Source organism: Tardiphaga sp. 619_E2_N8_4 (assembly GCF_051810905.1).
In the GTDB taxonomy this organism is placed as follows: domain Bacteria; phylum Pseudomonadota; class Alphaproteobacteria; order Rhizobiales; family Xanthobacteraceae; genus Tardiphaga; species Tardiphaga robiniae.
This window is the reverse complement of the sequence record NZ_JBPWQJ010000001.1, coordinates 4,548,856-4,659,535: the sequence shown is the minus strand read 5'-3', so window position 1 is coordinate 4,659,535 and position 110,680 is coordinate 4,548,856. Positions and strand designations below refer to the sequence as shown.

General features: G+C 62.0%; 110 protein-coding genes and 4 tRNA genes (1 of these 114 cut by a window edge). 80 read left to right on the top strand and 34 right to left on the bottom strand.

Annotation, left to right across the window (positions count from 1 at the left end):
* Nucleotides 1-12 precede the first annotated feature (12 nt).
* On the bottom strand, nucleotides 13-1,017 hold the full coding sequence (locus AB8A23_RS22435; protein WP_120290184.1) for a Bug family tripartite tricarboxylate transporter substrate binding protein: 1,005 nt from the start codon (nucleotides 1,015-1,017) through the stop codon (nucleotides 13-15).
* Nucleotides 1,018-1,174: 157 nt separating this feature from the next.
* On the bottom strand, nucleotides 1,175-1,645 hold the full coding sequence (locus tag AB8A23_RS22430; protein ID WP_170849688.1) for an outer membrane protein assembly factor BamE: 471 nt from the start codon (nucleotides 1,643-1,645) through the stop codon (nucleotides 1,175-1,177).
* Between the two features lie 140 nt (nucleotides 1,646-1,785).
* On the opposite strand from AB8A23_RS22430, the gene AB8A23_RS22425 reads away from it, so the two are divergent.
* The 8 genes from AB8A23_RS22425 to AB8A23_RS22390 all read left to right on the top strand — a co-directional run bounded on the left by AB8A23_RS22425 (nucleotide 1,786) and on the right by AB8A23_RS22390 (nucleotide 7,293).
* The gene (locus AB8A23_RS22425) at nucleotides 1,786-2,328 is read left to right on the top strand and encodes a ubiquinol-cytochrome C chaperone family protein (protein ID WP_120290182.1); all 543 of its coding nucleotides are present in this window, start codon (nucleotides 1,786-1,788) and stop codon (nucleotides 2,326-2,328) included.
* Nucleotides 2,325-2,915, top strand: coding sequence for a YceD family protein (locus AB8A23_RS22420; RefSeq protein WP_184516105.1), 591 nt, complete (start codon nucleotides 2,325-2,327; stop codon nucleotides 2,913-2,915). Before AB8A23_RS22425 ends, AB8A23_RS22420 begins: the two co-directional genes overlap by 4 nt.
* A 201-nt stretch (nucleotides 2,916-3,116) precedes the next feature.
* Nucleotides 3,117-4,178, top strand: a complete 1,062-nt coding sequence (gene plsX / locus AB8A23_RS22415; RefSeq protein WP_120290180.1) for a phosphate acyltransferase PlsX — start codon at nucleotides 3,117-3,119, stop codon at nucleotides 4,176-4,178.
* On the top strand, nucleotides 4,175-5,152 hold the full coding sequence (locus AB8A23_RS22410; protein ID WP_068730934.1) for a beta-ketoacyl-ACP synthase III: 978 nt from the start codon (nucleotides 4,175-4,177) through the stop codon (nucleotides 5,150-5,152). The genes plsX and AB8A23_RS22410 overlap by 4 nt, the downstream gene beginning before the upstream one ends.
* A gap of 145 nt (nucleotides 5,153-5,297) precedes the next feature.
* Nucleotides 5,298-5,633 (top strand): integration host factor subunit alpha, encoded by a 336-nt coding sequence (locus AB8A23_RS22405; RefSeq protein ID WP_068730933.1) that lies wholly within the window; start codon nucleotides 5,298-5,300, stop codon nucleotides 5,631-5,633.
* A gap of 96 nt (nucleotides 5,634-5,729) precedes the next feature.
* Nucleotides 5,730-6,545, top strand: coding sequence for a MerR family transcriptional regulator (locus tag AB8A23_RS22400; protein ID WP_439058189.1), 816 nt, complete (start codon nucleotides 5,730-5,732; stop codon nucleotides 6,543-6,545).
* 80 nt (nucleotides 6,546-6,625) lie between these two features.
* A tRNA-Pro gene (locus tag AB8A23_RS22395) sits at nucleotides 6,626-6,703 on the top strand.
* A gap of 452 nt (nucleotides 6,704-7,155) precedes the next feature.
* Nucleotides 7,156-7,293 carry a hypothetical protein gene (locus AB8A23_RS22390; protein ID WP_165826964.1) on the top strand — a complete coding sequence of 46 codons (138 nt, stop codon included), beginning with the start codon at nucleotides 7,156-7,158 and terminating at the stop codon, nucleotides 7,291-7,293.
* Between the two features lie 125 nt (nucleotides 7,294-7,418).
* On the opposite strand, the gene AB8A23_RS22385 is transcribed toward AB8A23_RS22390, so the two are convergent.
* Both AB8A23_RS22385 and AB8A23_RS22380 read right to left on the bottom strand, forming a co-directional pair.
* Nucleotides 7,419-7,700: a hypothetical protein gene (locus tag AB8A23_RS22385; RefSeq protein ID WP_184516113.1), complete on the bottom strand. Its 282-nt coding sequence runs from the start codon at nucleotides 7,698-7,700 to the stop codon at nucleotides 7,419-7,421.
* Between the two features lie 346 nt (nucleotides 7,701-8,046).
* The gene (locus tag AB8A23_RS22380) at nucleotides 8,047-8,217 is read right to left on the bottom strand and encodes a hypothetical protein (protein ID WP_439066027.1); all 171 of its coding nucleotides are present in this window, start codon (nucleotides 8,215-8,217) and stop codon (nucleotides 8,047-8,049) included.
* 185 nt (nucleotides 8,218-8,402) lie between these two features.
* Between AB8A23_RS22380 and AB8A23_RS22375 the strand changes: the two genes are divergently transcribed.
* Nucleotides 8,403-8,648, top strand: coding sequence for a hypothetical protein (locus tag AB8A23_RS22375; protein ID WP_089264595.1), 246 nt, complete (start codon nucleotides 8,403-8,405; stop codon nucleotides 8,646-8,648).
* Nucleotides 8,649-8,712: 64 nt separating this feature from the next.
* Here the strand turns inward: AB8A23_RS22375 and AB8A23_RS22370 are convergent, their stop codons facing one another.
* The 3 genes from AB8A23_RS22370 to AB8A23_RS22360 all read right to left on the bottom strand — a co-directional run bounded on the left by AB8A23_RS22370 (nucleotide 8,713) and on the right by AB8A23_RS22360 (nucleotide 12,830).
* The gene (locus tag AB8A23_RS22370; protein WP_439058191.1) at nucleotides 8,713-9,981 is read right to left on the bottom strand and encodes an O-antigen ligase family protein; all 1,269 of its coding nucleotides are present in this window, start codon (nucleotides 9,979-9,981) and stop codon (nucleotides 8,713-8,715) included.
* 68 nt (nucleotides 9,982-10,049) lie between these two features.
* Nucleotides 10,050-11,588: an undecaprenyl-phosphate glucose phosphotransferase gene (locus tag AB8A23_RS22365; protein ID WP_439058192.1), complete on the bottom strand. Its 1,539-nt coding sequence runs from the start codon at nucleotides 11,586-11,588 to the stop codon at nucleotides 10,050-10,052.
* A gap of 108 nt (nucleotides 11,589-11,696) precedes the next feature.
* Nucleotides 11,697-12,830, bottom strand: a complete 1,134-nt coding sequence (locus AB8A23_RS22360) for a glycosyltransferase family 4 protein (protein ID WP_439058193.1) — start codon at nucleotides 12,828-12,830, stop codon at nucleotides 11,697-11,699.
* A 233-nt stretch (nucleotides 12,831-13,063) separates the two neighbouring features.
* On the opposite strand from AB8A23_RS22360, the gene AB8A23_RS22355 reads away from it, so the two are divergent.
* The gene (locus tag AB8A23_RS22355) at nucleotides 13,064-15,367 is read left to right on the top strand and encodes a GumC family protein (protein ID WP_439058194.1); all 2,304 of its coding nucleotides are present in this window, start codon (nucleotides 13,064-13,066) and stop codon (nucleotides 15,365-15,367) included.
* A 149-nt stretch (nucleotides 15,368-15,516) separates the two neighbouring features.
* Here AB8A23_RS22355 and AB8A23_RS22350 read toward each other — a convergent pair whose 3' ends face one another.
* Nucleotides 15,517-16,698, bottom strand: coding sequence for a GNAT family N-acetyltransferase (locus AB8A23_RS22350; protein ID WP_439058195.1), 1,182 nt, complete (start codon nucleotides 16,696-16,698; stop codon nucleotides 15,517-15,519).
* Nucleotides 16,699-16,824: 126 nt separating this feature from the next.
* Between AB8A23_RS22350 and AB8A23_RS22345 the strand changes: the two genes are divergently transcribed.
* Nucleotides 16,825-17,862, top strand: a complete 1,038-nt coding sequence (locus AB8A23_RS22345) for a polysaccharide deacetylase family protein (RefSeq protein WP_439058196.1) — start codon at nucleotides 16,825-16,827, stop codon at nucleotides 17,860-17,862.
* Between the two features lie 105 nt (nucleotides 17,863-17,967).
* Here the strand turns inward: AB8A23_RS22345 and AB8A23_RS22340 are convergent, their stop codons facing one another.
* Nucleotides 17,968-18,189 carry a DUF2842 domain-containing protein gene (locus tag AB8A23_RS22340; protein WP_093758797.1) on the bottom strand — a complete coding sequence of 74 codons (222 nt, stop codon included), beginning with the start codon at nucleotides 18,187-18,189 and terminating at the stop codon, nucleotides 17,968-17,970.
* Nucleotides 18,190-18,357: 168 nt separating this feature from the next.
* Between AB8A23_RS22340 and AB8A23_RS22335 the strand changes: the two genes are divergently transcribed.
* Both AB8A23_RS22335 and AB8A23_RS22330 read left to right on the top strand, forming a co-directional pair.
* Nucleotides 18,358-19,449: a COX15/CtaA family protein gene (locus AB8A23_RS22335; protein WP_439058197.1), complete on the top strand. Its 1,092-nt coding sequence runs from the start codon at nucleotides 18,358-18,360 to the stop codon at nucleotides 19,447-19,449.
* A gap of 119 nt (nucleotides 19,450-19,568) precedes the next feature.
* On the top strand, nucleotides 19,569-20,378 hold the full coding sequence (locus AB8A23_RS22330; protein ID WP_439058198.1) for an FTR1 family iron permease: 810 nt from the start codon (nucleotides 19,569-19,571) through the stop codon (nucleotides 20,376-20,378).
* 181 nt (nucleotides 20,379-20,559) lie between these two features.
* Here the strand turns inward: AB8A23_RS22330 and AB8A23_RS22325 are convergent, their stop codons facing one another.
* The 3 genes from AB8A23_RS22325 to AB8A23_RS22315 all read right to left on the bottom strand — a co-directional run bounded on the left by AB8A23_RS22325 (nucleotide 20,560) and on the right by AB8A23_RS22315 (nucleotide 23,412).
* Entirely contained in the window at nucleotides 20,560-21,840 is a 1,281-nt protein-coding gene (locus AB8A23_RS22325; protein WP_068730964.1) for an O-acetylhomoserine aminocarboxypropyltransferase, read from the bottom strand.
* A 148-nt stretch (nucleotides 21,841-21,988) separates the two neighbouring features.
* Nucleotides 21,989-22,585, bottom strand: coding sequence for a CoA-binding protein (locus AB8A23_RS22320; RefSeq protein WP_439058199.1), 597 nt, complete (start codon nucleotides 22,583-22,585; stop codon nucleotides 21,989-21,991).
* 5 nt (nucleotides 22,586-22,590) lie between these two features.
* Nucleotides 22,591-23,412 (bottom strand): enoyl-CoA hydratase, encoded by an 822-nt coding sequence (locus AB8A23_RS22315; RefSeq protein WP_439058200.1) that lies wholly within the window; start codon nucleotides 23,410-23,412, stop codon nucleotides 22,591-22,593.
* Nucleotides 23,413-23,488: 76 nt separating this feature from the next.
* Between AB8A23_RS22315 and AB8A23_RS22310 the strand changes: the two genes are divergently transcribed.
* From AB8A23_RS22310 to AB8A23_RS22285, 6 genes are all read left to right on the top strand, one after another.
* Nucleotides 23,489-23,920: a PaaI family thioesterase gene (locus AB8A23_RS22310; protein ID WP_184516127.1), complete on the top strand. Its 432-nt coding sequence runs from the start codon at nucleotides 23,489-23,491 to the stop codon at nucleotides 23,918-23,920.
* A 151-nt stretch (nucleotides 23,921-24,071) separates the two neighbouring features.
* Entirely contained in the window at nucleotides 24,072-24,536 is a 465-nt protein-coding gene (gene rplM / locus AB8A23_RS22305; RefSeq protein ID WP_089264586.1) for a 50S ribosomal protein L13, read from the top strand.
* Nucleotides 24,536-25,012, top strand: a complete 477-nt coding sequence (gene rpsI, locus AB8A23_RS22300) for a 30S ribosomal protein S9 (RefSeq protein ID WP_089264585.1) — start codon at nucleotides 24,536-24,538, stop codon at nucleotides 25,010-25,012. Before rplM ends, rpsI begins: the two co-directional genes overlap by 1 nt.
* A gap of 244 nt (nucleotides 25,013-25,256) precedes the next feature.
* On the top strand, nucleotides 25,257-26,501 hold the full coding sequence (locus AB8A23_RS22295) for a diguanylate cyclase (RefSeq protein ID WP_439058201.1): 1,245 nt from the start codon (nucleotides 25,257-25,259) through the stop codon (nucleotides 26,499-26,501).
* Nucleotides 26,502-26,540: 39 nt separating this feature from the next.
* Nucleotides 26,541-26,774, top strand: a complete 234-nt coding sequence (locus AB8A23_RS22290; RefSeq protein ID WP_439058202.1) for a hypothetical protein — start codon at nucleotides 26,541-26,543, stop codon at nucleotides 26,772-26,774.
* 77 nt (nucleotides 26,775-26,851) lie between these two features.
* The gene (locus tag AB8A23_RS22285) at nucleotides 26,852-27,148 is read left to right on the top strand and encodes an antibiotic biosynthesis monooxygenase family protein (protein ID WP_439058203.1); all 297 of its coding nucleotides are present in this window, start codon (nucleotides 26,852-26,854) and stop codon (nucleotides 27,146-27,148) included.
* 139 nt (nucleotides 27,149-27,287) lie between these two features.
* On the opposite strand, the gene AB8A23_RS22280 is transcribed toward AB8A23_RS22285, so the two are convergent.
* Entirely contained in the window at nucleotides 27,288-28,439 is a 1,152-nt protein-coding gene (locus AB8A23_RS22280) for an AI-2E family transporter (RefSeq protein ID WP_439058204.1), read from the bottom strand.
* A 122-nt stretch (nucleotides 28,440-28,561) separates the two neighbouring features.
* Here AB8A23_RS22280 and AB8A23_RS22275 point away from each other — a divergent pair, with 122 nt between their 5' ends.
* On the top strand, nucleotides 28,562-29,248 hold the full coding sequence (locus AB8A23_RS22275) for a hypothetical protein (RefSeq protein ID WP_439058205.1): 687 nt from the start codon (nucleotides 28,562-28,564) through the stop codon (nucleotides 29,246-29,248).
* Nucleotides 29,249-29,325: 77 nt separating this feature from the next.
* Here the strand turns inward: AB8A23_RS22275 and glnA are convergent, their stop codons facing one another.
* On the bottom strand, nucleotides 29,326-30,735 hold the full coding sequence (glnA, locus tag AB8A23_RS22270; RefSeq protein WP_068730911.1) for a type I glutamate--ammonia ligase: 1,410 nt from the start codon (nucleotides 30,733-30,735) through the stop codon (nucleotides 29,326-29,328).
* A 229-nt stretch (nucleotides 30,736-30,964) separates the two neighbouring features.
* Nucleotides 30,965-31,303, bottom strand: a complete 339-nt coding sequence (locus AB8A23_RS22265; RefSeq protein WP_068730910.1) for a P-II family nitrogen regulator — start codon at nucleotides 31,301-31,303, stop codon at nucleotides 30,965-30,967.
* Nucleotides 31,304-31,745: 442 nt separating this feature from the next.
* On the opposite strand from AB8A23_RS22265, the gene AB8A23_RS22260 reads away from it, so the two are divergent.
* Nucleotides 31,746-33,242, top strand: coding sequence for an NAD(P)H-hydrate dehydratase (locus tag AB8A23_RS22260; RefSeq protein WP_439058206.1), 1,497 nt, complete (start codon nucleotides 31,746-31,748; stop codon nucleotides 33,240-33,242).
* A gap of 7 nt (nucleotides 33,243-33,249) precedes the next feature.
* On the opposite strand, the gene AB8A23_RS22255 is transcribed toward AB8A23_RS22260, so the two are convergent.
* A complete protein-coding gene (locus AB8A23_RS22255; RefSeq protein WP_439058207.1) occupies nucleotides 33,250-34,566 on the bottom strand; it encodes a multicopper oxidase family protein in 1,317 nt (438 codons plus the stop codon).
* 150 nt (nucleotides 34,567-34,716) lie between these two features.
* Here AB8A23_RS22255 and AB8A23_RS22250 point away from each other — a divergent pair.
* The 6 genes from AB8A23_RS22250 (at nucleotide 34,717) to AB8A23_RS22225 (ending at nucleotide 42,228) form a co-directional block, all read left to right on the top strand.
* A tRNA-Leu gene (locus AB8A23_RS22250) sits at nucleotides 34,717-34,801 on the top strand.
* A gap of 161 nt (nucleotides 34,802-34,962) precedes the next feature.
* Nucleotides 34,963-36,315 carry a trigger factor gene (gene tig, locus AB8A23_RS22245; protein ID WP_093758783.1) on the top strand — a complete coding sequence of 451 codons (1,353 nt, stop codon included), beginning with the start codon at nucleotides 34,963-34,965 and terminating at the stop codon, nucleotides 36,313-36,315.
* Between the two features lie 310 nt (nucleotides 36,316-36,625).
* Entirely contained in the window at nucleotides 36,626-37,261 is a 636-nt protein-coding gene (locus AB8A23_RS22240; RefSeq protein WP_089264576.1) for an ATP-dependent Clp protease proteolytic subunit, read from the top strand.
* A 445-nt stretch (nucleotides 37,262-37,706) separates the two neighbouring features.
* Entirely contained in the window at nucleotides 37,707-38,981 is a 1,275-nt protein-coding gene (gene clpX / locus AB8A23_RS22235) for an ATP-dependent Clp protease ATP-binding subunit ClpX (RefSeq protein ID WP_089264575.1), read from the top strand.
* Between the two features lie 307 nt (nucleotides 38,982-39,288).
* A complete protein-coding gene (lon, locus tag AB8A23_RS22230) occupies nucleotides 39,289-41,715 on the top strand; it encodes an endopeptidase La (protein WP_093758782.1) in 2,427 nt (808 codons plus the stop codon).
* Between the two features lie 96 nt (nucleotides 41,716-41,811).
* Nucleotides 41,812-42,228: a GFA family protein gene (locus tag AB8A23_RS22225; protein ID WP_439058208.1), complete on the top strand. Its 417-nt coding sequence runs from the start codon at nucleotides 41,812-41,814 to the stop codon at nucleotides 42,226-42,228.
* A 14-nt stretch (nucleotides 42,229-42,242) separates the two neighbouring features.
* Here AB8A23_RS22225 and AB8A23_RS22220 read toward each other — a convergent pair.
* The 6 genes from AB8A23_RS22220 to AB8A23_RS22195 form a co-directional block, all read right to left on the bottom strand.
* A tRNA-Val gene (locus AB8A23_RS22220) sits at nucleotides 42,243-42,319 on the bottom strand.
* 98 nt (nucleotides 42,320-42,417) lie between these two features.
* Nucleotides 42,418-42,603, bottom strand: a complete 186-nt coding sequence (locus tag AB8A23_RS22215; RefSeq protein ID WP_089264572.1) for a hypothetical protein — start codon at nucleotides 42,601-42,603, stop codon at nucleotides 42,418-42,420.
* The gene (locus tag AB8A23_RS22210) at nucleotides 42,603-43,217 is read right to left on the bottom strand and encodes an acyl-homoserine-lactone synthase (protein ID WP_158596803.1); all 615 of its coding nucleotides are present in this window, start codon (nucleotides 43,215-43,217) and stop codon (nucleotides 42,603-42,605) included. Before AB8A23_RS22210 ends, AB8A23_RS22215 begins: the two co-directional genes overlap by 1 nt.
* Nucleotides 43,218-43,299: 82 nt before the next feature.
* Nucleotides 43,300-44,034: a helix-turn-helix transcriptional regulator gene (locus AB8A23_RS22205; RefSeq protein WP_089264570.1), complete on the bottom strand. Its 735-nt coding sequence runs from the start codon at nucleotides 44,032-44,034 to the stop codon at nucleotides 43,300-43,302.
* 204 nt (nucleotides 44,035-44,238) lie between these two features.
* Nucleotides 44,239-45,498 (bottom strand): peptidase T, encoded by a 1,260-nt coding sequence (gene pepT, locus AB8A23_RS22200; protein WP_439058209.1) that lies wholly within the window; start codon nucleotides 45,496-45,498, stop codon nucleotides 44,239-44,241.
* 98 nt (nucleotides 45,499-45,596) lie between these two features.
* On the bottom strand, nucleotides 45,597-45,917 hold the full coding sequence (locus tag AB8A23_RS22195) for an HU family DNA-binding protein (RefSeq protein ID WP_068730898.1): 321 nt from the start codon (nucleotides 45,915-45,917) through the stop codon (nucleotides 45,597-45,599).
* Between the two features lie 255 nt (nucleotides 45,918-46,172).
* Here AB8A23_RS22195 and AB8A23_RS22190 point away from each other — a divergent pair.
* A tRNA-Asp gene (locus AB8A23_RS22190) sits at nucleotides 46,173-46,249 on the top strand.
* A 109-nt stretch (nucleotides 46,250-46,358) separates the two neighbouring features.
* On the opposite strand, the gene AB8A23_RS22185 is transcribed toward AB8A23_RS22190, so the two are convergent.
* Nucleotides 46,359-46,634 (bottom strand): DUF3072 domain-containing protein, encoded by a 276-nt coding sequence (locus AB8A23_RS22185; protein WP_231080817.1) that lies wholly within the window; start codon nucleotides 46,632-46,634, stop codon nucleotides 46,359-46,361.
* Nucleotides 46,635-46,708: 74 nt separating this feature from the next.
* Here AB8A23_RS22185 and AB8A23_RS22180 point away from each other — a divergent pair, with 74 nt between their 5' ends.
* From AB8A23_RS22180 to AB8A23_RS22055, 26 genes are all read left to right on the top strand, one after another.
* Nucleotides 46,709-46,900: a hypothetical protein gene (locus AB8A23_RS22180; protein WP_439058210.1), complete on the top strand. Its 192-nt coding sequence runs from the start codon at nucleotides 46,709-46,711 to the stop codon at nucleotides 46,898-46,900.
* Entirely contained in the window at nucleotides 46,888-47,097 is a 210-nt protein-coding gene (locus AB8A23_RS22175; RefSeq protein WP_089264565.1) for a hypothetical protein, read from the top strand. The genes AB8A23_RS22180 and AB8A23_RS22175 overlap by 13 nt, the downstream gene beginning before the upstream one ends.
* Before the next feature lie 231 nt (nucleotides 47,098-47,328).
* The gene (locus AB8A23_RS22170) at nucleotides 47,329-47,694 is read left to right on the top strand and encodes an NADH-quinone oxidoreductase subunit A (RefSeq protein WP_068730894.1); all 366 of its coding nucleotides are present in this window, start codon (nucleotides 47,329-47,331) and stop codon (nucleotides 47,692-47,694) included.
* The gene (locus tag AB8A23_RS22165) at nucleotides 47,685-48,272 is read left to right on the top strand and encodes a NuoB/complex I 20 kDa subunit family protein (protein ID WP_089264564.1); all 588 of its coding nucleotides are present in this window, start codon (nucleotides 47,685-47,687) and stop codon (nucleotides 48,270-48,272) included. Before AB8A23_RS22170 ends, AB8A23_RS22165 begins: the two co-directional genes overlap by 10 nt.
* Before the next feature lie 26 nt (nucleotides 48,273-48,298).
* Nucleotides 48,299-48,913: an NADH-quinone oxidoreductase subunit C gene (locus AB8A23_RS22160; RefSeq protein WP_439058211.1), complete on the top strand. Its 615-nt coding sequence runs from the start codon at nucleotides 48,299-48,301 to the stop codon at nucleotides 48,911-48,913.
* Complete coding sequence (locus AB8A23_RS22155; protein ID WP_089264562.1) at nucleotides 48,910-50,103, top strand: NADH-quinone oxidoreductase subunit D; 1,194 nt, start codon at nucleotides 48,910-48,912, stop codon at nucleotides 50,101-50,103. Before AB8A23_RS22160 ends, AB8A23_RS22155 begins: the two co-directional genes overlap by 4 nt.
* A complete protein-coding gene (locus tag AB8A23_RS22150) occupies nucleotides 50,100-51,068 on the top strand; it encodes an FkbM family methyltransferase (protein WP_439058212.1) in 969 nt (322 codons plus the stop codon). Before AB8A23_RS22155 ends, AB8A23_RS22150 begins: the two co-directional genes overlap by 4 nt.
* A gap of 10 nt (nucleotides 51,069-51,078) precedes the next feature.
* On the top strand, nucleotides 51,079-51,885 hold the full coding sequence (gene nuoE / locus AB8A23_RS22145; RefSeq protein WP_439058213.1) for an NADH-quinone oxidoreductase subunit NuoE: 807 nt from the start codon (nucleotides 51,079-51,081) through the stop codon (nucleotides 51,883-51,885).
* On the top strand, nucleotides 51,882-52,097 hold the full coding sequence (locus AB8A23_RS22140; protein ID WP_089264560.1) for a hypothetical protein: 216 nt from the start codon (nucleotides 51,882-51,884) through the stop codon (nucleotides 52,095-52,097). Before nuoE ends, AB8A23_RS22140 begins: the two co-directional genes overlap by 4 nt.
* An 11-nt stretch (nucleotides 52,098-52,108) precedes the next feature.
* A complete protein-coding gene (gene nuoF, locus AB8A23_RS22135) occupies nucleotides 52,109-53,434 on the top strand; it encodes an NADH-quinone oxidoreductase subunit NuoF (protein WP_439058214.1) in 1,326 nt (441 codons plus the stop codon).
* Between the two features lie 11 nt (nucleotides 53,435-53,445).
* Nucleotides 53,446-55,515, top strand: a complete 2,070-nt coding sequence (gene nuoG / locus AB8A23_RS22130) for an NADH-quinone oxidoreductase subunit NuoG (RefSeq protein WP_439060478.1) — start codon at nucleotides 53,446-53,448, stop codon at nucleotides 55,513-55,515.
* 4 nt (nucleotides 55,516-55,519) lie between these two features.
* Nucleotides 55,520-56,545, top strand: coding sequence for an NADH-quinone oxidoreductase subunit NuoH (gene nuoH / locus AB8A23_RS22125; protein WP_089264558.1), 1,026 nt, complete (start codon nucleotides 55,520-55,522; stop codon nucleotides 56,543-56,545).
* Between the two features lie 7 nt (nucleotides 56,546-56,552).
* The gene (gene nuoI, locus AB8A23_RS22120; protein WP_089264557.1) at nucleotides 56,553-57,041 is read left to right on the top strand and encodes an NADH-quinone oxidoreductase subunit NuoI; all 489 of its coding nucleotides are present in this window, start codon (nucleotides 56,553-56,555) and stop codon (nucleotides 57,039-57,041) included.
* Between the two features lie 9 nt (nucleotides 57,042-57,050).
* A complete protein-coding gene (locus AB8A23_RS22115; RefSeq protein WP_068730884.1) occupies nucleotides 57,051-57,689 on the top strand; it encodes an NADH-quinone oxidoreductase subunit J in 639 nt (212 codons plus the stop codon).
* Nucleotides 57,686-57,994, top strand: a complete 309-nt coding sequence (nuoK, locus tag AB8A23_RS22110) for an NADH-quinone oxidoreductase subunit NuoK (protein ID WP_068730883.1) — start codon at nucleotides 57,686-57,688, stop codon at nucleotides 57,992-57,994. Before AB8A23_RS22115 ends, nuoK begins: the two co-directional genes overlap by 4 nt.
* A 7-nt stretch (nucleotides 57,995-58,001) precedes the next feature.
* Nucleotides 58,002-60,086, top strand: coding sequence for an NADH-quinone oxidoreductase subunit L (gene nuoL, locus AB8A23_RS22105; RefSeq protein WP_439058215.1), 2,085 nt, complete (start codon nucleotides 58,002-58,004; stop codon nucleotides 60,084-60,086).
* Between the two features lie 14 nt (nucleotides 60,087-60,100).
* Nucleotides 60,101-61,606, top strand: a complete 1,506-nt coding sequence (locus AB8A23_RS22100) for an NADH-quinone oxidoreductase subunit M (protein ID WP_439058216.1) — start codon at nucleotides 60,101-60,103, stop codon at nucleotides 61,604-61,606.
* Between the two features lie 25 nt (nucleotides 61,607-61,631).
* A complete protein-coding gene (gene nuoN, locus AB8A23_RS22095; RefSeq protein WP_120290021.1) occupies nucleotides 61,632-63,068 on the top strand; it encodes an NADH-quinone oxidoreductase subunit NuoN in 1,437 nt (478 codons plus the stop codon).
* Entirely contained in the window at nucleotides 63,069-63,887 is an 819-nt protein-coding gene (locus AB8A23_RS22090; RefSeq protein ID WP_175367094.1) for a biotin--[acetyl-CoA-carboxylase] ligase, read from the top strand.
* Nucleotides 63,884-65,548 carry a ribonuclease J gene (locus tag AB8A23_RS22085; protein WP_089264553.1) on the top strand — a complete coding sequence of 555 codons (1,665 nt, stop codon included), beginning with the start codon at nucleotides 63,884-63,886 and terminating at the stop codon, nucleotides 65,546-65,548. The genes AB8A23_RS22090 and AB8A23_RS22085 overlap by 4 nt, the downstream gene beginning before the upstream one ends.
* A gap of 31 nt (nucleotides 65,549-65,579) precedes the next feature.
* The gene (gene mce / locus AB8A23_RS22080; protein ID WP_068730877.1) at nucleotides 65,580-66,002 is read left to right on the top strand and encodes a methylmalonyl-CoA epimerase; all 423 of its coding nucleotides are present in this window, start codon (nucleotides 65,580-65,582) and stop codon (nucleotides 66,000-66,002) included.
* A gap of 7 nt (nucleotides 66,003-66,009) precedes the next feature.
* Nucleotides 66,010-66,285: a DUF1467 family protein gene (locus AB8A23_RS22075; protein WP_089264552.1), complete on the top strand. Its 276-nt coding sequence runs from the start codon at nucleotides 66,010-66,012 to the stop codon at nucleotides 66,283-66,285.
* A gap of 57 nt (nucleotides 66,286-66,342) precedes the next feature.
* Nucleotides 66,343-66,723 carry a hypothetical protein gene (locus tag AB8A23_RS22070; RefSeq protein ID WP_439058217.1) on the top strand — a complete coding sequence of 127 codons (381 nt, stop codon included), beginning with the start codon at nucleotides 66,343-66,345 and terminating at the stop codon, nucleotides 66,721-66,723.
* Nucleotides 66,724-67,296: 573 nt separating this feature from the next.
* Nucleotides 67,297-68,616, top strand: a complete 1,320-nt coding sequence (gene proS / locus AB8A23_RS22065; RefSeq protein ID WP_439058218.1) for a proline--tRNA ligase — start codon at nucleotides 67,297-67,299, stop codon at nucleotides 68,614-68,616.
* Between the two features lie 76 nt (nucleotides 68,617-68,692).
* Nucleotides 68,693-69,973 carry a lipoprotein-releasing ABC transporter permease subunit gene (locus AB8A23_RS22060; protein WP_439058219.1) on the top strand — a complete coding sequence of 427 codons (1,281 nt, stop codon included), beginning with the start codon at nucleotides 68,693-68,695 and terminating at the stop codon, nucleotides 69,971-69,973.
* 9 nt (nucleotides 69,974-69,982) lie between these two features.
* Nucleotides 69,983-70,681 (top strand): ABC transporter ATP-binding protein, encoded by a 699-nt coding sequence (locus tag AB8A23_RS22055; protein ID WP_068730961.1) that lies wholly within the window; start codon nucleotides 69,983-69,985, stop codon nucleotides 70,679-70,681.
* Between the two features lie 59 nt (nucleotides 70,682-70,740).
* On the opposite strand, the gene AB8A23_RS22050 is transcribed toward AB8A23_RS22055, so the two are convergent.
* Nucleotides 70,741-71,040, bottom strand: coding sequence for a DUF3551 domain-containing protein (locus AB8A23_RS22050; RefSeq protein ID WP_175367092.1), 300 nt, complete (start codon nucleotides 71,038-71,040; stop codon nucleotides 70,741-70,743).
* Nucleotides 71,041-71,743: 703 nt separating this feature from the next.
* Between AB8A23_RS22050 and dnaE the strand changes: the two genes are divergently transcribed.
* The 15 genes from dnaE to lpxB all read left to right on the top strand — a co-directional run bounded on the left by dnaE (nucleotide 71,744) and on the right by lpxB (nucleotide 90,294).
* Nucleotides 71,744-75,226 (top strand): DNA polymerase III subunit alpha, encoded by a 3,483-nt coding sequence (gene dnaE / locus AB8A23_RS22045; protein WP_439058220.1) that lies wholly within the window; start codon nucleotides 71,744-71,746, stop codon nucleotides 75,224-75,226.
* A 201-nt stretch (nucleotides 75,227-75,427) separates the two neighbouring features.
* Nucleotides 75,428-76,420: a 30S ribosomal protein S2 gene (locus tag AB8A23_RS22040; protein WP_068730869.1), complete on the top strand. Its 993-nt coding sequence runs from the start codon at nucleotides 75,428-75,430 to the stop codon at nucleotides 76,418-76,420.
* A gap of 200 nt (nucleotides 76,421-76,620) precedes the next feature.
* A complete protein-coding gene (gene tsf, locus AB8A23_RS22035) occupies nucleotides 76,621-77,544 on the top strand; it encodes a translation elongation factor Ts (protein ID WP_093758766.1) in 924 nt (307 codons plus the stop codon).
* Between the two features lie 67 nt (nucleotides 77,545-77,611).
* A complete protein-coding gene (gene pyrH / locus AB8A23_RS22030) occupies nucleotides 77,612-78,328 on the top strand; it encodes a UMP kinase (protein ID WP_068730867.1) in 717 nt (238 codons plus the stop codon).
* A gap of 70 nt (nucleotides 78,329-78,398) precedes the next feature.
* A complete protein-coding gene (frr, locus tag AB8A23_RS22025; protein ID WP_374725665.1) occupies nucleotides 78,399-78,956 on the top strand; it encodes a ribosome recycling factor in 558 nt (185 codons plus the stop codon).
* A 90-nt stretch (nucleotides 78,957-79,046) separates the two neighbouring features.
* Nucleotides 79,047-79,802 (top strand): isoprenyl transferase, encoded by a 756-nt coding sequence (locus AB8A23_RS22020; RefSeq protein ID WP_068730865.1) that lies wholly within the window; start codon nucleotides 79,047-79,049, stop codon nucleotides 79,800-79,802.
* A gap of 5 nt (nucleotides 79,803-79,807) precedes the next feature.
* Nucleotides 79,808-80,518: a phosphatidate cytidylyltransferase gene (locus AB8A23_RS22015; RefSeq protein ID WP_439060479.1), complete on the top strand. Its 711-nt coding sequence runs from the start codon at nucleotides 79,808-79,810 to the stop codon at nucleotides 80,516-80,518.
* 4 nt (nucleotides 80,519-80,522) lie between these two features.
* Nucleotides 80,523-81,746 (top strand): 1-deoxy-D-xylulose-5-phosphate reductoisomerase, encoded by a 1,224-nt coding sequence (gene dxr / locus AB8A23_RS22010; protein ID WP_089264728.1) that lies wholly within the window; start codon nucleotides 80,523-80,525, stop codon nucleotides 81,744-81,746.
* Between the two features lie 43 nt (nucleotides 81,747-81,789).
* Entirely contained in the window at nucleotides 81,790-82,941 is a 1,152-nt protein-coding gene (gene rseP, locus AB8A23_RS22005) for an RIP metalloprotease RseP (RefSeq protein WP_089264545.1), read from the top strand.
* Between the two features lie 173 nt (nucleotides 82,942-83,114).
* Nucleotides 83,115-85,649 (top strand): outer membrane protein assembly factor BamA, encoded by a 2,535-nt coding sequence (gene bamA / locus AB8A23_RS22000; RefSeq protein ID WP_439058221.1) that lies wholly within the window; start codon nucleotides 83,115-83,117, stop codon nucleotides 85,647-85,649.
* Between the two features lie 32 nt (nucleotides 85,650-85,681).
* Nucleotides 85,682-86,767, top strand: a complete 1,086-nt coding sequence (lpxD, locus tag AB8A23_RS21995) for a UDP-3-O-(3-hydroxymyristoyl)glucosamine N-acyltransferase (protein WP_089264543.1) — start codon at nucleotides 85,682-85,684, stop codon at nucleotides 86,765-86,767.
* On the top strand, nucleotides 86,764-87,243 hold the full coding sequence (gene fabZ, locus AB8A23_RS21990) for a 3-hydroxyacyl-ACP dehydratase FabZ (RefSeq protein WP_068730861.1): 480 nt from the start codon (nucleotides 86,764-86,766) through the stop codon (nucleotides 87,241-87,243). The genes lpxD and fabZ overlap by 4 nt, the downstream gene beginning before the upstream one ends.
* 191 nt (nucleotides 87,244-87,434) lie before the next feature.
* The gene (gene lpxA, locus AB8A23_RS21985; protein ID WP_439058222.1) at nucleotides 87,435-88,238 is read left to right on the top strand and encodes an acyl-ACP--UDP-N-acetylglucosamine O-acyltransferase; all 804 of its coding nucleotides are present in this window, start codon (nucleotides 87,435-87,437) and stop codon (nucleotides 88,236-88,238) included.
* A gap of 23 nt (nucleotides 88,239-88,261) precedes the next feature.
* Complete coding sequence (locus tag AB8A23_RS21980) at nucleotides 88,262-89,143, top strand: LpxI family protein (protein ID WP_439058223.1); 882 nt, start codon at nucleotides 88,262-88,264, stop codon at nucleotides 89,141-89,143.
* A complete protein-coding gene (gene lpxB / locus AB8A23_RS21975; protein ID WP_439058224.1) occupies nucleotides 89,140-90,294 on the top strand; it encodes a lipid-A-disaccharide synthase in 1,155 nt (384 codons plus the stop codon). Before AB8A23_RS21980 ends, lpxB begins: the two co-directional genes overlap by 4 nt.
* 90 nt (nucleotides 90,295-90,384) lie before the next feature.
* Here the strand turns inward: lpxB and gltA are convergent, their stop codons facing one another.
* Together gltA and gltX are read right to left on the bottom strand one after the other, a co-directional pair.
* Nucleotides 90,385-91,689 carry a citrate synthase gene (gltA, locus tag AB8A23_RS21970; protein WP_089264726.1) on the bottom strand — a complete coding sequence of 435 codons (1,305 nt, stop codon included), beginning with the start codon at nucleotides 91,687-91,689 and terminating at the stop codon, nucleotides 90,385-90,387.
* Nucleotides 91,690-91,843: 154 nt separating this feature from the next.
* On the bottom strand, nucleotides 91,844-93,268 hold the full coding sequence (gltX, locus tag AB8A23_RS21965) for a glutamate--tRNA ligase (RefSeq protein ID WP_439058225.1): 1,425 nt from the start codon (nucleotides 93,266-93,268) through the stop codon (nucleotides 91,844-91,846).
* A 199-nt stretch (nucleotides 93,269-93,467) separates the two neighbouring features.
* Between gltX and AB8A23_RS21960 the strand changes: the two genes are divergently transcribed.
* Nucleotides 93,468-95,138 (top strand): glutamine--tRNA ligase/YqeY domain fusion protein, encoded by a 1,671-nt coding sequence (locus AB8A23_RS21960; RefSeq protein ID WP_439058226.1) that lies wholly within the window; start codon nucleotides 93,468-93,470, stop codon nucleotides 95,136-95,138.
* Between the two features lie 102 nt (nucleotides 95,139-95,240).
* A complete protein-coding gene (locus AB8A23_RS21955; RefSeq protein ID WP_439058227.1) occupies nucleotides 95,241-97,523 on the top strand; it encodes a ComEC/Rec2 family competence protein in 2,283 nt (760 codons plus the stop codon).
* Nucleotides 97,524-97,541: 18 nt separating this feature from the next.
* On the opposite strand, the gene lexA is transcribed toward AB8A23_RS21955, so the two are convergent.
* The 4 genes from lexA to AB8A23_RS21935 form a co-directional block, all read right to left on the bottom strand.
* Nucleotides 97,542-98,264 (bottom strand): transcriptional repressor LexA, encoded by a 723-nt coding sequence (lexA, locus tag AB8A23_RS21950; RefSeq protein ID WP_068730850.1) that lies wholly within the window; start codon nucleotides 98,262-98,264, stop codon nucleotides 97,542-97,544.
* Between the two features lie 300 nt (nucleotides 98,265-98,564).
* Complete coding sequence (locus AB8A23_RS21945) at nucleotides 98,565-99,134, bottom strand: GNAT family N-acetyltransferase (RefSeq protein ID WP_283805451.1); 570 nt, start codon at nucleotides 99,132-99,134, stop codon at nucleotides 98,565-98,567.
* Nucleotides 99,135-99,155: 21 nt separating this feature from the next.
* Nucleotides 99,156-101,513 carry an Orn/Lys/Arg decarboxylase N-terminal domain-containing protein gene (locus tag AB8A23_RS21940; RefSeq protein WP_439058228.1) on the bottom strand — a complete coding sequence of 786 codons (2,358 nt, stop codon included), beginning with the start codon at nucleotides 101,511-101,513 and terminating at the stop codon, nucleotides 99,156-99,158.
* Nucleotides 101,514-101,671: 158 nt separating this feature from the next.
* Nucleotides 101,672-102,880, bottom strand: a complete 1,209-nt coding sequence (locus tag AB8A23_RS21935; protein WP_439058229.1) for a molybdopterin molybdotransferase MoeA — start codon at nucleotides 102,878-102,880, stop codon at nucleotides 101,672-101,674.
* A gap of 108 nt (nucleotides 102,881-102,988) precedes the next feature.
* Between AB8A23_RS21935 and AB8A23_RS21930 the strand changes: the two genes are divergently transcribed.
* From AB8A23_RS21930 to AB8A23_RS21920, 3 genes are all read left to right on the top strand, one after another.
* On the top strand, nucleotides 102,989-103,273 hold the full coding sequence (locus AB8A23_RS21930; protein WP_439058230.1) for a hypothetical protein: 285 nt from the start codon (nucleotides 102,989-102,991) through the stop codon (nucleotides 103,271-103,273).
* Nucleotides 103,274-103,336: 63 nt separating this feature from the next.
* Nucleotides 103,337-103,519: a CbtB domain-containing protein gene (locus AB8A23_RS21925; protein ID WP_089264725.1), complete on the top strand. Its 183-nt coding sequence runs from the start codon at nucleotides 103,337-103,339 to the stop codon at nucleotides 103,517-103,519.
* Between the two features lie 3 nt (nucleotides 103,520-103,522).
* Nucleotides 103,523-104,248: a CbtA family protein gene (locus AB8A23_RS21920; protein WP_089264529.1), complete on the top strand. Its 726-nt coding sequence runs from the start codon at nucleotides 103,523-103,525 to the stop codon at nucleotides 104,246-104,248.
* Here AB8A23_RS21920 and AB8A23_RS21915 read toward each other — a convergent pair.
* Together AB8A23_RS21915 and AB8A23_RS21910 are read right to left on the bottom strand one after the other, a co-directional pair.
* Complete coding sequence (locus tag AB8A23_RS21915) at nucleotides 104,245-104,871, bottom strand: HAD-IA family hydrolase (protein WP_439058231.1); 627 nt, start codon at nucleotides 104,869-104,871, stop codon at nucleotides 104,245-104,247. The two genes, AB8A23_RS21920 and AB8A23_RS21915, sit on opposite strands and share 4 nt — an antisense overlap.
* A gap of 244 nt (nucleotides 104,872-105,115) precedes the next feature.
* Nucleotides 105,116-105,664 carry a MarR family winged helix-turn-helix transcriptional regulator gene (locus AB8A23_RS21910; protein WP_439058232.1) on the bottom strand — a complete coding sequence of 183 codons (549 nt, stop codon included), beginning with the start codon at nucleotides 105,662-105,664 and terminating at the stop codon, nucleotides 105,116-105,118.
* A gap of 233 nt (nucleotides 105,665-105,897) precedes the next feature.
* On the opposite strand from AB8A23_RS21910, the gene AB8A23_RS21905 reads away from it, so the two are divergent.
* The 6 genes from AB8A23_RS21905 (at nucleotide 105,898) to AB8A23_RS21880 (ending at nucleotide 109,994) form a co-directional block, all read left to right on the top strand.
* The gene (locus AB8A23_RS21905) at nucleotides 105,898-107,046 is read left to right on the top strand and encodes a cytochrome P450 (protein WP_439060480.1); all 1,149 of its coding nucleotides are present in this window, start codon (nucleotides 105,898-105,900) and stop codon (nucleotides 107,044-107,046) included.
* Between the two features lie 7 nt (nucleotides 107,047-107,053).
* Nucleotides 107,054-107,377 carry a 2Fe-2S iron-sulfur cluster-binding protein gene (locus AB8A23_RS21900; protein WP_231080802.1) on the top strand — a complete coding sequence of 108 codons (324 nt, stop codon included), beginning with the start codon at nucleotides 107,054-107,056 and terminating at the stop codon, nucleotides 107,375-107,377.
* Between the two features lie 67 nt (nucleotides 107,378-107,444).
* Complete coding sequence (locus AB8A23_RS21895) at nucleotides 107,445-108,659, top strand: ABC transporter substrate-binding protein (RefSeq protein ID WP_068730842.1); 1,215 nt, start codon at nucleotides 107,445-107,447, stop codon at nucleotides 108,657-108,659.
* A 184-nt stretch (nucleotides 108,660-108,843) separates the two neighbouring features.
* Nucleotides 108,844-109,020 (top strand): hypothetical protein, encoded by a 177-nt coding sequence (locus AB8A23_RS21890; protein WP_439058233.1) that lies wholly within the window; start codon nucleotides 108,844-108,846, stop codon nucleotides 109,018-109,020.
* Nucleotides 109,021-109,223: 203 nt separating this feature from the next.
* A complete protein-coding gene (locus AB8A23_RS21885; protein ID WP_439058234.1) occupies nucleotides 109,224-109,451 on the top strand; it encodes a hypothetical protein in 228 nt (75 codons plus the stop codon).
* Between the two features lie 96 nt (nucleotides 109,452-109,547).
* Complete coding sequence (locus AB8A23_RS21880; protein WP_439058235.1) at nucleotides 109,548-109,994, top strand: hypothetical protein; 447 nt, start codon at nucleotides 109,548-109,550, stop codon at nucleotides 109,992-109,994.
* A 21-nt stretch (nucleotides 109,995-110,015) separates the two neighbouring features.
* Here AB8A23_RS21880 and moaC read toward each other — a convergent pair whose 3' ends face one another.
* On the bottom strand, nucleotides 110,016-110,537 hold the full coding sequence (gene moaC / locus AB8A23_RS21875; RefSeq protein ID WP_439058236.1) for a cyclic pyranopterin monophosphate synthase MoaC: 522 nt from the start codon (nucleotides 110,535-110,537) through the stop codon (nucleotides 110,016-110,018).
* Between the two features lie 2 nt (nucleotides 110,538-110,539).
* Nucleotides 110,540-110,680, bottom strand: partial view of an indole-3-glycerol phosphate synthase TrpC gene (trpC, locus tag AB8A23_RS21870; RefSeq protein WP_439058237.1) — the 3' portion only. 666 nt of this gene lie beyond the right edge of the window; 141 of the gene's 807 nt are visible here — the last part of the coding sequence; its start codon lies off the right edge, out of view; its stop codon occupies nucleotides 110,540-110,542.

The following is a 110,680-nucleotide window of genomic DNA, read 5'->3' as shown; positions in this document are numbered from 1 at the left end:
GTGAGGCGCGCCTCACTTCACCTCCATCTGCAGGCCTTCCTTGTCGATGATGGTCTTGAACTTGGCCGTCTCGGCCTCGACGAAGGTCTGGAATTGCTGAGGGGTGCCGTAGTCCGACACGGCGCCCATGGCTGCGATGGTCTTCTTGGTCGCATCCGTGCCGAGCAGAACCTTGATCTGCTCATTGAGCGAGGTCACGGCTTCGGTCGGTGTGCTCTTCGGATAGAACACGCCGAACCACGACGCGACGTCGAACTTCTCCAGCTCGGGCGCGGTCTCGCGCATCGCCGGAACGTTCGGGCACTGGGCATTGCGCTGCTGCGTGGTGACGGCGAGGCCGGTGAGCTTGCCGTCGAGCACCTGGGGCAGTGACGGATAGAGATTGTCGAACAGGATCTGGATGTCGCCGGCGAGCGCGGCCTGCAGCGCAGGGCCCGCACCGCGGAACGGCACGTGCTGCATCTTCAAGCCGGTGAGCTGCAGCCACCACGCGCCGGTGAGATGCGGGCTCTGGCCGACGCCCGACGAACCATAGTTCAGCTTGTCCGGATTGGCCTTGATATAGGCGATCAGCTCCGGGATCGTCTTGATCGGCACGCTCGGATGCGCGCAGACGATGTTCGGAATCTTGATCATGTTGGAGACCGCCTGCAACTGATCGCTCTTGTAGGTCAGGTTCTTGAAGATGCTGTAGGCGATGGCGTTGGGGCCGGGATTGCCAACCAGGATGGTGTGGCCATCGCCCTTGAGGCGCGCGACTTCGGCGGTGCCGATGGTGCCACCGCCGCCCGAGCGGTTTTCGACGACGACCGACTGGCCCCAGACCGGCTGCAGATGCGCGGCCAGCATGCGGCCCATTACGTCGGTGGAGCCGCCGGCTGCGGCGGGCACGATGACGCGGACGGTTTCGGTGGGCTTCCATTCGCCGGCGCCGAGGCTGGCGCGCGGCAGGATCGCGGCGCTGGTGATCGCGGCCGCACCGGTGAGTACACGGCGACGGGTAACCAGATTGGTCATAGCTTCTTCCCTCGATGGTGTCGTTTTGGTTTTTGATCTTGCTGAAATCGTAGTGAGGCAGATGGTGGCGGGCAAGCCGACCTTGGCCACAGCGTAAAGAAAAGCCCCGCAGCGTGTGCTGCGGGGCTTTTGCAATTCGGCGATTTGATAGTTCCGCCTAGCGGAAGCTGATCAGCTTGAACAGTGGCGTGAGGTAGCTCATTTCCTGACCGGAGGTCGGCGTGGTGCGGCTGATGAAGTCGAAGATCTTGCCGTCCTGCAGGCCGTAATTGGCGAGCCGGATCACCTTGCGGTTCTTGTCGAAATAGATCGCGATGACACGCTGGTCGGTTACCTTCTGCGGCATGAACGCGACGGCGCGTTCGGCGCGCTGCGAGATGTAATAGAACACTTCGCCTGATAGCGTGGCGACGGTGGAGGGCGTGCCCATCACGATCAGGACCTGATCCTGGCTGGCGCCGATCGGGATTTGCTCCAGCGCGCCGGGGGGCAGGATGTAGCCCTTCTGGAATTGCTCGGCGCAGGCGCCCAGCGTGACGCAGAGGGCCGCGACCGCGAGTACGGCGCGCATGCCGCGCCAGCCACGTGTCAGCCGCGCCTTCGCGCTGATGGAGGTCGAAATTGTCATAGCGGAGGGGGTCCCATCCTCTTGATTCTCGGGAAGGCCTTGCTTCCGAAAGACTTGCATCCCGGAAGGCGTTGACGTACCGGGCAGAACCTCTGAATGCAACATGCGCGTGCCCGAGGGGCCCGCCTGAGGAACCCAAGATGGTCTGGCCGTTCAGTCACTTCAGAAAGCCCCCGGCGCCGTTGCGCGGCACCATTGAAGCCATCTATGGCATGATCGTGGCGCAGGCGCGAGAACCCTTGTTTTATCGGGACTTGGGAGCACCGGATACGGTAAACGGGCGTTTCGATATGTTGCTGCTGCACCTGTGGCTGGTGCTGCGCCGGATGAGTCCCAAGGATGAGTTGTCGCAGGGACTTTTCGACAGGTTCTGCGGCGATATGGACGATAACCTGCGCGAACTCGGCACCAGCGATATGAAGGTGCCGAAGAAAATGCGGGAGTTCGGCGATGCGTTTTACGGCCGGACAGGCGCCTATGACGCAGCGCTTGGCGCAGGCAGGGAGCCTCTGGCGGCGGCGCTGTCGAAGAATATCTATTATGGCATGGACATCGAGAACGCCCGGCGTCTCGCTGTCTACGTCGAAGCGGCGAATGCCCGCCTGGGCACGCTGGATACAACGACACTGACATCAGGCGCGTGGCATTTCCCGTCGCCTGCGGAGACCTTGGTAACGACATGAACAAACCCGACCGCACCGTGGATCTCACGCCGCCCTGGAGCGTGCCCATCGCCGTGATCCAGATCCCGGAAACGGGGCTGGCGCGCGACATCGAGGCCACGCCCGAGGAGCGCAAGCGGATCGCTGAACTCGGCGGCCTCGTCAGCGTGGGCGCCGTGAAAGGCGAACTCCTGCTGAGCCCCGTGAAGGGCGGTACGGTGCATGTGACCGGTCGCATCTGGGGCAAGGTCGAGCAGACCTGCGTGGTGACGCTGGACCCGCTGGCTGCCGATTTCGAGGAAGAGATCGACGTGATTTTCGCGCCGCCATCGCAGATTCGCGAACTCGCCGAATCGGTGGACGAGGACGTTGAGAGCGACGAGGAGACCCCGGATCCGCCGGAGCCGATCGAAAACGGCTTCATCGACCTCGGCAAACTGGCGACCGACGCGCTGTTTCTGGGGCTGGACCCGTATCCCCGTAAGCCGGATGCCGTGTTCGAGCCGCTGGTGGAGGTTCCGGACCCGGAAGAGCATCCGTTTGCGGCTCTGAAAGCGCTGAAAACCGCCCCTGAAACGCCGAAATCCAAAAAGCCCGGGAAGGGCTGAGACCGGGTCCGATTCCACGCCCCGTGCGGCTGGCGGGACAAAAACGCCCGGTCAAGATGTTGTATCGGGTCACGGAAACGCTATTGTCCCCGGCCGAAATCGGGTTAATGCCATAACTTCGCCGTCTGCTGCCAAATGCGGCAGACTTCGTCCGCGGCCACGAGCGTCACAGGTCGCAAGAGACAGGTTTCCGGAACGTCCATGCCGAAAAAGGTTCGCATCGCGCTAGACGCCATGGGTGGCGACATCGGCGCATCGGTGGTCATTCCCGGCGCCGCGATTTCGTTGACCCGGCATCCCGACAGCGAGTTCCTGCTGTTCGGTGACAGCGCGCTGATCGAGAAAGAACTCGCCAATCATCCGGCACTGAAGGCCGTATCGAAGGTGATCCATACCGACGTTGCCGTCAGCATGCATGACAAGCCGAGCCAGGCGCTGCGCCGTGGCCGCAAGGTCTCGTCGATGTGGCTGGCGATCGAGGCGGTGAAGAAGGACGAGGCCGATGTCGCGATCTCCGCCGGCAATACCGGCGCGCTGATGGCGATGGCGCGCTTTTGCCTGCGCATGCTCGACGGTATCGAGCGTCCCGGCCTGGCCGCGATCTGGCCGACCACGCGCGGCGATTCCGTCGTGCTCGATCTCGGCGCCACCATCGGCGGCGACGCCAACCACCTGAAGACTCTCGCTGTCATGGGCAGCGCCATGGCCAGCGCGCTGTTCGATCTGGCCCGGCCGACGGTCGGCCTGCTCAATATCGGCGTCGAGGAAATCAAGGGCGGCGACGAAATCCGCGATGCCGCCGAACTGCTGCGCACCGCCAATCTGCCGCAGCTCGAATTCATCGGTTTCGTCGAGGGCGACGGCATCGGCCGCGGCGATGCCGACGTGATCGTCACCGAAGGTTTCAGCGGCAATATCGCGCTCAAGGCGGCTGAGGGCACCGCGCGGCAGTTTGCCGAATATCTGCGCAATGCCATGGCCCGCACCTGGCGCTCGCGTATCGGCTATCTGTTCGCCAAGAACGCCTTCAAGGCGGTGCGCGACAAGGTCGATCCGAACAAGTCCAACGGCGCGGTGTTTCTCGGCCTGCGCGGCATCGTGGTGAAGAGCCACGGTGGCACCAATGCCGACGGTTTCGCCTATGCGGTGGATGTCGGTTACGACATGGTCCGCTACGACCTTCTCACCAAGATCAATCAAATGCTCAACCGCGACGGCCAAGCGCTCCCTGCGAGCCCGGCTGCGCAGGAGGCTGTCTCGTGACTGCGATACGTTCGGTCGTGCTCGGCTGCGGCTCTTACCTGCCGGAGCGGATCCTGACCAATGCCGAACTGGCATCCAAGGTCGACACATCGGACGAGTGGATCGTCCAGCGCACCGGTATCAAGCAGCGCCACATCGCTGCGGACGGCGAGTTCACCTCGCATCTGGCGATCAAGGCCGCGCAGGCGGCGCTGGCCAATGCCGGCGTCGATGCGCAGTCCATCGATCTCATTGTGCTGGCGACCTCGACCCCGGACAATACATTCCCGGCGACGGCCGTTGCGGTGCAGAACGCGCTCGGTATTACCCATGGCGCGGCGTTCGACCTGCAGGCGGTGTGTTCCGGCTTTATCTTTGGATTGACCACCGCCGACAGCCTGTTGCGCACCGGCGCCGGCAAGCGCGCGCTGGTGATCGGCGCAGAGACTTTCTCGCGCATTCTCGACTGGACCGATCGCGGAACCTGCGTGCTGTTCGGCGATGGTGCCGGTGCAGTGGTGCTGGAAGCACAGACCCAGCCCGGTGAAGCCAGCGATCGCGGCGTGCTGACCACGCATCTGCGCTCGGACGGCCGGCACAAGGAAAAGCTGTTCGTCGATGGCGGCCCGTCCTCGACGCAGACAGTGGGTTACCTGCGCATGGAAGGCCGCGAGGTCTTCAAACATGCGGTGGGCATGATCACCGACGTGATCGTCGATGCGTTCAAAGCCACCGGCGCCAGCGCCGAGACCATCGACTGGTTTGTGCCGCATCAGGCCAACAAGCGCATTATCGATGCGTCCGCGCACAAACTGCATATTGCACCGCAAAAAGTGGTGCTGACCGTGGACCTTCACGGCAACACGTCGGCGGCGTCGATTCCGCTCGCACTATCGGTGGCGGTCAACGACGGCCGCATCAAGAAGGGCGACCTCGTCTTGCTCGAAGCCATGGGCGGCGGCTTCACCTGGGGCTCTGCACTCATTCGCTGGTGATGCGCCGGTGATGATGCAGATCGACAACATCTCAAATTGTCATGATTTTCCATGCCTTTGCATCGATGGTGACTGTTGACCGGAGCGCGTTAACCTCCTAATTTCTGACGCGAATTTGGTTCGCCGAGAGTAGTTGGGGCAGGCGATGACGGGCACGGGAAAAACAGTCACACGCGTTGATCTGTGCGAAGCGGTCTACCAAAAGGTAGGTCTCTCGCGCACGGAGTCGTCCGCGTTTGTTGAACTGGTTTTGAAAGAAATTACGGATTGTCTGGAGAAGGGCGAGACAGTGAAGCTGTCCTCGTTCGGCTCCTTCATGGTGCGCAAAAAAGGCGAGCGCATCGGCCGCAATCCGAAGACGGGCACAGAAGTACCGATCTCGCCGCGGCGAGTGATGGTATTCAAGCCGTCGGCGATCCTGAAACAGCGGATCAACGGCGACAGTACCGCAGTTGGCAACGGTAAAGATCACGACGACTAGCGTTTGTTTTGACGCGTTTTCTTCACGCGAACCGGTAGCCACTTCGCTTGAAAACGCTTTTGGTGAACCACAGGGCGAACCACAGGGATCCTGCACTTGGACAAAGCGCCGGATGCGTTTCGAACCATAAGCGAGGTCGCTGACGATCTCGATATACCGCAGCATGTTCTGCGGTTCTGGGAAACGCGGTTCACTCAAATCAAACCGATGAAGCGATCCGGCGGCCGGCGATACTATCGTCCGGACGATGTCGATCTGCTGCGCGGCATCCGCCGGTTGCTCTACGGCGAAGGTTATACCATCCGCGGCGTGCAACGAATCCTGAAAGAGAACGGCATCAAGTCGGTGCAGGGGCTGGTCGATGGCCACGCTGCGCCGAGCTTCGCGCCGACGTCTGCCGCCATCGCGCCGCGCGTCCAGGCGAAGCGTCCCGTGATCGAAGAGGATCACGAGGAAGAAGAGGCCGAGGACGAGGCTGAACGCGACGAGGAGATCGAGGAAGAGGCCGAAGACGAGGCTGACGCCGAAGGCGCCGAGGACGAGGAAGAAGAAGAGGGCGACGAAGACGACGGCGAAGATGGCGAGGACGAAGAGGCTGAGGAAGAAGACGAGGAGGAGGCTGCTGCCGCTCCCGTCGCCGCCCGCCGCGAACCTCCGATGACATCGACGTCGCCGCGCGTGGATCCACAGCTGCAGCGGCCGCCGTCGCGGGCAAACCCCGTATTGGCAAATCCTGTTGCGGCGCGGCCCGAACCGGCAATGTCGGCTCCGACGCAGAGCGCAAGACCGGCTGCCGTCGCGAGCCCAAGGCCGAACCCGCAGCGCCGGCTGGAGCGCGAACGGCTGGAAGCTGTGCTCGAGGAGCTGCTGGCGGCGCGCCGGGCGCTCGATACGGCGATGAAGGACGGCTAGAGGCTGCTTCACAACCAATCCGTTTCAATCCGCTCAGCCTTCTTGCGCCTCGGACAGATCGAAGCTACACGATGCCCCATCGGAGCGTAGCGCAGCCCGGTTAGCGCACTAGTCTGGGAGACTAGGGGTCGGAGGTTCGAATCCTCTCGCTCCGACCATTTTTCCAAATCATTTCAAGATATTAGTTGTCTCGCACGCGAGCGGTGCCGCCTGAATAGGGTGGCCTCGATCAAGCGCGCGCGACGCAGGCCTTACGATTTCGGTTCGACAAAATCACCGTGAATCACGTCGTCTTTCCGTCCGGCGAACCAGAGAAGCCCGACATAAGCTGCTGCACAGGCAAGGAAGCCGAGGACAATAATCTCTAACATAATATCTACTCTACGCTGAAAACATTAGACTTCTCCCGGTCCCGGGTTCCGTCAATTGCGCCAGCCGCACTCCTTAATGAATCCTTGCCGTCGTGACCCTTTGGCCACAGATGCCGGTGGCGACGAATCTCTCTGTCGCTTTTGGAAGGGCGGGCCAAGCAGGTGGCGCCGACATGTCTTTTTTGCGCCAATGGAACTCTTGGTCATCGGGCCGATTATCCTGAAAACAGGAGGCTCGCATGGCAAGTCACTGGCATACCGCAGATGGCCCGTCGGAGATCCGGCATGACGATGATATCGGCTACTACGGTGGTTGGACCATCAGCGGGTTAGCGGTGGTGGCGACCATCACGGCTGTTTGGCTGTTTGGTATCTAGGCCACTGCGTAACGAAAGCACTTGCGGAGTGTGACAACGCAGCAGCGATGCGCGCGAGTGCTGCATGGTGACGAAAAAAGGCCCGGAGCAATGCTCCGGGCCTTTTTCGATTCAGCTAGGTGCGGTTAGTAGTAGCCGTAGCTGCGATAATAGCGGGGACCGCCATAGTAGCCGTCACCGTAACCGTAGCGCGGACCATAGGCATAACGCGGGCCGTAATGGCGCGGACCATAACCATATCCGTAACCGGGGCCGTAAGCGCCATAGGCACCGGCCGCTAATGCGCCGGCTGCGATGCCGAGTCCGATCGCGGCACCGCGGCCGCCACGGGCCTCTGCGGGTTTCGATGCGATCGACGCCGCGCCGACGGCAGCGACGGTGGCAAGAATAAGTGCTGTCTTCTTCATGCTGCTTCTCCTTCGTATCGAGAAGTCAACGTGTCGGTGTTTTGAAGGTTCAGTTCCAATTCATGGCATATCGACCACAAATTTTGCCGCGATGGGGGAACGAATAATATCGCTCAATCAGCGAGCGGCGTTCCGCTTTACGCGTTGCAACCGAAAGCGAGATGCGCGTGCAGCGTCGATCATCTCGCAGCTCATGGTGGGTCCAGAAAAGATAATGGCCCGGAGCGAACTCCGAGCCATCAAACGCAGACGTACATCCGGTCTGCGCTTCCTTGACTCCACAGTGAGTCGAGAAGGTTAATAAATGTCTAACGTCGATGCGTGACGACATGATGACCGATCGCGGTCATCCCGTCGGGCCTTCGACTTCCTTGTGATCCTTGTCAGGCAAGACGCCGCTGCCGGGCGTCTTGTTCTCGTCGGTCAGTTCCGGCTTGTCGTGCGGGCCGGCCGGCGGAATTTTCTGATCGGGCTTCGGCTGTTTATCGAAGGCGCGGTTCTTTGCTCGCTGTGTCATGCGAAGAGAACGGCTCAGTTCCTCGCGTGTTCCCTCTGATGATGGATGTCCATCGCAAATCACAAGAGAATCTGGCACGGCTCGAACATGCGCGGGTCCTTTGTCGATGTGCTTCATTTCGTGCGGAACCTTCCGGGCGGTAATGGCTTGTCCCGCGATACTTTTAAAGGAAGGAATAAATTGTCATGATCAAGAAACTGGCTTTGCTGGCGGCTGCGGCCGTTCTCTATGTCGCAGCACCTGCAGGCCCCGCGTCTGCGCAGGGCATCAATGTGCAGATCGGCGGCGGTGGTTATCACCATCAGGATCGTGGCTATCATCGCGGCCATGGCTATCGCCAGAGCCGCGCCTATGTGCGCCGCGACTACGGGCACCGCCATCACGGCTGGGATCGCCGCGGTTCGCGCACCAAGACTGTGATCGTTCGCTAACAGCAATCGGTCGGCTTAACGAGGCAGCCTCGCGCAAGCGGGGCTGTTTTCGTTTGTGAGCTTGTCAGACGCTGCCTGGCTGTCCGGACGCCGCACGCAATTGCGCCGTGGCCATATATTGCTGCGTGGCGACGAACATGCCCCACATGATGCCGAGCATCATCCAGAAGTGGCGCCAGTGGTCGGTGTCGATGATGAAGGCCTCGCCGACCGTGCCGAGATAGGCTGCGAACACCGCGAGATAAGCGCGCTGCCATGGCACGCGCACGAAGATGTAGCGGAAGCCGAGCAAGGCGGTGATGAACACCAGCGCGGGATAGCACACGCCGGAGATCCAGCCGCCGGACATGAAGGCGTTGAGATAGGAGTTGTGGGTGTCTTCCGGAAAGAAGCGCGTGAATTGCAGCGGGCCGATTCCGAAGGGCAGATCGAGCGCCATCTGCGCGCCCAGCACATGCCGGCCGAAACGACCGAAGCGGCCTTCGTCATATTTCTGATCGAACGAGGCGCGCTGCTTGAACATGTCGGCGATGAAGTCGAACTGCAGCAGGATCACGATCACCAGCGCCACGACGGCGACGGCCGCCAGCGCCATGATGACGATGCGCGAGCGCTGTTTGTTGGACTGGCTGGTCAGCACCATCAGCATCAGCATGAAGGCCGCGGTGATCGCCAGCAGGCCCCAGGCGGCGCGGGAGAAGGCGAGCAGGACGGCGAGCGCAATGATGCCGAGTGCAATGGCGCTGCGAAGCGAGCGGCTGAAACCGTCGCTGACGACGCTCTGCAGGCAGAACAGCGCCGGCAGGACCAGAAACGCACCCAGCACGTTGGGATCCTTGAAGGTGCCGGCGGCGCGGCCGTAGAGCGTGAACATCTCCGCGCCGGGGATCAGATGCAGATAGCCCAGGATGCCGGCCAGCGATGCCACCAGTGCGCCGACGATCAGGCCGCGGCGCAACAGATCGATGCGCGTCAGCGTGTCCTCGGACATCACCAGTGCGACGAAGATCGCCATGATGGCCATGTACCAGGAGGTCAGGATCCAGTTCACGATCGGCGCCTTGTCGAGCAGATAGGCCGCGCAGATCGTGTAGCCGAGATTGACCAGGAACAGCATGAGCAGCAGCGGCATGAACACCAGCCGCATGCGCAGGCCCGACGCGAAGAACACCACCATCGCCGTGAGCGTGGCAATCTCGAAGGGGCTCGGCTCGATGAAGACGATGGCGCCGCCAAAGCCCATCGCCCACAGCAGTGCGCGCTGCAGCGTCACCACGGCGGGAGGCGCCGCGCGCGAGGCGATGTAATGATCGGCAGTGGCGTGAGTGCTCATCGTGGCATCACTCTACGCAGGCAGGGTTGACGAGTGGTGTAAGGCACAGGCTGAGGCTGAGGCCTGCCTCAATACGCGTTCTCGTTCTTCGTCAGCATTGAAACCGGCGTTTTCAGCATGATGTAGACGTCGAACAGCACAGACCAGTTCTCGATGTAATAGAGGTCGAACTCGACGCGCTTCTGCAGTTTCTCCTCGCTGTCGACCTCGCCGCGCCAGCCATTGACCTGCGCCCAGCCGGTGATGCCGGGCTTGACGCGGTGGCGAGCGAAATAGCCGTCGACGGCCTCGTCCAGCAGCTGGCTCTGCACCCTCTGCTGAACGGCGTGGGGGCGGGGGCCGACCAGCGACAGGTTGTTCTTGAACACCACATTGAACAGCTGCGGCAATTCGTCGATGGAGGATTTGCGGATGAAGCGGCCGACGCGCGTGACGCGCTTGTCGCCCTTTGTCACGACGGTCTTGGCCAGCGGGTCGGCCTGGTCGTGATAGAGCGAGCGGAACTTGAACACGTCGATGCGCTCGTTGTTGAAGCCGAAGCGCTTCTGCCGGAACAGCACCGGGCCGGGGCTGTCGAGCTTGATGGCGATGGCCACCAGCGCCATGAAGGGCAATGCAGCGAGCAGGATCAGGCCGCCGACGATATGGTCGAACAGCCACTTCATCACCAGATCCCAGTCGGTGATCGGCGCCTCGAACACGTCGAGGGTCGGCACCTTGCCCAAATAGGAGTAGGAGCGCGGGCGGAAGCGCAGCTTGTTGGTATGCGCCGAGAGGCGGATATCCACCGGCAGCACCCACAGCTTCTTCAGCATTTCCAGAATGCGCGTCTCGGCCGAGATCGGCAGCGCGAACAGCACGAGATCGACGCGGGTGCGCCGTGCGAATTCGATGATGTCATCGACCTTGCCGAGCTTCGGCGCGCCGGAGATCGTGTCCATCGAGCGCTTGTCGTTACGGTCGTCGAACACACCGAGGATCTGGATGTCGGAATCTTCCTGGGCATTGAGGTCCCTGATCAGCGTCTCGCCATTGGAATCGGCGCCGACGATGATGGTGCGGCGGTCGAGCCGTCCCTGATGCGCCCAGCGTTTGATCAGCGCACGCACAACCGCGCGTTCGGCGATCAGGGCGACGAGACCGACGAAGAAGAACGAGGACAGCCAGACACGCGACACCGCGCCGCCGACCTTGGCGAAGAACGAGACGCCGATGAACAGCAGGAACACGAAGGCCCATGCCGACATCATGCGCGTGAGCTGCTTGATGTGGCCGCGGAAGACCTGCACCTGATAGATATCGGCAGATTGGAAACACACCACGGCAGCCGCCGCCATCGCGACGATCGCAGCGAAGTATTCCCATCTGAAGCCAGCTTCTGGCGCGACATAGAGCAGGTTGAGCGCAATGCCGATGATGCTGAGCATCAGGAAATCGACGACGCGCACGACGCCGGTGATCACGACCGGAGAATAGGCGGCGCGCACCTTCTGATCGGCGACGGCGAGTGCCGCGGGCGTCAGTCTGCGGCGACGTTCGAACCGGCGTTCGCCGGGCGCGTCCGTCGCGGCCGCGTCGATCATTGAACGTGCGTTGATCGGGTCCAAGGTGAAATGTCCGTTGTTGCGCTGGCATGCGATGTCGCACGTCAAGCCTACCGCTTTTCGTGAGAATTACCGGACAAATCGGAAGATTTGGTTACAGGTTAAGGAGAGTTAACGTTTCGCAAATGCGCTGCGATAGCCTTCGATGACGCCCTCGACCATCGCGTCCTGCGAGAAATGTTCCGCGATACGCTCACGGAGCAATTGTGCACGGGCGCGCGCAGCGACGATGTCATCGAGAGCAGTTTTGATCGCCGCGGCCATGGCGTCGACATTGTTCGACTGGAACAAGGCGGATGTGTGCGATCCGAAGATTTCCGGAATGCCGCCGACATTGGCGGCGATCATCGGAATGCCCGCGGCGGCGGCCTCGATCACGACATAGGGCATCGAGTCGCCGCGCGATGGAACCACCAGCAGGCGTCCCTTCGAAAACCCGTAACGCGGTTTGACATGGCCGATGAAGCGTACGGCGTCGGTGAGACCGAGGCGCGTTATCTGCGCCTTCAATGCGTTGGTCTCTTCGCCGTCGCCGCCAAGCGTCAGGGTGACGGGTTGTCCGTCCGCACGCAGGCGCGCCACGGCATCGACCAGCAGATCCGCGCCCTTGATGCGGCGGAACTCGCCGACATAGCAGACATCGGTGGCGTCATCGGCGGGCTCGACGGGGTCGAATTCGCCCGATGTCACGCCGTTGAACACGCATTTCACGAGGCCTGACGGCGTGCCGATCATGCGTTGATAGGTGTCGCGGGCGAAGGCGCTCTCGAACAGGAACAGCTCGGTGCGGTTCATCAGGGCGCGTTCGAGGCGGCTGTAGAAGGCGCCTTTCGCCGTATTTTGCGGATAATGCAGCGAACCGCCATGCGGCGTGTAGATGCGGATGACGTTGCTCGACTTTGCCTTCAGGCGCACGAAGGCGCCGGCCTTGGCGCCGTGGCCGTGCAGCACGTCGGGCTTCAGCCGGCTGACGAGGCGCATGAACTGCATCCAGACCAGCACGTCGCCCGGATGTGGCTCGCGGTGGATCGGCAGGCGATAGGTGCCCAGTTTCAGGCGCGGTGCGATCTCGGCCAGTGCATCGCGGGCGCGGTCGCCGCCGGTCAGACTGTCGGCGACGATGCCGACTTCATGGCCGCGATCGGCCTGGCCGTTGGCGACATCGATGATGTGGCGAAAGATGCCGCCGACCGGCGCGCGGACAGCGTGCAGGATGCGAAGCGGCGTGTCCGAAGGTGCGCTCATGATCAGAATCGGCATTCGCTGACGAGGAGGGCGTCGCCGGGAGCTGGAACGCACATCGGAAAATCCCTGAAGCAATTGAATCCAATAAGAGCCTTCGTCGTTAAAAAACCGTGTGGATTCAGGCTTCCGCTGCAACGTCCCGGTATCAGCCTGCCAATTAACCGCGCGGCAACCTTAATCGTCTTTAATCGATTCCGTTGAGTAGACGCAGTGGCGTTTGGGTGGGGTAGGCGATGCGTTTGGCATTCTGGCGTGCAGGCAAGGGCGATGCGTCGGTCGAACGGGCCATCAAGGCGCCAACCATGCCAAACCCGGTTTCTCGCAAAAATCCGGAGAAGAAAGCAGAGCGCGTGAACGCTGCGCCGGCGCCTGATCTCGGCGACCTCGATCTGCGCGCGCTGTGGCAGGCGCTCGTCCGCCGCAAGATGTGGATTCTCGTCCCGACGCTGCTGGCACTTGTCGGCTCGCTCGTTGTCGTCAACATGATCACGCCGCGCTTCAAGTCGGAAGCACGCATCCTGATCGACGGGCGTGAAAACGTTTTCTTGCGACCCAGCGGCGAGCGCAACGAAGAGCGTACCTCTCTCGACGCAGAAGCCGTGACCAGCCAGGTGCAGCTGTTGCTGTCGCGCGATCTTGCCCGGGAGATCATCAAGAAGAACAAGCTCGCGGAGCGCCCGGAATTCGATCCGGTGCTGCAGGGCGCGCAGCCATGGCGGTCGTTGCTCGGCCTGATGGGCATTGGCCGCGATCCGTTCTCGATGACGCCCGAAGAGCGCGTGCTCGATGCCTATTACGAGCGGTTGACGGCTTATGCGGTCGACAAGTCGCGCGTCATGGTCGTCGAATTCCAGTCGCGCGATCCCGAGCTCGCCGCGCGCGTCGCCAATTCCATCGCCGACGGTTATCTGGTGATGCAGCAGAATGCGCGGCAGAACCAGGCACGATCGGCCGGGCAGTGGCTGTCCGGTGAGATCGATGACCTGCGCAAGAAGGTCGTCGAGGCGGAAGCGCGCGCGGAGGAATTCCGCTCCAAGTCCAGCCTGTTCATCGGCACCAACAATACGTCGCTCTCCAACCAGCAGCTCGGCGAGATCAACAGCCAGCTCAACAATGCGCGCTCGCTGAAGTCCGATGCCGAGTCCAAGGCGCGACTCATCAAGGACATGCTGCAGACCGGCAAGCCGATCGAATTCTCGGAAGTGCTGAATTCCGACCTGATCCGCCGACTGTCCGAGCAGCGCGTGACGCTGCGTGCGCAGCTCGCCGAACAGTCCTCGACGCTGCTCGACGCGCATCCGCGCATCAAGGAGCTGCGGGCGCAGCTCGGCGATCTCGACAAGCAATTGCGCGACGAAGCCGCAAAACTGTCGCGCATCTTCGAGAACGATGCGCGCATCGCCAGCGGCCGCGTTGACGGCCTCACCAACAATCTCGAACAGCTGAAGCGTCAGGCAACATCCAGTAACGGCCAGGACGTGCAGTTGCGGGCGCTGGAGCGCGAGGCAAGGGCGCAGCGCGATCTGCTCGAATCCTATCTGGCGAAATACCGCGAAGCGTCCACCCGCGAGAATATCGAGGCGGCGCCGACCGATGGTCGCATCATCTCCCGCGCTATCGTGTCCAACACGCCGGCCTATCCGAAGAAACTCCCGATCGTGCTGATCGCGACGCTCGCCACGCTGATGCTGACCGCCGGTGGCATCGTCACCAGCGAGCTGTTGCGCATGACCGCGCCGCGCGGCGCTGCGCCGATGGTGCCGGTCGCGCAGGCCCGCGTCACCGAGCCGGCGTTCAAGCCGTTCGTGGATCAGGTGCCTGTTGCCGTGCGTGAGCCGGAAACTGTCGTTGCGCCGGGCATCGTGCCTGAGCCGGCTCCCGTTGCCGCGCCGCAGCCCGTGGTGCGCGATACCCATCCCGAACTGGCCGCCGGCGTCAGCGAAATCGAACAGCTTGCGCAGGAGTTTCGCGCCGCCGGGAAATCGGCGCGCAAGATCACGATCCTCGGCACCGGCCACAACGACAACATCGCGCTCACCGCGCTGACGCTGTCGCGCATCCTGTCGCGTGACGCGAAAGTGGTACTGGTGGATCTGGCCTCGTCGTCGCCGACGCTGGAAGCCGTATCGAACGATCCGCGCGCGCCCGGACTGGCGGAGCTGATGCTGGGCGAGGCGTCGTTCGGTCAGGTCATCACCAAGGACCGGATGTCGGGCCTGCATATGGTGGCGGCCGGCCGCGCCGGTGCCGATCGCTCGCTGCTGCAGTCGCCGCGCCTGACCATGGCGCTCGATGCGCTGCTGCGCGTCTATGATCACGTGCTGCTGGACGCCGGCACCGCGGCCGATCTCCCGGCGGGACTTCTGACCGATCAGGCCCGTGCCGTGGTGGTGCCGGAAGTGACCATGAGCATGGATGCGCGCCAGCTGATGGCCGAACAGCTCAAGGCCGTGGGCTTCGCCGATGTGAAAATGTTGCGCTCAGCGCCGCCGGCCAACGACCCGGTCGGGCCGGGCGGCCGCGTGTTTGCGGCGTAGGTTAGTCGCCGTCATGGCCGGGCTTGACCCGGCCATCCACGACTTTCTTCATGTGACTAAGACGTGGATGCCCGGGACGTCCAGCGAAGCCGCGCTTCGCGCTTTGCCCGGGCATGACGAACTTCCGCTACGAATTGTATTCCGGATGTTCAGCGCTGAAATGCGTGGCGCAGCATCTGCGCCATCTGCAGCAGGGCTGGTGTCTGCTTCACGATCCGCTTGGCATGGGCGAAGGATGACAGGCCCATGGCACCGAGCCTGCCGCGCGTGGTGAGCGGCACGAAACTGTCGAAGATCGGCTCGTCATCCTTGCAGAACATCCGCTTGTAGTCATCGCCGCCGATCCCGAGATCCAGCGACGTCACGCCGCGCTCGGCATAGGCATCGATGATGGTGCGCATCAGGATCAGGCCGGGGCTGTATTTCGCATTCTCCGACATGGTGTAGGTGTTGAACATCATCGAGAAGCGGTTGTCGTCGGCGACGCCGGCGAACATCGCGATCACTTCCTCGTCGCAGACGAGCGCGTGGATATCGATGGTGTAGCCGTCCGCCCGCGGCGTCGTGCAGGCCTGGCGGATGAAGGCTTCGACACCGGGCTCGGCGAATACGTTGGGCAGGTTCTGTTCTGCCATGCGCAGCGGCTTGATGGCGAAGAAGGCGTCGAGCACACGCTTGACCTCGGCATCCGTCTTCGCGTGCATGTAGCGATAGCCGGCAAGATTTCGGTACTTGCCTTCCTTGGTCTTGAGGCGCTTGCGGAATGAATTGCTGATGCGATCTGTCGCGGCTTCGCCGGGCACCATCTTCAGCACCGGACAATCATTGGTCGAGGCCTGGCTCGGCAGCAGCGCGAGCGGATTGTCGATGCCGATCCAGCTTTTGGGCTGACGGACCAGTGCGAGGACGTCGACGGTTTCGCTGTGCTGCTGGATGCCGTGCAGCAGCGCGTTGATATCGGCCTTTGTCGCCTGCGCCGCGAAGTCGCGCCGGAACAGCGGCATGTTGAAGGTGACGTGCTTGCCGCCGAGATAGCCGGCGACGCGCATGCCGTTTTCGCGGCTCACGGCGAGCGGCAACAACATCAGCGGCTGATGTGCGGCGTCATAGGCGATGATGATGAAGGGCTTCAAGCCTTCCTGGACGCCGATATGGGTCTGCCAGGCCGACTGGAAGTCGAAGCGCTGATAGGGCGTGGAGAGCTGTTCGGGCGTCTCAAGGCTGCGCCAGATGGCTTCGGCGGCGCTGAAATCGCCGATTACATCGACGCGCGCGATGCGGCTCGCAGTTGCCATCGCCACAGGTGTTTCCATCACAGCAGCCATGGTCATCGCGAGCCTGTTTCAGATTTTGTTTAGATTTTTAGGTTTGGGGCGACCTTTGCAAAGAAATGTCAACAAACAGTAATGACAATAGCCGACTGGCGAGAGGCATGACGCCGCTTGGGGGAATCTGCGGTGTCATACAAGACCGGTTGGCTGTTGGCGCTGGGCTTCGAGCTGACTTATCTCAGCGGCATGCACCGTCTGCTGGAACGCAGACACGGCGGTGCCGGTATCATCCTCAAATTCGAACGCGTGCGACCGCCCCGGCAGGATGCATTCCAGCCGCTGAAAGCCCACGAGATCACACCGTGGTTTCTCGATCGAACGATCCGCGCGCTGAAGCGCTGGCCCATCGATATCGTCGGTATGGACGAGGTGTGTCGCCGCGCCAGCGCGCCGCGTGCGGGACGGCGCTTCGTTGCGCTGACCTTCGATGGCGGCACCCGCGACTTCGTCGATTTCGCCTATCCACTGCTGGCGGCGCATGAGGTGCCGTTCACGCTCTATCTGCCGAGTGCCTTCGCCGATGGGCTCGGCGCCATGTGGTGGTTGGCGCTGGAGCAGGCGATCGCAACGCATGATCGCATCAGCCTGATTATTGATCACAGGCAGCGGCATTTCGAAACCGCCTCGGTCGCTGACAAATATCGCGCCTACTATTATCTCGATAGCTGGCTGCGGACGTTGCCGCCGCACGAACTGGCCGTCGCGGCGGACGATCTCTGCAAACGCTATTCGGTCGATAGTGCGACCCTGTCACATCATGCTGCGACGCATTGGGACGATGTGGCCACGTTTGCGGGGAATCCGCGGGCGACCATCGGCAGCAGCACGGTCAACTATCCGGCGCTCGCCAATCTCGGCGACAGCGCGGCGTCGCGCGAGATCGCCATGGGGCGGGCCGTGGCGCAAGCTGCGCTGCCCTATGAGCCACGACATTTCGCCTATCCGTTCGGCGATAAAGCCTCGTTCGACAAGCGGCACGTCGCGATGGTGGCGCAGGCCGGCTTTGCCAGTGCCGTGACATCGCTCCCCGGCGTCATCGAGGTTAATGGTGGATCGGATCTGCATGCGCTGCCGCGGCTCGCCTGGGACGGCCGCCGACAATCGTTGCGCGCCTTGCGCGTAATGCTGTCGGGCGTGATGCTCGGCGCCGGGGCGGGGCGCTAGCAAGCGTAGGATGGGTAGAGCGTCTTCGCGAAACCCATCGCTTCACGCTGGCATGATGGGTTTCGCTCCAGCGCTGCGCGCCGGCGCTCTACCCATCCTACGATTTCAGCCGACGTCCTGTTCCGGATCGGCCTTGCCCATCCAGCTGATGATCGGCATCGCCGGCAGCACCCAGCCGAGACCGGCGATGACATAGAACGCTGCCTGCAGCCAGCCGTTATTGGCCAGCCAGGGGGTCTGCGCGATGGTCATGCCGAGCAGCGACCACACCACCACGAGGATCAGGAGAAAGATGGTTCCGAAGAATTTGCGGGTGCGGATGGTCATGACGGAAATGTGCGGTCCAAAGTCGGCTTGAGATCGGGTTAGGCAAAGTGCCCAACTTTGCAGGCCTTCGCGGGCGGACTATAAGGGGCTCGAAATTTCATTCAAGGCGCTGGGTTTTTGGCGCTGATTTTGGCGCTGATTTTGCGGCTGTTCCCGAGACCCCTGTCGATGACCGCTTCGTCCCAAACCCGCTCCAAGGAATTACGCCCGGTGCGCTGGTGGCTGATTGCCGTCGCCGCGATGATCGTGGCGATGGTGCTGGTCGGCGGCGCGACGCGGCTCACCGAGTCCGGCCTGTCGATTGTCGAATGGAAGCCGGTGACCGGCGCGATCCCGCCGCTGGATGAATCGCACTGGATCGCGGCCTTCGAGGCCTACAAGCAGATCCCGCAATATCGCGAGCTCAATTCCGGCATGACGCTCCATGAGTTCAAGACCATCTTCTGGTGGGAGTGGAGCCATCGTCTGCTCGGCCGCGTCATCGGCATGGTGTTCCTGTTGCCGTTCCTCTGGTTCCTGTGGCGCGGTATCCTGACCTCGGAACTGAAGAAGCGGCTGTGGGTGATCTTCGGCCTCGGCGGCCTGCAGGGCGCGGTGGGCTGGTGGATGGTGGCCTCGGGCCTGACCAAGCGCGTGGAAGTCTCGCAATATCGTCTCGCGGCGCATCTGATGCTGGCACTGATCATCTTCGCCGCCATCGTCTGGACGCTGCGTCGCCTGAGCGACCGTGCGCCGGTGCTGGCGGCAAGTCGCTTGCGCGTGACGAGCTGGGTGTTGTTGGGGCTGACCTTCCTGCAGATCTATTTCGGTGCGCTGGTCGCGGGTCTGCGCGCCGGTCGCGTCTTCAACACCTGGCCGGAGATCGACGGCGCGCTGATCCCGTCGGCGTCGCGGCTGTTCTTCGAGGACCCGTGGTGGCGCAACATGTTCGACAACACGCTGACGGTTCAGTTCCAGCATCGCATGACCGCCTATGTGTTGTTCGCACTCGCGATCTGGCATGTGATCGATGCGATCCGCGCACGGGCAGGGGCACCGGTTGTCAATGGCGCGCTGTGGCTGGCGGCATCGATCGCGGTGCAGGCAGCACTCGGCATTCTCACGCTACTGCATCAGGTGCCGATCGATCTGGCGCTGACGCATCAGGCGGTCGCGATCGTGGTGCTGACGCTGGCGATCCTGCAGGTGGAGCGGATGAAGCCGCGCGGGGCGGCGTTGACGGAACGTCAGCTCGATCTCGCGGTCGGCAAGGCCGCCTAGCTGTTGCGCGTTGCCGACTAGAACGATTGTAGCGGAGTTGACGCAGTCGTGTGGCTGTGCGGCTTTCGCTCATGCGCACCGCGCAATAGATACGGCACGCCACCACACGGGATTGGGTCATGTCGTCCGTATTCATTCAGGCTGCCGTCATTCTGCTGCGCGAGGGTCTTGAGGCCATGCTCGTGATCGCGGCACTGGCCGGCTATCTCAGGAAATCCGGCGGCGGCCATCGCGTGACCGCGCTCTATCTGGGCGCGCTGGCGGCAATCCTCGCCAGCCTGGTCGCAGCCTGGGCCTTTGCGGTGTTCAATTCCGGCGATCACAGCGATGTCTTTGAAGCCATCGTTATCCTGTTTGCGGCAGGCCTGATGCTCTATGTCAGCGGCTGGTTGATGGTGAAGCAGGATCCGCGCGGCTGGCAGGATTATCTGGCGGCGAAGGCAGATCAGGCGCTCGCGCAGGATACCGGTCTGGCCGTCGCGATGCTGGCATTTCTCGCGGTGTTTCGTGAGGGCGCCGAGACGGTGCTGTTCATCAACACGCTCGCGACCACCGAAGGCGGCTGGAGCGTCGGACTGTTCGGGGGTCTGGCGGCGGCGACCGCCGGTCTCGTCGTGCTGTTTTATTTCATCAACATGATCGCCCAGCGCATCCCGCTGCGACCGCTGTTCATCATCACCTCGGCCTTCCTGTTCGTGATGGGCATCAAGTTCATCGGCGAAGCGATCCAGGAATTCCAGGAACAGGCGATGATCGGGGTCACCGACACGCCAGGCAGCGCATTCCTGACGGCGATCGGTTTCAATCCGACGCTGGAAGCGCTGTCGATCCAGCTGCTGGTGGTGCTGTTCGCGCTGGCGACCTATTCGGTATTCCAGCGCAATGCGCGGCTGGTGCGGGAAGACAAGGCGATGCGCAGTCAGGCCTAGCGCTTCTTAACCTCGCCCCGCTTGCGGGGAGAGGTCGGATTAGGAGCGAAGCGAGTAATCCGGGTGAGGGGGAGCCAGCGAGTGAAACACTGGCTCCCTCTCACCCGACGCGGACTGCGTCCGCGCCACCCTCTCCCCGCCTAGCGAAGCTTTGCTTCGCCTAGCGGGGCGAGGGAAGAACTTATGCGTTCAGCGCCTGTTCGAGATCCGCGATCAGATCTTCCTTGTCCTCGATGCCGACAGACAGCCTGACAACGTCGGGCCCGGCGCCGGAGCGCGTCTTGGCTTCGTCGTCGAGCTGGCTGTGGGTGGTCGAGGCCGGATGGATCACCAGCGAGCGGGTGTCGCCGACATTGGCCAGATGCGAGAACAGTTTCAGGTTCGACACCAAGCTGACGCCGGCGTCATAACCGCCCTTCAGGCTGAAGGTGAACACGGCGCCTGCGCCCTTCGGCGCATATTTGCGCGCTAGGGTGTGATAGCGGTTATCCGACAATCCCGAATAATTCACCGCCGCCACTTTCGGATGTGCCGACAGCCATTCGGCGACCGCCTTGGCATTGTCGCTGTGGCGCTGCATGCGCAGCGGCAGCGTTTCGATGCCGGTCTGGATCAGGAATGCGTTGAACGGCGACAGCGCCGGGCCGAGATCGCGCAGGCCGAGTACGCGGCAGGCGATGGCGAAAGCGAAGTTGCCGAACGTCTCCTGCAGCTTGATGCCGTGATATTCCGGGCGCGGCTCAGACAGCACCGGGTATTTGTTGCCTTTCGACCAGTCGAAGGTGCCCGCGTCCACGATGATGCCGCCGAGCGAATTGCCGTGGCCGCCGAGAAACTTGGTCAGCGAATGCACCACGATGTCGGCGCCGTGGTCGATCGGCTTGATCAAATAGGGGGTCGCCAGCGTGTTGTCGACGATCAACGGCACACCGGCCTTGCGGGCTACGGCAGCAACCGCCTCGATGTCGGTGATCGAGCCGGCAGGATTGGCGATGGACTCGATGAAGATCGCCTTGGTCTTGTCGGTCACCGCGCGCTCGAACGAGGGGACGTCATCGGGATCGGCCCACACCACGTTCCAGCCGAAGCTCTTGAAGGCGTGGCTGAACTGGTTGATCGAACCGCCATAGAGTTTGCGCGAGGCGATGAATTCGTCGCCGGGCTGCAGCAGCTGCTGAAACACCACGAGCTGCGCGGCATGGCCGGATGCGACGGCGAGGGCCGCGGTGCCGCCTTCCAGCGCTGCGACGCGTTCCTCGAGGACAGCGGTGGTTGGATTGGTGATGCGCGTATAGATGTTGCCGAAGGATTGCAGGCCGAACAACGAGGCGGCGTGATCCGCATCGTTGAAGACGAACGAAGTGGTCTGATAGATCGGCGTCGCGCGTGCGCCGGTGGTCGGGTCGGGCTGCGCGCCGGCATGGACGGCGAGGGTGCCGAAGCCTGGAATACGATCGTTCATCATCACTCCCTGTCGAATAGCGGTTTGTTGGCGCCAACCTGATCGGGCGCAGCGCCGCCGTCAAGGCGAGGCGGCATTTTGCCCTGACTTCGCAACAGTCGTGCTGCGCTGTGTCATTTCAAAGGAAATAAAATCGCGAAACGCGCCGTCAGGCGGTGTCGTTCTTGTTCTTGTTATTTTGCTGCGCAACGCGATCGGCCGCAGCGGTGCTACCACCGCCAAGGCTGCTGCGATTCAGCGACAGCCGCATGCCCTGGGTCGGGATCGGCGCGCGCTTGGAGCTGAGCGTGCGCGAATTGACACCCATCCACTGGATCTCCGACGACAGCCGGCCATATTCGATCTTGGGGCAGCGGTTCATCACCACCTTGATGCCTGCGGCCTCAAGCTTGGCGGCAGCCTCATCATGGCGCACGCCGAGCTGCATCCAGACGACCTTGGGCAGCGGATTGAGCGTCAGTATGATGTCGACGATCGGCATGACATGTTCGGCGCTGCGGAAGATGTCGACCATGTCGATCGGGCGACCGATCTCCTGCAGCGAGGCGATGAACGGCTTGCCCAGCAGGCTCTTGCCGACCTGGCCGGGATTGATCGGGATCATGTCGTAGCCGCGTTCGGCGAGATACTTGAATACGAAATAGCTCGGCCGCACGTTTTGCGGGGAGGCGCCAACCATCGCGACGGTTTTGACGGTGTTGAGGATCTCGCGGATATAGGCGTCGTTATAGCTGTCGTGGTTCATTTCAATTACCGGTCTTCCCACTTCGGCTCGCGCTTTGCGATGAACGCGCCGATGCCTTCCTCGGCATCGCGGGCCATCATATTCTCGGTCATCACTTCAGCGGCGAAGCGATAGGCATCCGCGAGGCTCATCTCGGCCTGGCGATAGAAAGCTTCCTTGCCGATCTTCACCGTATGCGCCGACTTGCGCGCAACTTGTTCTGCCAGCGCGATCGCCGCATCGCGTTCGGTGCCGGCGGGCACCACGCGGTTGATCAGGCCGATCTCGCGGGCGCGGTCGGCGGAGATGGGCTCGCCGGTGAGCAGCATTTCCATCGCCTGCTTGCGCGGTACGTTGCGCGACAGCGCCACCATGGGCGTCGAACAGAACAGGCCGATATCGACGCCGGGCGTCGCGAATTTTGCGTGCTCGGAGGCGATAGCGAGATCGCAGCTCGCCACTAATTGGCAACCTGCAGCAGTGGCGACGCCTTGCACGGCTGCGATCACCGGCTTCGGCAGCCGCACGATGGTCTGCATCATGGCGCTGCAGATCGTCATCATATGCGCGAAATAGGCGCGGCCGCGATCGGCATCGGCGCGGCGCGCGGTGAGTTCTTTCAGGTCATGTCCGGCGGAGAAGACCGGGCCGTTCGCGGCGATCACCACGGCGCGCACGGTCTTGTCGCCGGCGATGTCATCGAGGGCGGCGTGCAATTCGCCGATCAGTCCTTCGGAGAGGCTGTTGCGGGCGGCCGGACGATTCAGCGTCAACACGCCGATGCTGCCGACCGTTTCACGCAGAAGAATGGATGGCCGCGCTGTTTCCGCGCGTGCTGGTTGAACCATGACTTGAGATTCCATCGCTGGGCAGGACCGTCACCATATTGTAACAGGACGGCACAAGCGAGAGCAGGGTGGAGACATGACGACTGCGAAAATGAGCGTAGCTGAACTCGAGTCGTTTCTGAAACGCGAGTTCCCGCAGGCCTTTGGCGCCGGCGATATTGCGATTGAAAGTGCTGATGGTACCACTTGCCTGCTGCGCCAGACCTATGGCGAACGCATGCTGCGGCCGGGCGGCACGGTATCGGGTCCGACACTGATGGCTCTGGCCGATTTTGCCATGTACGTCGTGCTGCTGTCGGCCATTGGTCCGGTCGGTCTCGCGGTGACCACCAGCCTGAACATCAATTTCCTGCGCAAGGGCCTGCCGGGGCAGGATGTGCTGGCAGCCGCCAAGCTGCTGAAGCTCGGAAAACGCCTCGCGGTGGGTGAAGTGACCCTTTTATCAGGCACTTCGGCAGATCCGATAGCCCACGTGACGTCAACCTATTCCATTCCGAACGTTGGGTAATTACTAAGGTATTATATAACCGTAATTATAACGCCATGATTTAATAGGCGAATTTTGCAATATTTGGCATTGACGGAATCCGGTTGTCTATCTAGAAACGCGCTCAGTTCGGTGGATCACCGCCGATATCCCCTTTTCATGGATATTCACAATGAAGACGTTTTCGGCAAAGCCCGCCGAGATCACGAAGAAGTGGATCGTCATCGACGCCACTGGTCTCGTGGTGGGCCGGCTGGCCACGCTGGTCGCAATGCGGCTGCGCGGCAAGCACCTCCCGACCTACACCCCGCATGTTGATTGCGGCGACCATGTCATCATCGTCAACGCGGACAAGGTGGTTTTCACCGGCCGCAAGCGCGACGACAAGGTCTACTATCACCACACCGGCTTCATCGGCGGCATCAAGGAACGTACTGCGAAGTCGATCCTCGAAGGTCGTTTCCCGGAGCGCGTTGTCGAGAAGGCTGTTGAGCGCATGATCCCGCGCGGTCCGCTCGGTCGCGTCCAGTTCGGCAATCTGCGTGTTTATGCCGGTGCAGAGCACCCGCACGAGGCCCAGCAGCCGGAAGCATTCGATGTCGGCGCTTTGAACCGCAAGAACAAGAGGGCCGCATAATGTCGGATACCATGCAGTCTCTCGATCAGCTGGCGTCGCTGAAGGTGTCCGCTCCGGATGCCCCGAAGTACGTCAAGAAGGTCGACAAGCAGGGCCGCGCCTATGCGACCGGCAAGCGTAAGGACGCTGTCGCTCGTGTCTGGATCAAGCCGGGCGCCGGCAAGGTTGTCGTCAACACCCGTGAAGTCGAAGTGTACTTCGCTCGTCCGGTGCTGCGCATGCTCATCCAGCAGCCGCTGGTCGCTGCGGCCCGCGCTGGCCAGTACGACGTGATCTGCACCGTTGCCGGTGGCGGTCTGTCGGGCCAGGCCGGTGCCGTGCGTCACGGCATCTCCAAGGCTCTCACCTGCTTCGAGCCGGATCTGCGCGGCGTCCTCAAGAAGGGCGGCTTCCTGACCCGCGACTCGCGCGTCGTCGAGCGCAAGAAGTACGGCAAGGCGAAAGCCCGCAAGTCCTTCCAGTTCTCGAAGCGCTAATTTCTGCTTCGATAAGATTTGCTGCAAATGCGGTGAATACAATTTTGAAAAGGGCGCCTTGGGGCGCCCTTTTTGCGTTTCGGGACATTCCGGATACCGACAGATTGATGCAGTTTTTCGTGAAAACTTGTGCAGGCGCGCAAACGGATTTCCAATCGGTACACTCGTATGTTCGATGATGGCGAAGAGGCCAGTCCGAATCATGATGGTTTGGAAATCTCGCAACAATTGCCGGTGCTCAAATATGTCGCTCGATTCTTCCACGCTCTATTTGGTGGCAACCCTGGTTGCGGCGATGTTGGGCGGGATGCTGCTGTTCTTCGGACGACAGGAAAAGATCGCGGCCCTCAACTGGTGGGGGCTGGCTTACCTGCTCGGCGCCGTATCGGTCGCATTGTGGACACTTGCCGCGTCGCTCCTGGGTGACGTGCTGTCGCTGGCATTCAATGCCGTGGGCTTCGTGGCCTGCGGCATGGTGTGGAACGCTGCGCGCGTGTTCCATGGCCGCAGCCCGAGCTGGGCCGGCCTGTTTCTCGGCGCCATCGCCTGGATCGCGGTGATCTTCACCCTGCCGGCTGAGGCCGCGTCGCTGCGCATGACCATCGGCGCCGGCATTGTCGCGCTTTATGCGATGCTGACGGCGCATGAATTGTGGAACGAGCGCCGCAAGGCGGTGCAACGGCGGTGGCCGACCATTTTGGTGCCGATGCTGCATGGTTTCGTCCTGATGCTGCCGATCCTGCTCGGCGATCTGCTGCATGGCGATCACAGCAATTTCGGCAACAGCATCTGGGTCACGGCCTTTGCCGTCGAACTCGTGCTCTATGCGGTCGGCACGGTATTCCTGATCTTCATGCTGGTGTCCGAGCGTGCGGTCACGGCGCACAAGGTCGCGGCATCCTGCGATCCGCTCACCGGCCTGTTCAACCGCCGCGGCTTCTCCGAGGCTACGGCGCGGATGATCGAGCGCGAGGCGAAGGCCGGGCGCCCGGTCACGGTCATGATCTTCGACATCGATCACTTCAAGTCGATCAATGATCGCTTCGGCCATCCCGCCGGCGACGAGGTGCTGAAGCTGTTCGCCACGGTCATCACGCATACGCTGCGGATCACCGACCTGTCGGGCCGCATCGGCGGCGAGGAGTTTGCGGCGATGTTGCCCTGCAGCCTGGACGAGGCGATGCAGGCGGCCGAGCGCGTGCGCGAGGCGTTTGCGACCTGCGGCATCCAGGTCGACGAGGCGCCGGTTGCGACCACCGTGAGTATCGGTGTGGCCGGCGGACCGGCCGGCACTGAACTCGACGTCCTGCTGGCTGCCGCGGACACTGCGCTCTACCAGGCCAAGCGCAGCGGACGTAACCGTGTGCAGGCCGCGGAAGAAGAACCGCTGTCGCTGGAGCAGGGGCGCCGCGCTGCGGCGATCGGGCAAACGGCGAAGCCGAGCGTCGTGCGGGCTGCGGTCACGATGACGGCAAGCGGCGCGCGATAAAGGATCCGTTTACCATTCGATCCCTATGGTCATCGCATGATGACCTCGCCTGACTCGACTTCCAATACTGCTTTGATGTCGCTCGAAGCGGCTGCCGCTTCGGCCCGTGCGGGCTTTGCCTGCATGTTTTCGAGCTCGGACGAATACGAGACCGCACTGATCACCGAACGTCGTGCGCAGGGGCGCTACGGCGTGCAGCACGGCAAGCTGCCGGTCATCGCTTTCATCTGCTGCTGCGTCATGGTCGTCGGCACGGTTCTGCTGTTCGCCTGATCACTTTCGGCGGCTCCTTCACCGAACCCCGACTTTGCGGTAAAGACACCGACCGCAAAACAAAGGGTCGGGAAACCATGATCACTGAAATCGCACAGATCGACGTCAAGCCGGGCACCGAGAAGGATTTCGAGGCGGCCGTCGCCAAGGCGAAGCCGCTGTTCCTCCGCGCCAAGGGCGGCAAGGGCTTCGAGCTGCACAAGTCGATCGAGATGCCGTCGCGCTACCGTCTCGTCGCCAAGTGGGAAACCCTCGAAAACCACACCGTCGATTTCCGCGGCTCGCCCGATTTCGCCGAATGGCGTGCGCTGGTGGGCCCGTATTTCGAAACGCCGCCTTATGTCGAGCACACCGAGACCGTGCTGACGACGTAGGGATAACCCAAACTCAGTCCCTCATGGTGAGGAGGCGCTTCTTCAGCGCCGTCTCGAACCATGAGCTGATTTGGCTCGAAGCCTGTGGCCATCCTTCGAGACGCGCGCCTTCGGCGCGCTCCTCAGGATGAGGATCAGGTTACGCCGCCATCGCCTTATCCTGCGCGGAGGCTTCGTCCTCTTCGCGCATGAAGTCGATGACGACCTTGACGATCGCCAGCACCGGCAGCGCCAGTGCGAGGCCCCAGACGCCGAACACCACGCCGAGCAGGATCTGGAACGCGAACAGCGTGGCCGGCGGAATGTCCAGCGCCTGCCGCTGCAGGATTGGCGTCAGGATGTAGCTCTCCAGCGCATGCACGCCCATGAACAGCGCAAAGGCTGACGCGGCGGCGACCCAGCCCGAGGCGAGGCTGGCGAGCACGACGATCAACCCGCCGAGCAGGGCGCCGACGGTGGGAATGAAGGCGAGCAGGCCGGCCTGAACGCCGAGAATGAAGGCGCTGGGAATCCCGATCAGCTTCAGCCCGATCCAGGTAATGGCGCCGACCACCACCATGGTGAGCATCTGCGCGATCAGCCAGCGCTGCAGCGTGTCGCTGATGCGATCGACGATGACCGTCATCGGCCCGCGATGTTTTCGCGGCGTCAGGTGCAAGAGCCCTTTGCGGTACACGCTGGGCTGTGCGGCAAACGACAATCCCAAGAACAGCACGATGAAGAAGTTGCCGACCGCGCCGACGGTACCGAGCAGGATTTTCAGTGTCTGGCTGACAATGGCGCCACCTGATGATGCGATGGTGCCGGCACTCGGCAGGCCGCCGCTGGACTTCGGTGTTGAGGTGGCGGGCGACGTGCCGGGCTCGGCGGGCGTATCCGACGTGATGCTGTTGAAATCGAAATAGCTGGTGTCGACGCCGTGCTGCTCGAGATAGGTCTTTACGTTGACGACCTGTGACTTGAGGGTGCCGGACAGCGTCTTGGCCTGATTGGCGATGGTTGATCCGCCGAGATACATCACGCCCACCAGCATCGCGGCGAGCACGATGCAGATCATGACGAGCCGCATGGGATGCGGGCCGCCCATGAAGCGACCGAATAATTCCGTCAGCGCATTGAGCGCTACACCGAGCAGAATGCCTGCGAAGATCAGGAATAGCGTTCCCGAGAAGTACCAGGCGAAGCCGATGAGGATCGCAAAGGACACCGTGGCAATGCCGCCCACCGTGATCGCCCAGGTCAGGTCGCTGGGCGCCAGATCGCGCGTCTGGACATTGGCTTCTGCGGGCACGGTGGATCCTCTGCATCGATTGGACTTTCACTGTTCCGTCAATTGCATCGGGGATCAAGACATATCGCCGCTTTGACGTCTCCGTCGCGATCGTGCATGGCCGATGGGGGAGGCCAATAATAATGAACATGCTGAAATGGGTCGGTCCGCTCGGACTGCTCGCTGCCCTGGTGATCGGCGATCAGATCCGGATCAACCGGCCCGCGCACAAATATCGGCTGACCATGGAGGTCGAGACGCCGGACGGCGTGAAGTCGGCCTCGAATGTCGTCTCCGTGCATCCCTATCGGGGCTACCAACCTGCCGGCAAGGTGACGTCACGGGGCGATGCCGTGGTCGTCGATCTCGGCGGCGGCAGGAATCTCGCCGCGCTGATGCTGCACGACGACAAGGGCAGCGCGGATTTCGACGGCGCCAATTTCGTGGCGATGCGCGCCTATCAGGCGGCGGGGCGCAAGATCGCCTTTCGCGATGTCAGCAGCCAGACCGGCGCCGTTCCGGTGACCGGCGAATTGATGCCGGTGCTGGCTAGTTTCACAGACCCCCGGGATGCATCGACGGCGCGGCGGCTGCAGCCGGATGATCTGTCGCCTCTCGGCGCTGGCACGCGGCTGCGCGGCATCACGGTCGAGGCGGTGCCGAATGGTCTGTGGCCGATCGATTTCGGCGGGAGTCTCGGCGAACCCGTCACGCGCGGTGTCACCACGATGCTGCCGTGGGCCGCCAGCGAAGGCGAAGCAGCCAGGGCGCTTGCGGCGATAGGCTTCCCGAACACGCCTGAACCGGCGATGGCTCTCGCCCGGAAATAGGCGACAGGAGAAGCGCAACGAAAAAGGCGCCCCGTTTCCGGAGCGCCCTGATCGTTCGAACTGCGATCCCTACGGAATTACAGCGAGTAGTACATGTCGAATTCGACCGGGTGCGGCGTCATTTCGTAACGCATCACTTCGGTCATCTTCAGTTCGATATAGGAGTCGATGAAGTCGTCATCGAACACGCCACCGTTCTTGAGGAAGCCGCGATCCTTGTCCAGGTTCTCGAGGGCTTCGCGGAGGGAACCGCACACCGTCGGGATCGACTTCAGCTCTTCCTTCGGCAGATCATAAAGGTCCTTGTCCATGGCCGGACCCGGATCGATCTTGTTCTTGATGCCGTCGAGACCGGCCATCAGCATCGCGGCGAAAGCGAGATACGGATTGGCCATCGGATCCGGGAAGCGGACTTCGACGCGCTTGGCCTTCGGGTTGGTGGTGTAGGGGATGCGGCAGGAGGCCGAGCGGTTGCGCGCGGAGTAGGCGAGCAGCACCGGGGCTTCGTAGCCGGGGACCAGACGCTTGTAGGAGTTGGTCGACGGATTGGTGAAGGCGTTGATCGCCTTGGCGTGCTTGATGATGCCGCCGATGTAGTGGAGGCAGGTCTCGGAGAGATCGGCGTACTTGTTGCCGGCGAAGGTTGGCTTGCCGTCCTTCCAGATCGACTGGTGCACATGCATGCCCGAGCCGTTGTCGCCGAAGACGGGCTTCGGCATGAAGGTGGCGGTCTTGCCGTAGATGTGCGCGACCTGATGGATGCAATACTTATAGATCTGCATCTGGTCGGCCATGTAGGTCAGCGTGTCGAACTTCATACCGAGTTCGTGCTGGGCGGACGCCACTTCGTGGTGATGCTTCTCGACCTTGACGCCCATGCGCGCCATCGCGCCGAGCATTTCCGAGCGCATGTCCTGCACCGAGTCCTGCGGCGGGACGGGGAAGTAGCCGCCCTTGGTGCGGATGCGGTGGCCGAGATTGCCGCCTTCATATTCGGTGCCGGAGTTGGTCGGCAATTCGGACGAGTCGAGCTTGAAGCCGGTGTTGTAGGGGTCGCTCGAGAAGCGGACGTCGTCGAACACGAAGAATTCGGCTTCCGGACCGACGAACACGGTGTCGCCGATGCCCATGGACTTGACCATGGCTTCGGCCTTCTTGGCGATGCCGCGCGGGTCGCGGTTATAGGGCTCGCCGGTGGAGGGCTCGAGAATGTCGCAGGTGATGACCATGGTGGTCTCTGCGAAGAACGGATCGATCGTCGCCGTTGCCGGATCCAGCATCAGCATCATGTCGGACTCGTTGATCGCCTTCCAGCCGGCGATCGAGGAACCGTCGAACATGGTGCCTTCGGCAAACATTTCTTCATCGACCATCGAGACGTCGAAGGTCACGTGCTGCCACTTGCCGCGGGGATCGGTGAAACGCAGGTCGACGTATTTGACGTCATTGTCCTTGATGGACTGCAGGACTTCTTTGGCGGTCGTCATGGGGCTCCCTACCTTTTTTGCGGGCCGATTTCCGGGACGTAACAATCTGTCGTGACGATCAGGTCACAACGGCATGTTTTCAACAAGACAAACCGTCAACAACAGAAGGCTGCCGAAGCAGCCTTTTTGGTGACGCCTTGAAGCGTTGAATGTCGGATAGCACCCGGCTTGGAGAGCGTCCAGTCCGTCAGGTCCTGCATTGCAGGTCCTGCGTCGCAGATCCTTGCCGTCAGATCGCGTCGAGTCCGGACTCGCCGGTACGGATGCGCACGGCTTCCTCGATGTTCGACACAAAGATCTTGCCGTCACCAATGCGGCCGGTTTGTGCGGCGCGACGGATGGCATCGATCGCCTTTTCGACGAGGTCGTCGCCAATCACGATCTCGATCTTCACCTTGGGTAGAAAGTCGACGATGTATTCAGCGCCGCGATAAAGTTCGGCATGGCCCTTCTGACGGCCGAAGCCCTTGGCTTCCGTGACGGTAATGCCTTGCAACCCGACTTCCTGAAGAGCCTCTTTCACCTCGTCCAGCTTGAAGGGCTTGATGATGGCTTCGATCTTTTTCACTGAACGTCTCCCCGGCACTTCCAATCAGGCCGCAAGTTATTTGCCTCAAGTAGCTTTGACCATTGCGCGTTGTGCGCACACTGTTCGATACCCAATTTCGGGCGTTATTACGCTGCCGCCACGCCGCACAGACGAAATCTCGCCCGATGCGGTAGACGGTCGGCCACCCCTGTCTCTTAAACAGGTGTCTTTCAACATTTGCCGGTGAGCGCGACGGACCCGAAGCTGGCTTCCCTAAAAGCAGGGTCCGTGCCAAGTTCGCTCCTCGGCTATTTTTGAAGCATTATCAGGTTATTACATCGCACCTGACGAGGTTCGCATCAAGAGTATTCGATTACTTTTGCCTACATAGTGATCAAAGTGATCGCGTGATGTGCAGTTTTACTCTGCTGCGTTCGCGTGTGACGCGAGTGCCTTCCAAAAAGGCGTAATGAGAAGCGAGATGGATATTCTAACGACCGACGAGATGGCGCGCGCTGATCAACTCACGATTGCGGCGGGCACGCCAGGCTTCAAACTCATGCGCGCCGCCGGACGGGCGGTCGCGGATGTGGCGGGCGAACTGGCCGAGGAGGGGGCGATCCTGGTCGTTGCCGGTCGTGGCAACAATGGCGGTGATGGCTTCGTCGCGGCGGCCGAGCTCGCGGCGCAGGGGCGTGACGTTTCGGTGATCCTGCTCTGCGACCGGGCCACGCTGAAGGGCGATGCGGCGCTGGCTGCCAAGGGATGGAAGGGTGAGGTGCTGCCCTGTGATCCCTCCTTGATCGGGCAGCCGGCTTTGATCATCGATGCGTTGTTCGGCGCCGGGCTCAATCGTCCGGTCAAGGGCGATCCGCTGATCATGATCGACGCCATCAATGCGGCCGGCGTGCCCGTGCTGGCTGTCGACCTGCCGAGCGGTATCAACGGCGATTCAGGGGCCGTGATGGGCGGCGCTATCAGGGCGACCGAGACCGTGACGTTCTTCAGGCCCAAGCCGGGCCATCTGCTGGTGCCGGGCCGGGTGCATTGTGGCCGGCTGCGGGTGATCGACATCGGCATCGATGAGGATGTGCTGGCGGAAATCCGGCCGCAGACCTTCGAGAACAATCCGGACCTGTGGGCCGACGCGTTTCCGGTGCCGAAAATCAACAGCCACAAATTCTCGCGCGGCCATGCCGTGGTTGTCTCCGGCGACATCGCCGCCACGGGCGCTGCCCGGCTGTCCGCCCGCGCGGCGCTGCGCGGCGGGGCGGGGTTGGTGACGGTGGCGTCGCCGCGCGATGCGCTGGCGGTCAATGCCGCCGCGCTGACCGCGGTGATGGTGCGGCCGGTGGATACGTCGGCAGAGTTCGCCGCGCTGATCGGCGGCAAGGTGTCAGCCTGCGTGATCGGGCCGGGGGGCGGTGTTGGCGAACGGACGCGCATGTTCGTGGAGGCCATCCTGACCACGAAGCGACATGCGGTGCTCGACGCCGATGCGCTGACCAGCTTCGCGGGGGCGCCCGAGCAGCTGTTCGGTCTGATCAAGGCCAGCCCGGAATCCGGTGTCGTGTTGACGCCTCACGAAGGTGAATTTTCACGCATCTTCAGCAAGGTGGATGTGGAACATCCAGCAGTATCTAAACTGGAGCGCGTTCGTCTGGCGGCGCAAGAGTCAGGCGCTATCGTGCTGTTGAAGGGGCCGGATACGGTCGTGGCGTCGCCTGATGGCCGAGCCGCCATATCAGCCAATGCGCCGCCATGGCTGGCGACTGCCGGTTCCGGCGATGTGCTGGCCGGCATTGTCGGCGCGCTGCTGGCGCAAGGCGTTCCGGCCTATGAGGCCGCCTGTATCGGCGTGTGGATGCATGGCGAGGCCGGCAGCGAGGCTGGGCCGGGGCTGATCGCCGAGGATCTGACCGAGGTGCTGCCGGCGGTGTTCCGTCGGCTCTACGACCAGCTCGGTATCCAATACTGACGACCTCTCAGTCGACGCCGTACCAGCGGACCTGCCGCGGGGCGGCCCAGTCAGCGACGAAGGCCTCCATCAGCCAGCGCCCGACATTGTTGGCGGCAAAGGCGATGCGCTGGGTCTGGCCGACGTCCAGCGCCAGGGTGTCGAGCCAGAACGGCTTCCAGCCGTCGTCGAGCCTGTCGAGCAGGCGGACGTGATGGCCGTGGATCTGGAATACCATCGGGCTGGTGGCCCGGTTGGTCAGCGCAAGCACCACGGTGCGGCCGGGCTTGGTCCGGAATGCCGGCGGCGTGCTGGCGGACAGATCGACCGGCTTCACCCATTCGGGACTGACGGCGCTCAGGGCCATATCGACGCGCAGCGCGCCCTTGAGATCGAGCTGAGCTGGCAAACCGTTGGAGGGCAGCGGCGCGGCGGCCGGCAGGGGCGTGGCCCGTAGCGGTGGATCGTTGGACATTTGGATCTGGCCGATCGGCCGGGCTGTCTTGCCGTCATGGAGCAGGATCGCCGAGGTCGATCCCGCCGGCCTGACGGCGTCGAGGAAGACGTCAACCCGCGTTCCGGGCGCCAGCACCACCTGATTATTACGGGCAGGGAATGGCTCCGAGGGCTGACCGTCGATGGCCATCACACGGACCTCGTGATCGTCAAATTTTATAGCAACCACATTGCGTTGGCAGCCATTGATGAGACGGAGCCTGAGCCGTTCGTTGACGCGGGCCGACAGCTCCAGCGTGGATTTCCGGTTGATCAGGAACAGCGCCGCGGCGTCTTTCGGATCACTGGCGGGGGCGAGCAGACCGCCGTCCGGCCTGAGGCGGAAGTCCTCGATCAGCAGCACCTCGTCGCGGTCCACCTCGATCGGATCGCTCTCCTGGACGACCACGCTGCGGACCTGAGACGGCAGCGCCTGACCGTCGCCGAGCAGGCGCATGTCCAGATACGACGTTCCGGCGCTGCGCATCTGCAGCTTGAACGCGTCCTTGGCCCCGGCCGCGACCGGCTTGCGGTCGAGCAGCGGGCCGATCCCGGACGTGCCGTTAATGCCTCGGCAGTTCAAGACGATAGGGACCGGCAGCTGATTGGCGAGTTGAACTGTGATCTCGTCGCCGCGGTTGAAGCGCAGCGGCCCCTTCTGGGCCGAATGGAGCGTCCAGGCCTCGGTGGAGGCGCCGGGCTTCACCGGGAAGGGATCAGTCTTGGCCTGTAGTTCCAGCGCGGCGACGGCTTGCGCGAGGCTGACCCGGGGCAGAATCGGGGCGATCAGCGCGCTTCCGGCGCCTGCAAGCAGGGTCCGGCGCGTGAGGGGGAGAAAGCGGTTCGTCATGCCCAAATCCCGACCATTTTGCCGCGCCAAAGTCCAGTTGCCGGGGCTGCGGCAAGTAAGCCGCTATGTGACCATTTTTTTGCTGCGAACCACGGTCCCCATGTTATAAGCCCGCCGCTCGCGACATCGCGGCCGGACATGATGTTTTTCGCGGGCGTGGCGGAATTGGTAGACGCGCTGGATTTAGGTTCCAGTGACGAAAGTTGTGGGGGTTCGAGTCCCTCCGCCCGCACCAAGCGCACATAGCGTTTGACCATGACGATTTTCGGACGTGTTTCCGCAAGGTTGGCCTTGCAGAGACAGTTCGCACCACCGGCGCAGGCTCTGGCCTGATGCCGCACAGATTTACAATGTCCGGGCCATTGGGCCGGACCAAGCGGGAAGAAGATTGACGCCATGCAGGTGAATGAAACCCTCTCCGAGGGATTGAAGCGCGAGTTCTCGGTCAACGTGCCGGCTGCCGACATCGAAGCCAAGGTCGATGCGCGCCTCGATGACATGAAGGGCAAGGTCAAGCTCAACGGCTTCCGCCCGGGCAAGGTTCCCGTCGGTCACCTGAAGCGTCTCTATGGTCGCTCGGTTGCCGCCGAGACCGTCGATGAATTGATCCGCGACACCAACACGCAGATCTTCACCGAGCGTGGCTTCAAGCTCGCTTCCGAGCCGAAGATCACGATGCCGACCGAGCAGAAGGAAGTCGAAGACATCCTGTCGGGCAAGTCGGACCTGAATTACACCGTCGCCATCGAAGTCGTGCCGCCGATCGCGCTCGCCGACTTCAAGAGCTTCACCGTCGAGAAGCCGGTGGCCGAAGTGACCGATGCGGACGTCGATGAAGCGATCAAGCGCGTCGCCGACCAGAACCGTTCCTTCACCGAGAAGACCGGCAAGGCCGAGTCGGGCGACCGCGTGACGGTCAACTTCAAGGGCACCATCGACGGCGTCGCCTTCGAGGGCGGCACCGGCGAGGAGATCCCGGTTGCGATCGGCTCCAACACCTTCATCCCGGGCTTCGAGGACCAGCTGATCGGCATCGCCGCCGGCGAGACCCGCACCCTCAAGGTGTCGTTCCCGGTCAACTATGCGAGCGAGACGTTGGCCGGTAAGGCTGCCGAGTTCGAGACCACCGCGGCCAAGGTCGAATCGCCGGTCGACACCGTGATCGACGACGAGTTCGCCAAGACCCTCGGCCTCGAGTCCCTCGACAAGCTGAAGGAAGCCGCGCGCGAGCGTCTGGTTGCCGAATTCGCCGGTGCGACCCGCCAGCGCGTCAAGCGCCTGCTGCTCGACCGTCTCGACGAGACCCACAAGTTCGATGCGCCTCCGTCGCTGGTCGACGAAGAGTTCAAGCTGATGTGGAATTCGATCCAGCAGGAGATGGCATCGTCGGGCAAGACCTTCGCCGATGAGGACACCACCGAAGAAGCCGCGCAGGAAGAGTACCGCAAGATCGCCGACCGCCGCGTGCGTCTCGGTCTCGTGCTTTCGGAGATCGGCGAGAAGAACAAGATCACCGTCAGCGATGACGAGGTCAGCCGTGCCGTGATCGAGCGCGCCCGCTCGATGCCGGGCCGCGAGAAGGAAGTGTGGGACTTTTACCGCAGCAATCCCAACGCGCTGGCCCAGCTTCGTGCACCGATCTACGAGGACAAGGTCGTCGACTTCATCCTCGAACTGGCCAATGTGACCGAGAAGAAGGTGTCCAAGGACGACCTTTACAAGGACGAGGACGAGAAGACCGCGGCCTGAGCAGCAGCTTCTTAGAAGACGTTAAAAGAAACGCCGGCCGGGTCCTCCAGCCGGCGTTTTGACGTTAAGGATACCGCTCGAAACAGGTTCCAAAAGGGCTCCAGCGCTTTGCGGTGGCCGTCCGAATCGGCTTGAACTGAGGTTCAGGGCGGCATGTGGACCGGTGGTCTTGTTGCTGCTCGATTGGTCCATATCTGTGGGCTCTGTTTGTTGTTCCTGCATCACGGGACGTTCGTCCTCTCCCGGCAAACCGTAACCGGTTCCAGTCTTGCCGATGGACGTGTGTCTCCTCCAACCTTTCGGGTGATCAATGCGCGATCCGGTAGAAACCTACATGAACCTCGTCCCGATGGTGGTCGAACAGACCAACCGCGGCGAACGGGCTTACGATATCTTTTCGCGCCTTTTGAAGGAGCGCATCATCTTCGTGACCGGTCCGGTCGAAGATGGCATGTCGACGCTGACCGTTGCCCAGCTTCTGTTTCTCGAAGCCGAGAATCCGAAGAAGGAAATCTCGATGTACATCAACTCGCCCGGTGGCGTGGTGACGTCGGGTCTGGCGATCTACGACACGATGCAGTTCATCCGTCCGCCGGTGTCGACGCTGTGCGTCGGTCAGGCCGCGTCGATGGGCTCGCTGTTGCTGACGGCTGGCGCAAAGGATATGCGCTTTGCGCTGCCGAACGCCCGCATCATGGTTCATCAGCCGTCAGGCGGCTTCCAGGGCCAGGCCACCGACATCCTGATCCATGCCAAGGAAGTCGAGAGCCTGAAGCGCCGGCTCAACGAGATCTATGTGAAGCACACGGGACGTGCTTACGAGGACATTCACAACGCGCTTGAGCGCGATAACTTCATGACGGCGGATCAGGCGAAGGATTTCGGGCTGATCGACAAGGTCATCGACAAGCGCGCTGAAGAATCGACCCCGGCGAAGCCGGCCTAAACGACGCCGTTTCGGCGAACATATCGAGACCGAGACAGACGGCGCCCGCGCGCCGCCTGTCCCAAGCAAGCCATATCGATCAAGTTATTCCCGAATTGGTACTATGTGCCGACGCCAGCAGACGCGAGAGTTCCGCTTTCGTGCTGGTCGGGTGGTGTCATTCACGCAACGTTCCCCAATTTTCGGGGTTCTCCCGCGCAAATGCCGCAAATCACGCTATTGTCACGCTCCAGGCGATGGAGCCGATTAGCGAATTCTTGATCATCGGCTGTCAGCATGGTTCGCTGATGCGGATCGGTTAGTATCGCGGGGATTCGAGTGAGCCGTGATTCGAGCGGCATTCTGGAACGAGGTCTTTTTTGGTACGGATTTTGCTCTATCTACGGGATATGTCCCGTAACTGGGCGACCGGCAGACAAAGATCGAACGGCGGACGGAGATAGGAATGAGTAAGGTCGGTACCAGCGACTCCAAGAACACGCTGTATTGTTCGTTCTGCGGCAAGAGCCAGCACGAAGTTCGCAAACTGATCGCGGGTCCTACCGTCTTCATCTGCGACGAATGCGTTGAACTCTGCATGGACATCATCCGCGAGGAGAACAAGTCCTCGCTGGTCAAGTCGCGCGACGGCATTCCGACGCCGAAGGAAATCTGCAAGGTGCTCGATGACTATGTCATCGGTCAGTTCCATGCGAAGAAGGTTCTCTCGGTCGCGGTGCATAACCACTACAAGCGCCTCAACCACCAGACCAAGCACAACGACGTCGAACTCGCGAAGTCGAACATCCTGCTGATCGGTCCGACTGGTTCGGGCAAGACGCTGCTCGCGCAAACGCTCGCCCGCATTCTGGATGTGCCGTTCACGATGGCCGATGCGACGACGCTGACCGAAGCCGGTTATGTCGGTGAGGACGTCGAGAATATCATCCTCAAGCTGCTGCAGGCGGCCGACTACAATGTCGAGCGTGCGCAGCGCGGCATCGTCTATATCGACGAAATCGACAAGATCTCGCGCAAGTCGGACAATCCGTCGATCACCCGTGACGTGTCGGGTGAGGGCGTGCAGCAGGCTCTGCTGAAGATCATGGAAGGCACCGTTGCCTCCGTGCCTCCGCAGGGCGGCCGCAAGCATCCGCAGCAGGAATTCCTGCAGGTGGATACGACGAACATCCTGTTCATTTGCGGCGGTGCGTTCTCGGGCCTCGAGAAGATCATCTCGTCGCGTGGACGGACCACCTCGATCGGCTTCGCAGCGCAGGTTCTGGCACCCGAAGATCGCCGCACCGGTGAAATCTTCCGCCACGTCGAGCCGGAAGATCTGCTGAAGTACGGCCTGATCCCCGAATTCGTCGGCCGTCTGCCAGTGGTCGCGACACTCGAGGACCTCGACGAGACCTCGCTGAAGAAGATTCTGATCGAGCCGAAGAACGCGCTGGTCAAGCAGTACCAGCGCCTGTTCGAGATGGAGAACATCGAGCTGACCTTCGCGGACGAGGCACTGGGTGCGGTGGCCCGCCGGGCTATCGAACGCAAGACCGGTGCACGTGGTCTGCGGTCGATCCTGGAGAGCATTCTGCTCGAAACCATGTTCGATCTGCCCGGTCTGGAAGGTGTCGAGGAAGTCGTCATCTCCAAGGAGGTTGTGGATGGGACGGCTCGCCCGCTCTACATCTACGCCGACCGTTCGGACCGGACGGCGGAGAGCAGCGCAAGCGCCTGATCGGCGCGGCTTTCGGGCCCATCGACTTAAGTTCAATAGGCGGCTGCCGGTGATCGGCAGCCGCCTATTTTATTGCTGCTACGCTCTGTAAACCGCCCTTGTTCATGGGTATTTCCGCGACTTGACACCCCCCCGGCCCATAGCCACCTAATGCTCTCGGCGAACACAAAATCTCCCTCAAGATTCGCCATAACGATCCGGACACGTAGAGCCTGAGACGGCCGAGCAAAGACGGAAAATCGGCACCTTGTGCGGTTGCGCCATCGGGCGGACTGCTTGCAAGGGGGCACAGCAAAAGGAATGGGCCATGACTGCCTCCAAACCCCGGCCAACCATTGTTCACGGCGAAAGCCACTCCTATCCGGTGTTGCCGCTGCGCGATATCGTCGTCTTCCCGCACATGATCGTGCCTCTCTTCGTCGGCCGCGAGAAATCGATCCGCGCGCTCGAAGAGGTGATGAAGAACGATGCGCTCATCATGCTCGCCACGCAGAAGAATGCGTCGGACGATGATCCATCGCCGGACTCGATTTACGAGATCGGTACGCTCGCCAGCGTGCTGCAGCTTTTGAAGCTTCCCGACGGCACCGTGAAGGTGCTGGTGGAAGGGCTCGAGCGCGCCAAGGTCGAGAAGTATTCCGATCGCACTGAATATTACGAAGCGACGGCTGTCGCGCTGGCCGATACCGATGCGAAGAGCGTCGAGGCGGAAGCACTGTCGCGTTCGGTGGTCTCGGATTTCGAGAGCTATGTGAAGCTCAACAAGAAGATCTCCGCCGAAGTCGTCGGTGTCGTGCAGGCGATCACTGACTTCGCCAAGCTCGGCGATACTGTTGCGTCGCATCTCGCCGTCAAGATCGCAGATCGCCAGGGCATCCTGGAAACGCTGTCCGTCACCGCGCGCCTGGAGAAGGTGCTCGGCCTGATGGAGAGCGAGATCTCGGTGCTGCAGGTCGAGAAGCGCATCCGCTCGCGCGTCAAGCGCCAGATGGAGAAGACCCAGCGCGAGTACTATCTCAACGAGCAGATGAAGGCGATCCAGAAGGAGCTCGGCGACGACGAGGGTCGTGACGAGCTGGCCGACATCGAAGAGAAGATCGCCAAGACCAAGCTGTCGAAGGAAGCCCGCGAGAAGGCGCAGCACGAGCTGAAGAAGCTGCGCCAGATGTCGCCGATGTCCGCTGAAGCGACCGTCGTGCGCAACTATCTCGACTGGCTGCTGTCGATTCCGTGGGGCAAGAAGTCCAAGGTCAAGAAGGACCTCGCTGCGGCGCAGGCCGTGCTGGACGACGATCACTACGGGCTCGAGAAGGTCAAGGACCGCATCGTCGAGTATCTCGCGGTCCAGACGCGCGCCAACAAGCTGAGCGGGCCGATCCTGTGCCTCGTCGGTCCTCCCGGCGTCGGCAAGACCTCGCTCGGCAAGTCGATCGCCAAGGCGACCGGACGTGAGTTCGTGCGTGTGTCGCTCGGCGGCGTGCGTGACGAGGCGGAGATCCGCGGACATCGCCGGACCTATATCGGTTCGATGCCCGGCAAGATCATCCAGTCGATGCGCAAGGCCAAGACGACGAATCCGCTCTTCCTGCTGGATGAGATCGACAAGATGGGCGCCGATTTCCGCGGCGATCCGTCGTCGGCTCTGCTTGAGGTCCTTGACCCCGAGCAGAACGGCACCTTTGCCGATCACTACCTGGAGGTCGACTACGATCTGTCGAACGTGATGTTCATCACCACGGCGAACACCCTGAATATTCCGGGCCCGCTGATGGATCGTATGGAGATCATCCGGATCGCCGGCTACACGGAGAACGAGAAGGTCGAGATCGCCCGCAAGCATCTCATCCCGATCGCGCTCTCCAAGCACGGTCTGGATGCCAAGGAATGGTCGATCGACGACGACGCCTTGCTCTTGATGATCCGCCGCTACACCCGCGAAGCGGGCGTGCGTAATCTGGAGCGCGAGCTCTCCACACTGGCCCGCAAGGCCGTGAAGGAGCTGATGCTCTCGAAGAAGAAGGTGGTGAAGGTCACCGAGAAGAATCTCGAAGAGTTCCTGGGCGTGCCCAAGTATCGCTACGGCGAGATCGAGAGCGACGATCAGGTCGGTGTCGTCACCGGTCTGGCATGGACGGATGTCGGTGGTGAATTGCTCACCATTGAAGGCGTCATGATGCCCGGCAAGGGCCGCATGACCGTCACCGGCAACCTGCGTGACGTGATGAAGGAATCGATCTCGGCAGCGGCGTCCTATGTCCGCTCGCGCGCGATCAACTTCGGGATCGAGCCGCCGCTGTTCGAGCGGCGCGACATCCACGTCCACGTGCCCGAAGGTGCAACGCCGAAGGACGGTCCGTCCGCAGGCGTGGCGATGGCGACGACGATCGTGTCCGTGCTCACGGGCATTCCGATCCGTCACGATGTCGCCATGACCGGCGAGATCACGCTGCGCGGCAGGATCCTGCCGATCGGTGGTCTGAAGGAGAAGCTGTTGGCAGCGGCCCGCGGCGGCATCAAGACGGTGCTGATCCCCGAGGACAATGCCAAGGATCTCACCGAGATCTCCGACGCCATCAAGGGCGGGCTGAACATCATCCCGGTCGCCCGGATGGACGAGGTGATCGCCAACGCCCTGGTGCGAGCGCCGAAGGCGATCGTCTGGGAAGAGGATACCAAGCTGCCGGTGAAGGCAGACGGCGCGGAAGAGGCCGGCAGCGGTCTGACGGCCCACTAAGGCTGATATCCTCGACAACAATCAGCGGCGCCCTTCGGGGCGCCGTTTTTTTTATGGCAAGATCGCAGTTGCTTGAGATGTTCGGGAGACGGGACGATGCAGATCGACGGCCAATGCCACTGCGGCTTCATCAGCTATCGCGCGACGATCGATCCGCAGGGGGTGTCGATCTGTCACTGCACGGATTGCCAGATGCTGACTGGTTCGCCCTATCGCGTCACGGTACTGACGCCGGCCGACACGATCGAGATGACGGGCGGTGCGCCGAAGATCTATGTCAAGCGCGGCGACAACGGTCTCAACCGGCTGCAGCACTTTTGCGGGGACTGCGGCTCGCCGATATTCGCCAGTGGCGAGGAGGCTGAGGATAACGAGTGGGGTATTCGCTGGGGCAGTATCCGCCAGCGCGCCGAGCTGCCGCCACGACGCCAGATTTGGTGCCGGTCAGCCGCGCCCTGGGTTTATGATCTTGCGGAACTGCCAGCGCGGCCAAAGGGATCGAACGATCCATAGAGGGCCAGAGGAGGTGGTAGGCGGCGAGAGATTCGAACTCCCGACCCTCTCGGTGTAAACGAGATGCTCTAACCAGCTGAGCTAGCCGCCCTCGGGCAATCACCCTCACGGCCTCTCTTTAACGCCAGCACTCCGTCGCGGCAAGGCGTTCCCGCGCGGATATTCCGATCTCGCCCTCAGGTGTTTCGCCTAGCGCGCCGCCAGCACCTTGGCGAGTTGAACGCCTTCGTTCAACAGCGCCATGCGCAGCAGATCATAGGTCGTCTCGGACCCGCATGCGTTCGCCAGCCGCAAAGCTTGCAGCATCGTGACGATCAGCTCGTCGCTGTCCTTGCCGCCCTGAATGACTTGGAACTGATTGGGGGACATCGGCATCAGGCGATCCGCCGGGATGTCTGAGGCAGTGCAAAGACGCTGTCTTTGATGGCGACACTCTTGCTGACGCGGGCGAGACACTTTTCGCTGACATGAAACAGCACGGCGATGGTGGCCTCGCCATCGATCATGGCTGGCAATCCCAGCGGCTCGATCTCCAGTCCGAAGCCCTGAAGAATCGGGATGCGCAAGGGATTGATGACCGAGGTGAAACCGGACAGGCCTTCCATCAGGCCATATTCCTGAATCGCGAGCAGCAGTTCGAAATAGTGATGGCTGCGGCGTTCGGACTTGCGCATGGCAAAGCGTGTCAGCTCGAACACATCGCGGCGCTGGATCAGCGCGCCATCGACAAGCTGCGCAAAATTCTCGCTGAGCATGTGAGGCAAGACGGTTGGATAGAGCCGGAAGCCGCCTGCGACAGTGCCTGCGTCGTCGGCCGCGACCAGATAGACGGCGGCATCATCGTCATACTGGTCTTTCTCGTGCTCGCCATCGACATCGAAGGCGGTCCAGCCGCGCTCGCCGACGAAGACCTCGTGCCGTAACCGAAATTGCTTGTCCAGGAGATCGCCGAACTGCCCAGCATTACCGCTGTGAATGACCTCGATCATAAAAAGCTCTCCACGCTCGTCTGCGTGGAGGGTTCTCATGATGAGTTTGGTCGCGATATTCCGTGGGCAGGGGATTGACAATTCAGAAAGCGATCAGTCCTTGTGTGATCGCTTCGGCCACGGCCTGCGCGCGCGTATGCGCATTCAACTTGTGCATGGCAGCGGTGACAGTCTTGTTCACCGTATCCTCGGAGATACCGAGAATAACGCTCGTATCCCAGGCGGTCTTTCCGGCAGCGACCCAGCTGACGACCTCGCGCTCCCGCAAGGTGAGGGCGATCAACTTCGCACGCTGGTGAGAGCGAAGCGTTGCAAAGCGGTTGAACGCATACATGGTGACGAGCTCGATGGCGCCGTGCGCGTCTTCGGTATTTTCGACTTCGTAGCCTGCCAGCGAGAGGCCGGCCTGATAGCCGTTCATGCCGTGCACGGGTGCGCAGAGGCCGAACTTCAATCCGTAATCGACAGACGCGATCTCCATGATGGTCCGTGATATCGGGCTGACCTCATCGAGCCGGATGTCGGACCAGGTGAACAGCTCGGGTTGCCGGCGGATCCGCGGCGCAACGGGATCCGAGGCATAGAAATTGGACGCGCTATATTGTTCGGCCCATGGCTTGGGCCATACTTTCAGCAGCACGCGATCTTCGAACGGTTGGTTGACGCCGGTCGAGGCCAGAAAGCAGATGTGGTTGTAGCCGAACGATTTGGCCGTAGCGGCCACGACATCGCCAACCGCAGACATGGAGGCGGCATTGGCAATGCTTTCGATGGCCGACAACGCGGTCTGAAAATGCTTGCCTTTGAATGACCCCATGGCGCGCCTGCATATCAGCTGAAATGGAGCTATGTTTTTGGGAAATTATTCTTGTTATAATTTATAATATGTACTGGGGAGGATATCGTCGCCGTCACGGCGCGCAATTCGCCATTCGATTGACAGTACAACTATACACCGTTCCGTCACTGCCGGAACGCCCGTCCCTCGCTGCTTTGTGCCGCGAATGGTTCTTTGTTACCACTACGCCCTTTCTTCCCAGATCATCGCGAGATGCACGATGGTCTGCACGGCTTTTTCCATGTCCTGAACGCTGACCCATTCGGTACGGCCATGGAAGGCGTGTTCGCCGGCGAAGATGTTGGGGCAGGGCAGGCCCATGAAGGACAGCCGCGATCCGTCGGTGCCGCCGCGGATGCTGCTGCGGACGGGTTTGAGCCCGGCGCGCTGGATCGCTTCCACGGCGTATTCGACCATCTGCGGATAGCGGTCGATCACCTGCTTCATGTTGCGGTATTGCTGCTTGATCTCGAGCGTCGCCGTCGAATGCGGATAGGCCGTCATCACGTCGTCGACGATGGATTGCAGCAGCGCTTCCTTCTCCGCAAGGCCGTCATCTGTGAAGTCGCGCACGATCAGACTGAGCGTCGCTTTTTCAAGCGCGCCAGAAATGCCGATCGGATGCAGGAAGCCTTGCTTGCCGTCGGTGGTCTCAGGCGAACAGGTGTCTTTCGGCAGTCGCTCGACGATTGCGGCGGCGATCTTGATGGCGTGCTCCATCTTGCCCTTGGCAAAGCCGGGATGCGCGCTGACGCCTTCGATGGTGATGACGGCACCGTCGGCCGAGAAAGTCTCGTCTTCGACATAGCCGGCGGTCTCGCCATCCATGGTGTAGGCGAAGTCGGCGCCCAGTTTTGTCAGGTCGACCTTGTCGACGCCGCGGCCGATCTCTTCATCGGGCGTGAAGAGGATCTTGATGGTGCCGTGCCTGATCTGTGGATTGGCAACCAGGAAACGTGCCGCATCCATGATCTCGGCAAGGCCGGCCTTGTTGTCGGCGCCCAGCAAAGTGGTGCCGTCGGTGGTGATGATGTCATGGCCGATCTGATCCTTCAGCGCCGGATTGTCGGCGACGCGGATGACCTGCGTTGTGTCCACCGGCAGCACGATATCGCCGCCCCGATAGTTCTTGACGATCTGCGGCTTGACGTCCTTGCCGCTGCAGTCGGGCGAGGTGTCCATATGCGAGCAGAAACATATCACCGGCACTTTCTTGTCCGATGTCGCGGGGATCGTCGCATAGACATAGCCATGCTCGTCGAGATGCGCGTCCCTGAGCCCCAGGTCCCGCAGCTCCTGCGCGAGCACGCGGCCGAGATCCTTCTGCTTTTCGGTCGATGGGCAGGTGGGGGAGGCGGGGTCGGACTGGGTGTCGATCACTACATAGCGCAGGAAGCACGCAGTCACGTCATGGGCGAAATCGAAGGGGGGAGTTGCTGTCAAAGGGCACCATCTGATTGCAGAAGTCCTGGCAGCTTAGAAGTTTCATTCCGGGCCGTCACGAGGACGCGGCCCGGAATGAGATCAGTTCAAGCGGTCGATCAGACGGCTTCCTTGAGTTCCTTGGCCGGCCGGAACGCGACCTTCTTGCTGGCCGCGATCTCGATCTGCTCGCCGGTCGCCGGGTTGCGACCCATGCGGGCGGCACGCTTGCGGACCTGAAGGATGCCAAGGCCGACGATGCGGATACGCTCGCCATTCTTGAGGTGGTTGGTGATGCGCTCCACCATGTCACCGAGGATTTCTTCGGCCTTCTTCTTCGACAGCTCGTGATCTTCAGCCAGGGCCGCGGCGAGATGCTTCAGCGTGATGGTGGGAGGAGTGGCCGCTTTCGCGGCGGTGGTGGTTGCAGCTTTTGCCATGAATCTGGCCCTTCTCGTTGGTGGTCTGTCTTAAACCTGTGACGCAGCAGGGCTTAAACGATTCGGAGCGATGCCGCCCCGCTGTTTTGCCTGCAAACAGGGGCTTATTTGCATTTCCGGCCTTAAAACGGCCTTCTCGCAAAGCCTGCAACGACGCCTTCTTGTGATGTCCCCGGGAATGGTTCTGCAACGTCCTTGACTTCAAAAGGACGTCCCTTTATGTCCAGCCCCACTGCGGGATTGCAGACGATCCACGCGGGAGTAGCTCAGTTGGTTAGAGCGCTGCCCTGTCACGGCAGAGGTCGCGGGTTCGAGTCCCGTCTCTCGCGCCATTCCATCGGGAATGGCGGGATTCAGGTCCATCCGCGGTCGTCCCCACAAGTTTCCTCAAGAGAATTATAGAGTTGCAGACGTCACGCGCGGCATTTGACGTGCCAGCGCTCAGAACGAATCTGCGAGCGCGATTTCCTGCTTCAGCGCCTCGATTCGCCGCGCGGCTTCAGCGCGCGTCAGGTCCTTTTCGAATTGTTTGGGCTGATAGGCCTCGATCGCCAGCGATTTCAGCGTCAGCGCCTGGCCGCGAGTCATCGGCCCGGAGAGGCGATCCGGCAGGCTCTCATACGACGATACCGATGCGGCAATCGCGGGGACGACGATCTCACCGCGGGTGTTCAAAGCCGGGGTCTTCAAAGCCAGGGCCTTCAAAGCAAGGGTCATGGGAACCTCCAAAAATCCGATCTGGGTCGAAACAATGGCTTGTCAATTTGTTCTCTTTTTGTTCTATATCGCAAATGACCAAGCTCGCCAACCTGAATTTCAGAATCGCCCGGCTGCGCTACCAGATGAAAGGGGTGCAGTCGGATATCCGGCTGCTGACCAATGCTGGGCTGGACTGTGCCAATGCCTCCATGCGCCTGCAGCGGATGCAGGCCGATCTGCTGGCGCTCATTGCGGAGCGCGAGGTGCTAGCATGTCCGGCGTGAGCGAGCCGCCGCAACTCAGGATCATCACATTGCGGGCGCAGATCGCCGAGCTCGGCGCGGCGATCCGCCTGTTGCGACAGGCGGGCATGGACAACGCCGCCGCGGAGTTGCTGCTGGTACGGAAACGCGCCGAACTGGATGGCATGTTGTGGCAGGGAAGGAACGTCAGGTCCGACCCGCCGACGGGCGAGGTTTGACGGTCCCGGCGGTTGAGAAGTCATGCCGGATTTTTGAGAATCTGCGGGAGGTTTGTCGCAGCCAGCGATGCATCGGCAAGGTTGCGTTTCAATCGTCGCGCCGCGCATGGCAGAGCATGAAACTGTCAACATCCCTTGTCTTGCATGGCTTGTTGCGCTGCGCTAAGCCTCAGAACCATTCCAATGTTCGAATCTGTGGCAAAGTCAGGGCCGCAGGAGTAAGGCTCGCCGATGAACGGCATCTTGCATAATTATCTCCCACTTGTGGTCTTTATCGGCATCGCATCCGTCATCGGTCTGGCCTTGCTGATCGCGCCATTTCTCGTCGCCTACCAGCAGCCAGATCCGGAAAAGCTGTCCGCCTATGAATGCGGATTCAACGCTTTTGACGATGCGCGCATGAAGTTCGATGTGCGGTTCTATCTGGTGGCGATTCTCTTCATCATCTTCGATCTGGAAGTCGCCTTTCTGTTTCCGTGGGCAGTGGCCTTCGGCAAGCTTGGCGCAACCGGCTTCTGGTCGATGATCGTGTTTCTTGGCGTGCTCACCATCGGTTTCGCCTACGAATGGAAGAAAGGCGCGCTCGAATGGGATTGAGCCCAGTCATAGCCTCGGCTCCCGCGATCGCGCAGGCGCCGAAAGGCATCATCGATCCGTCCACCGGCAAGCCGGTCGGCGCGAACGATCCGTATTTTCTCGAGGTCAATGCCGAGCTGTCCGACAAGGGCTTCTTCGTCGCCGCGACCGACGATCTGATCACCTGGGCGCGCACCGGCTCGCTGATGTGGATGACCTTCGGTCTCGCCTGCTGCGCGGTCGAGATGATGCAGGTGTCGATGCCGCGTTACGACGTCGAACGCTTCGGCTTCGCGCCGCGCGCCTCGCCGCGTCAGTCCGACGTGATGATCGTCGCCGGCACGCTGACCAACAAGATGGCCCCGGCGCTGCGCAAGGTTTATGACCAGATGCCGGAGCCGCGTTACGTCATCTCGATGGGCTCCTGCGCCAATGGCGGCGGCTACTATCACTACTCGTATTCGGTGGTTCGGGGCTGCGACCGTATCGTGCCGATCGACATTTATGTCCCGGGCTGCCCGCCCACCGCAGAAGCGCTTCTCTACGGCGTGCTGCTGCTGCAGAAGAAGATCCGCCGCACCGGCACGATTGAACGCTAAGACTCGCGAACGCTTAAGGCTTTGTCATGGACGATGTGAGGCTCGACACACTGGGTCAGACGATTGTCGGCGCCCTGCCGGGTGCCGCACTCGCGCATGAGGTGGCGTTTGGCCAGCTGACGATCGCGGTGGAAACATCGAGGATCGTCGAGGTCGCGCAGTTCCTGCGTGACGATCCGCGCTGCCGCTTCGTCAATTTCACCGATGCGACGGCTGTGGATTACCCGGGGCGCGAGAAGCGCTTCGACGTCGTCTATCATCTGATGTCGCCGACATTGAACACCCGCATCCGTCTGAAAGGTCTGGCATCCGAAACAACTCAGGTGCCGTCGATCATTTCGGTGTTTCCCGGCGCTGACTGGTTCGAGCGCGAAGCCTATGACCTCTATGGCGTGATCTTTGTCGGCCATCCCGACATGCGCCGGCTGCTGACCGATTACGGTTTCGACGGCCATCCGCTGCGCAAGGACTTCCCGCTCACTGGCTTCGTCGAGGTTCGCTACGACGACCAGGAGAAGCGGGTGGTGTACGAGCCGGTCCGGCTCAACCAGGAATTCCGCAAATTCGATTTCCTCTCGCCCTGGGAAGGCGCGGATTATCCCGTGCTGCCGGGTGACGAGAAGGCAGAGGTCAAGCCATGACCGAACAACCCAACGTTCGCAATTTCACGATCAACTTCGGACCGCAGCATCCGGCCGCGCACGGCGTGCTCCGCCTTGTGCTGGAACTCGACGGTGAAGTCGTCGAGCGCGTCGATCCGCATATCGGCCTGCTTCACCGCGGCACCGAGAAGCTGATCGAGCAGAAGACCTATCTGCAGGCGATCCCGTATTTCGACCGGCTCGATTACGTCGCGCCGATGAACCAGGAACACGCATTCTGTCTGGCCGCCGAAAAGCTGCTCGGCGTCACCGTGCCGCGCCGCGGCCAGTTGATCCGCGTGCTGTATTCCGAAATCGGCCGCATCCTGTCGCATCTTCTCAATATCACCACGCAGGCGATGGACGTCGGCGCGCTGACCCCGCCGCTGTGGGGCTTCGAAGAGCGCGAAAAACTGATGGTGTTCTATGAGCGCGCCTCGGGCTCGCGCATGCATGCCGCGTTCTTCCGCATCGGCGGCGTACATCAGGATCTGCCGCCCAAGCTGATCAACGATATCGATGCCTGGTGCGATGCCTTCCCGCAGGTGCTCGACGATCTCGAAACGCTGCTCACCGGCAATCGTATTTTCAAACAGCGTAACGTCGATATCGGCGTGGTGTCGCTGGAAGACGCCTGGAAGTGGGGCTTCTCCGGCGTGATGGTGCGCGGCTCGGGCGCTGCATGGGATTTGCGCAAGTCGCAGCCTTATGAATGCTACGCCGAAATGGACTTCGACGTTCCGATCGGCAAGAACGGTGACTGCTACGATCGTTACTGTATTCGTGTCGAAGAGATGCGACAGTCGACCAAGATCATGAAGCAGTGCATAGCCAAGATGCGCGCGCCGGACGGGCAGGGCGCCGTTGCGGTCGAAGACAACAAGATTTTCCCGCCGCGTCGCGGCGAGATGAAGCGTTCGATGGAATCGCTGATCCATCACTTCAAGCTCTACACCGAAGGTTTTCGTGTGCCGGAAGGCGAAGTCTATGCTGCCGTCGAAGCGCCGAAGGGCGAGTTCGGCGTCTATCTCGTCTCCGACGGCAGCAACAAGCCGTACAAGTGCAAGATCCGCGCGCCGGGCTTTGCGCATCTGCAGGCCATGGACTTCATGTGCCGCGGCCATCTGCTTGCCGACGTCTCCGCCATTCTCGGTTCGCTCGACATCGTGTTCGGAGAGGTCGATCGGTGACGCTGACGCCTCCCATACAGTTTGACCGGGCGTCCGGCGTTCTCCAGAGCGTGAATCTCTGGGAACGTGCGATGGCCTGTGCGCTGGTGGTTGGCTCGAAGATCTCATCTTCGTTCTCGCATCGCGGCTACAACATGTGCGCCAATCTGATGCGCAGGACGGTGCTGCCGGCGCGCGATCTCGTGGTGAAGCTGAATGCGGATGCGCTGTTCGCGTTCCCATTCGGCGATGGCTACTGGAGCAAGTTGCTCAACCGCACCTTCTCCTATGAAGACGAGCTTGAGGTGTTGTTCCGGAACTCGATCGATGTCGATTACACGCTGCTCGATTGCGGCGCGAATTACGGATACTGGTCGGTGCTGGTGTCGAGCGGACCGTTCGGCTCGCACAAGGCGATCGCCATCGAGCCGTCGTTCGACAATTTCGCCAAACTTGCCACTAACGCCAGGATCAATGGTGACCGGTTCGACGTCATCAAATGCGCGATTGGCTCGCAGCGCGGCACGGCGCATCTGTCGGGCACCAAGCACGAAGCCTTCAGCATCGCCGGCGATCCCAATGCCGGCGGCGAGGAAGTGCCGGTGATCTCGCTCGACAATCTGCTCGACGACGGCAAGGTGTCGATGTCGGGCAAATATCTGATCAAGCTCGACGTCGAAGGCGTCGAGATCGAGGCCATCAAGGGCGGCGCACGATTGCTGCAGGGCGACTCGGTCATCATGTGCGAAGAGCACGGCAATGACCCGCATCACACCGTCTCACGCTTTATTCTGGATCAAACGCCGCTCAAGCTGATCGTGCATGATCCCGCCACCAACCGTTTCGAAACCGTGACCGAGTTGTCGATCCTCGATCGCATCAAGGTGTCCACACATGTTGGCTACAACGTGTTTGGCACATCGAGTGCGTTCTGGCTCGACCGCATCAGCAGCCTGAATGCGAGCGCGGCGCGCCGCACTCATTGAGAGACTAGACATGTCCGTCCGCCGTTTGGCTCCGAAAGAAGTTCAGCCCGCTTCGTTTAAATTCACGCCCGAGAATCTGGCGTGGGCGAAAGAGCAGATCACGCATTATCCGCCCGGCCGTCAGGCATCGGCGGTGATCGCGATCCTGTGGCGTGCGCAGGAGCAGCAGGCCGGCTGGGTCTCGGAAGCCGCGATCCGCGTCGTCGCCGACATGCTGGAAATGCCATATATCCGCGTGCTCGAAGTCGCGACCTTCTATACCCAGTTTCAGCTGCAGCCGGTCGGCAAGAAGGCTCATATTCAGGTCTGCGGCACCACGCCTTGCATGCTGCGTGGCGCCGGCGATCTGATCGACGTCTGTCAGCATCGCATCCATCACGACCCGTTCCATCTGTCTGCAGATGGCGACTTCTCGTGGGAAGAGGTCGAGTGTCTCGGCGCCTGCGTCAACGCCCCGATGGCGATGATCTGGAGCGACACTTACGAAGATCTCACCAAAGAGAGCATGAACAAGCTGATCGACGGTTTCGCTGCCGGCACGCCGCCGAAGCCGGGTTCGCAGATCGGCCGTCAGTTTGCTGCGCCCGAAGGCGGCGCGCGCGTGATGACGAGTGGTGGTGCCGCCAGTTACACCAAGGTTCTGGATATGCCGAAGGAACCCGCGCTCGCCGATGCCGAGCCGAAGAAGCAGACCGAGTCGGCCAATGTGCAGGAGCGCCCGGCGCCGAAGCCGCCGGCGGCCGACGCGACCAAGACCAATCCGCCGAAGGGTGGCGCTTCTAAGGAGCCGAAGACTCCCAAGGAGCCGAAGAAATGACGCGCGTGCTGTCGATGAAATTTGCAACGCTGTCGGGGGACGCGGCAATGAACAAGTGGCTCTACATCGCACTGCATACGATGGTCGCAGCTGCGTTCATTTTCTCGCTGCAGCGCTTCTTTTTGAACGCCACGCTTGAATCCAGTCTGTTGTGGGCCGTTGTGTTCGGCGGTTGCGCCGCGATGCTCGCCTACAAGCAATCCAATCGCTGATCGAGGAAGCCATGCTCGACGACAACGACCGCATCTTCCGCAATCTCTACGGCCTCGACGACTGGGGCCTCGCCGGCGCACGCCGCCGCGGCGGCTGGGATGGCACCAAGGCCATCATCGACAAGGGCCGCGACTGGATCGTCAACGAGATGAAGGCGTCCGGCCTGCGTGGCCGCGGCGGTGCAGGTTTCCCGACCGGCATGAAGTGGTCCTTCATGCCCAAGGACAATGCCGACGGTCGCCCGAGCTATCTCGTCGTCAATGCTGACGAGTCCGAGCCCGGCACCTGCAAGGACCGCGAGATCATGCGGCACGATCCGCATACGCTGGTCGAAGGCTGTCTGATCGCCGGCTGCGCCATGGGCGCTCATGTCGGCTACATCTATGTGCGCGGTGAATTCATTCGCGAACGCGAACATCTGCAGGCGGCGATCGATCAAGCCTATGAGGCCAATCTGATCGGCAAGAACAACATTCACGGCTTCCCGTTCGACCTTTACGTCGCGCACGGCGCCGGCGCCTATATCTGCGGCGAAGAGACGGCGCTGCTCGAAAGCCTCGAAGGCAAGAAGGGCCAGCCGCGCCTGAAGCCGCCATTCCCGGCGAATGTCGGTCTCTACGGCTGCCCGACCACGGTGAACAACGTCGAGTCGATCGCTGTTGCGCCGGATATCCTGCGCCGCGGCGCGGCATGGTTCGCCAGCATCGGTCGTCCGAACAATGTCGGCACCAAGCTTTACGGCATCTCCGGCCACGTCAACACGCCCTGCGTCGTTGAAGACGCGATGAGCATTCCGTTCAAGGAGCTCATTGAGAAGCATGGCGGCGGCATTCGCGGCGGTTGGGACAATCTGCTGGCAATCATCCCGGGCGGCGCATCGTGCCCGTTGATCCCGGCTGCGGATTGCGAAGAACTCATCATGGATTTCGACGGCACCCGCGCGGTGAAGTCGTCGTTCGGCACCGCCGGCGTCATCGTCATGGACAAGTCCACCGACGTCGTCGCGGCGATTGCCCGCATCAGCTACTTCTTCAAGCATGAGAGCTGCGGCCAGTGCACGCCGTGCCGCGAAGGCACCGGCTGGATGTGGCGCGTGCTGAGCCGCATGGTCGAAGGCCGCGCCCACAAGCGCGAGATCGACATGCTGCTCGAAGTCACCAAGCAGGTTGAAGGCCACACCATCTGCGCGCTCGGCGATGCCGCCGCGTGGCCGGTGCAGGGCCTGATCCGCGCCTTCCGCCCGGAGATCGAACGCCGCATCGAAGAGTTCAGCCGCAAGGCGACGCTCGACGATCAGGGCATCCTCGATCCCGCGCATCTGGTCGCGGCGGAGTAGGGCGCATGGCTATGACGAAACTGATCATCGACGGCAAAGAGATCGAGGTCCCCGCGGAATACACGCTGCTGCAGGCGTGTGAAGCCGCCGGCGCCGAAATCCCGCGCTTCTGCTACCACGAGCGCCTGTCGATCGCCGGCAACTGCCGCATGTGTCTGGTCGAGGTGAAGGGCGGACCGAAGCCGGTCGCGAGCTGCGCCTGGGGTGTGCGCGATTGCCGGCCTGGTCCCAAGGGAGAACCGCCAGAAATCTCGACCCGTTCGCCGATGGTCAAGAAGGCACGCGAAGGCGTGATGGAATTCCTGCTGATCAACCACCCGCTGGATTGCCCGATCTGCGATCAGGGCGGCGAGTGCGATCTGCAGGACCAGGCGATGGGCTATGGCGTCGACACGTCGCGCTTTGCCGAAAACAAGCGTGCCGTCGAGGACAAGTATCTCGGCGCGCTCGTGAAGACCTCGATGAACCGCTGCATCCAGTGCACGCGCTGCGTCCGCTTCGCCGCCGAGATCTGCGGCGTGCCGGAAATGGGCGCGACCGGTCGCGGCGAGGACATGGAAATCACCTCGTTCCTCGAAACGGCGCTGACCTCGGAGCTGCAGGGCAACCTGGTCGATATCTGCCCGGTCGGTGCGCTGACCTCGAAGCCTTATGCTTTCGCTGCGCGTCCGTGGGAACTCGGCAAGACCCAGTCCATCGACGTCATGGACGCCGTCGGCTCGGCGATCCGCGTCGATACCCGTGGCCGCGAAGTGATGCGCATCCTGCCGCGTGTCAATGAGGCGGTGAACGAGGAATGGATCTCCGACAAGACCCGCCACATCGTTGACGGCCTGCGCACGCAGCGTCTCGATCGTCCCTATATCCGCGACAACGGCAAGCTGAGTGCGGCGACCTGGGCTGAAGCATTCAGCGCCATCGCTGCTAAGGTGGCTGGCAGCAAGAAGATCGGCGCCATCGCTGGCGATCTCGCCGCCGTCGAGGAAATGTTCGCGCTGAAGCAACTGCTCGCAAGCATGGGCTCGGCCAATCTGGCGACCCAGAGCGCGGGCGCTTTCGATGCGGCCACTGGCCGCGCGTCCTACATTTTCAACCCGACCATCGCCGGCATCGAGCAGGCCGATGCGCTGCTGATCGTGGGCGCCAACCCGCGCAAGGAAGCCGCCGTTCTCAACGCGCGCATCCGCAAGGCATGGCGCACCGGTGCATTGAAAGTCGGCGTGATCGGCGAGAAGGCCGATCTGACCTATCGCTACGACTATCTCGGCGCCGGCACGGACTCGCTGGCCGAACTTGCCGCCGGCAAGAACGCCTTCGCCGATGTGCTGAAGAACGCCAAGCACCCGATCGTGCTGGTTGGCGCCGGCGTAGCCGCGCGTGCCGATGGCGCTGCGGTACTGGCGGTGGCTGCCAAGCTCGCTTCGGACTTCGGTGTTATCAAGGACGGCTGGAACGGTTTTGCGGTGCTGCAGACGGCGGCCTCGACCGTCGGCGCGCTCGATATCGGCTTCGCGCCGACATCGGGCAGCCTGAGCCTCGCGCAGATGACCTCGGCCGGTTCGCTCGACGTGCTGTTCTCGCTCGGCGCCGACGACGTGAAAGTCGCTGACGGCACTTTCGTCGTCTATATCGGCACCCATGGTGACCGCGGTGCGCATCGCGCCGACGTGATCCTGCCGGGTGCGGCCTATACCGAAAAGTCCGGCATCTTCGTCAACACCGAAGGCCGCGTGCAGATGGCGGAACGCGCCGGTTTCCCGCCGGGCGATGCCCGCGAGGACTGGGCGGTGATCCGCGCATTGTCCGACGTGCTCGGCCACAAGCTGCCTTACGACTCGCTGGCTGCCTTGCGGCAAGCGATCTTCAAGGCTGCCCCGCACCTGATGCGCATCGATCAGATCGAGGCCGGCGATGCCGGTGCGATCAAGACCCTTGCGGGCAAGGGTGGCACCGTCGACAAGACACCTTTCAAGGCCTCCGTTGAGGACTTCTACCTGACCAACCCGATCGCGCGTGCGTCAGCCATCATGGCGGAATGCTCCCGCCTGGCCTCCGGCCAGATGCTGACGGCGGCGGAGTAAACCGATGGCTGAATTCTGGACAAGCACGCTGTGGCCGCTGATCATCATGGTCGCGCAGAGCCTCCTTGTGCTCGTGGTGCTCTTGATTGCGATTGCCTACATCCTGCTGGCTGATCGCAAGATCTGGGCGGCGGTACAGATCCGCCGCGGACCCAACGTGGTCGGACCATTCGGCCTGCTGCAATCCTTCGCGGATTTGCTGAAATTCGTGTTGAAGGAACCCGTGGTTCCTTCTAGCTCCAACAAGGGCGTGTTCCTGCTGGCACCGCTGGTGTCCTGCGTGCTGGCGCTGGCGGCCTGGGCGGTGATCCCGATGGATCTCGGCTGGGTGATCTCCGACATCAATGTCGGCGTGCTCTATATCTTCGCGATCTCGTCGCTGTCGGTCTACGGCATCATCATGGCCGGCTGGTCGTCGAATTCGAAGTATCCGTTCCTGTCGGCACTGCGCGCCGCCGCGCAGATGGTGTCCTACGAAGTCTCGATCGGCTTCGTCATCATCACCGTCTTGCTCTGCGTCGGCTCGCTGAACCTGACGGCCATCGTCGCCGCGCAGGATTCGAAGTGGGGCATTCTCGGCTGGTATTGGATCCCGCTGTTCCCGATGTTCGTGATCTTCTACGTCTCGGCGCTGGCTGAAACCAACCGTCCGCCCTTCGATCTCGTCGAAGCGGAATCGGAACTGGTCGCGGGCTTCATGACCGAATACGGCTCGACCCCGTATCTGCTGTTCATGCTCGGTGAATACGTTGCCATCGTCACCATGTGTGCGCTGGCAACGATCCTGTTCCTTGGCGGTTGGCTGTCGCCGATCCCGTTCGCGCCATTCACCTGGGTGCCAGGCATCATCTGGTTCGCCATCAAGGTGATGTTCATGTTCTTCCTGATTGCGATGGCGAAGGCGATCGTGCCGCGCTACCGCTATGACCAGCTGATGCGTCTGGGCTGGAAGGTGTTTCTGCCGCTGTCGTTGGCGTACGTCATCATCGTCGCTGCCGTGCTGCAATTCGGGGGCCTTGCTCCGAAATGAGGTCACTATGAATATCAGGGCAACAGCTCATTCGCTTCTGCTGGCGGAGTTCGTTTCGGCGTTCGTCCTCGCCATGCGGTATTTCTTCAAGCCGAAGCCGACGCTGAACTATCCGTTCGAGAAGGGGCCGATCTCGCCGCGTTTCCGCGGTGAGCATGCGCTGCGCCGCTATCCGAACGGTGAAGAGCGCTGCATCGCCTGCAAGCTCTGCGAAGCGGTGTGTCCGGCGCAGGCCATCACCATCGAAGCCGGCCCGCGCCGCAACGATGGGACGCGCCGTACCGTCCGCTACGACATCGACATGGTGAAATGCATCTATTGCGGACTGTGCCAGGAGGCCTGTCCGGTGGATGCGATCGTCGAGGGACCGAACTTCGAGTTCGCCACCGAGACGCGTGAGGAACTCTATTATGACAAGGCGAAATTGCTCGCCAACGGCGACCGCTGGGAGCGCGAGATTGCGAAGTCAATCGAACTCGACGCGCCGTACCGGTAAGGTGACCAGATGATCCTTCCCGCATTGTTCTTCTATCTGTTCGCCAGCATCTGCGTGGCTTCCGCGGTCATGGTGATTGCCTCGCGCAATCCCGTGCATTCCGTCCTGTTCCTGATCCTGGCCTTCGTCAACGCCTCGGGCCTGTTCGTGCTGATGGGCGCCGAATTCCTCGCGATGCTGCTGATCGTCGTCTATGTCGGCGCCGTCGCGGTGCTGTTCCTGTTCGTCATCATGATGCTCGACGTCGACTTCACGCAGCTGCGCGAAGGCTTCATTCAGTATCTGCCGTTTGGTCTCGTGATCGGCGCGATCTTCCTTGCCGAATTGCTGCTGGTCGCAGGTGGTTGGGTAATGAACCCGAACGTCACCAAGTCGATCACGGCGGCCATCCCGACGAATGTGAGCAACACGGAGGCGCTCGGCCTCGTGCTCTATACGAAGTACATCCATTACTTCCAGCTGGCTGGCATGGTGCTGCTGGTGGCGATGATCGGTGCGATCGTGCTGACGCTGCGTCACAAGGTCAAAGTCCGGCGCCAGGACATCAATGTTCAGAACGCGCGCAATCCGGAACTGGCGATGGAAGTGCGCAAGGTCGCGACCGGGCAGGGCCTGCAGGACGCCGACGCGGGGAGCTGGGTCAAATGACGATCGGTCTCGGACACTATCTGGCGGTCGCAGCGATCCTGTTCACGCTGGGCATTCTCGGCATCTTCCTGAACCGCAAGAACATCATCGTCATCCTGATGTCGATCGAGCTGATCCTGCTCGCCGTCAACATCAACATGGTGGCGTTCTCGACCTTCCTCGGCGACATCGTCGGGCAGGTGTTCGCGCTGCTTGTGCTGACCGTGGCCGCTGCGGAAGCAGCGATCGGTCTCGCCGTGCTGGTGGTCTATTTCCGCAACCGCGGCTCGATCGCGGTTGAAGACGTCAATCTGATGAAGGGCTGAGCCAGTTATGATCCAGGCTCTTGTATTCCTGCCGCTGATCGGCGCGCTGATCGCAGGCTTCATCGCCATTCTGGGTGCGCATGGGCGTAACCCGAGCGGCGACGAGATGGACCATGCGCATGACGACCACGGTCACGGCGATGCCAGCGCGCATGCACATGCTGCGCATGGGCATGACGATCATGGTCACGATGATCACGACGACCATCACCACGTTGCCGAGCCGGCCGCGCTCGGCTCGCGTGCAGCCGAGCTGATCACCGCCGGTCTTCTGGTGGTGTCGGCGGTGCTGTCCTGGATGACCTTCGTCGATGTCGCCTTCATGCATCACGATGCCCGTATCGTGCTGCTGAACTGGATCAATTCGGGCGACCTGCAGCTATCGTGGACGCTGCGCGTCGACACGCTGACCGCCGTGATGCTCGTCGTCGTCACCACGGTGTCGTCGCTCGTTCACATCTATTCGCTCGGCTATATGGAAGACGATCCGAACCGGCCACGCTTCATGGCGTATCTGTCGCTGTTCACTTTCATGATGCTGATGCTGGTGACCGCGGATAACCTGCTGCAGCTGTTCTTCGGCTGGGAAGGCGTGGGTCTGGCCAGCTACCTGCTGATCGGTTTCTGGTTCAAGAAGCCCTCGGCCAATGCGGCGGCGATCAAGGCCTTCGTGGTCAACCGCGTCGGCGATTTCGGCTTCCTGCTCGGCATCTTCGCGCTGTTCATGCTGGTCGGCTCGACCGATCTCGACACCATCTTTGCCAGCGCGCCTAGCCTGACCGGCAAGACGATCAACTTCTTCGGCTGGCACGCCGATGCGCTGACACTGACCTGTCTGCTGCTGTTCGTCGGCGCGATGGGCAAGTCGGCCCAGTTCCTGCTGCACACCTGGTTGCCGGACGCGATGGAAGGCCCGACGCCTGTGTCGGCGCTGATCCACGCGGCGACCATGGTCACCGCGGGCGTCTTCATGGTGGCACGCATGTCACCGCTGTTCGAGCTCGCGCCGAACGCGCAGGCCGTCGTGATGCTGGTCGGCGCGACCACTGCATTCTTCGCCGCGACCATCGGTCTGGTGCAGAACGACATCAAGCGCATCGTCGCCTACTCGACCTGTTCGCAGCTCGGTTACATGTTCGTGGCGCTGGGGACGGGGGCTTACTCCGTCGCCATGTTCCACCTGTTCACGCACGCCTTCTTCAAGGCGCTGCTGTTCCTGGGTTCGGGCTCGGTGATCTATGCGATGCATCACGAGCAGGACATCCGGAAAATGGGTGGCCTGTGGAACAAGATCCCGTTCACTTACGCGATGATGACCATCGGCACGCTGGCGCTGACCGGATTCCCGTTCACGGCCGGCTACTTCTCGAAGGACGCGATCATCGAAGCGGCTTACGCCTCGCACACCCAGTTCGCCTTCTACGGCTTCCTGATGACCGTGGTCGCGGCGCTGCTGACCTCGTTCTATTCATGGCGTCTGGTGTTCAAGACGTTCCATGGCGAGCCGCACGACAAGAAGCATTACGATGCAGCGCATGAAGCGCCGCTGTGGATGCTGGTCCCGCTTGCCGTGCTGGGCATCGGATCGTTCGCCGCAGGCTTCCCATTCAAGGAGCTCTTTGCTGGTCATCACGTCGGCGAGTTCTTCCGGGAATCGCTGAAGATGAACCCGCACATCATCGAGGAGATGCATCACATCCCGGGCTGGGTGCCGTATGTGCCGACCGTGATGATGGTGCTCGGTTTCCTGATTTCGTACCTGTTCTATGTTCGCAAGCCGTATTTGCCTGTCGAACTCGCGAACCAGCATCCGCTGCTCTACAAGTTCCTGCTCAACAAGTGGTACTTCGACGAGCTCTACGAGATCATCTTCGTTCGCCCGGCCAAGTGGATCGGCCACTTCCTCTGGAAGAAGGGCGACGGCATGATCATCGACGGTCTCGGGCCTGATGGTGTCTCGGCCCGCGTGCTCGATATCACGCGCGGCGCGGTGAAGCTGCAGACTGGTTACCTCTATCACTATGCCTTCGCGATGCTGATCGGCGTCGCCGGGTTGATCACCTGGTTTATCTTCGGCCTGGGGGGCCAGTAACAATGGCGTCCGTCATGACATGGCCGGTTCTTTCGGTCGTCACCTTCCTGCCGATCGTCGGTGCGATCCTGATTTATCTCAGCCGCGGCGACGACGAGGCTGCGCAGGGCAATGCGCGCTGGATCGCGCTCTGGACCACGCTGATCACTTTTGCGGTCTCGCTGATCCTGGTGATGCGCTTCGACCCGTCGAACGGCGACTTCCAGTTTGTCGAAAAGGCGCCCTGGCTGGCCGCGACCATCAACTACCATATGGGTGTGGACGGCATTTCGCTGCCCTTCGTGATCCTGACCACGGCCCTGATGCCGTTCTGCATCCTGTGCAGCTGGAAGTCGGTCACCAAGCGTGTCCGCGAATACATGATCGCGTTCCTGTTCCTGGAAACGCTGATGATCGGCACCTTCTCGGCGCTGGATCTGGTGCTGTTCTATCTGTTCTTCGAAGGCGGCCTGATCCCGATGTTCCTGATCATCGGCATCTGGGGCGGCCCGCGCCGCGTCTACGCCTCGTTCAAGTTCTTCCTCTACACGTTCCTTGGCTCGGTGCTGATGCTGCTGGCCATCATGGCGCTGTACTGGAATGCGGGCACCACGGACATCCCGACGCTGATGCACACCGCCGTGCCGCGCAGCCTGCAGACATGGGCGTGGCTGGCATTCTTCGCATCCTTCGCGGTCAAGATGCCGATGTGGCCAGTGCACACGTGGCTGCCTGACGCGCATGTGGAAGCGCCGACGGCAGGTTCAGTCGTGCTGGCCGCGATCATGCTGAAGATGGGTGGTTACGGCTTCCTGCGCTTCTCACTGCCGATGTTCCCGGATGCCTCTCTCTACTTCGCGCCGATGGTCTGGACGCTCTCCGTTATCGCGATCGTCTACACGTCGCTGGTCGCGCTGATGCAGGAAGACATCAAGAAGCTGATCGCCTACTCGTCGGTCGCGCATATGGGCTATGTGACCATGGGCATCTTCGCCGGCACGACACAGGGCGTCTCCGGCGCAGTGTTCCAGATGGTGTCGCATGGCATCGTGTCGGGCGCGCTGTTCCTCTGCGTCGGCGTGGTCTACGATCGCCTGCATACCCGTGAGATCGCGGCCTATGGCGGCCTCGTCAACCGGATGCCGATCTATGCGGCGCTGTTCATGGTCTTCACGATGGCCAATGTCGGTCTGCCGGGCACCTCCGGCTTCGTCGGTGAATTCCTGACACTGATCGGCACCTTCAAGGTCTCGATCCCGACGGCGACATTCGCCAGCATCGGCGTGATCCTGTCGGCGGCCTATGCGCTGTGGCTGTACCGCAAGATCGTGTTCGGCGAACTGACCAAGCCTGCGCTGCAGGGCATCAAGGACATCACGTTCCGGGAAGGCCTGGTGCTGGTGCCGCTGGTCATTCTCACCATTCTGTTCGGAGTCTATCCGAAGCCGGTGCTCGACATGTCGGCGGCTTCGATCCAGCTCCTTGTTAACAATTACGCTGCTGCAACGTCTGCCGTGAAGGCAGCCGCGCTGCTGCAATGACCGCAGCAGATCAGGATAACGCGCAATGACGATTACGACCGCCGGATATTCCCTGCTGCCCGTACTGCCGGAGCTGATGCTCGCGGTTGGCGCCATGGTGCTGCTGATGATCGGTGCCTTCAACGGACCGAAGGTCACGGGCTTGGTCACCACGCTCGCCGTCTGTCTGCTGGTGGTGGTCGGCGCGGCTGAAATCATGCTGCCTGCGGGCAAGCATGTCACCTTCGGCGGCAGCTTCATCGTCGACGATTATGCGCGCTTCCTGAAGGTGCTGGCGATTATCGCGTCGGCCGTGACGCTGATCCTGTCGCGTGAATTCCTCGCGGACCAGTCCCGTCGTATTTTCGAATACGCCATCCTGGTGCTGCTCTCGACGCTCGGCATGATGGTGCTGATCTCGGCCGGCGACCTGATCATGCTGTATCTCGGCCTCGAACTGATGAGCCTTGCGCTCTATGTCGTCGCAGCCTCCAACCGCGACAATGCAAAGTCGACCGAAGCCGGCCTGAAGTATTTCGTGCTCGGCGCGCTGTCGTCGGGCATGCTGCTCTACGGCGCTTCTATGATCTACGGTTTCACCGGCACGGTGTCCTTCGCCGGCATCGCCGCCGAAGCCAAGACCGGCAATATCGGCCTGGTGTTCGGCCTGGTGTTTCTGCTGGCCGGCCTCTGTTTCAAGGTTTCGGCCGTGCCGTTCCACATGTGGACGCCCGATGTCTACGAAGGCGCACCGACGCCCGTCACCGCCTTTTTCGCCTCGGCCCCGAAGGTTGCAGCACTCGCTGTGTTCACCCGCGTCACACTGACCGCGTTCCCGGGCATCGTGGTGCAATGGCAGCAGGTCGTGGTGTTCGTGTCGCTGGCCTCGATGGTGCTGGGCTCGTTCGCCGCCATCGGCCAGACCAACATCAAGCGCCTGATGGCCTATTCGTCGATCGGCCATATGGGCTTCGCGCTGGTCGGCCTTGCCGCCGGCACGCAGGAGGGTGCGCAGGGCGTGCTGGTCTATATCGCGATCTATGTCGCGATGACCCTCGGCACCTTCGCCATCATCCTGACCATGAAGCGCAATGGCCAGCCCGTTGAGACGATCAAGGATTTCGCCGGCCTGTCGCGCACCAATCCGATCATCGCCTTCTTCTTCGCGATGTTCCTGTTCTCGCTGGCAGGCGTGCCGCCGCTGGCCGGCTTCTTCGGCAAGTTCTACGTCTTCATGGCGGCCATCAAGTCGGGCCTGTTCGTACTGGCCGTGGTCGGTGTGTTGGCCAGCGTGGTGGGCGCGTTCTACTATCTGTCCATTGTGAAGCTCATGTATTTCGACGAGCCGGTCGGGAAGCTCGATCCGATGCGCGTCGAGCTGCGCACGGTGCTGGCTGTGGCGGGTCTCTTCAACGTGTTGTTCTTCGTCTATCCGGCGCCTCTGGTCAGCGCGGCGGCATTCGCAGCGAAGTCGCTGTTCTAGATGGTATTTTCGCTCGGTCCCCGAGCCCTCGCGGCGGGCACGAAGCTCGCCGCATTCGACACAACCGGTTCGACCAATACGGAAGCCATGGACCGCGCGCGCGCAGGCGAGCGCGGTCCTATGTGGTTTGTCACAACGGAACAGACCGCGGGACGTGGGCGGCGGCATCGGCCGTGGGTCGCTCCCCGCGGGAACCTCGCCAGTTCGGTGCTGGAAGTTCTTGATGTGACGCCCTCAGTTGCGGCGACGCTGGGCTTTGCGGCCGGCGTTGCCGTTGAGAAGGCGCTCCGACAGATCAGCGTCGAAGCCGCGATGCGGGCGCCGCAGTCGGCCGCGAATGATTATCGGCTGAAATGGCCGAACGACGTTCTGGCAGGCGGGCACAAGCTGGTCGGAATGAATCTGGAGGCGGAGGCAGCGCCGAACGGCCAGCTTGCTGTTGTCGTCGGCATCGGCACCAATGTGGTGGCGGCCCCCGACAATATGCCTTATCCGGTTGCTTGCCTGCATGCGATGGGTGTCAGCGCCAGCGCTGAAGACCTGTTTGCGGCGCTTTCGGACACCTGGCAGGAGATGCGCGGCATCTGGGATTCCGGCCGCGGGTTTGCCGAGATCCGGCGACAGTGGCTGGAGCGTGCAGCAGGGATCGGTCAGCCGGTGTCCGTGGACAACGGGGTACAGACGATTTCGGGAATTTTCGACACCATTGATGAGGCCGGTTGTATGATTGTCGCGACAGCGGATCGCCGGCGAATCCCTATTACCGCCGGCGACGTTCATTTCGGATCGGCCGCGTCGACAAGGACAGTACGCAAATGACGCGACCCAACGAATTGACCTTCGCACCGCTGGGAGGCGTCGGCCAGATTGGCATGAACCTGTCGATCTATGGCCTGGCCGGGAAGTGGCTGGCGATCGACCTCGGCGTCTATTTCGGTGACGAGGAGCATCTGCCCGGCATCGATCTGGTGATGCCCGACGTGCGCTTCCTGGAAAAGGAAAAGAAGAATCTCGTCGGTCTCGTGCTCACCCACGCCCATGAGGACCATTTCGGCGCCATCATCGACCTGTGGCCCAAGCTGAAATGCCCGATCTATGCGACGCAGTTCAGCGCCGCATTGTTCGAAGCCAAATGCGCCAGCGAGCGCAATCCGCCGAAGATCCCCGTCACCGTGGTGCCATCGGGCGGCCGCATCAATCTCGGCCCGTTCGATATCGAGTTCATTCCGGTCGCGCATTCGATTCCGGAATCCCATGCGATCGCGCTGCACACGCCGCTCGGCACCGTGCTGCATACCGGTGACTGGAAGATCGATCCGACGCCGATCATCGGCCTGCCAACCGACGAAAAGCGGCTGCGCGAACTCGGCGATGCCGGCGTGCTGGCCATCATCGGCGACTCCACGAATGCGGTGCGCGATGGCCGCTCACCTTCCGAAACGGAGGTTGCCGCCACGCTCACCAAACTGGTGAAGGCTGCCAAGGGCCGCGTCGCCGTTACGACCTTCGCATCGAACGTGGCCCGGTTGCGGGCCGTTGCCGAAGCGGCGCAGGCCGCGGGCCGCGAAGTGGTGCTGGTCGGCCGCGCTATGGAGCGCGTCGTGCAGGTGGCCCGCGAATGCGGCTATCTCGATGGACTGCCGGCGTTCCGTAACGCCGACTATTACGGCCATTTCCCGCCGGACAAGGTGGTGGCGCTGTGCACGGGCAGTCAGGGTGAAGCGCGCGCGGCGCTGGCGCGTATCGCCAGCGACGATCATCCGATGGTGACCCTCAACAAGGGTGATACGGTGATCTTCTCGTCGCGGACCATTCCGGGCAACGAGAAGGCGGTCGGCACCATCATCAACGGTCTTGTCACGCAGGGCATCGAGGTGATCACCGATCGCGATGCGCTGGTGCATGTGTCGGGCCATCCGCGCCGCGACGAATTGCGCGACATGATTTCCTGGGTTCGTCCGCAATTGCTGATCCCCGTCCATGGCGAGGCGCTGCATCTGCATGAGCATGCCAAGCTCGCGCGCGCCTGCGGCGTGCCTCGGACCATGATCGTCAAGAACGGCGACCTCGTGCGCCTGGCGCCCGGCGATGCTGCCGTCATCGACGAATTGCCGTCGGGCCGCATGTTCAAGGACGGCCTCATCCTCGAGGATTCCAAGTCCCGCGCCGTGAGCGAGCGGCGCCGGCTGTCCTTTGCCGGCTGTGCGTTCGTGGCATTGGCCGTGACCATGAAGGGCGAACTGGTCGACGACCCTGCGGTCGATCTGATCGGCATTCCCGAAAAGAACCTCAAGGGCGAGGTGATGGAGGATGTCGTGTTCGACATCGTCGTCAACATCGTCGAGAACCTGCCCAAGGCGCGCAAGCGCGATCCGGATGCGATGGCAGAGTCGGTGCGACGCGCCGTCCGCTCGTCACTCGCCGATCAATGGGGCAAGAAGACGATGTGCTACGTTCACATCCTGCAGGTCGAAGACTAAAAGCAAAGAAACAAAGACTACGGAGGACACCATGCTGGGCCGGCTCAATCATGTGGCGATTGCCGTCGCCGATGCGGAGAAAGCTGCGAAGATCTACGGTACCGCCTTCGGCGCCGAGATTTCCGCGACCGTGCCGCTGCCGGAACATGGCGTGATCACGGTGTTCGCGACGCTGCCGAATACCAAGATCGAATTCATCCAGCCGCTGGGCGCGGATTCCCCGATCGCCAAATTCGTCGAGCGCAATCCTGACGGCGGCATTCATCACATCTGTTACGAAGTGCCGGATATCATCGCGGCACGCGACAACCTGATCAAGGAAGGCGCGCGCGTGCTTGGCGACGGCCAGCCGAAGATCGGCGCCCACGGCAAGCCTGTGCTGTTCCTGCATCCCAAGGATTTCTCGGGCGCGCTGGTAGAGATCGAACAAGCTTCCGAAATCGAACAGTCCTGAGGACGCGATGGCCTATACGATCTCGACGTCGCTCGCGGTCTATTTCGTCATCTGGTGGATCACGCTGTTCCTGACGCTGCCGTTCGGCGTCCGCAGCCAGCATGAGGATGGCAAGGGCACCGACGGCACCGATCCCGGTGCGCCTGTGCTGGCCCGGATGGGGCGCAAGCTGATCTGGACCACGGTGATTTCCGCCGTGCTGTTCGCGGGCGGCATGTATGCGTATCGCATGGGCTACTTCAACATCGAGAGGCTCTCGAAGCTGATGGGCGTGCCGATCTGAGAGCAATCTTTAAACCTGCGGAGTCTGTCCTTTCAGGTGTCGATACGGAGCTGACGCATGAAGCGCTTTCTGCTTTTTCTGTTGCTTGGGCCGGCTGTCGGCTTTGCGGTTTTCGAGCTGCGGGAAATTGCCAGCGGCAGGATCATCGGCGGCTTTCCCGGCTTCATCATGGGATTGCCCTTTGCCTACTGGTTCGGGCTGATCCCGTCGCTGGTGATGTGGCTTGAGGACTGGTTCCTTGAAGACAAGATGCAGCTGTGGCCGAAGGTGCTGACCTCGGCGCTTACTGGCTATGTCGTGAGTATCGGGATGATGTTGATCTGGACGTCGGTGTCGATCCCGCTGCACCAGATCCTTACATTCGGAATCGTCGGCGCGGTACAGGGCCTGGTCTGTTCGTGGCTGTCGGGCATCAAGCCGAAGGGTGGTGCGCTGTAGTACGCAGCGCGTTGCATCTCCGAAAAAAAAGGGCCGGCATGGATGCCGGCCCTTTTTCGTCTCGGACGATATGAAGCGTCGCTGTCGTCGTCGGAAATCCGTCGAAAAAAAAAGAGCAGGGCCGCAGCCCTGCTCGGAAAATTGTGTCGACCCTATTACCCCAAACTTTGGATTTTATCCTTGCTTAGCGGGTTGACGCTGCTTGAGCGCGTCAGGGCTCCTCCCGAGACTTGGACCACCAGACTCTGTCCTTACGAACCGCCTGAGGCGTGAGTCGTAGCTTAACTTTTTTTGTTTGTCACCAATTTCGGCAATGTGTGTTCAAAATTTAGGCCAAAGGTAGAATCGCGACCTTTTACGCGATTTCCGGTCACGCTGGGTCGCTCTGGCCGACATTGGAAATGGAGATATTTGACAGCCTGGGAAGCAATTCGCCAGGCGAACGGAATTAAGCCCCGATTGCCGGCTCCATGTCCTAGACTGTCCGGCGTCCGACCTGTCGCCCTTGTATTTTGGCGGCCGATCCGGTTTCACTCGCGTTCTCCCGTGTCCCTCCGATTCCCAGGCCTAACCATGCGATTGTCGCGCTATTTTCTGCCCATTCTCAAGGAAACGCCGAAGGAAGCCGAGATCGTCTCGCACCGGCTGATGCTGCGCGCGGGCATGATCCGTCAGGAAGCCGCTGGCATCTATGCCTGGCTGCCGCTGGGCCTGCGGGTGCTGAAGAAGATCGAGGCGATCGTCCGCGAGGAGCAGAACCGGGCAGGCGCCATCGAGCTCCTGATGCCGACATTGCAGCTCGCCGATCTCTGGCGCGAAAGTGGGCGCTACGACGCCTATGGGCCGGAGATGCTGCGCATCGTGGACCGCCACAAGCGGGAGCTTCTCTACGGGCCGACCAACGAGGAAATGATCACCGAGATCTTCCGCGGCTATGTGAAGTCCTACAAGAGCCTGCCGCTGAACCTGTACCACATCCAGTGGAAGTTCCGCGACGAGCAGCGTCCGCGTTTCGGCGTGATGCGCGGCCGCGAATTCCTGATGAAGGATGGCTATTCGTTCGACATCGACGAAGCCGCGGCGAAGCATTCCTACAATCAGATGTTCGTCGCCTATCTGCGCACCTTCGCGCGCATGGGCCTCAAAGCGATCCCGATGCGTGCCGAAACCGGACCGATCGGCGGCGATCACTCCCACGAATTCATCGTGCTCGCCGAGACCGGCGAGTCCGGCGTGTTCTGCGACAAGAACGTGCTCGATCTGCCGATCCCGCCGGCCGATGTCGATTATAGCGGTGATCTCACGGGCATCATCGATCAGTGGACCTCGATCTATGCGGCGACTGAAGACGTCCACGACGCCGCGCGGTTCGAAAGCGAAGTGCCGGCCGAGCGGCGGCTCAACACCCGCGGTATCGAAGTCGGCCAGATCTTCTACTTCGGCACCAAATATTCCGACGCGATGAAGGCGACCGTCGCCGGCGCCGATGGTGCGGAGACGGCGATCCATGGCGGCTCCTACGGCGTCGGCGTGTCGCGTCTGCTGGGCGCGATCATCGAGGCCTGCCACGACGAGAACGGCATCAAGTGGCCCGAGGAAGTGGCGCCGTTCCGCGCCGCCATCCTCAACCTGAAGCAGGGTTCGGCCGATACGGATGCGGCCTGCGAGGCGCTCTACAAGGAGCTCTCGGCCAAGGGCGTCGATGTGCTCTATGACGACACCGACCAGCGCGCCGGCGGCAAGTTTGCCACCGCTGACCTGATCGGTGTGCCCTGGCAGATCCTCGTTGGCCCGAAGGGGCTGGCCGAAGGCAAGGTCGAGCTGAAGCGGCGCGATGACGGTTCGCGTGAGAATATCAGTGCCGCTGAGGTCGTCGCAAAGCTGACGTCCTGACGACTTATCCACTGCGTGGTCGCCGCATCACTCACGATGCGGCTAGAATAAGCCCGATTCGTATGGGAGTCGGGCGATGGATGATGCCATGAGCGAGCCAGTTCGAACCCCACCCTTCGCCGCCTTCGAATGGCTGCTGTCCGGACGCTATCTCCGTGCGCGCCGTAAAGAGGGATTCATCTCTGTCATTGCCGGCTTCTCGTTCCTCGGCATCATGCTCGGCGTTGCCACGCTGATCATCGTGATGGCCGTGATGAACGGCTTCCGCAAGGAACTGCTCGACAAGATCCTCGGCCTCAACGGGCATCTGCTGGTGCAGCCTCTGGAAAGCCCGCTGACCGACTGGAAGGATGTCGCCGACCGCATCAGCGGCGTGAATGGCATTCGTCTCGCGGCGCCGGTCGTGGATGGCCAGGGACTGGGATCATCCGCGTTCGGTGCTGCCGGCATCTTTATCCGCGGTATCCGCTCTGGCGATCTCAATAACCTCACGTCGATCGCCAAGAACATCAAGCAGGGCACGCTCGAAGGCTTCGATGACGGGCAGGGTGTAGCGATCGGTCGGCGGCTGGCGGATCAACTCTCGATCCATGCCGGCGACATGATCACGTTGATCTCGCCGAAGGGGGCGGTGACCCCGATGGGCACGACCCCGCGCATCAAGCCCTACAAGGTTGCTGCCGTCTTCGAGATCGGCATGTCGGAATATGACTCGACCTTCGTGTTCATGCCATTGGCCGAGGCGCAGACATACTTCAATCGCCCCTCTGACGTGACCTCCATCGAGGTCTACACCAACAATCCCGACAGGATCGACGAGTATCGCAAGCTCGTGACCGAGACGGCCGGGCGGCCGATCTTCATCGTCGACTGGCGGCAGCGCAACTCGACCTTCTTCAATGCGCTGCAGGTCGAGCGCAACGTCATGTTCCTGATCCTGACGCTGATCGTACTGGTGGCGGCGCTGAACATCGTCTCCGGCCTGATCATGCTGGTGAAGGACAAGGGCAGCGACATCGCGATCCTGCGCACCATGGGCGCCTCTCAAGGCTCGATCATGCGGGTGTTCCTGATCACGGGTGCTGCGATCGGCGTGGTCGGCACGCTGGTCGGCTTCTTCGTTGGACTACTGGTCTGCTTCAACATCGAGACGATCCGGCAATTCATCTCCTGGATGACATCCACGGAGCTGTTCTCGCCGGAACTGTATTTCCTGTCCAAGCTGCCGGCCGAGGTCGACGTCGGCGAAACCAGCGCGGTGGTCATCATGGCGCTGACGCTGTCGTTCCTGGCGACCCTCTACCCGTCGTGGCGCGCCGCGCGCCTCGATCCCGTCGATGCGCTAAGATACGAGTGAGTGACTGATATGGCGCAAGGGGCAGATGATGTACCGGTGGTCTATCTCCACGACATCAAGCGGCAATACACCCAGGGCGAAAGCGTTCTGACCATTCTCGACAATGCCAAGCTGGCATTGTGGGCGGGGCAGTCTGTCGCGCTGGTGGCGCCGTCCGGCTCGGGCAAGTCGACGCTGCTGCATATTGCCGGCCTGCTCGAGAGCCCGGATGACGGCGAGGTCTATGTCGGCGGCACCGCGACCTCGGGCCTGTCGGACACCGAGCGCACCCAGATCCGCCGCACCGATATCGGCTTCGTCTACCAGTCACATCGGTTGCTGCCGGAATTCACCGCGCTGGAAAACGTCATGCTGCCGCAGATGATCCGTGGCTTGAAGCGCTCCGAGACGGTCGCCCGCGCCAAGGAAATCCTGGCCTATCTGGGTCTGGCCGAACGCATCACCCATCGCCCTGCGGAGCTGTCGGGCGGCGAGCAGCAACGCGTTGCGATTGCCCGCGCGGTGGCCAATGCACCGCGCGTGTTGTTTGCCGACGAGCCGACGGGCAATCTCGATCCGCACACCGCGGATCACGTCTTCAAGGCGCTGATGCAGCTGGTGAAGGCGACCAAGGTGGCGATGCTGATCGCGACCCACAACATGGAACTGGCCGGCCGTATGGATCGGCGGGTGTCGCTGGAAAACGGCAAGGTCGTCGAACTCGACTGACCCCGCCACTCGTTTCATTTGAGAGGGAAAAAGCGAGGCGCCGCGGACGGCGCCGTCGCTCAGTAGCTGCTCTTACGCTTGCGCTTCACGCGCGGCTGCTGCGGCGCGTAGGTCTGCGCATAGGCCAGCGCCGGATTGGCAAAGCAGGTCAGGCCGATGCCCGATGCCGTCGCGGCGCACTGCGCATAGGTGCGGTAGCTGCAGTCGTCGTCATCATAGAGGGAGCGCATGCAGAACGGATAACCGCTCGGCGTGTTGAACGAGAACGGGCCGGGATCGGTGCGCTGTGCTGCGGCGGGCGTAACGGTGAGGGCCGAGAGGGCGCCGAGGGCGACCAGAGCAAGCAGGGCTGCGCGCATCGAATTCTCCTGCCGACTCAGATGGCCGGCTGCATGTGATCTCTGACCGGCACAAAGCCGGTCCGAGAGGTATTCGTCAACTCACAAAGCCGGATTCCGCTCCGCATCTGGCGCCGGAAACATGCCGTAACAGGGCTTGTTCGGCACAGGCGACGCAATACGGCGCAGGTGATTCCGGCGAGGAGGGAATTGGCTCGCTGGGCGCAAAGCGTGCCGGCTCGCCGTCTTAACCATTCGGAATATGAGGCGCGACGCGCCCGGATCGGCTGCTTGACTCAGGAACAGAATGAGAACAGTGTTCTTCATATGTTCCAGAGATCACGGAGGCCACCATGTTGAAGACCTTTGTTGAAGAAGCCGCTGCACTGGCATCGATCGTTCTGTTCGTCGGCATGATCGCAGTTTGGGCGCAACTGATCCCCCAGCTGTGATCCTGCTCCCGGACGCTGGCTGCGAAGCTGGCGCCGGAACACTCTCCGGCGGATACGGGAACGCTCCCGGGGAATGACAAGTATTCCCTAGGAAATGACAGGCATTCCCTTGGGAATGCGGGGACGCTTCCGGGCCCGAGCGGGTTTCACATGGACTTGGCCGGGGGCAGGCATCACCATAGGGCAGCGAGTCGGCCTGAACAGGCTGCCGCGATCCCCAGTGTCGATGACTGCCCAGATCGGGCGCTGCAAAGTCCGGAACGCCCCACGCCATGAGTCAGAAGCCCGCCGCCGCGTCGAATGCCGGATTTGTCCATCTGCACGTGCATTCGGCCTATTCGCTGCTGAAGGGCTCGATCAAGATCCAGAAACTGGCGGAACTGGCGAAGGCCGACCACCAGCCGGCGCTGGCGCTGACCGACAGCGACAACATGTTTGGCGCGCTGGAATTCTCCGAGAAGCTGGTGGGCTACGGCATTCAGCCGATCACCGGCTGCGAGGTCGCCATCGATTTCGGCGACCAAGATCCCAACGCCCGTAACGCGCTGAACGCCGTGATGCCGCGCATTGTGCTGCTGGCCGCCAAGGAGCGCGGCTATCAGAGCCTGATGAAACTCAACTCGCGCGCGTTTCTGGAAACCCCGGTCAATCATGCGCCCCACGTCAAGCTGGAATGGCTGCTGGAGGAAACAGAAGACCTGATCGCGTTGAGTGGCGGTCCTGACGGTCCGATCAATCAGGCGCTGCTTGCCGATCAATCCGCGCTTGCCGCTGCGCGTTGCGACCGACTCGCATCGCTATTCGGCGATCGGCTCTACATCGAACTGCAGCGTCATGGCGCAGAGAAGGAGCGCCGCGCCGAAGCGGGTTTGATAGACTTGGCTTACGCCAAGGGTCTGCCGCTGGTGGCGACCAACGAGCCGTACTTTGCTGCGGCCGACGATTACGAGGCCCATGACGCACTGCTGTGCATTGCCGGCGGCAGGATCATTGCCGAAACGGACCGCGAGCAGCTCACCACCGATCATCGTTTCAAGACCCGCGCCGAAATGGCGGTTCTGTTTGCCGACATTCCCGAGGCATTGGCATCAACCGTCGAAATCGCCGAGCGCTGCTCGTTCCGGCCGAAGACACGCAAGCCGATCCTGCCGCGCTTCACGGTCGGTGCCGGCAGTAACGCCGAAGGCGCGGCCCAGGAGGAATCCGACGAGTTGCGCCGTCAGGCCGAGGAGGGGCTGCGCAAGCGTCTCGAGATCCACGGCGTGTCACAGGGCAAGAGCGAGGAGGAATACCACGCGCGGCTCGACTTCGAACTTAACGTCATCTCCCGCATGAACTATGCGGGTTACTTCCTGATCGTGTCCGACTTCATCAAATGGGCGAAGGCACAGGGCATTCCGGTGGGGCCGGGCCGCGGTTCGGGCGCCGGCTCGCTGGTCGCCTGGGTCTTGACCATCACCGATCTCGATCCCTTGCAGTTCAATCTTCTGTTCGAACGCTTCCTCAATCCGGAACGCGTCTCGATGCCGGACTTCGACATCGACTTCTGCCAGGATCGTCGCGGCGAGGTGATCTCCTATGTGCAGCAGCGCTACGGCCGCGATCAGGTCGCACAGATCATCACCTTCGGTACGCTGCAGGCGCGCGGCGTGTTGCGCGACGTCGGCCGTGTGCTGCAGATGCCCTATGGCCAGGTCGACAAGCTGACTAAGCTGGTGCCGCAAAATCCTGCGGCCCCTGTGACCTTGGCTGCGGCGATCGAAGGCGAGCCGAAGCTGCAGGCGCTCCGCGACGAGGATCCAATCGTCGCCAAAGCCTTCGATATCGCGCAGCGTCTCGAGGGCCTGACGCGCCACGCTTCGACCCACGCCGCAGGCATCGTGATTGGCGACCGGCCGCTGTCGCAGCTCGTGCCGATGTATCGCGATCCAAAATCGGACATGCCGGTCACCCAGTTCAACATGAAATGGGTTGAGCCAGCAGGTCTCGTGAAGTTCGACTTCCTCGGCCTGAAGACGCTGACGGTGCTCGATGTCGCCGTGAAGCTACTCAAGCAGCGCAATATTGACGTCAATCTTGCGACCACGCCGATTACCGACGCCAAGAGCTACGAGATGCTGGCGCGCGGTGAAGTGGTCGGCGTGTTCCAGGTGGAAAGCCAGGGCATGCGGCGCGCGCTCGTGGACATGCGGCCCGACCGTTTCGAGGACATCATCGCGCTCGTCGCGTTGTATCGTCCGGGCCCGATGGCGAACATCCCGACCTATTGCGCGCGCAAGCATGGCGATGAAGAGCCGGAATATCTGCATCCGATCATCGAGCCGATCCTGAAGGAAACTTTCGGCGTCATCATCTATCAGGAACAGGTGATGCAGATCGCGCAGGTCATGGCCGGCTATTCGCTCGGTGACGCCGACCTGCTGCGCCGCGCGATGGGCAAGAAGATCCGCGCCGAAATGGAAAAGCAGCGCGAGATCTTCGTTGCAGGCTCTGTCAAGAACGGCGTGCCGAAGGGGCAGGCCGATACGATCTTCGATCTGCTGGCAAAATTCGCCGACTATGGCTTCAACAAGAGCCACGCGGCGGCCTATGCCCTGGTGTCGTATCACACCGCCTATATGAAGGCGCATTATCCGGTGGAGTTCATTGCGGCGTCGATGACGCTCGACATGGGCAACACCGACAAGCTGTCGGAATTTCGCGCCGAGGCGCAGCGGCTCGGTATCAAGGTCGAGGCGCCAAACATCAATCGTTCGGGCGTCACCTTCGAGGTCAGCGACAACACGATCTATTATGCGCTGGCCGCGTTGAAAGGCGTCGGCGCTGGCGCCGTCGAGCTGATCGTCGCCGAGCGCAACAAGAATGGTTTGTTCACGTCGCTTGCCGACTTTGCGTCGCGCGTGAGCCCACGCGCCGTCAACAAGCGCATCATCGAAACACTCGCTGCGGCCGGCGCCTTCGATACGCTCGATCCACATCGTGCCCGCGTGCATGGCGGCGCGGATGCTATTTTGGCCGCCTGCCAGAGCGCCCACGTGGATACGACAATCGGTCAGGGAAACATGTTTGGCGGCGCGGCCGATGCGCCGACCATCATGCTGCCGCAGATCGACAACTGGCTGGCGGCGGAGAAGCTGCGCAAGGAATACGACGCTATTGGCTTCTTCCTGTCCGGCCATCCGCTCGATGACTATGCGACCGCCCTGAAGCGACTGCGGGTGCAGAGTTGGGCCGAGTTCTGCCGCGCGGTCAAAACCGGCGCTACGGCGGGCAGGGTGGCGGCTACCGTCGTGTCCCGCATGGAGCGGAGGACCAAGACCGGCAACAAGATGGGCATCATGGGTCTGTCCGACCCGACCGGCCATTTCGAGGCGGTGCTGTTCTCCGAAGGGCTCGCCCAATACCGCGACGTGCTGGAACCAGGTACCGCGGTGCTGCTGCAACTCGGTGCCGAACTCCAGGGCGAGGACGTTCGGGCCCGGGTTCTCCATGCGGAACCTCTGGATGCCGCCGCTGCCAAGACCCAGAAGGGGCTCAGGGTGACCATGAAGGACACCAAGGCACTGGATTCGCTGGTAAAACGCCTCCAACCGCAGCCGAGCAATGCCGCCGGCGGAGGCGACGTCTCGCTGATCCTGCGCCTCGACCTGCAAACCGAGGTCGAATTCAAGCTCGAAGGCCGGTTCCAGGTGTCCCCGCAGATCGCCGGCGCCATCAAAGCGGTTTCCGGGGTGGAAATGGTCGAAACGCTTTGAGCTGGCAACCCGCGCGGTAAACCGGCCGAAGCCGCCGGATTTCCTTGCTTATCCCGGGAATCCGGCTATAAGCCGGCCCATCTCACACGGAAGCATGGCTTAATCGCCGTCCGGTGGCATCCGGGCTGCACGGCAGAATCCTCTGCCCGAACGCTCGTTTGCTCACACGCTTCCGGAGGAAACAACCGGAGAATTGATACTATGGCACTACCCGAATTTTCTATGCGTCAACTGCTCGAAGCTGGCGTCCACTTTGGCCACCAGTCGCACCGCTGGAATCCGAAGATGGCGAATTACATCTTCGGCGCACGTAACAACATCCACATCATCGACCTCGCGCAGACCGTGCCGTTGCTGCACACCGCGCTGAAGGCTGTGAGCGACACCGTCGCCAAGGGCGGCCGCATCCTGTTCGTCGGCACCAAGCGCCAGGCGCAGGACGTCGTTGCCGAAGCTGCGAAGCGCTCGGCGATGTACTTCGTCAATTCGCGCTGGCTCGGTGGCACCCTGACCAACTGGAAGACCATCTCCGGTTCGATCAAGCGTCTGCGCCACCTCGACGAAGTGCTGAACTCCGGCGACGCGTCGGCCTACACCAAGAAGGAGCGTCTGACGCTGCAGCGCGAGCGCGACAAGCTCGATCGCTCGCTGGGCGGCATCAAGGACATGGGCGGTCTGCCCGACCTGATCTTCGTGATCGACACCAACAAGGAAGACATCGCGATCCAGGAAGCTCAGCGTCTGGGTATCCCTGTCGCGGCGATCGTCGACACCAACTCGGATCCGAAGGGCATCACCTATGTGGTCCCGGGCAACGACGACGCCGGCCGTGCGCTGTCGCTGTATTGCGACCTGATCGCACGCGCTGTCATCGACGGCATCTCGCGCGCCCAGGGCGACTCGGGCTTCGATATCGGTGCATCGGCTGCCCCGGTGGCTGAGGCCATCCCGGCTCCGGAAGCTGGCTTCCAGGGCCTGGCCGGTCCGCGCGGCACCGCCGACGATCTCAAGAAGCTCACCGGCGTGTCCGGTGCGATCGAGAAGAAGTTCAACGACCTCGGCATCTTCCACTACTGGCAGCTGGCCGAACTCGATCACGACACCGCCCACAAGATTGGCGAAGAAGTTGGCCTTCCGGCCCGTGCCGACGGCTGGGTCGCCCAGGCCAAGGGTCTGACGGCGGAAGCCGAGTAACGCGCAGGCGTGATCCCGGAACCGGTGTCCCGGTTCCGGACAAAATCATGCCGATGCGACAGCCAAGAAACTATTGTGCGGCCGTCATCCCGGCCGCACTTTCCATCTCTACACTTCTCTCGATGATAGTTCCTGCGGCGTAACGCGACTGACCAGCACCGGCTGGCTCGCAGGCGCCCTGACAGGCAAAGGGTTCAACGATGGCAACGATTACTGCAGCGATGGTCAAGGACCTCCGCGAAACCACCGGCGTCGGCATGATGGATTGCAAGAACGCACTGGCTGCCAATGATGGCGACATGCAGGCGTCAATCGACTGGCTGCGCGCGAAGGGCCTGTCCAAGGCCGCCAAGAAGGCTGACCGCGTCGCGGCTGAAGGCCTGATCGGCGTTCTCACTGCCGGCAACAAGGGCGTCGTGGTCGAAGTCAATTCCGAGACCGACTTCGTCGCGCGCAACGATCAGTTCCAGGGTCTGGTCAAGATGATCGCCCAGGTCGCGCTCAAGGTCGGCTCCGACGTCGAGGCCATCAAGGCGCACAAGGTTGGCGACGTCACCGTCGAGACCGCGATCACCGAGGCCATCGCCACCATCGGCGAAAACATGACCTTGCGCCGCGCTGCGACGCTGGAAGTCTCGGCCGGCGTTGTGTCGAGCTACGTGCATAACGCCGTGATCGAAGGTCTCGGCAAGATGGGCATCATCGTCGCGCTGGAATCCACCGGCAAGGCTGACGAGCTCGCGACCCTCGGCAAACAGATCGCGATGCATGTCGCTGCTGCCAACCCGCAGGCGCTGGACTCCGCCGGCCTCGATCCGGCCGTCGTTGCTCGCGAGAAGGAAGTGATGGCGGACAAGTATCGCCAGCAGGGCAAGCCGGACGCGATGATTGAGAAGATCGTCGAGAACGGCCTGAAGACCTATTACAAGGAAGTCTGCCTGCTGGATCAGGCTTTCATCCACGACACCGGCAAGTCGGTGGCGCAGGCCGTCAAGGAAGCCGAAGGCAAGGTTGGCGCGCCGATCAAGCTCGCTGGCTTCGTGCGCTACGCGCTCGGCGAAGGCATCGAGAAGCAGACTTCGGACTTTGCTGCCGAAGTTGCCGCCGCCAGCGGCCAGAAGTAAGACGAATTGGAAGACCTCCCGGCGATCTACGCCGGGAGCTGCCGCCTCGAAAGGAAGCGATCGCATCATGGGTGAGCCGCTCTATCGTCGCGTCGTGATCAAGGTCTCGGGTGAGTCTTTCGCCGGAGGCCAGTCATTCGGTATCGATCAGCCGACCATCGACCGCATTGCCGTCGATCTCATTGCAGCCCAGAAACTTGGTGTCGAAGTCGCGGTCGTCGTCGGCGGCGGCAATATCTTCCGCGGCGTCGAAGTCTCCTCGCGTGGTGTGTCGCGCCCGACCGGCGATAGCATGGGCATGCTCGCTACCGTTATGAACTGCCTGGCACTGGAAGCTGCGATCGAGCGCCACGCCGTGCCGGCCCGCACGCTGTCGGCGATGGTGATGCCGCAGGTCTGCGAACTCTTCACACGTGCTGCCGCACACAAATACCTGTCCGAGGGCCGGATCGTGCTGCTGGCCGGCGGTACCGGCAATCCGTTCTTCACCACCGACACGACCGCAGTGTTGCGCGCTGCCGAGATCGGCGCATCGGCCGTGCTGAAGGCGACTAATGTGGACGGCGTCTACAGCGCCGATCCAAAGAAGGATCCGAACGCGACGCGCTTCGAGCGTCTCAGCCATTCGCAGGCGGTGGAGGGGAACTACAAAGTCATGGATGCGACGGCTTTCGCGCTTGCCCGCGAGACCTCGCTGCCTATCATCGTGTTCTCGATCGCCGAACCGGGTTCGATCGGCGCCATTTTGACTGGTACTGGCCGCGGCACCATCGTCGCGGGCTGATTTTAGACGGGTTCGGAGCGCCATACCCGCTTCGCACCAGCAGGATACAAGGGAGAGCTGCATGGCCACCATGGCCCCATTCGACATCAACGACCTCAAGCGCCGTATGCAGGGCTCGACCCAGTCGCTGAAGCATGAGCTTGGCGGCTTGCGCACCGGACGTGCGGCAGCCTCGATGCTGGAGCCGGTCCAGGTGGAAGCCTATGGCAGCCACATGCCGCTGAACCAGGTTGCGACCGTCAGCGTTCCCGAGCCGCGCCTGCTGTCGGTGCAGGTTTGGGACAAGTCGATGGTTAAGGCGGTGGAAAAGGCGATCGTCGATTCCAATCTCGGCCTTAGCCCGGCAACCGAAGGCCAGATTCTGCGGCTACGCATTCCCGAATTGAACACCGAGCGCCGCAAGGAACTCGTGAAGGTCGCGCATAAATATGCCGAGGCAGCCAAGGTCGCCGTGCGCCACGTCCGCCGCGACGGTCTCGACATCATCAAGAAGCTCGAGAAGGCTCACGAGATTTCCGAGGACGACCAGAAGCGCCACGATACCGAAGTGCAGAAGGTCACGGACAGCATAATCGCTGAAATCGATCAGTTGCTGGCGGCTAAGGAAAAGGAAATCATGACGGTTTAAGCGTCAGAAGCCGCTTTTAAGCTGTTGAAAAGCGTATGGTCCGCAAATTGGTCACATATGTGCCGGACCATAGGCTGGGGATTTTAATCGATGTCGAATGCCGCCGCGCCCGCAAATGATGGATCGGACCGATCCACGCCTTTGCATGTCGCGATCATCATGGACGGCAATGGGCGCTGGGCTGCAGCGCGGGGGCTTCCGCGCGCCGAAGGCCATCGCCGCGGCGTCGAGGCACTTCGCCGTGTGGTGCGGGCATCCAACGAACTCGGCATCCAATATCTGACAATCTTCTCGTTCAGCTCCGAGAACTGGTCGCGGCCCGCATCCGAGATCAGCGATCTGTTCGGCCTGCTGCGTCGCTTCATCCGCAACGACCTTGCCACCCTGCATCGCGACGGCGTGCGGGTCCGTGTGATTGGAGAGCGCCAGGGCCTCGATTCCGATATCGCCTCATTGCTGAAAGAGGCCGAGGACCTGACGCGGGGCAACACCCAGCTCAATCTCGTGGTCGCCTTCAACTACGGCTCGCGGCACGAGATCGCCACGGCAGCGCAGCGCCTTGCGCGCGAGGTTGCCGAGGGCAAGCGGACGCCCGAAAGCATCAATGTCGATACGCTCGGCCAGTATCTCGACGCGCCTGATATTCCGGACCCGGACCTGATCATCCGCACGTCGGGTGAACAGCGGCTATCGAACTTCCTGATGTGGCAGGCTGCCTATAGCGAGTTCGTATTCGTGCCGATCCACTGGCCGGATTTCGACAAGGCCGCGCTGGAAAGCGCCATTGCCGAATATGCCCGCCGCGAGCGGCGCTTCGGCGGTCTCGCCGCGAAAACCGGTTCGTGACCGGCGTGACCCAGGACGACAGTACGCCGAAGCAGGCGGATGACCGGGGGCTGCGCAATCTGCTGATGCGTGTTCTGGCCGCGCTGGTACTCATCCCCGTCGCGATTTTCGCCGCCTACGCCGGTGGCTGGCTGTGGTTCGGCCTCGTGACGCTGGTGTCGGTTGGTCTCTTCCTCGAATGGCGGGCCATTGTCGGCAATCATGTCGGCTGGATCGGGCTCGGCTTCGTCTATGCCTTGGCTGCGTTTGCTGCGTCCATCGTCGTGCGTCTCGATCCCGTCTGGGGCTTCTCGGCGCTGATGTTCATTCTGTTGGTGGTCTGGATGACCGATATCGGCGGCTATTTCGCCGGGCGCGGCATCGGCGGCCCGAAACTGTGGCCGCGCGTCAGTCCGAAGAAGACATGGGCCGGCGCTATTGGCGGTTTTGTTCTCAGCCTCGCTGTGGCTGCCGGTTTTGCCATGAATGGTTTGGGCAGCCTGCTGCCGCTGCTCATGATCGCAACCGTGCTGACGGTGCTGTCGCAACTTGGTGATCTCTTCGAGTCCGCAGTGAAGCGCAAATTCGGCGTCAAGGATTCCGGCCAGATCATTCCTGGCCATGGCGGTCTGCTGGATCGCCTCGACGGCTATGTATTCGCGGTGGTTGCTGCCGCGGTGATCGGTCTTTTACGCGGCGGTGCAGATGGCGTCGGCCGCGGTCTTATGGTTTGGTGATTTGATGAGCGCTGTTCCCCTGCGAAATAACAAGCCCGCCGCGTCCAGTCTGCGCAGCATCACTGTCCTCGGTGCAACCGGTTCGATCGGCGATAGCACCATGGATCTGCTGCGGGCGTCGCCTGAGCGGTACCAGGTGGAGGCTTTGACGGCTAACGGCAACGTCGAAGGCGTGGTCAAGCTGGCCAAGGAATTCAACGCGCGCTTTGTGGCCGTCGCCGATGAATCCAAGCTGGACGAACTCCGATCGGCGCTGGCCGGCACCGGCATCGCAAGCGGGGCAGGGGATAGTGCCATCGTCGAGGCTGCGGAGCGGCCGGCCGACTGGCTGATGGCAGCCGTGTCAGGCGCCGCCGGCTTGAAGCCCGCGCTCGCCGCCGTCGACCGCGGTGCAACGGTTGCACTGGCCAACAAGGAATGCCTCGTTTGCGCCGGCGATTTCTTCATGGATCGCGCCGCCAAGGCGGGCGCCTGCATCCTGCCGGCGGACAGTGAGCACAATGCTCTGTTCCAGGCGCTGGCCTCCGGCAGCCGCGAGGAACTGACCCGCGTGATCATCACCGCCTCGGGCGGACCGTTCCGCACCTGGGCCGCCGCCGATATCGAGCAGGCAACGCTGGCGCAGGCGCTGAAACATCCGAACTGGTCGATGGGGCAGAAGATTACCATCGATTCCGCATCGATGATGAACAAGGGTCTCGAAGTAATCGAGGCGTCCTATCTGTTCGCGCTGGCGCCGGACGAAATCGACGTATTGGTGCATCCGCAGTCGATCATCCACGGCATGGTCGAGTTCCGCGATTATTCTGTCATGGCGCAGCTCGGTTCGCCCGACATGCGCACGCCGATCGCGCATTGCCTGGGTTGGCCGGACCGCATTCCGGGCCGGGCGGCACCGCTCGATCTCGCCAAAATTGGTTCGCTGACCTTCGAGGCACCGGATTACGCGCGCTTCCCTGGCCTGAAGCTGGCCTATGACGCGCTGCGCACCGGCAGCGGCGCGACCACCGTCTACAACGCGGCCAACGAGATCGCCGTGGCTGCTTTCACCGCCCAGAAGATCCGCTTTGGCGCCATTGCACGGCTGGTCGAAGCCACCATGAATGAATGGGTGCGGGCAGGGAATTTGGCGCCGTTGTCATCGGCGGATGACGCCATCGCTGTTGACCATAAAGCGAGAAAAATGGCTGCCACCCTCTTGCCTCAAATTGCCGCAAAGGCATCCTAGAGCATTGGGGACGGGGCCTTTGGCCTCGCGTTAGGGGATCGGGATGCTTGAGTTTTTCCAACATAGTTTCAATACGTTAAGCCACGGCTTTATCGGCTATATCATCCCCTTTCTGTTTGTCCTGACGATCGTGGTGTTCTTCCACGAACTCGGCCACTTCCTGGTCGCCCGCTGGAACGGCGTTAAGGTCCTGACGTTCTCGCTCGGCTTCGGTCCTGAACTCGCCGGCTTCAACGATCGCCATGGCACGCGCTGGAAGATTTCCGCGATTCCGCTTGGCGGCTACGTGAAGTTCTTCGGCGACGAGAGCGAAGCCTCGACCCCCTCAAGCGCCGCGCTGGAAGGCATGACGGCGGATGAGCGCAAGGGCAGCTTCCATCACAAGCGGGTTGGCCAGCGTGCGGCCATCGTCGCTGCCGGTCCGATCGCCAATTTCATCCTGGCGATCGTCATTTTCACCTGCCTGTTCACGTTCTTTGGCAAGCCGAGCACGACCGCCAAGGTCGACAGCATTCAGGCGGGCAGCGCGGCCGAGAAGGCCGGGTTCCAGTCGGGCGACATCATCAAGGCCATCGATGGCAAGGTCATTGGCAGTTTCTCCGACATGCAGCGCATCGTCGGCACCAAGGCCGGCGAGCAGCTGGCCTTCAGCGTCAAGCGCGGCGAAGCCACGGTTGAGCTGAAGGGCACGCCAGAACTTCGCGAAGTCAAAGACAGCTTCGGTAACGTCCATCGTCTCGGCGTCCTCGGCATTACCCGCGCGACAGCGGTTGGCGAAGCGACCACCGAGCGGGTCAATCCGGCGACCGCTTTCGTGCTGGGCGTCAAGGAAACCTGGTTCGTCGTGGACCGCACCATCGCCTATATCGGCGGTGTATTCACCGGACGCGAGGCGGCCGACCAAATCGGCGGCCCGATGCGAATCGCCCAGATCTCGGGGCAGGTGGCGACAATCGGCCTGACCGCCCTGATTCACCTGGCGGCGGTTCTGTCGATCTCGATCGGCCTTCTCAACCTGTTTCCGGTGCCACTTCTCGATGGCGGTCATCTTTTGTTCTATGCCGTCGAAGCCGTTCGTGGGCGTCCGCTGTCGGAGCGCGCGCAGGAGATGGGCTTCCGCATTGGCCTCGGTTTAGTGCTGATGTTGATGGTATTTGCGACCTATAACGACATTCTTCACCTGGCTTCGTCATGATCGAGGCTGGGGGTAACGTGGCCGATGGGCAACGTCTTGGAATGAAATTAGAATTGCAGCGCGAAAGGTCGTTTGCCAGTCAGGTAAAATTGGCTACAAGCTGGGCCACTAAAGGGATTCTGTCAGACCGTAGGGGTGCGGGCTGGCGATGGAATGATAAGGGCGCTTTGCGCATGATTTTTGGTTTGCGGGGTTTCCGGGGCGGCCTTCTTGCTGCTTCGATCTTGGTCGCCATGCCGGTCGCCGTTACAGCGACTGCTGCGCTCGTTTCTTCGACTGCCGTGGCTCAGACCGCCGCTTCGATTGTTGTTGAAGGCAATCGTCGCGTGGATGTGGAGACCATCCGCTCCTATTTCCGTCCCGGCCCGAGCGGCCGGCTGGATCAGGGCACCATCGATGACGGTCTCAAGTCGCTCATCGAGACCGGCCTGTTCCAGGATGTGAAGATCAATCAGGCCGGTGGCCGTCTGGTCGTCAGCGTCGTCGAAAACCCGGTCATTGGCCGTGTCGCCTTCGAAGGTAACAAGAAGGTCAAGGACGACCAGCTGAACGCTGAAGTGCAGTCGAAGCCGCGCGGGACGCTGTCGCGCCCGATGGTGCAGGCCGATGCCCAGCGCATTTCCGAAATCTATCGTCGCTCTGGCCGTTATGACGTCAGCGTCGTTCCGGAATTCATCGAGCAGCCGAACAACCGCGTCGACCTGATCTTCACGATCAACGAAGGCGCGAAGACCGGCGTGAAGTCGATCCAGTTCATCGGCAACAACTATTACTCGTCCTACCGCCTCAAGGACGTCATCAAGACCCGTGAATCGAACCTCCTGAGCTTCCTGGCTTCGGGCGACATCTATGACCCGGACCGCATTGAAGCCGATCGTGACCTGATCCGTCGCTATTACCTGAAGAACGGCTTCGCCGACGTTCAGGTTGTCGCCGCCCTCACTGAATACGATCCGAACCAGAAGGGCTTCCTGGTCACCTTCAAGATCGAAGAAGGCCAGCAGTACCGCGTGTCGTCGGTCGACTTCTCGTCCACCATTCCGCAGTTCGATCCGAACTCGCTGCTCAGCTTCTCGCGCGTTGGCGTCGGCTCGCTTTACAACGCGGAAGCGCTGGAGAAGTCGGTCGAGGAAATGCAGATCGAAATGTCCCGCCGCGGCTACGCCTTTGCCGTCGTGCGTCCGCGTGGCGATCGCAATTTCGAATCTCACACCGTCACCATCGGCTTCACGGTGGAAGAGGGCCCGCGCGTCTATATCGAGCGCATCAATGTGCGCGGCAACACGCGTACCCGTGACTATGTCATCCGTCGCGAATTCGATCTCGCAGAAGGCGACGCCTATAATCGTGCGCTGGTCGATCGTGCCGAGCGCCGCCTGAAGAACCTCGACTTCTTCAAGAGCGTGAAGGTGACGACCGAGCCTGGTTCATCCAGCGATCGCGTGATCCTGGTTGTCGATCTGGAAGAAAAATCCACCGGCGACTTCTCGGTCTCGGGTGGTTACTCGACCACCGACGGTGCACTCGGCGAAGTCAGCGTCTCGGAACGTAACTTCCTCGGTCGTGGCCTGTTTGCCAAGGCGTCGGTCCAGTATGGCCAGTATGCCCGTGGCTACTCGCTGTCCTTCGTCGAGCCTTACCTGCTCGACTACCGCGTGGCCCTTGGCCTCGATTTCTATCAGCGCGAGCAGCTGTCCAACAGCTACATTTCGTACAACACCAAGACGCTAGGCTTTAGCCCGCGTCTCGGCTTCCAGCTGCGTGAAGATCTCGCGCTGCAGCTGCGCTACTCGATCTATCAGCAGCAGATTTCGCTGCCGAGCACGCTCGCGAATTGTAACAATCTTCCGGGCAGCCCGACTGCAACCAACACGCCTGGCTATCTGAATTCGTTGTTTGGCCTTGGCTTCGCCGAAACAGGTTCCGGCAACTGGGGCTGTTATGCAGATGGCGAGTCGTCGCTGCCGGTTCGCCGCGAGCTGGCCAGCGGCAAGACGCTGACCTCGGCTCTGGGCTATACGCTCAACTACAACACGCTCGATAATAACAAGAACCCGACAGATGGTCTGTTCCTGGAGTTCAAGCAGGACTACGCCGGCGTCGGTGGCGACGTGACCTACCTGAAGACCACCGTCGATGCGAAGTATTACACTCCGCTTGTGGCCGACATCGTTGGTTTGCTGCGTGTCCAGGGTGGCATGCTGAACAAGGTCGGCGAAGACATCCGCATGCTGGATCACTTCCAGATGGGTCCGAACCTGGTGCGTGGTTTCGCGCAGAACGGTATCGGTCCGCGTGACATCAGCTACGTTGCGCTGGGATCCTACGGTGACGCACTCGGCGGCACGAAGTATTGGGGCGCTTCGGCTGAATTGCAGATGCCGTTCTGGTTCCTGCCGAAGGAAGTTGGCATCAAGGGTGCGGTCTATGCCGATGCTGGCGGCCTCTGGGATTATCAGGGACCGACGAGCTGGGCTCAGACTGGCGAAGTCAACGCTGCCGGTTGTGTGGCTGCTAGCCGGACTTCGGTCGGTAACTGCGCTGGCATGACCTATGACGACGGCAATGTCGTGCGGTCGTCGGTCGGTGTGGGCCTGATCTGGCAGTCGCCGTTTGGTCCGCTGCGCTTCGACTACGCAGTGCCGATCACCAAGGGCGCCTATGATCGCGTGCAGCAGTTCAAGTTCGGCGGCGGAACTTCGTTCTGAGTTTGATCTCCGGCCGGACCGCGACGGGTGGAATGGTTCTGCCGACGTTCTTCAAGCAATCGCCGTCGTTGACGCTGGCTGAAATAGCCGCGTCAACGAAGGCGCGACTGGTCGACCCGACGCGGGCCGACCAGGTCGTGACTGGCGTAGCCTCGCTCGATGAGGCTGGCCCCCATCACCTGACCTTCTTCGAAAATCTCCGCTACATCGACCAGCTAACCCACACCAAGGCCGGTGCCTGCCTGGTGAGCGAGAGCTTCAAGGGCGATATTCCGGCTCACGTAACGGTGCTACGCGCCAAACGGCCATTTGCGGCCTTCGTGGAATTGGCGCGCGAACTGCACGCGGACACGCTGCGTCCGGTCTCCGGCTTTGACATTACTGGCATCGCCGCATCCGCCGTCATCCATCCCTCTGCTCAGCTCGAGGATGACGTTACGGTAGATCCGCTGGCCGTGATCGGCCCGGATGTGGAGATCGGTTCCGGCACCATCATCGGCTCGGGAGCAGTGATCGCGGCCGGGGTCAAGATCGGACGCGACTGCAATATCGGCGCTGGCAGCACGCTGCAGTTCACACTGATCGGCAACAACGTACTCGTTCATCCCGGCTGCAAGTTCGGCCAGGACGGCTTCGGCTTCGTGTTCGGCCGGGACAAGCACATCAAGGTCCCGCAGACCGGTCGTGTCCTGATCCAGAACGACGTCGAGATCGGCGCCGGCACCACTATCGACCGCGGCAGCCTGCGCGATACCGTGATTGGCGAGGGGACCAAAATCGACAATCAGGTCCAGATCGGCCACAATGTGACAATTGGACGGCACTGTGTGATCGCTGCGAAATGTGGCCTTGCAGGCAGCCTGACCATCGGCGACAACGTCGCGCTGGGCGCCATGGTGGGCCTCAACAATCACATTACGATTGGCGATGGCGCGCAGGTCGCGGCAATGGCCGGAGTGAAAGACAGCATTCCGCCGCGCGCGCGGTGGGGTGGCATCTTTGCCCGGCCGACCAAGCAATGGTTCCGCGAGATCCTCGCGGTTGAGAAACTCGCCCGCGAGAGCATGCCGGGAACGGATGCGACGACGCAGGATACGAAAGACGAGGGGCGGGAATGAGCCAGGATTTACCAAGCGATGGCGCATCGCCGATCATCATCGAAACGGTCGACATCAACACCATCCTCAAGACCCTTCCGCATCGCTATCCGTTTCTTCTGATCGATCGTGTCGTCAACATCCGCAAGGACTTCAGCGGCATTGGTATCAAGAACGTTACCATCAACGAGCCGGCATTCCTCGGGCATTTCCCTGATCGCCCGGTTTATCCCGGCGTGTTGATGATCGAAGGCATGGCTCAGACAGCGGGCGTGATCGGGATCTCGTCCGTCGAAGGCACCGAGAAGCCGCGTGCGGTGTATTTCCTCACCATCGACAAGTGCAAGTTTCGCAAGCCGGTGATGCCTGGCGATACGATCGAATATCATCTGCACCTGATCGGCCGGAAAAAGGCGATGTGGTGGTTCCATGGCGACGCCAAGGTAAATGGCAAGGTCGTCGCCGAGGCCGATGTCGGTGCAATGCTGACAGACTGATTGGCACGTACCTGAACGTGCATGATGCCATCGAAGACCTCGGTGGCATCATGCGTTTGTAAGTCATGGTATGAGACGTGTCGTAACAGATCGCAATCAGACGTCACTGGACAGGCTCGGGAACCCACGTTAACCAACGGAAAAACCTAGATATTTGTAGGCAACTTGATGGCTGGGATTGGACTGTTTCGATGAGCAAGATCGACCCGACGGCGCGGATCGAGGATGGTGCTGTCATTGGCGAGGGCGCCGAAATCGGACCCTTCTGCATTATCGGACCGCATGTCACGATCGGTGCAGGCACAAAGCTGCTGTCGCATGTCAACGTGACGGCGCAGACGAGCATCGGCGAGAACTGCACAATCTATCCGTTCGCGTCATTAGGCACGCCCCCGCAGTCGCTCAGCTACAAGGGAGAACTGACCAGGCTGACCATCGGCAATGGCTGTACCATCCGCGAGTCCGTGACCATGAATGCGGGCACTGTCGCCGGTGGCGGCATTACGTCGGTGGGCGATCGCGGCTACTTCATGAACTGCGCCCATGTCGGCCATGACTGTCACGTCGGCAACGACGTGATCTTCGCGACCTCGGCGACGCTTGGCGGTCATTGCGAGATCGGCGATTTCGTTTTCATGGGCGGGCTGTCGGCCGTGCACCAGTTCACCCGCATTGGCTCCCAGGTCATGGTCGGCGGCATCTGCGGCGTGCGCGGCGACATCATCCCGTTCGGGCTTGTAAATGGTCAGTATGCGGCGCTGGAAGGCCTCAACATCATCGGCATGAAGCGCCGCAAGTTCACCAAGGAGCGCGTCGCCGCCGTGCGCTCGTTCTATCAAAAGCTGTTCCATGGCCCCGGCGTCTTTGCCGAGCGGCTTGAGCGCGTGCAGCCTTTGGCAAATGACGATCCGGCGATTGCAGAAATCCTGACCTTCATCGCGGGCGCCAAGCACCGCGCACTGTGTCTGCCCGAGGATAGCAAGAACAACTCTTGAGTTCGGGTATCGCGGGGCGAAGCATGACTGACCAGGCTCAAATACAGCACCCGCAAGCATATCCTCCGATAGGCTCGCCGTTCGGGATTATCGCCGGCGGCGGCTCGCTGCCCTTCGCCGTCGCGGACTCGCTGCAGGCGCGCGGCATCAAGCCTGTCGTGTTCGCGCTGAAGGGGTTCTGCGATCCGGCGCTGGTGGCGCGATTTCAGCACCACTGGATTCCTATCGGTCAGTTCGGCCGTTTGCTGAAGCTGATGCGCAGCGAAAATTGCCGGGATCTCACGTTCATCGGCACGCTTGTGCGGCCGGCAATCTCCGAGATCGGGCTGGACTGGGCAACGCTTCGCGTGATGCCGAAAGTGTTTCGCGCGTTTCGCGGTGGTGACGATCATTTGCTGACAAGTATCAGCCGCCTGTTCGAGCATGAAGGTTTTCGTCTGCTGGGGATCAAGGACGTCGCGTCCGATGTGCTGATGCCGGAAGGCAGCGTGACGCGTGCCGTACCGGATCAAGATGCTGAAGCCGATATCGCACGTGGGCGCGACGTCTTGCGCGCCTTGAGCCCGTTCGATATCGGCCAGGCGACCGTGGTGATCGACGGCCATGTGGTGGGGATCGAGGATATCGAAGGCACCGATGGATTGCTGGCCCGCGTGGCGCTCTTGCGTGAGCAGGGACGTATTCGCGCCAAGGCAGGGCGGGGTGTACTGGTGAAGGCGCCGAAGAGCGGTCAGGATCTGCGTTTCGATCTGCCGACATTGGGACCGCGGACCATCGAGCGTGCTGCGGCTGCGAAGCTCGCCGGCATCGCCATCGTCGCAGGCAATACGATCGTCGCCGAACCGCAGCAGATGATTGTCGCCGCCGATGCCGCAGGTCTTTTCGTGACGGGACTTCCTACGTGACGAAGACGATCTATCTCATCGCCACCGAAGAATCCGGCGACCGTCTCGGCTCCGCGCTGATGAAGGTGCTGCGCCAGCGACTGGGCGATGATGTACGCTTCGAAGGCGTCGGCGGTTCGTCGATGGCGCGCGAAGGTCTGCAGTCGCTGTTTCCCATCGAGGAGCTTTCCATTATCGGCCTAGCTGCCGTCGTCCGGAAGCTGCCGTCGATCCTGAGACTTATCACGCGCGCGACCGAGGACGTCCTGCGCGCCAGGCCTGATGTGCTGGTGATCATCGATAGCCCGGACTTCACCCATCGCGTCGCCAAGCGTGTGCGCCAGTGCGATCCCTCCATTCCCGTCGTCAACTATGTGTCGCCAACGGTGTGGGCGTGGAGACCGGGGCGCGCGAAGGCGATGCGCGCTTATGTCGACCATGTGCTGGCGCTGCTGCCGTTCGAGCCGGAGGCGCATCGGCGGCTCGGCGGACCGCCATGTACCTATGTCGGTCATCCCCTGATCGAGCAGATCGATGCGCTGCGTCCCAATGCGGACGAGCAGGCGCGTCGCGAAACGAAGCCGCCGGTATTGCTGGTGCTGCCGGGTAGCCGTCGCAGCGAGATCCGTCATCACATGGCAACGTTCGGCGCGACGCTCGATCTGCTGCAAAAGCAGGGCACGCAATTCGAACTGATCCTGCCAACTATGCCACATCTCGTCGAGGTTATCGCCGAAGCGCTCAAGGCGTGGCCGGTGCAGCCACGGATCGTTGTGGGCGAAACCGAGAAGCGCGCCGCGTTCCGCATCGCGCATGCGGCCTTTGCCAAATCGGGGACGGTGACGCTGGAGCTTGCATTGTCAGGCGTGCCGATGGTCACAGCCTACAAGGCCGGCAGTGTCGAGGCCTGGATCATCCGCCGCCGCATCACATCATCGTCGGTGATCCTCGCCAATCTGGTGATCGGCGAGAACGTCATTCCGGAGTTCATCCAGGAAGACTGCACGCCGGAGAAGCTCGCGGCGTCGTTGCAAGAGGTGATGGCAGACACACCGATGCGGCGCCGTCAGATTGAAGCCCTGGCGCGGCTCGACGGGATCATGGCGACCGGCGAAGCGTCGCCGAGCGTCGGTGCGGCCAATGTCGTGCTGGCCACGATGCGGAAGAGTTGAAGGCCTTCATTCAAGAGATTGCAGCGTAACAAAAAAACGGCGGATCTTGCGATCCGCCGTTTTGATTTTCGCACTCTGCGAAACGAGGTCTTAGGCGCGCTTGGCGATATCCACGTAGTCGCGGCGGGCAGCACCCGTATAGAGCTGCCGCGGACGGCCGATCTTCTGCTGCGGATCGCCGATCATCTCGCTCCACTGGCTGATCCAGCCAACGGTGCGGGCGACCGCGAACAGCACAGTGAACATCGAGGTCGGGAAGCCCATCGCCTTCAGCGTGATGCCCGAATAGAAATCGACATTCGGATACAGCTTGCGGTCGATGAAGTACTGGTCCGACAGCGCGATCTTCTCGAGCTCCATGGCAACGGCGAGCATCTCGTCGCCACCGTGACCGGTTTCCTTGAGAACTTCGTGGCAGGCCTGCTGCATCAGCTTGGCACGCGGATCGTAGTTCTTGTAGACGCGATGACCGAAGCCCATCAGGCGGACGCTGGAATTCTTGTCCTTCACCTTGGCGATGAATTCCGGAATCTTGTCGACAGTGCCGATTTCGGCGAGCATCTGCAGCGCGGCTTCGTTGGCACCACCATGCGCCGGTCCCCACAGGCAGGCGATGCCGGCGGCGATGCAGGCGAACGGATTGGCGCCCGACGAACCGGCGATGCGGACCGTCGAGGTCGATGCGTTCTGCTCGTGGTCGGCGTGCAGCGTGAAGATCTTGTCCAGCGCCTTGGCGAGCACCGGATTGACCTTGTACTCCTCGCACGGCACGGCGAAGCACATCTTCATGAAGTTCGCCGCGAAATCGAGCGAGTTGGTCGGATACACGAAGGGCTGACCGATCGTGTACTTGTAAGCCATCGCCGCGAGCGTCGGGATCTTGGCGATCATGCGGATCGACGCGATGTCGCGCTGCTTCGGATCGTTGATATCAGTTGAGTCGTGGTAGAACGCGGCGAGGGCGCCAACCGACGCGACCATCACGGCCATCGGATGCGCGTCGCGGCGGAATCCCTGGAAGAAGCGGCTCATCTGATCGTGAACCATGGTGTGGTTCGTGACCAATGCGTCGAACTTTGCCTTCTGCGCCTTGGTCGGGAGTTCCCCGTACAGCAGCAGATAGCAGGTCTCGAGGAAGTCCCCCTTCTCGGCGAGCTGCTCGATGGGGTAGCCGCGGTATTCGAGGATACCGGCATCGCCATCGATATAGGTGATCTTGGACTGGCAGCTGCCCGTCGAGGTGAAGCCGGGATCGTAGGTGAACATCCCGGACTGGGCGTAGAGCTTGCCGATGTCGATGACATCAGGGCCGACGGTCCCGCTGTGGATCGGCAGTTCGAAGCTCTTGCCGTCGACTGTCAGCGTTGCGGATTTGGTATTGGTTTTTGCGTCCATCGCGTGGTCCCCGATGAGATCGTTGAGGGGCCGGCAAGCCACCGACATTTCAGGAGAAATGGGGAGGCTAGCCGGGAATTCCAGAGCATTCGCCAGAATGCGTAGCGTATTGCTGTGTGCGCTGCAAGGCGGGCAAAAGCAGCCTACAGCTATGCTAAATAGATGCCTGATCGGCGAGCCGGTCCAGGCATTCCTGCCGTCCCAATACCGCCAGAACATCGAAAATGCCGGGCGATGTGGTCTTGCCGGTCAGCGCCACGCGAAGCGGTTGCGCGACTCCGCCAAGCTTGATGCCAGCTTCCTCGGCAAAGGCGCGGGTAGCAGCTTCGGCATTTGCTGCGGTCCAGTCGGTGACGGCTTCCAGTGCCGTGCGCAACTTGCCGATCAGCACACGGGTTTCCGGCGTCAGCGCGGCCTGCGCCTTCGGCTCCATCGCCAGTGGGCGATCGGCAAAGATGAAATTGGCGCCGTCGATCAGTTCGATCAGCGTCTTGGCGCGTTCCTTCAGGCCGGGCATGGCGCGCAACAGCTGAGCGCGCGTAGTGTCGTTGAGCTTCGCCTTCAGTTCGGCGCCGCCGGGCACGTAATTCAGCACGTCCTCGAACATGGTCACGAGGGATTGATCGTCGGTGTGACGGATGTAGTGACCGTTGAGATTTTCGAGCTTGGCGAAATCGAAGCGCGCGGCGGAACGGCCGATCCCCGACAGGTCGAAGGCGTCGATCATCTCCTGGGTCGAGAAGATTTCCTGATCGCCATGGCTCCAGCCGAGCCGCACCAGGTAATTCCGCAGGGCGGCCGGCACATAACCCAGCGCGCGATAGGCCTCGACGCCGAGCGCACCGTGGCGCTTCGAGAGTTTCGAACCATCGGGTCCGTGGATCAGCGGAATATGCGACATGCTGGGCACGGTCCAGCCGAGCGCGTCGTAGATCTGCTTCTGGCGGGCGGCGTTGATCAGATGATCGTCACCGCGGATGACATGGGTCACGCCCATGTCATGGTCATCGACCACCACGGCGAGCATGTAGGTCGGATTGCCGTCGCCACGCAGCAGCACGAGGTCGTCGAGATTCTCGTTCTGCCAGACCACGCGGCCCTGTACCTGATCCTCGATCACGGTCTCGCCGGTGAGCGGCGCCTTCAGGCGGATCGTCGGTTTGACGTCGGGGCGCGGATCCGACGGATCACGGTCGCGCCACAGCCCGTTATAGAGCTTGGACTTGCCCTCGGCGCGGGCGGTCTCGCGCATCTGTTGCAGTTCCTCGGCGCTGGCATAGCAGTAATACGCCCTGCCCTCGGCCAGCAGCTGTTCGGCGACTTCGCGGTGCCGGCCGGCACGGGCAAACTGGAAGACGGTGTCGCCGTCCCACTCGATGCCCAGCCACTTCAACCCGTCGATAATGGCGTCGATCGCGGCGTCCGTTGAGCGTTCGCGGTCGGTATCCTCGATCCGCAGCAGCATCTTGCCGCCGGTCTTCTTGGCATAGAGCCAGTTAAACAGCGCGGTGCGTCCACCGCCGATATGGAGGAAGCCGGTCGGCGAGGGGGCGAAACGGGTAACGACGGGAGCGGTCATATCAGCGGGTTCGATCGAGTTCGGTGTGAGTGTTGGCGGGCGTTTATCACAACGACAGGGCGCTGTCTCACGGCGAATAAACGCGGATTTGGGGTCGGAACCGCATCGGAAAAGGCCCTTTCGCGGGACCCGGCCCCTGATCCGGCCTTGGCGCGGCCTTCCGGATTTGGCACATAGGGCGCAGCTTGAAAGGCAGAAAATGACAGACGAATCGGTATCCGACGCAGGCCGTGACTTCATCCGCGACATCGTTGCGGCGGACCTGCAATCCGGTAAGCACAAGAGCGTGGTGACGCGCTTTCCGCCGGAGCCCAACGGCTACCTGCATCTCGGCCATGCCAAGTCGATCTGCCTGAATTTCGGCGTTGCCGAGGAGTTCGGCGGCCACTGCAACCTGCGTTTCGACGACACCAATCCGACCAAGGAAGAGCAGGAATATATCGACGCCATCCAGCGCGACGTCCGCTGGCTCGGCTTCGACTGGGGCGAGGGCAACCTGCACTACGCCTCGGACTATTTCGAGCAGCTCTATGACTGGGCGGTGCACCTGATCCGCGCCGGCAAGGCCTATGTCGATGACCAGTCGCAGGAAGAGATCCGCTTTAAGCGTGGCACCCTGACGGAGCCCGGCCAGAACAGCCCGTTCCGCGACCGTTCGGTTGATGAGAACCTGGATCTGTTCGCGCGGATGCGCGCCGGCGAATTCCCGAACGGCGCCCGCGTGCTGCGCGCCAAGATCGACATGTCGTCGGGCAACATCAACCTGCGCGATCCCGTGATCTATCGCATCCTGCATGCGCATCATCCGCGCACGGGCACCGCCTGGAGCATCTATCCGAGCTACGACTTCGCGCACGGTCAGTCGGATGCCATCGAACACGTGACGCATTCGATCTGCACGCTCGAATTCGAGGATCACCGGCCGCTCTATGACTGGTGCCTGGAAAACCTGCCGGTGCCGTCGCGGCCGCATCAGTATGAATTCGCGCGCCTCAACATGACCTACACGCTGCTGTCGAAGCGCGTGCTGACCGAACTTGTCCGCGGCGGCCATGTCACCGGCTGGGACGATCCACGGATGCCGACGCTCGCCGGCCTACAGCGCCGCGGCATTCCCGCTGAAGCGCTGCGCGAGTTCGTCAAGCGCATCGGCGTCGCCAAGGCCAACTCGACCGTCGATATCTCGATGTTCGACTTCGCCGTGCGCGAGACACTGAATCGCACGGCGCAGCGCCGCATGGCGGTGCTGAAGCCGCTGAAGGTGGTGATCGAGAACTACCCGGAAGGACAGACCGAGCAGCTCGAAGCCATCAACCATCCCGATGATGCGTCGCTCGGCAACCGGCAGATTTCATTCGGCCGCGAGCTCTACATCGAGCATGACGACTTCATGGAAGAGCCGCCGAAGAAGTTCTTCCGCATGGCGCCGGGCCGCGAGGTCCGCTTGCGTTACGGCTATTTCATCACCTGCAAGGACGTGATCAAGAACGCTGCCGGCGAGGTGGTCGAACTGCGCTGCACCTATGATCCGGAAACCCGGGGCGGCAATGCGCCAGACGGCCGTAAGGTCAAGGCGACGATCCATTGGGTGAGCGCTGCAGATGCCGTGCAGGCGGAAGTGCGCGTCTACAATCAGCTGTTCGCCGATCCGCAGCCCAATGCGACCGAGTTCGCATCGCAGCTCAATCCGGACTCGCTGGAGACGCTGACCGGCGCCATGCTGGAGCCGGCGCTGGCGAGCGACAACACAAGCGATGTCGTGCAGTTCGAGCGCCAGGGTTATTTCTGTCGCGACAAGGATTCAGCGCCGGGCAAGCTGGTCTTCAACCGTACCGTCGGTCTGCGCGACAGCTACGCCAAGCTCGCTTGAGCAACCCCAGGGATTAGTTTTCGTATTCTGCATCCGTTCCGCTAGCCGCCGCTTGCCCTTCCGATAGCATTCGGAAGGACAAGCTTGGCGTGCGGGCGTTCGATGGCGCGGGGCGGGGATCAGCAACAGCGGCGGGGCCGATCCGGCACGGCGACCACATGGCCGCCGCCGGCCACGGCAGGCGTCGCTCTCCCGTCACCGACGTCATCAACGTCGGGCTTCGAGACGCTCTGGACGTGGGTGTGGGCCGAAGCTGGTCCCGGTCGCTTGCTGCCTTGGGTGCCGATCGCTTTCGGGACCGGCATCGCGCTGTATTTTGCCGCTGAGCATGAGCCGGTGGCCTGGGTTGCCGCTGCGACGGCAGGCCTTCTTTGCGTGGCTGCGTTTTTGCTGCGGCGGCAGCGATGGTTTCCCTTGATCTTGCTCATTGCGGCAACCGCGGCCGGCTTTGCGATGGCTGCAATGAAAACCGCGCGCGTGGCTCATGAGGTTCTGGCGAAGCCGCTCTATTCCGTCGCGCTGACCGGCTTCGTTGAAACTCACGAGGAACGGGAGCGCACGGATCGCTTCGTGCTGCGCGTTGCCACGATGGACAGCCCGCGCGCCGCGCCGAAGCTCACCCGTGTGCGGCTGTCGGTGAAGAAGGGCATGGCGCCTGCCATCGGCAGCTTCGTCGAATTGAAGGCAAGGCTGCAGCCGCCGCTGCCGCCGCTCCGGCCGGGGAGCTACGACTTCGGACGGGATCTGTATTTTCAAGGGATCGGCGCGTCCGGTTTTGTGATGGGCGGCATCAAGGCAGTCGATCCGCCGATACAGCCGAGTGTGGCGCTACGCTATTCGGCGACCATGCAGGGGCTACGCGACGCCATCGACGCGCGGATCCGCACAGTGCTCTCGGGCGATAGCCGCGCCATTGCCACGGCGCTGCTCACGGGCCGCCGCGATGCGATTTCGGCTGACGTCAATGATGCGATGTTCATCTCCGGCCTCGGTCATGTATTGTCGATTTCTGGCTATCACATGGCCGTTGTCGCCGGCGTGGTGTTCTTTGCGATCCGCGCGCTGCTGGCACTGATCCCCGTGCTGACGGTGACGTTCCCGATCAAGAAAGTCGCAGCGGCTGCTGCGTTATTCGCAGCACTGTTCTATCTGCTGTTGTCAGGTGCTGAAGTCGCGACGCAGAGATCGTTTTTCATGACGGCCGTCGTGCTGATTGCAGTCATGGTCGATCGCCGGGCGGTGACGTTCCGCACGCTGGCGGTGGCGGCAATGGTCGTGCTGATCGTCGCGCCGGAGGCACTGGTGCATCCGAGTTTCCAGATGTCGTTCGCGGCGACGCTGGGGCTCGTCGCATTGGTGCAGATCGGCATGCCCGCGCTGTTTGCGTCGTCCGATCATTCCGCGACGGCGCGCGTGGCGCTATGGGGCGGACGTGAGATCGCGATGCTCGTGCTGGCCTCGCTGGTCGCGGGCCTTGCCACCACGCCCTATGCTGCCTTTCACTTTCATCGCGTCACGCCCTATGGCGTTCTCGCCAATCTTTTGGCGATGCCGGTGGTCTCGGCGTTGGTGATGCCGGCCGGCATTCTCGGTTTGGTGGCCATGCCGTTCGGCTTTGACGGTGTGTTCTGGCGGCTGATGGATGTCGGCATCCAGTGGATGATCGTGGTCACGCAATGGGTCGCAGCCTTGCCCGGCGCCATCGGCCGGATGCCGGCCTTCGGCACCGGACCGCTGATATCAGCCAGTATCGGCATCATCGTGCTCGGATTGCTGCGCACGCCGTTGCGCTTCGCGGGGGCTGGCGTGCTGGTGCTCTCGATTGTATGGGCATTGCTGGTGAAGCAGCCGGATGTGCTGATCTCGGGTGATGGTCGCAGCGTCGCGGTACGGGGCAGGGACGGGCATCTCCACGTGATGCGCAGCGCCAAGGATACATTTTTGCTGAAAGAGTGGCTTGCCGGCGATGCCGATGCACGCCTGCCGACCGATGCCTCAGTCGGCCACGGCGTGTCCTGCGACCGCGACGGGTGCATCACGGCGCTGGCCGATGGCGCTTTGGTGGCGCTGGTTCTACAGCCGGATGCTTTCACAGATGATTGCGAGAAAGCGGCGCTGATCGTCACGACGAGACAATCGCCGAGGGATTGCAAGGCGCTGGTGATCGATCAGGATCGCTTGCAACGAAATGGCGCGGTGAGCCTGCAGCGAACTGCCAACGGCTTTACCATCGATGCCGTGCGCCCGCCTGGCCTGGACCGCCCGTGGTCGCGCGCTATCCCCGATGAGCCCCAGCACGATCTGATCCAGGACAGTCGCACGCCGCAAAATCGGCCGGTGGATGCGACGCCGGCGGAAACCGATCTTCAACCCGAAGATCAGTAATCCGCCGAGGCCACAGCCTCAGTAGCGACGATACAGGCCAATCAGCTTGCCCTGAATGCGCACCCGGTTAGGCGGCAGGATGCGGACCTCGTAGGCGTCGTTCGCTGGCTCCAGCGCGATCGACGCGCCGCGGCGGCGGAAGCGCTTCAGCGTGGCTTCCTCGTCGTCGATCAGGGCCACCACGATGTCGCCGGTGTCGGCGCTCTCGTTGCGCTGGATCAGCACGGTGTCGCCGTCGAGAATGCCGGCGTCCTGCATGGAATCGCCGCGCACTTCGAGCGCGTAATGTTCGCCGGAGCCGAGCATGTCCGCGGGCATGCTGATGGTGTGGCTGCGGGTCTGCAGCGCCTCGATCGGCGTACCTGCCGCGATCCGGCCCATGACCGGGATAGCAACCGTGCGGCCATTGTCATCATCGCCGCTGTTGCTGGCGATGCTGGCGGCCGAACGCACCTTGCCAAGCGTGCCTTCGATGACGCTGGGCGTGAAGCCGCGGCGCCCGGTGCCGCCGGTGACCGGCGCGCCGAGCTCTGGCAGCTTGATGACTTCGATGGCACGGGCGCGGTTGGGCAGACGGCGTATGAAGCCGCGTTCTTCCAGCGCCGTGATCAGACGATGGATGCCGGACTTCGAGCGCAGGTCGAGCGCATCCTTCATCTCGTCGAAGGAGGGCGGGACGCCGGCTTCCTTCAACCGTTGATCGATGAATCGCAGGAGTTCGTATTGTTTGCGCGTGAGCATCTGAAGCCATCCTCAGTTGACGGTGTCGGCCGCCGCGTGCGTTTCAAAGGGCCTTCGAACGTGAGCCTCAATCCAGAGACGATCGTTCGAAGATCGGTTGCGCGAGTTCGGGCACTCTCAAACTACTCAAAGCCACAGAATCTCGAAACAAATCATGAACGAACACTATATGTTCCATATGTGTTCTGCAATGCTTAATTTGCCGTCAACAGAATGCGCGTTGAGGGAGGTTTGAGGAGGCTGTTCCTCACCAGTCGTCGACCCTCGACGGACATGGAAAATGCTTCCCGGTCGCTTGGTCTACGCAGACGTCATGCGCCCAACGGGCGGCGGCGGGGTCGTGGAGCCGGTGGCCAGCGAGCGCTGAACCATGATCGTGTCGGCCCAGCGGCCGGAGCGATAGGCGACGCCGGGCAGCAAGCCGACGCGGGCAAAGCCGAAGCTCTCATGCAAGCCGAGCGAGGCCGTGTTGTCGGCATCGATATAGCCGATGATCTGCCGGAAGCCGGCCGCCGCGCAGACGTCGATGAGTTCGCGCATCAACAGGCGGCCGATGCCCCGGCCGACATGACCGTGGTGGATATAGATCGAATGCTTGACCGTGTAGCGATAGGCCGGTCGCTTGCGGAACAGCACCACATAGGCATAGCCGACGACCTCGCCGCCTTGCGTGGCGACGAGGTGCGGGAACCGTTTGCTGCGCAGGTTCTTGCGCCGGTCTCTGAGATCGTCGGGCTGCGGCGTGTCGGCGTCGCTGACGCCTTCCTCGACGCCTTGCCGGATGTGCCGGCGATAGATCGCCAGCATGGCATCGACGTCGGTGTCGCGTGATGGTCGGATGACGACCGGCTGTTCGAGTTCCGTTGGCAAATCAGGCTCCTTACGTGCTCCCTATTCGGAGACCACGTAAGTGTAAAGTCGGATCCGGCCATTGGCGTCGACCTTGCGGTAGATGCCTTGGATCTCGACGTCGAAGCCCGGGAATGTGTTGAAGCAGGTCTCGAACATCCTGAGATAATCGATCATCGGCTTTGACCGTTCGGTGAGCCGTTCTCCGGGGACGATCGTGGCGATGCCGGGCGGGTAGACCACGAACGGCGTCGTCGCGACGCGCCCGAAGATCTCATCGATCGGGAGGTAATCGACGTCGTTGCGCACCAGACAGCGCGCGGCATCATGGGGTGACATGGCAATCTCCGGCAGATGGTCAGCGGAGAATTGCCTGGTCTGAAGTTCGCTCACATTGGCCTCGCGGAAGAACCGGTGCATGTCGCCGCATAGATCCCGCAGGCGTATGCCCGCGTAACGCGCGGGCCTGCGCCGTGCGAATTCCGGGATGACGTCTTCCAGCAACGCGTTGTCGTCATGAAACTTCTTGAAGGCGACAAGGCCCGATATCAGCGTGCCGGCCTTGCTGGCCTCCACGCCGGGCGTCAGCAGGAAGAGCAGCGAGTTAAGGTCGTTCTTCTCCGGCACGATGCGATTTTCGCGCAGGAACTGCGCGACCACGGGCGCGGGGATGCCGTGTTCCGCATAGCCGCCGGTGGTGCGGTCGAAGCCGGGTGTCAGTACCGTCAGCTTGTTGGGATCGGTCATGGCGAAGCCGGCGACCATTCCGGGAAAGCCGTGCCAGGCAGCCTCAGGGGCGAGCTGCCAATAGGACGGATTGGTGGCGAGCTGGTCAGTGCCGATGCTTTCCCACGGCACATTGTGAACAGCGCCTTCGCTGGCTGCGTCGGGAATTGCGACGCGCTCGGGCACGAAGGGTTCGAAGAACCAGCGACGCTCGGCGCGGGTTTCCTTCTCCTCGAATTCGCGGCGGACGGCGCGCATCTTCTTGCGCAGTTCGATGCCCAGCCGGATCGTGTCGTCCCACAACACTTCGCCAGAGCGGCCCTTCATCATCTGCGCGCCGACATCCAATGATGCGAACAGTGGATAGAATGGCGAGGTCGAGGCGTGCTGCATGAAGCTTTCGTTGAAGCGCCGATGCTCGACGCGGCGCTTCTGCCCGCGGATATGACGATCCTTCATGTGGATCTGCGACGCCTGCGAGAAGCTCGCGAGCTGCTTGTGGGTCGACTGCGTCGCGATGATGCCCGGCGAATCCGGGCCGAGCTCCTTGAGCCCCATGGCGAAGCGGCCGGCATAGAGCGGGTGGAATTTCATGAAACCCGCCCATGCTTCGTCGAACAGGATGTAATCGCAGAGATGGCCGATGCGCGCGATGATCATCTCGGCGCTGTAGATGGTGCCGTCATAGGTGCACTGTTCGACCACGGCGACGCGGAACGGGCGTGGACGCTTCCAGGCCTCGGGATCCGTGACCAGCGGATTGATACGGATGCGCTCGCGCAGCGCGTCCTCGTCGAGCGCATCCCAGTTCATCGGGCCGATCAGGCCCCAGGGATTGCGCGTCGTCGGCACATAGATCGGCACACCGCCTGAAATCATCAATGCGCCGTGCAGGGCCGCCTTGTGGTTGTTGCGATCGAACAGCACCAGATCGCCATCGGTGACCAGAGCCGATAGCGCGACCTTGTTGGAGGTCGAGGTGCCGTTGAGCACGAAATAGGTTTTCTCCGCCCCGAAGATCTGCGCGGCTTCCTTCTGCGCCTGCAAAGCAGGGCCCTCGTGAGTCAGCAGATCGCCGAGATCGAGCACCGAATTGTCGAGGTCGTCGCGAAACACGGCTTCGCCGAGATGTTCCATGAACACCCGCCCGATCGGGCTGCGGCTGTAGAACACGCCGCCATTGTGCCCGGGGCAGGTCCAGAGCTGGTTGCCTTCCTCGGCATAGTCGACCAGCGCGCCGAAGAACGGCGTCTTCAGCGTCTCGGCATATTGCTTCAACCGGCTGATCAGATTCTTGGCGATGAACGGCGGTGTTTCCTCCGACAGGAAGACATAGCCGTCGATGAAATCGAGCACCTCGACCGGGACGTCTTCAAACCGCTTGCGACGGATCAGCAGGATGATGGGGAAATCGAGGCCCCGTTTGCGCATCAGGTTGATCAGCGCCGCGGTCTTGCCTTCGAGGCCCTTCTTGCCCCAGTCGACCACCATGCAGCCGATCGCCGCGTCGGTCTGGACCGCGATCGTGGCGTCTTCGAGCTTGCGCGCCTTGACGACCTCGAAGCCGGAACGCTCGATCTCATCGACGATCTGATTGAGGCGAATGCCCTCGAGATCGTCGGCGTCGAATGTTGGCATCGCAAACAGGAAATTGAAGCGTTTGAAATAGTCCATTTGTGCACCGATCTTGTTTCGCAGCGATGTCTCGCTGCGTTACGTGACAATTCAGTGACTGAAGCCGCGTTAAGGTATCTCAGTCAGAAAAAAGCTCAGAGAACATGCCGCGCGGCGGAAGTTCCGGTGGCCCGGCATCCCATCGCGCATCTCGGCCTTTAGACAGGCAGTCGCATGATCGCGCAGGAATCACCAGCGGCGGCGGCGGGAGCGAATGGCTTGCGGATCAGAAGTCCTTCGGCGACAGCCAGATTTCCCAGCAGCGACGAGTCCTGTTTCATCACCGGCGTCGCCACCACGGTGCCGTCGGCGCGGGTTTCCAGACGCGTGCGCAGATAGTCCTCGCGCTGGTCGTTGGCGGCGAGGTCGCGGCCGAGCACCGCGGGTTCGAGCGCGTGAGCGACCTCGTTTCGGCCGGATAGCGCGCGCAGCAGCGGCACCATGAACAGGAAGCCGCAGACATAGGACGAGACGGGATTGCCGGGCAGGCCGATCACGCGCATGCCCTGGCGGCGTCCGTGCATCATCGGCTTGCCGGGCCGCATGGCGATGCGCCAGAACGCCATCTCGACGCCGGCATTGATCAGGGATTGCTGCACGAGGTCGTGGTCGCCGACCGACGCGCCGCCGGTGGTGATCAGCACGTCCGCCTTCAGATCGATCGCGCACTGAATGGCCGATGTGGTCGCCTCCAACGTGTCGACGGCGATGCCGAGATCGATCACCTCGGCGCCTTCAGCGCGGGCCAACGCACGCAGCGCGAAACCATTGGAGAGCACGATCTGGCCGGGGCCAGGGACCGCGCCGGGCATGACCAGTTCGTCGCCGGTGGCGAGCACGGCAACGACCGGCCGTCGCCGCACGGGCAGTGACGGATGGTTCATCCCGGCAGCAAGCGCCAGGTCGCGATCGGTAAGGCGGGTGCCGGCGCGCAACAGCACATCGCCTTCGTTGAAATCGACGCCAGCCGGGCGGATATGCTTGCCGGAAATCGCGGCCTCGTTGATCCCGACCATATCGCTATCGCGCGTGGTATCTTCCTGGATTACGACGGCGTCGGCGCCAGCGGGCAGCACGCCGCCGGTGAAGATTCGCAGGGCTTCGCCGGTCTGCAGCGGGCGGTCGAACGGCTTGCCTGCGGCGATCTCGCCGATCACGCGGAGCTTGGCGCCCAATGTCGCATCGGCGGCGCGCACCGCATAGCCGTCCATGGCCGACATGGGCTCCGGTGGCTGCGTGCGCAGCGAAGCGATGTCGCGGGCGAGCACGCGGTGGAACGCGTCTTCCAGCGGCACCATCTCCTCAGGCAGCGCATCGGCGCCCGCGAGAATCGCGGCCATGGCATCGGTAACCGGCATCAGGGCCATCGCGGGGATCTCCGGCAGTGTGGGCGCCCGTCATAGCGGAGAGCGGGAGCGGACGCAAAACCACCGGCGCTTTGGCAGGGCAGGGAAACACGGTAGACATCGGCGATCATGACCGACAACCACGCCGCAACCGCCGATGAAGCGCCTGTCTGGCGGGCAGATGTCGATGCGCTGGCGTTCCGGCCGTCCGGCCATCGCGGGCTATGCATGGTGCACCGTCATGCGTTCCGGACGCTGCTCCGGCGCTACCCGTCGCCGGAGGACTGCGCGGCCTATTTTCAAGACCACAGAGCGGTGTTCCAGGCGGCGGCTAGCGCCAAGCTCGTGCGTGCGTCGGTAGCGGCAGATGCGAACTTTCATCTGACCAGCCGCGATCTCGCCCGCGCGATGTAAAATTAACGGTCGCGCCGCCGGAGCAACTCGGCTAAATTGGCCCTCTATTTCGCGAGGATTCCGATGCAACAGACCCAGACCGCCCAGATCTCCGCCGTCACCACTGACGTTAATGTCGTCGTGCAGGCCGTTCTGGCCATGGCGCTCGGTCTGTTTATCGTCGGGGTGGTCGGTTTCTCGCATATCAGCGCGGTCCATAATGCGGCCCACGACACGCGTCACGCCAACGCATTCCCCTGCCACTGAGACATGTCCGTCTTCAGGTCGATCGTTTTCTCGGCAGCGCTGGCTGGCGTGATCACTGGCGCTGCCATCACCGGCGCCCAGATGGTCGGGACCATTCCCCTGATCCAGAAAAGCGAAGTTTATGAGCGCAAGGCGGAAGCTCCGGCTGCTGTTGCGCCGACGGCTGCCGCGCAGCCCGCCCATACGCACGACCATGGCGCCGCCGCCCATAGCCATGAGGCCGAATGGGAGCCCACCGAGGGCTTGCAACGCAATGCCTTCACCACCGGCGCCAATATCCTGACGGCCATCGGCTTCGCGTTGCTACTGGCCGGCATCTTCGCGCTGCGTGGCCGGGCCGTGAGCTGGCGGGAAGGGCTGTTCTGGGGTCTCGGCGGTTTCGTCGTCTTCACGGCGGCGCCCGGCCTCGGCCTGCCGCCGGAGCTGCCTGGAATGCCTGTCGCCGACCTCACACTGCGCCAGACCTGGTGGATCGGCACCGCCTGCGCCACCGCGGCGGGGCTCGGCCTGCTGGTCTTCCGCAAGGCGTCATGGGCTGCCATTTTAGGCCTCGGCCTGATCATCCTGCCGCATCTGATCGGCGCTCCACAGGCGCCCGCTGGTCATACGGATGTCCCCGAAGCGCTGTCGCACAGTTTCGTCGTTGCGGCGGTCCTGACCAGCCTGCTGTTCTGGGCACTGCTCGGCGTCCTCACCAGCATCGCCTTCCAGCGCATCTCGCGGACCTAAAGCCCGAGTGCCTTGAGCGCCTCGGCGACGGAAGTCGGCGAGGTGACGTGGACGGCCTGCAATCCGCAAGCGCGAGCGGCCTCGATATTGTCGGCAAGATCGTCGAAGAACACGATGCGGTCGGCGGGGATGCCGATTTCCGCGATGACGTGCTCATAGGATTTTGCATCGGGCTTGCGAAGCCCGATCGAGGACGACAGAAACACCGTGTCGAAGTGACTGAGCAGATCGGCATGGTGTTCCGAGAAATGCGTGACATGCGCGACATTGGTGTTTGAGAATGCGTAAAGCGGCCAGCGCTTCGCGGCATGCGCGAGGAGTTCGGCGATGCCCGGCATCTCCCCGACGAAGATCGCATTCCAGCCTTCGAGAAATTGTGCCGGCGTCAGATCGATACCGAGCGTGTCGTGCAGATGCGCAAAGAATGCGTCGTCGGAAATCTCGCCGCGCTCGTGTCGCATATAGACGTCGCCGCGCGCAAACCGGCTCACGATGTCGTCCGGTGTACACTGCGCGTAGTCCGACCAGACCTTCAGCACGCGCGTGAAATCGATATCCAGCACGACGCGGCCGAGATCAAATAGCAGGGCGTCTGCGGAATTTGGCGTAAGCGACATCGTCATCTGTATCTTTTGGCTCAACGATTGAACATGTGCGGCGCAGGTTAGCGGATGGTGGCAGAAAATCCTTGCCTCCGCGTGACAAACCGTCCCGATATTTCTGTTGCCTAGGCAACTAATTCGTGAGAGCCTTTCCAAAGAGGGCGCTACATAGAGCAGTCAACTGCCGCGCCCCGCAGGGAGAGAAACGATGGTGGACCGCTTGTGCGGGACAGCGATTGATGACGCGCGAGTAACGCGTGGTGGCCTAGCCGGTTACCGCGCCGAGATTGCCGTGAATGCGTCGCAGCAAGTCGATCAGTACCTCGCGTTCGCATTCATCCAGACAGGACAGCAGCTTTCGCTCGCGTTCCAGCGCGGTCACGATAACGGCGTCATGGGTCGTGCGACCCTTCGTGGTCAGCGTAATCGAATGGGTGCGTGCGTCGTCCGGGTCGGCATTGATGGCGACCAGGCCGCGTTCTTCCAGCATGGCAAGCGTGCGGCTGACCGGTCCCTTGTCGAAGCCGATGACGTGGCAGATGCGCGAGGCGGGAATGCCGGGCTCGATCGCCAGCAGCGACATGATGCGCCACTCGGTGACATTCACGCCAAAGCGCTTCTGATAGAGCGCGGTCGCGTTGCGCGAGAGCTTGTTCGCAATGAAGGTGATGAAGGCCGGCACATAGCGCTCAAGATCGAGCAACTGCCCGCCTTTGGACGCGGGCGCTCTCGCGGCAACAGTCCTGACATTGACCTTTGTCGCTTTCGCCTTGGCGGGCTTTCGAACCGTTTTTCCCGATCCATTCTTGCTCATGCACCACGATCCTGCCTGCCAGCATGACGTCGTCGAAATCGGCGAGATCACGTGGTCCTGAGGAATAGAGACACGCAGCCGCAATTGCCAACAAGAAAATATGGGAGATTCACATGGTTGCCACGGTCACGACGGCATCGCCCCACACCCCGCCGGTGCTGTCCTTTGGCGGAGCCTTGCCGAACGACGCATCGTCTCAGCCCGTCGTCCACCTCGACGTCGATCCCTTCGCCATGGACTTCTTCGCCGATCCTCACCCCACCCACGAGGTGCTGCGTGAAGCCGGGCCCGTGGTGTATCTCGACAAATGGAACGTCTACGCGGTCGCGCGCTATGCCGAAGTTCATGCAGTCCTGAACGATCCCACGACGTTCTGCTCGAGCCGCGGCGTGGGCCTCAGCGACTTCGCCAGGGAGAAGCCGTGGCGCCCGCAGAGCCTCATCCTCGAAGCCGACCCGCCGGCGCATACGCGCACGCGCGCGGTACTCAACAAGGTCCTGTCGCCCGCGGTGATGAAGCAGCTGCGTGACGGCTTCGCTGCGGCGGCCGATGCCAAGGTCGACGAACTGCTGGAGCGGCGCAGTTTCGACGCGGTCGCGGATCTTGCCGAAGCCTATCCACTCTCGGTGTTCCCCGATGCGATGGGACTGCAGAAGGAGGGCCGCGAAAACCTGCTGCCTTATGCCGGTCTTGTCTTCAACGCCTTCGGCCCGCCGAACCAGCTGCGCCAGGACGCCATCGAACGCTCGGCGCCGCATCAGGCCTATGTCGCCGCGCAATGCCAGCGCGACAATCTCGCGCCCGGCGGTTTCGGCGCCTGCATCCATGCGCGGGTCGACACCGGCGACATCACCGCCGACGAGGCGCCGCTGCTGGTGCGCTCATTGCTGTCGGCAGGGCTGGACACGACGGTGAACGGTATCGGCGCTGCCGTTTATTGCCTGGCGCGCTACCCGCAAGAATTCGCGCGGCTGCGCAGCGACCTGTCGCTGGCGCGCAATGCTTTCGAGGAGGCCGTGCGTTACGAAAGCCCGGTGCAGACCTTCTTCCGCACCACGACGCGCGACGTCGAGATCAGCGGTTGCCATGTCGGTGAGGGCGAGAAGGTGCTGATGTTCCTGGCCGCCGCCAACCGCGATCCGCGCCGCTGGGCCGATCCCGAACGCTACGACATCGCCCGCAAGACGTCCGGCCATGTCGGATTCGGCTCCGGCATCCATATGTGCGTCGGCCAGCTCGTGGCACGTCTGGAGGGTGAGGTGATGCTGTCCGCATTGGCGCGCAAGGTCGCATCGATCGAGATCACCGGCGAGGTCAAGCGCCGCTACAACAACACGCTGCGCGGGCTGGAGAGCCTGCCGGTTACCTTCACGCCTGCCTGAGGATCCTATGCCGAGCATTACGTTCATTCATCACGACACCCGTGCCGAGACAGTCCGCGCCAATGATGGCGATAGCGCCATGTATACGGCGCTGCTGCATGGCATCGACGGCATTACGGGCGAATGCGGCGGCGGCGCGGTCTGCGCCACCTGCCACGTCTATGTCGACGACAACTGGCTAGGCAAAGTTGGCGCAGTCGGTGCCGACGAGGATGAGTTGCTGGAAGGCGTCGCCAGTGAGCGGCTGCCGAACAGCCGCCTGTCGTGCCAGATCAAGATCACCGAGGCACTCGATGGCCTCGTGCTCCGGCTGCCGGAGCGACAGGTGTAGTTCGCAAGAAAGACCGCGACCGGCAACGTCCGGACCCGCGCAATCAAGGTAGAGGGGAGAGACGACAATGAAGGGCTTGAAAACAGTTTTGGCTGCTGCGGCATCCTGCGTGATGGCGACGGCAGTCCAGGCGCAGGTGTCCGACGATGTGGTGCGGGTCGGCGTGCTCAACGATATTTCCGGCGTGTTCCAGGACACCAACGGCATGGGCTCGGTGGAAGCCGCGCGGATGGCGGCCGAGGATTTCAACGGCGGCGGCAAGAATATCAAGGTCGAGATCGTCTATGCCGACCATCAGAACAAGGCGGATGTCGGCTCCGCCATCGCGCGCAAATGGCTCGATGTCGAAAAGGTCGATGCCATCGTCGACGTGCCGAATTCATCGGTGGGTCTCGCCATCAACAATATCGCCCGCAACACCAAGATGACGTTCCTGGCCTCGTCGACAGCGACCTCGGACCTGACCGGCAAGGACTGTTCGCCGAACACCATCCAGTGGGTCAATGACGCATGGGCCACCGGCAACACCACCGCAGCGGCGATGATGCAGCGGGGCGGTGACGACTGGTACTTTCTCACGGTGAATTACGCGCTGGGGCAGGGCATCGAGGCCGAAGCCACCAATTACATCACGAAGAACGGCGGCAAGGTGCTGGGGTCATCGAAGCACCCGCTCGGCACCTCCGATTTCGCCTCGCTATTGCTGCAGGCGCAGAGCTCCAAGGCCAAGGTGATCGGCCTGGCTAATGCCGGCGCGGATGCCATCAATGCGGTGAAGCAGGCCGGCGAGTTCGGCATGCAGGACGGCCCGCAGAAGCTGGTCGCGTTCCTGATCTTCATCAATGACGTTCACGGCATGGGCCTGAAGACCGCGCAGGGCCTGTTGCTGACGGAATCCTTCTACTGGGACATGGATGACGACACCCGCGCCTTTGGCAAACGCTTTGCGGCGCGGCCGGGCATGAACGGCAAGATGCCGAGCGCCAATCAGGCGGGTGTCTATGCCTCCACGCTGGCCTATCTCAATGCCGTGGCCGCCAAGGGCAGCGACGATGCCAGTGTCGTCGTACCGCAGATGAAGACCTTCAAGGGCAAGGACAAGCTGTTCGGTGAGGTCACAATCCGCGCCGATGGCCGTGTCATTCACCCGATCTATCTGTTCGAGATCAAGAAGCCGGCAGAGTCGAAGGGGCCGTATGACTATTACAAGCTGCTCTCGACCATCCCTGCCGAAAAGGCGTTCCGGCCGATGGCCGAGGGTGGTTGTCCGATGATCAAGTAGCCTGTCGCGCATCGATACCGGCAACATCAGTCGTTCCCGGTATCGATGTGGGGCCAGTTGCGGGAATTGGCGGATCGGTAGGTAACTTGCTGCTCCGCAGAAAATACATGCGGGCTATTTCAAACCTAAAAGGCTATTCCACGTACCTAGTGACATCGAAACCCTTTGATTTAAAGGATTTGGAATGTCGATTATGGTTGGATTGATGGCCTTGCTGCTGCCGCCTGCTGCGTGGTTGCTGGTCAAACGATATGAGCGTCATCTCGATGCGCAGATCGGGCCGTGGATCGTCAGTGAGATGAAGCCGCAGCGCAGCCGGCAGCAGCTCCTGCGCGAGCACCGTGATGACAGCGATCGCTGAAATCCGCCCCTATTCAGGTTACCGCAAAACTTACAACGCGCGCGCGTAACTAAGTAGTGCGCATTCACACTTGGCCTCGTCCTGCTTGGTAGTGCTGATCCCGCCACGAGCACCAGCCCGGATGTCTCATCCGTCCGGTTGGTCGCTTGATCTGGCCCGGGACCGCCGCCAAACACCCCCCATGTCGCGCGCGGTCCCGGTTATTGTTCGTAAACAAGATCGATGACGGCGCAGGATCGCGATTTCGCAGTGATGACGCGCTCTGGGACCTTCATGAGAAATTGCGCGTTGTGCTGGCCGCAAAGATGGTTGTGCGGCGACAGCAGCTCAATGAGCGCCTGCGCGATCTCGAACAGTTCGCGATTTCGTCGAAGCGTGCTGTCGCAGCATTGCGGTCGTTGGCCGAGGGCGGTTGTCCGATGATCAAGTGACGGCCACTTGTTCGATGTCGCTGGCGATCATCGGGAATTATTTGCGGCAACCGGTGTTCTGAGGATGGGGGCCCACACCTGCGACAGGAGTGTGCCATGCTCAGGAAAATGTTGATCGGACTTGCCACAATTGCGGCCATCGGCATGACGTCCGTGCCGATAGATGCTTCCGCGCGCGGCGGCGGCGGCGGTGGCGGGCACGGGGGTGGTTTCCACGGTGGTGGCGGTTTTCACGGAGGTGGCTTCCACGGAGGTGGCTTCCGCGGCGGCGGTATGGCCATGGGCGGCCTGCGCGGCGGCGGGTTCGGTGCAACTCGTTTCGCCGCCATGCCCGGTGGAGCACGCTTCGCCGGAATGTCCAATCGAGGCTTCCATCACTTCGGCCACCATAATCGTCACTTCCGGAATTTCGCCCCGTTTGTGATCGGATTCGGTTCGTCCTACGCCTATGCGGGCTATCCGTATTACGACAACTGCTATGACGTTATACGGGTGCGGACTTATCACGGTTGGCGATGGCGGCGCGTGTATGTCTGCGGCTGACGCCGGGCGACCGCGGAGTATTCAATTCGCGGCGTTGTCCGTGACCAGATAGTGCCCGGACTTGCCACCCTTTTTCTCGACGAGGTGGATGCCCTCGATGCGGACACCGCGCTCGACGGCCTTGATCATGTCGTAGATTGTCAGGCATGCGACGGAGACGGCCGTCAGCGCTTCCATCTCGACGCCCGTGGGGCCCGTGACCTTGACCGACGCACGTACGCGGCAGCCCGGCAGTTTCTTGTCGGGCGTGATGTCCAGCGTGACTTTGGATAGCGCCAGCGGATGGCACAGCGGGATCAGATCCGATGTGCGCTTTGCCGCCATGATGCCGGCGATACGCGCCGTGCCGAGCACATCGCCCTTCTTGGCATTGCCGGAGACGATCATCTCGAGCGTCGCCTTGCTCATGATCACCAGACCTTCGGCCACCGCGATGCGTTCGGTCGCCGGTTTCTCCGACACGTCGACCATGCGGGCTTCGCCCGAGGAATCGATGTGGGTGAGGGCCGGGGCCTGCTTCGATTTTTTCGTCTTGCGGGCCATGATCAATGCGTTCCGTTCGCGCGCTTGAGTAGCGTCTGCGTTGCAGCCGTCACGTCCGCCTGCCGCATCAGGCTTTCGCCGACCAGGAAGGTGGAAATACCGACGCGCTCGAGGCGTGCGAGGTCGTCTGGCGTGAAGATTCC

What these genes read in the sequence shown, in the direction of transcription:
- AB8A23_RS22435 (WP_120290184.1), bottom strand. Translation starts at nt 1,017, where the DNA reads ATGACCAATCTGGTTACCCGTCGCCGTGTACTCACCGGTGCGGCCGCG.
- AB8A23_RS22430 (WP_170849688.1), bottom strand. Translation starts at nt 1,645, where the DNA reads ATGACAATTTCGACCTCCATCAGCGCGAAGGCGCGGCTGACACGTGGC.
- AB8A23_RS22425 (WP_120290182.1), top strand. Translation starts at nt 1,786, where the DNA reads ATGGTCTGGCCGTTCAGTCACTTCAGAAAGCCCCCGGCGCCGTTGCGC.
- AB8A23_RS22420 (WP_184516105.1), top strand. Translation starts at nt 2,325, where the DNA reads ATGAACAAACCCGACCGCACCGTGGATCTCACGCCGCCCTGGAGCGTG.
- plsX (WP_120290180.1), top strand. Translation starts at nt 3,117, where the DNA reads ATGCCGAAAAAGGTTCGCATCGCGCTAGACGCCATGGGTGGCGACATC.
- AB8A23_RS22405 (WP_068730933.1), top strand. Translation starts at nt 5,298, where the DNA reads ATGACGGGCACGGGAAAAACAGTCACACGCGTTGATCTGTGCGAAGCG.
- AB8A23_RS22390 (WP_165826964.1), top strand. Translation starts at nt 7,156, where the DNA reads ATGGCAAGTCACTGGCATACCGCAGATGGCCCGTCGGAGATCCGGCAT.
- AB8A23_RS22385 (WP_184516113.1), bottom strand. Translation starts at nt 7,700, where the DNA reads ATGAAGAAGACAGCACTTATTCTTGCCACCGTCGCTGCCGTCGGCGCG.
- AB8A23_RS22380 (WP_439066027.1), bottom strand. Translation starts at nt 8,217, where the DNA reads ATGACACAGCGAGCAAAGAACCGCGCCTTCGATAAACAGCCGAAGCCC.
- AB8A23_RS22375 (WP_089264595.1), top strand. Translation starts at nt 8,403, where the DNA reads ATGATCAAGAAACTGGCTTTGCTGGCGGCTGCGGCCGTTCTCTATGTC.
- AB8A23_RS22370 (WP_439058191.1), bottom strand. Translation starts at nt 9,981, where the DNA reads ATGAGCACTCACGCCACTGCCGATCATTACATCGCCTCGCGCGCGGCG.
- AB8A23_RS22360 (WP_439058193.1), bottom strand. Translation starts at nt 12,830, where the DNA reads ATGAGCGCACCTTCGGACACGCCGCTTCGCATCCTGCACGCTGTCCGC.
- AB8A23_RS22355 (WP_439058194.1), top strand. Translation starts at nt 13,064, where the DNA reads ATGCGTTTGGCATTCTGGCGTGCAGGCAAGGGCGATGCGTCGGTCGAA.
- AB8A23_RS22350 (WP_439058195.1), bottom strand. Translation starts at nt 16,698, where the DNA reads ATGACCATGGCTGCTGTGATGGAAACACCTGTGGCGATGGCAACTGCG.
- AB8A23_RS22340 (WP_093758797.1), bottom strand. Translation starts at nt 18,189, where the DNA reads ATGACCATCCGCACCCGCAAATTCTTCGGAACCATCTTTCTCCTGATC.
- AB8A23_RS22335 (WP_439058197.1), top strand. Translation starts at nt 18,358, where the DNA reads ATGACCGCTTCGTCCCAAACCCGCTCCAAGGAATTACGCCCGGTGCGC.
- AB8A23_RS22330 (WP_439058198.1), top strand. Translation starts at nt 19,569, where the DNA reads ATGTCGTCCGTATTCATTCAGGCTGCCGTCATTCTGCTGCGCGAGGGT.
- AB8A23_RS22325 (WP_068730964.1), bottom strand. Translation starts at nt 21,840, where the DNA reads ATGAACGATCGTATTCCAGGCTTCGGCACCCTCGCCGTCCATGCCGGC.
- AB8A23_RS22320 (WP_439058199.1), bottom strand. Translation starts at nt 22,585, where the DNA reads ATGAACCACGACAGCTATAACGACGCCTATATCCGCGAGATCCTCAAC.
- AB8A23_RS22315 (WP_439058200.1), bottom strand. Translation starts at nt 23,412, where the DNA reads ATGGTTCAACCAGCACGCGCGGAAACAGCGCGGCCATCCATTCTTCTG.
- AB8A23_RS22310 (WP_184516127.1), top strand. Translation starts at nt 23,489, where the DNA reads ATGACGACTGCGAAAATGAGCGTAGCTGAACTCGAGTCGTTTCTGAAA.
- rplM (WP_089264586.1), top strand. Translation starts at nt 24,072, where the DNA reads ATGAAGACGTTTTCGGCAAAGCCCGCCGAGATCACGAAGAAGTGGATC.
- rpsI (WP_089264585.1), top strand. Translation starts at nt 24,536, where the DNA reads ATGTCGGATACCATGCAGTCTCTCGATCAGCTGGCGTCGCTGAAGGTG.
- AB8A23_RS22295 (WP_439058201.1), top strand. Translation starts at nt 25,257, where the DNA reads ATGTCGCTCGATTCTTCCACGCTCTATTTGGTGGCAACCCTGGTTGCG.
- AB8A23_RS22290 (WP_439058202.1), top strand. Translation starts at nt 26,541, where the DNA reads ATGACCTCGCCTGACTCGACTTCCAATACTGCTTTGATGTCGCTCGAA.
- AB8A23_RS22285 (WP_439058203.1), top strand. Translation starts at nt 26,852, where the DNA reads ATGATCACTGAAATCGCACAGATCGACGTCAAGCCGGGCACCGAGAAG.
- AB8A23_RS22275 (WP_439058205.1), top strand. Translation starts at nt 28,562, where the DNA reads ATGAACATGCTGAAATGGGTCGGTCCGCTCGGACTGCTCGCTGCCCTG.
- glnA (WP_068730911.1), bottom strand. Translation starts at nt 30,735, where the DNA reads ATGACGACCGCCAAAGAAGTCCTGCAGTCCATCAAGGACAATGACGTC.
- AB8A23_RS22260 (WP_439058206.1), top strand. Translation starts at nt 31,746, where the DNA reads ATGGATATTCTAACGACCGACGAGATGGCGCGCGCTGATCAACTCACG.
- AB8A23_RS22255 (WP_439058207.1), bottom strand. Translation starts at nt 34,566, where the DNA reads ATGACGAACCGCTTTCTCCCCCTCACGCGCCGGACCCTGCTTGCAGGC.
- tig (WP_093758783.1), top strand. Translation starts at nt 34,963, where the DNA reads ATGCAGGTGAATGAAACCCTCTCCGAGGGATTGAAGCGCGAGTTCTCG.
- AB8A23_RS22240 (WP_089264576.1), top strand. Translation starts at nt 36,626, where the DNA reads ATGCGCGATCCGGTAGAAACCTACATGAACCTCGTCCCGATGGTGGTC.
- clpX (WP_089264575.1), top strand. Translation starts at nt 37,707, where the DNA reads ATGAGTAAGGTCGGTACCAGCGACTCCAAGAACACGCTGTATTGTTCG.
- lon (WP_093758782.1), top strand. Translation starts at nt 39,289, where the DNA reads ATGACTGCCTCCAAACCCCGGCCAACCATTGTTCACGGCGAAAGCCAC.
- AB8A23_RS22225 (WP_439058208.1), top strand. Translation starts at nt 41,812, where the DNA reads ATGCAGATCGACGGCCAATGCCACTGCGGCTTCATCAGCTATCGCGCG.
- AB8A23_RS22215 (WP_089264572.1), bottom strand. Translation starts at nt 42,603, where the DNA reads ATGCCGATGTCCCCCAATCAGTTCCAAGTCATTCAGGGCGGCAAGGAC.
- AB8A23_RS22210 (WP_158596803.1), bottom strand. Translation starts at nt 43,217, where the DNA reads ATGATCGAGGTCATTCACAGCGGTAATGCTGGGCAGTTCGGCGATCTC.
- AB8A23_RS22205 (WP_089264570.1), bottom strand. Translation starts at nt 44,034, where the DNA reads ATGGGGTCATTCAAAGGCAAGCATTTTCAGACCGCGTTGTCGGCCATC.
- AB8A23_RS22195 (WP_068730898.1), bottom strand. Translation starts at nt 45,917, where the DNA reads ATGGCAAAAGCTGCAACCACCACCGCCGCGAAAGCGGCCACTCCTCCC.
- AB8A23_RS22185 (WP_231080817.1), bottom strand. Translation starts at nt 46,634, where the DNA reads ATGACCCTTGCTTTGAAGGCCCTGGCTTTGAAGACCCCGGCTTTGAAC.
- AB8A23_RS22180 (WP_439058210.1), top strand. Translation starts at nt 46,709, where the DNA reads ATGACCAAGCTCGCCAACCTGAATTTCAGAATCGCCCGGCTGCGCTAC.
- AB8A23_RS22175 (WP_089264565.1), top strand. Translation starts at nt 46,888, where the DNA reads ATGTCCGGCGTGAGCGAGCCGCCGCAACTCAGGATCATCACATTGCGG.
- AB8A23_RS22170 (WP_068730894.1), top strand. Translation starts at nt 47,329, where the DNA reads ATGAACGGCATCTTGCATAATTATCTCCCACTTGTGGTCTTTATCGGC.
- AB8A23_RS22165 (WP_089264564.1), top strand. Translation starts at nt 47,685, where the DNA reads ATGGGATTGAGCCCAGTCATAGCCTCGGCTCCCGCGATCGCGCAGGCG.
- AB8A23_RS22160 (WP_439058211.1), top strand. Translation starts at nt 48,299, where the DNA reads ATGGACGATGTGAGGCTCGACACACTGGGTCAGACGATTGTCGGCGCC.
- AB8A23_RS22155 (WP_089264562.1), top strand. Translation starts at nt 48,910, where the DNA reads ATGACCGAACAACCCAACGTTCGCAATTTCACGATCAACTTCGGACCG.
- nuoE (WP_439058213.1), top strand. Translation starts at nt 51,079, where the DNA reads ATGTCCGTCCGCCGTTTGGCTCCGAAAGAAGTTCAGCCCGCTTCGTTT.
- AB8A23_RS22140 (WP_089264560.1), top strand. Translation starts at nt 51,882, where the DNA reads ATGACGCGCGTGCTGTCGATGAAATTTGCAACGCTGTCGGGGGACGCG.
- nuoF (WP_439058214.1), top strand. Translation starts at nt 52,109, where the DNA reads ATGCTCGACGACAACGACCGCATCTTCCGCAATCTCTACGGCCTCGAC.
- nuoG (WP_439060478.1), top strand. Translation starts at nt 53,446, where the DNA reads ATGACGAAACTGATCATCGACGGCAAAGAGATCGAGGTCCCCGCGGAA.
- nuoH (WP_089264558.1), top strand. Translation starts at nt 55,520, where the DNA reads ATGGCTGAATTCTGGACAAGCACGCTGTGGCCGCTGATCATCATGGTC.
- nuoI (WP_089264557.1), top strand. Translation starts at nt 56,553, where the DNA reads ATGAATATCAGGGCAACAGCTCATTCGCTTCTGCTGGCGGAGTTCGTT.
- AB8A23_RS22115 (WP_068730884.1), top strand. Translation starts at nt 57,051, where the DNA reads ATGATCCTTCCCGCATTGTTCTTCTATCTGTTCGCCAGCATCTGCGTG.
- nuoK (WP_068730883.1), top strand. Translation starts at nt 57,686, where the DNA reads ATGACGATCGGTCTCGGACACTATCTGGCGGTCGCAGCGATCCTGTTC.
- nuoL (WP_439058215.1), top strand. Translation starts at nt 58,002, where the DNA reads ATGATCCAGGCTCTTGTATTCCTGCCGCTGATCGGCGCGCTGATCGCA.
- AB8A23_RS22100 (WP_439058216.1), top strand. Translation starts at nt 60,101, where the DNA reads ATGACATGGCCGGTTCTTTCGGTCGTCACCTTCCTGCCGATCGTCGGT.
- nuoN (WP_120290021.1), top strand. Translation starts at nt 61,632, where the DNA reads ATGACGATTACGACCGCCGGATATTCCCTGCTGCCCGTACTGCCGGAG.
- AB8A23_RS22090 (WP_175367094.1), top strand. Translation starts at nt 63,069, where the DNA reads ATGGTATTTTCGCTCGGTCCCCGAGCCCTCGCGGCGGGCACGAAGCTC.
- AB8A23_RS22085 (WP_089264553.1), top strand. Translation starts at nt 63,884, where the DNA reads ATGACGCGACCCAACGAATTGACCTTCGCACCGCTGGGAGGCGTCGGC.
- mce (WP_068730877.1), top strand. Translation starts at nt 65,580, where the DNA reads ATGCTGGGCCGGCTCAATCATGTGGCGATTGCCGTCGCCGATGCGGAG.
- AB8A23_RS22075 (WP_089264552.1), top strand. Translation starts at nt 66,010, where the DNA reads ATGGCCTATACGATCTCGACGTCGCTCGCGGTCTATTTCGTCATCTGG.
- AB8A23_RS22070 (WP_439058217.1), top strand. Translation starts at nt 66,343, where the DNA reads ATGAAGCGCTTTCTGCTTTTTCTGTTGCTTGGGCCGGCTGTCGGCTTT.
- proS (WP_439058218.1), top strand. Translation starts at nt 67,297, where the DNA reads ATGCGATTGTCGCGCTATTTTCTGCCCATTCTCAAGGAAACGCCGAAG.
- AB8A23_RS22060 (WP_439058219.1), top strand. Translation starts at nt 68,693, where the DNA reads ATGGATGATGCCATGAGCGAGCCAGTTCGAACCCCACCCTTCGCCGCC.
- AB8A23_RS22055 (WP_068730961.1), top strand. Translation starts at nt 69,983, where the DNA reads ATGGCGCAAGGGGCAGATGATGTACCGGTGGTCTATCTCCACGACATC.
- AB8A23_RS22050 (WP_175367092.1), bottom strand. Translation starts at nt 71,040, where the DNA reads ATGCGCGCAGCCCTGCTTGCTCTGGTCGCCCTCGGCGCCCTCTCGGCC.
- dnaE (WP_439058220.1), top strand. Translation starts at nt 71,744, where the DNA reads ATGAGTCAGAAGCCCGCCGCCGCGTCGAATGCCGGATTTGTCCATCTG.
- AB8A23_RS22040 (WP_068730869.1), top strand. Translation starts at nt 75,428, where the DNA reads ATGGCACTACCCGAATTTTCTATGCGTCAACTGCTCGAAGCTGGCGTC.
- tsf (WP_093758766.1), top strand. Translation starts at nt 76,621, where the DNA reads ATGGCAACGATTACTGCAGCGATGGTCAAGGACCTCCGCGAAACCACC.
- pyrH (WP_068730867.1), top strand. Translation starts at nt 77,612, where the DNA reads ATGGGTGAGCCGCTCTATCGTCGCGTCGTGATCAAGGTCTCGGGTGAG.
- frr (WP_374725665.1), top strand. Translation starts at nt 78,399, where the DNA reads ATGGCCCCATTCGACATCAACGACCTCAAGCGCCGTATGCAGGGCTCG.
- AB8A23_RS22020 (WP_068730865.1), top strand. Translation starts at nt 79,047, where the DNA reads ATGTCGAATGCCGCCGCGCCCGCAAATGATGGATCGGACCGATCCACG.
- dxr (WP_089264728.1), top strand. Translation starts at nt 80,523, where the DNA reads ATGAGCGCTGTTCCCCTGCGAAATAACAAGCCCGCCGCGTCCAGTCTG.
- rseP (WP_089264545.1), top strand. Translation starts at nt 81,790, where the DNA reads ATGCTTGAGTTTTTCCAACATAGTTTCAATACGTTAAGCCACGGCTTT.
- bamA (WP_439058221.1), top strand. Translation starts at nt 83,115, where the DNA reads ATGATTTTTGGTTTGCGGGGTTTCCGGGGCGGCCTTCTTGCTGCTTCG.
- lpxD (WP_089264543.1), top strand. Translation starts at nt 85,682, where the DNA reads ATGGTTCTGCCGACGTTCTTCAAGCAATCGCCGTCGTTGACGCTGGCT.
- fabZ (WP_068730861.1), top strand. Translation starts at nt 86,764, where the DNA reads ATGAGCCAGGATTTACCAAGCGATGGCGCATCGCCGATCATCATCGAA.
- lpxA (WP_439058222.1), top strand. Translation starts at nt 87,435, where the DNA reads ATGAGCAAGATCGACCCGACGGCGCGGATCGAGGATGGTGCTGTCATT.
- AB8A23_RS21980 (WP_439058223.1), top strand. Translation starts at nt 88,262, where the DNA reads ATGACTGACCAGGCTCAAATACAGCACCCGCAAGCATATCCTCCGATA.
- gltA (WP_089264726.1), bottom strand. Translation starts at nt 91,689, where the DNA reads ATGGACGCAAAAACCAATACCAAATCCGCAACGCTGACAGTCGACGGC.
- gltX (WP_439058225.1), bottom strand. Translation starts at nt 93,268, where the DNA reads ATGACCGCTCCCGTCGTTACCCGTTTCGCCCCCTCGCCGACCGGCTTC.
- AB8A23_RS21960 (WP_439058226.1), top strand. Translation starts at nt 93,468, where the DNA reads ATGACAGACGAATCGGTATCCGACGCAGGCCGTGACTTCATCCGCGAC.
- AB8A23_RS21955 (WP_439058227.1), top strand. Translation starts at nt 95,241, where the DNA reads ATGGCGCGGGGCGGGGATCAGCAACAGCGGCGGGGCCGATCCGGCACG.
- lexA (WP_068730850.1), bottom strand. Translation starts at nt 98,264, where the DNA reads ATGCTCACGCGCAAACAATACGAACTCCTGCGATTCATCGATCAACGG.
- AB8A23_RS21940 (WP_439058228.1), bottom strand. Translation starts at nt 101,513, where the DNA reads ATGGACTATTTCAAACGCTTCAATTTCCTGTTTGCGATGCCAACATTC.
- AB8A23_RS21935 (WP_439058229.1), bottom strand. Translation starts at nt 102,880, where the DNA reads ATGGCCCTGATGCCGGTTACCGATGCCATGGCCGCGATTCTCGCGGGC.
- AB8A23_RS21930 (WP_439058230.1), top strand. Translation starts at nt 102,989, where the DNA reads ATGACCGACAACCACGCCGCAACCGCCGATGAAGCGCCTGTCTGGCGG.
- AB8A23_RS21925 (WP_089264725.1), top strand. Translation starts at nt 103,337, where the DNA reads ATGCAACAGACCCAGACCGCCCAGATCTCCGCCGTCACCACTGACGTT.
- AB8A23_RS21920 (WP_089264529.1), top strand. Translation starts at nt 103,523, where the DNA reads ATGTCCGTCTTCAGGTCGATCGTTTTCTCGGCAGCGCTGGCTGGCGTG.
- AB8A23_RS21915 (WP_439058231.1), bottom strand. Translation starts at nt 104,871, where the DNA reads ATGACGATGTCGCTTACGCCAAATTCCGCAGACGCCCTGCTATTTGAT.
- AB8A23_RS21910 (WP_439058232.1), bottom strand. Translation starts at nt 105,664, where the DNA reads ATGAGCAAGAATGGATCGGGAAAAACGGTTCGAAAGCCCGCCAAGGCG.
- AB8A23_RS21905 (WP_439060480.1), top strand. Translation starts at nt 105,898, where the DNA reads ATGGACTTCTTCGCCGATCCTCACCCCACCCACGAGGTGCTGCGTGAA.
- AB8A23_RS21900 (WP_231080802.1), top strand. Translation starts at nt 107,054, where the DNA reads ATGCCGAGCATTACGTTCATTCATCACGACACCCGTGCCGAGACAGTC.
- AB8A23_RS21895 (WP_068730842.1), top strand. Translation starts at nt 107,445, where the DNA reads ATGAAGGGCTTGAAAACAGTTTTGGCTGCTGCGGCATCCTGCGTGATG.
- AB8A23_RS21890 (WP_439058233.1), top strand. Translation starts at nt 108,844, where the DNA reads ATGTCGATTATGGTTGGATTGATGGCCTTGCTGCTGCCGCCTGCTGCG.
- AB8A23_RS21880 (WP_439058235.1), top strand. Translation starts at nt 109,548, where the DNA reads ATGCTCAGGAAAATGTTGATCGGACTTGCCACAATTGCGGCCATCGGC.
- moaC (WP_439058236.1), bottom strand. Translation starts at nt 110,537, where the DNA reads ATGGCCCGCAAGACGAAAAAATCGAAGCAGGCCCCGGCCCTCACCCAC.